General features: G+C 38.2%; 113 protein-coding genes and 1 pseudogene (1 of these 114 running past the window's edge). 84 read left to right on the forward strand and 30 right to left on the reverse strand.

What is annotated here, in order from left to right; translation table 11 throughout:
- Positions 1-152: 152 nt before the first annotated feature.
- The 10 genes and pseudogenes from ACIFOT_RS05555 to ACIFOT_RS05600 form a co-directional block, all read left to right on the forward strand.
- Positions 153-1265, forward strand: a pseudogene (locus ACIFOT_RS05555) (DHA2 family efflux MFS transporter permease subunit); the annotation flags it as partial.
- Positions 1266-1442: 177 nt separating this feature from the next.
- Positions 1443-2342 carry a formyltetrahydrofolate deformylase gene (gene purU / locus ACIFOT_RS05560; RefSeq protein ID WP_430062787.1) on the forward strand — a complete coding sequence of 300 codons (900 nt, stop codon included), beginning with the start codon at positions 1443-1445 and terminating at the stop codon, positions 2340-2342.
- Between the two features lie 152 nt (positions 2343-2494).
- Positions 2495-3769: a serine dehydratase subunit alpha family protein gene (locus tag ACIFOT_RS05565; RefSeq protein WP_430062790.1), complete on the forward strand. Its 1275-nt coding sequence runs from the start codon at positions 2495-2497 to the stop codon at positions 3767-3769.
- A 117-nt stretch (positions 3770-3886) separates the two neighbouring features.
- Positions 3887-5017, forward strand: a complete 1131-nt coding sequence (locus ACIFOT_RS05570) for a hypothetical protein (RefSeq protein WP_430062793.1) — start codon at positions 3887-3889, stop codon at positions 5015-5017.
- A gap of 75 nt (positions 5018-5092) precedes the next feature.
- Positions 5093-6073 carry an aldo/keto reductase gene (locus ACIFOT_RS05575; RefSeq protein WP_430062796.1) on the forward strand — a complete coding sequence of 327 codons (981 nt, stop codon included), beginning with the start codon at positions 5093-5095 and terminating at the stop codon, positions 6071-6073.
- A 49-nt stretch (positions 6074-6122) separates the two neighbouring features.
- Positions 6123-7220, forward strand: a complete 1098-nt coding sequence (locus tag ACIFOT_RS05580; protein WP_430062799.1) for a threonine aldolase family protein — start codon at positions 6123-6125, stop codon at positions 7218-7220.
- Between the two features lie 121 nt (positions 7221-7341).
- Positions 7342-8820, forward strand: coding sequence for a glycosyl hydrolase family 18 protein (locus ACIFOT_RS05585; protein ID WP_430062802.1), 1479 nt, complete (start codon positions 7342-7344; stop codon positions 8818-8820).
- 193 nt (positions 8821-9013) lie between these two features.
- Positions 9014-10606 carry a long-chain-fatty-acid--CoA ligase gene (locus tag ACIFOT_RS05590; RefSeq protein ID WP_430062805.1) on the forward strand — a complete coding sequence of 531 codons (1593 nt, stop codon included), beginning with the start codon at positions 9014-9016 and terminating at the stop codon, positions 10604-10606.
- 79 nt (positions 10607-10685) lie between these two features.
- Positions 10686-10868 carry a hypothetical protein gene (locus tag ACIFOT_RS05595; RefSeq protein ID WP_430062808.1) on the forward strand — a complete coding sequence of 61 codons (183 nt, stop codon included), beginning with the start codon at positions 10686-10688 and terminating at the stop codon, positions 10866-10868.
- Between the two features lie 60 nt (positions 10869-10928).
- The gene (locus ACIFOT_RS05600; protein ID WP_430062811.1) at positions 10929-11204 is read left to right on the forward strand and encodes a hypothetical protein; all 276 of its coding nucleotides are present in this window, start codon (positions 10929-10931) and stop codon (positions 11202-11204) included.
- 52 nt (positions 11205-11256) lie between these two features.
- Here the strand turns inward: ACIFOT_RS05600 and ACIFOT_RS05605 are convergent, their stop codons facing one another.
- A complete protein-coding gene (locus ACIFOT_RS05605; protein ID WP_430062814.1) occupies positions 11257-11664 on the reverse strand; it encodes a hypothetical protein in 408 nt (135 codons plus the stop codon).
- Between the two features lie 243 nt (positions 11665-11907).
- On the opposite strand from ACIFOT_RS05605, the gene ACIFOT_RS05610 reads away from it, so the two are divergent.
- Positions 11908-12246 carry a flagellar basal body rod protein gene (locus tag ACIFOT_RS05610; protein ID WP_430062817.1) on the forward strand — a complete coding sequence of 113 codons (339 nt, stop codon included), beginning with the start codon at positions 11908-11910 and terminating at the stop codon, positions 12244-12246.
- Between the two features lie 21 nt (positions 12247-12267).
- Entirely contained in the window at positions 12268-12918 is a 651-nt protein-coding gene (locus tag ACIFOT_RS05615; protein ID WP_430062820.1) for a PspA/IM30 family protein, read from the forward strand.
- 324 nt (positions 12919-13242) lie between these two features.
- On the opposite strand, the gene ACIFOT_RS05620 is transcribed toward ACIFOT_RS05615, so the two are convergent.
- The 3 genes from ACIFOT_RS05620 to ACIFOT_RS05630 all read right to left on the reverse strand — a co-directional run bounded on the left by ACIFOT_RS05620 (position 13243) and on the right by ACIFOT_RS05630 (position 15059).
- Complete coding sequence (locus tag ACIFOT_RS05620) at positions 13243-13776, reverse strand: GNAT family N-acetyltransferase (RefSeq protein ID WP_430062823.1); 534 nt, start codon at positions 13774-13776, stop codon at positions 13243-13245.
- Between the two features lie 28 nt (positions 13777-13804).
- Positions 13805-14584 (reverse strand): Cof-type HAD-IIB family hydrolase, encoded by a 780-nt coding sequence (locus ACIFOT_RS05625; protein ID WP_430062826.1) that lies wholly within the window; start codon positions 14582-14584, stop codon positions 13805-13807.
- A 154-nt stretch (positions 14585-14738) separates the two neighbouring features.
- Entirely contained in the window at positions 14739-15059 is a 321-nt protein-coding gene (locus ACIFOT_RS05630; protein WP_430062828.1) for a hypothetical protein, read from the reverse strand.
- A gap of 307 nt (positions 15060-15366) precedes the next feature.
- Here ACIFOT_RS05630 and ACIFOT_RS05635 point away from each other — a divergent pair, with 307 nt between their 5' ends.
- Positions 15367-16098 (forward strand): gamma-glutamyl-gamma-aminobutyrate hydrolase family protein, encoded by a 732-nt coding sequence (locus ACIFOT_RS05635; protein WP_430062831.1) that lies wholly within the window; start codon positions 15367-15369, stop codon positions 16096-16098.
- Between the two features lie 427 nt (positions 16099-16525).
- Here ACIFOT_RS05635 and ACIFOT_RS05640 read toward each other — a convergent pair whose 3' ends face one another.
- Complete coding sequence (locus ACIFOT_RS05640; protein WP_430062834.1) at positions 16526-17098, reverse strand: hypothetical protein; 573 nt, start codon at positions 17096-17098, stop codon at positions 16526-16528.
- A gap of 240 nt (positions 17099-17338) precedes the next feature.
- On the opposite strand from ACIFOT_RS05640, the gene ACIFOT_RS05645 reads away from it, so the two are divergent.
- Positions 17339-19129: an alpha/beta fold hydrolase gene (locus ACIFOT_RS05645; protein ID WP_430062837.1), complete on the forward strand. Its 1791-nt coding sequence runs from the start codon at positions 17339-17341 to the stop codon at positions 19127-19129.
- A gap of 58 nt (positions 19130-19187) precedes the next feature.
- On the opposite strand, the gene ACIFOT_RS05650 is transcribed toward ACIFOT_RS05645, so the two are convergent.
- Together ACIFOT_RS05650 and ACIFOT_RS05655 are read right to left on the reverse strand one after the other, a co-directional pair.
- Positions 19188-19943, reverse strand: a complete 756-nt coding sequence (locus tag ACIFOT_RS05650; protein WP_430062840.1) for a YoaK family protein — start codon at positions 19941-19943, stop codon at positions 19188-19190.
- Between the two features lie 66 nt (positions 19944-20009).
- Entirely contained in the window at positions 20010-20156 is a 147-nt protein-coding gene (locus ACIFOT_RS05655) for a hypothetical protein (protein WP_430062842.1), read from the reverse strand.
- A 327-nt stretch (positions 20157-20483) separates the two neighbouring features.
- Here ACIFOT_RS05655 and ACIFOT_RS05660 point away from each other — a divergent pair, with 327 nt between their 5' ends.
- The 7 genes from ACIFOT_RS05660 to ACIFOT_RS05690 all read left to right on the forward strand — a co-directional run bounded on the left by ACIFOT_RS05660 (position 20484) and on the right by ACIFOT_RS05690 (position 27750).
- The gene (locus ACIFOT_RS05660; protein ID WP_430062845.1) at positions 20484-21707 is read left to right on the forward strand and encodes an MFS transporter; all 1224 of its coding nucleotides are present in this window, start codon (positions 20484-20486) and stop codon (positions 21705-21707) included.
- A 965-nt stretch (positions 21708-22672) separates the two neighbouring features.
- The gene (locus ACIFOT_RS05665; RefSeq protein ID WP_430062848.1) at positions 22673-23335 is read left to right on the forward strand and encodes a Na-translocating system protein MpsC family protein; all 663 of its coding nucleotides are present in this window, start codon (positions 22673-22675) and stop codon (positions 23333-23335) included.
- A gap of 116 nt (positions 23336-23451) precedes the next feature.
- Positions 23452-25299, forward strand: a complete 1848-nt coding sequence (locus ACIFOT_RS05670; RefSeq protein ID WP_430062851.1) for a PAS domain S-box protein — start codon at positions 23452-23454, stop codon at positions 25297-25299.
- A 27-nt stretch (positions 25300-25326) separates the two neighbouring features.
- Entirely contained in the window at positions 25327-26316 is a 990-nt protein-coding gene (locus ACIFOT_RS05675) for a helix-turn-helix transcriptional regulator (protein WP_430062854.1), read from the forward strand.
- An 81-nt stretch (positions 26317-26397) separates the two neighbouring features.
- On the forward strand, positions 26398-26658 hold the full coding sequence (locus ACIFOT_RS05680; RefSeq protein WP_430062857.1) for a hypothetical protein: 261 nt from the start codon (positions 26398-26400) through the stop codon (positions 26656-26658).
- A gap of 165 nt (positions 26659-26823) precedes the next feature.
- Positions 26824-27126 (forward strand): MTH1187 family thiamine-binding protein, encoded by a 303-nt coding sequence (locus tag ACIFOT_RS05685; RefSeq protein WP_430062860.1) that lies wholly within the window; start codon positions 26824-26826, stop codon positions 27124-27126.
- Between the two features lie 135 nt (positions 27127-27261).
- Entirely contained in the window at positions 27262-27750 is a 489-nt protein-coding gene (locus ACIFOT_RS05690; RefSeq protein WP_430062862.1) for a GNAT family N-acetyltransferase, read from the forward strand.
- Positions 27751-27855: 105 nt separating this feature from the next.
- On the opposite strand, the gene ACIFOT_RS05695 is transcribed toward ACIFOT_RS05690, so the two are convergent.
- Both ACIFOT_RS05695 and ACIFOT_RS05700 read right to left on the reverse strand, forming a co-directional pair.
- Positions 27856-28104, reverse strand: a complete 249-nt coding sequence (locus ACIFOT_RS05695; RefSeq protein WP_430062865.1) for an ABC transporter — start codon at positions 28102-28104, stop codon at positions 27856-27858.
- Between the two features lie 269 nt (positions 28105-28373).
- Positions 28374-28580, reverse strand: coding sequence for a hypothetical protein (locus tag ACIFOT_RS05700; RefSeq protein ID WP_430062867.1), 207 nt, complete (start codon positions 28578-28580; stop codon positions 28374-28376).
- A gap of 208 nt (positions 28581-28788) precedes the next feature.
- Here ACIFOT_RS05700 and ACIFOT_RS05705 point away from each other — a divergent pair, with 208 nt between their 5' ends.
- The 5 genes from ACIFOT_RS05705 (at position 28789) to ACIFOT_RS05725 (ending at position 35028) form a co-directional block, all read left to right on the forward strand.
- Entirely contained in the window at positions 28789-29739 is a 951-nt protein-coding gene (locus ACIFOT_RS05705) for a ribose-phosphate diphosphokinase (protein WP_430062870.1), read from the forward strand.
- Positions 29740-29910: 171 nt separating this feature from the next.
- A complete protein-coding gene (locus ACIFOT_RS05710; protein WP_430062872.1) occupies positions 29911-30639 on the forward strand; it encodes a TIGR02206 family membrane protein in 729 nt (242 codons plus the stop codon).
- Positions 30640-30844: 205 nt separating this feature from the next.
- A complete protein-coding gene (locus ACIFOT_RS05715; protein WP_430063571.1) occupies positions 30845-31303 on the forward strand; it encodes an SRPBCC family protein in 459 nt (152 codons plus the stop codon).
- A gap of 144 nt (positions 31304-31447) precedes the next feature.
- Entirely contained in the window at positions 31448-31969 is a 522-nt protein-coding gene (locus ACIFOT_RS05720; protein ID WP_430062875.1) for a cupin domain-containing protein, read from the forward strand.
- A 365-nt stretch (positions 31970-32334) separates the two neighbouring features.
- Positions 32335-35028, forward strand: a complete 2694-nt coding sequence (locus ACIFOT_RS05725; protein ID WP_430062878.1) for a S8 family peptidase — start codon at positions 32335-32337, stop codon at positions 35026-35028.
- A 40-nt stretch (positions 35029-35068) separates the two neighbouring features.
- Here ACIFOT_RS05725 and ACIFOT_RS05730 read toward each other — a convergent pair whose 3' ends face one another.
- Entirely contained in the window at positions 35069-35341 is a 273-nt protein-coding gene (locus ACIFOT_RS05730) for a hypothetical protein (protein ID WP_430062881.1), read from the reverse strand.
- 137 nt (positions 35342-35478) lie between these two features.
- Positions 35479-36576, reverse strand: a complete 1098-nt coding sequence (serC, locus tag ACIFOT_RS05735; RefSeq protein WP_430062884.1) for a 3-phosphoserine/phosphohydroxythreonine transaminase — start codon at positions 36574-36576, stop codon at positions 35479-35481.
- Positions 36577-36823: 247 nt separating this feature from the next.
- On the opposite strand from serC, the gene ACIFOT_RS05740 reads away from it, so the two are divergent.
- On the forward strand, positions 36824-37609 hold the full coding sequence (locus ACIFOT_RS05740) for an arylamine N-acetyltransferase family protein (protein WP_430062886.1): 786 nt from the start codon (positions 36824-36826) through the stop codon (positions 37607-37609).
- A 43-nt stretch (positions 37610-37652) separates the two neighbouring features.
- Here ACIFOT_RS05740 and ACIFOT_RS05745 read toward each other — a convergent pair whose 3' ends face one another.
- Together ACIFOT_RS05745 and ACIFOT_RS05750 are read right to left on the reverse strand one after the other, a co-directional pair.
- Positions 37653-37874 (reverse strand): hypothetical protein, encoded by a 222-nt coding sequence (locus tag ACIFOT_RS05745; RefSeq protein WP_430062889.1) that lies wholly within the window; start codon positions 37872-37874, stop codon positions 37653-37655.
- Between the two features lie 191 nt (positions 37875-38065).
- On the reverse strand, positions 38066-38569 hold the full coding sequence (locus tag ACIFOT_RS05750; protein ID WP_430062892.1) for an N-acetyltransferase family protein: 504 nt from the start codon (positions 38567-38569) through the stop codon (positions 38066-38068).
- A 136-nt stretch (positions 38570-38705) separates the two neighbouring features.
- Here ACIFOT_RS05750 and ACIFOT_RS05755 point away from each other — a divergent pair, with 136 nt between their 5' ends.
- Together ACIFOT_RS05755 and ACIFOT_RS05760 are read left to right on the forward strand one after the other, a co-directional pair.
- The gene (locus ACIFOT_RS05755; RefSeq protein ID WP_430062895.1) at positions 38706-39281 is read left to right on the forward strand and encodes a class I SAM-dependent methyltransferase; all 576 of its coding nucleotides are present in this window, start codon (positions 38706-38708) and stop codon (positions 39279-39281) included.
- A 334-nt stretch (positions 39282-39615) separates the two neighbouring features.
- On the forward strand, positions 39616-40116 hold the full coding sequence (locus ACIFOT_RS05760; protein ID WP_430062898.1) for a hypothetical protein: 501 nt from the start codon (positions 39616-39618) through the stop codon (positions 40114-40116).
- Between the two features lie 34 nt (positions 40117-40150).
- Here ACIFOT_RS05760 and ACIFOT_RS05765 read toward each other — a convergent pair whose 3' ends face one another.
- Positions 40151-42463 (reverse strand): thiamine pyrophosphate-dependent enzyme, encoded by a 2313-nt coding sequence (locus ACIFOT_RS05765; RefSeq protein ID WP_430062901.1) that lies wholly within the window; start codon positions 42461-42463, stop codon positions 40151-40153.
- 18 nt (positions 42464-42481) lie between these two features.
- Positions 42482-43492 carry a 2-oxoacid:acceptor oxidoreductase family protein gene (locus tag ACIFOT_RS05770; RefSeq protein WP_430062904.1) on the reverse strand — a complete coding sequence of 337 codons (1011 nt, stop codon included), beginning with the start codon at positions 43490-43492 and terminating at the stop codon, positions 42482-42484.
- Between the two features lie 509 nt (positions 43493-44001).
- Here ACIFOT_RS05770 and ACIFOT_RS05775 point away from each other — a divergent pair.
- From ACIFOT_RS05775 to ACIFOT_RS05805, 7 genes are all read left to right on the forward strand, one after another.
- Complete coding sequence (locus ACIFOT_RS05775) at positions 44002-45303, forward strand: MFS transporter (RefSeq protein WP_430062907.1); 1302 nt, start codon at positions 44002-44004, stop codon at positions 45301-45303.
- Positions 45304-45374: 71 nt separating this feature from the next.
- Positions 45375-46307: an aldo/keto reductase gene (locus ACIFOT_RS05780; RefSeq protein ID WP_430062909.1), complete on the forward strand. Its 933-nt coding sequence runs from the start codon at positions 45375-45377 to the stop codon at positions 46305-46307.
- 166 nt (positions 46308-46473) lie between these two features.
- Entirely contained in the window at positions 46474-46854 is a 381-nt protein-coding gene (locus ACIFOT_RS05785) for a hypothetical protein (protein WP_430062912.1), read from the forward strand.
- Positions 46844-47335: an aminodeoxychorismate lyase gene (locus tag ACIFOT_RS05790; RefSeq protein ID WP_430062915.1), complete on the forward strand. Its 492-nt coding sequence runs from the start codon at positions 46844-46846 to the stop codon at positions 47333-47335. Before ACIFOT_RS05785 ends, ACIFOT_RS05790 begins: the two co-directional genes overlap by 11 nt.
- 122 nt (positions 47336-47457) lie before the next feature.
- Entirely contained in the window at positions 47458-47634 is a 177-nt protein-coding gene (locus tag ACIFOT_RS05795; protein WP_430062917.1) for a hypothetical protein, read from the forward strand.
- A gap of 96 nt (positions 47635-47730) precedes the next feature.
- Positions 47731-48270: an NADPH-dependent FMN reductase gene (locus tag ACIFOT_RS05800; RefSeq protein ID WP_430062920.1), complete on the forward strand. Its 540-nt coding sequence runs from the start codon at positions 47731-47733 to the stop codon at positions 48268-48270.
- A gap of 82 nt (positions 48271-48352) precedes the next feature.
- Entirely contained in the window at positions 48353-49756 is a 1404-nt protein-coding gene (locus tag ACIFOT_RS05805; protein ID WP_430062922.1) for a PLP-dependent aminotransferase family protein, read from the forward strand.
- A 32-nt stretch (positions 49757-49788) separates the two neighbouring features.
- Here the strand turns inward: ACIFOT_RS05805 and ACIFOT_RS05810 are convergent, their stop codons facing one another.
- Positions 49789-50625, reverse strand: coding sequence for an SDR family oxidoreductase (locus ACIFOT_RS05810; protein ID WP_430062924.1), 837 nt, complete (start codon positions 50623-50625; stop codon positions 49789-49791).
- 125 nt (positions 50626-50750) lie between these two features.
- Positions 50751-50945: a small, acid-soluble spore protein, alpha/beta type gene (locus ACIFOT_RS05815; protein WP_430062927.1), complete on the reverse strand. Its 195-nt coding sequence runs from the start codon at positions 50943-50945 to the stop codon at positions 50751-50753.
- Between the two features lie 154 nt (positions 50946-51099).
- Between ACIFOT_RS05815 and ACIFOT_RS05820 the strand changes: the two genes are divergently transcribed.
- Complete coding sequence (locus ACIFOT_RS05820) at positions 51100-51663, forward strand: hypothetical protein (protein ID WP_430062930.1); 564 nt, start codon at positions 51100-51102, stop codon at positions 51661-51663.
- Between the two features lie 29 nt (positions 51664-51692).
- Here the strand turns inward: ACIFOT_RS05820 and ACIFOT_RS05825 are convergent, their stop codons facing one another.
- Positions 51693-53288 carry an acetolactate synthase large subunit gene (locus ACIFOT_RS05825; RefSeq protein ID WP_430062933.1) on the reverse strand — a complete coding sequence of 532 codons (1596 nt, stop codon included), beginning with the start codon at positions 53286-53288 and terminating at the stop codon, positions 51693-51695.
- An 88-nt stretch (positions 53289-53376) separates the two neighbouring features.
- On the opposite strand from ACIFOT_RS05825, the gene ACIFOT_RS05830 reads away from it, so the two are divergent.
- Positions 53377-54003, forward strand: a complete 627-nt coding sequence (locus tag ACIFOT_RS05830) for a hypothetical protein (protein WP_430062936.1) — start codon at positions 53377-53379, stop codon at positions 54001-54003.
- A gap of 33 nt (positions 54004-54036) precedes the next feature.
- Here ACIFOT_RS05830 and ACIFOT_RS05835 read toward each other — a convergent pair whose 3' ends face one another.
- Both ACIFOT_RS05835 and ACIFOT_RS05840 read right to left on the reverse strand, forming a co-directional pair.
- Positions 54037-55170, reverse strand: a complete 1134-nt coding sequence (locus ACIFOT_RS05835) for a CAP-associated domain-containing protein (protein WP_430062939.1) — start codon at positions 55168-55170, stop codon at positions 54037-54039.
- Positions 55171-55338: 168 nt separating this feature from the next.
- On the reverse strand, positions 55339-55755 hold the full coding sequence (locus tag ACIFOT_RS05840; RefSeq protein ID WP_430062941.1) for a DUF2243 domain-containing protein: 417 nt from the start codon (positions 55753-55755) through the stop codon (positions 55339-55341).
- A 120-nt stretch (positions 55756-55875) separates the two neighbouring features.
- Here ACIFOT_RS05840 and ACIFOT_RS05845 point away from each other — a divergent pair, with 120 nt between their 5' ends.
- The 9 genes from ACIFOT_RS05845 (at position 55876) to ACIFOT_RS05885 (ending at position 65831) form a co-directional block, all read left to right on the forward strand.
- On the forward strand, positions 55876-56787 hold the full coding sequence (locus ACIFOT_RS05845) for a carbohydrate kinase family protein (protein WP_430062944.1): 912 nt from the start codon (positions 55876-55878) through the stop codon (positions 56785-56787).
- A 298-nt stretch (positions 56788-57085) separates the two neighbouring features.
- Entirely contained in the window at positions 57086-58207 is a 1122-nt protein-coding gene (locus ACIFOT_RS05850) for an NAD(P)/FAD-dependent oxidoreductase (protein ID WP_430062947.1), read from the forward strand.
- A gap of 96 nt (positions 58208-58303) precedes the next feature.
- Positions 58304-58672, forward strand: coding sequence for a hypothetical protein (locus tag ACIFOT_RS05855; protein ID WP_430062950.1), 369 nt, complete (start codon positions 58304-58306; stop codon positions 58670-58672).
- A gap of 121 nt (positions 58673-58793) precedes the next feature.
- Positions 58794-59408, forward strand: a complete 615-nt coding sequence (locus ACIFOT_RS05860; protein WP_430062953.1) for a DUF2238 domain-containing protein — start codon at positions 58794-58796, stop codon at positions 59406-59408.
- 86 nt (positions 59409-59494) lie between these two features.
- Complete coding sequence (locus ACIFOT_RS05865; protein WP_430062956.1) at positions 59495-60232, forward strand: TIGR02206 family membrane protein; 738 nt, start codon at positions 59495-59497, stop codon at positions 60230-60232.
- 19 nt (positions 60233-60251) lie between these two features.
- A complete protein-coding gene (locus tag ACIFOT_RS05870; protein WP_430062959.1) occupies positions 60252-61028 on the forward strand; it encodes an NAD-dependent protein deacylase in 777 nt (258 codons plus the stop codon).
- Between the two features lie 328 nt (positions 61029-61356).
- The gene (locus tag ACIFOT_RS05875; protein WP_430062962.1) at positions 61357-62892 is read left to right on the forward strand and encodes an NCS1 family nucleobase:cation symporter-1; all 1536 of its coding nucleotides are present in this window, start codon (positions 61357-61359) and stop codon (positions 62890-62892) included.
- 100 nt (positions 62893-62992) lie between these two features.
- Positions 62993-63985: an asparaginase gene (locus ACIFOT_RS05880; RefSeq protein ID WP_430062965.1), complete on the forward strand. Its 993-nt coding sequence runs from the start codon at positions 62993-62995 to the stop codon at positions 63983-63985.
- 109 nt (positions 63986-64094) lie between these two features.
- Complete coding sequence (locus tag ACIFOT_RS05885; RefSeq protein ID WP_430062968.1) at positions 64095-65831, forward strand: dihydroorotate dehydrogenase; 1737 nt, start codon at positions 64095-64097, stop codon at positions 65829-65831.
- A gap of 116 nt (positions 65832-65947) precedes the next feature.
- Here the strand turns inward: ACIFOT_RS05885 and ACIFOT_RS05890 are convergent, their stop codons facing one another.
- On the reverse strand, positions 65948-67525 hold the full coding sequence (locus ACIFOT_RS05890; protein ID WP_430062971.1) for a phytoene desaturase family protein: 1578 nt from the start codon (positions 67523-67525) through the stop codon (positions 65948-65950).
- Positions 67526-67692: 167 nt separating this feature from the next.
- Between ACIFOT_RS05890 and ACIFOT_RS05895 the strand changes: the two genes are divergently transcribed.
- From ACIFOT_RS05895 to ACIFOT_RS05905, 3 genes are all read left to right on the forward strand, one after another.
- Positions 67693-67833, forward strand: a complete 141-nt coding sequence (locus ACIFOT_RS05895; protein WP_430062974.1) for a hypothetical protein — start codon at positions 67693-67695, stop codon at positions 67831-67833.
- 151 nt (positions 67834-67984) lie between these two features.
- The gene (locus ACIFOT_RS05900) at positions 67985-68488 is read left to right on the forward strand and encodes a DinB family protein (protein WP_430062977.1); all 504 of its coding nucleotides are present in this window, start codon (positions 67985-67987) and stop codon (positions 68486-68488) included.
- Between the two features lie 126 nt (positions 68489-68614).
- Positions 68615-69289 (forward strand): NUDIX hydrolase, encoded by a 675-nt coding sequence (locus tag ACIFOT_RS05905; protein WP_430062980.1) that lies wholly within the window; start codon positions 68615-68617, stop codon positions 69287-69289.
- On the opposite strand, the gene ACIFOT_RS05910 is transcribed toward ACIFOT_RS05905, so the two are convergent.
- Complete coding sequence (locus ACIFOT_RS05910; protein WP_430062983.1) at positions 69278-70120, reverse strand: MBL fold metallo-hydrolase; 843 nt, start codon at positions 70118-70120, stop codon at positions 69278-69280. The genes ACIFOT_RS05905 and ACIFOT_RS05910 overlap by 12 nt on opposite strands.
- Positions 70121-70236: 116 nt before the next feature.
- Complete coding sequence (locus ACIFOT_RS05915) at positions 70237-71136, reverse strand: LysR family transcriptional regulator (RefSeq protein ID WP_430062986.1); 900 nt, start codon at positions 71134-71136, stop codon at positions 70237-70239.
- A 217-nt stretch (positions 71137-71353) separates the two neighbouring features.
- Between ACIFOT_RS05915 and ACIFOT_RS05920 the strand changes: the two genes are divergently transcribed.
- The 6 genes from ACIFOT_RS05920 (at position 71354) to ACIFOT_RS05945 (ending at position 78504) form a co-directional block, all read left to right on the forward strand.
- Complete coding sequence (locus tag ACIFOT_RS05920; protein ID WP_430062989.1) at positions 71354-73174, forward strand: assimilatory sulfite reductase (NADPH) flavoprotein subunit; 1821 nt, start codon at positions 71354-71356, stop codon at positions 73172-73174.
- 26 nt (positions 73175-73200) lie between these two features.
- Positions 73201-74919 carry an assimilatory sulfite reductase (NADPH) hemoprotein subunit gene (cysI, locus tag ACIFOT_RS05925; protein WP_430062992.1) on the forward strand — a complete coding sequence of 573 codons (1719 nt, stop codon included), beginning with the start codon at positions 73201-73203 and terminating at the stop codon, positions 74917-74919.
- Positions 74920-75146: 227 nt separating this feature from the next.
- Positions 75147-76334: a PLP-dependent aminotransferase family protein gene (locus tag ACIFOT_RS05930; protein WP_430062995.1), complete on the forward strand. Its 1188-nt coding sequence runs from the start codon at positions 75147-75149 to the stop codon at positions 76332-76334.
- Between the two features lie 76 nt (positions 76335-76410).
- Positions 76411-76908, forward strand: a complete 498-nt coding sequence (locus tag ACIFOT_RS05935; RefSeq protein ID WP_430062998.1) for a hypothetical protein — start codon at positions 76411-76413, stop codon at positions 76906-76908.
- 217 nt (positions 76909-77125) lie between these two features.
- A complete protein-coding gene (gene yyaC, locus ACIFOT_RS05940) occupies positions 77126-77743 on the forward strand; it encodes a spore protease YyaC (protein ID WP_430063001.1) in 618 nt (205 codons plus the stop codon).
- Positions 77744-77820: 77 nt separating this feature from the next.
- A complete protein-coding gene (locus tag ACIFOT_RS05945; RefSeq protein ID WP_430063004.1) occupies positions 77821-78504 on the forward strand; it encodes a GntR family transcriptional regulator in 684 nt (227 codons plus the stop codon).
- A gap of 52 nt (positions 78505-78556) precedes the next feature.
- On the opposite strand, the gene ACIFOT_RS05950 is transcribed toward ACIFOT_RS05945, so the two are convergent.
- Positions 78557-79363: an aspartate dehydrogenase gene (locus ACIFOT_RS05950; RefSeq protein WP_430063007.1), complete on the reverse strand. Its 807-nt coding sequence runs from the start codon at positions 79361-79363 to the stop codon at positions 78557-78559.
- Positions 79364-79966: 603 nt separating this feature from the next.
- Here ACIFOT_RS05950 and ACIFOT_RS05955 point away from each other — a divergent pair.
- Both ACIFOT_RS05955 and ACIFOT_RS05960 read left to right on the forward strand, forming a co-directional pair.
- On the forward strand, positions 79967-81415 hold the full coding sequence (locus ACIFOT_RS05955; protein WP_430063010.1) for a hypothetical protein: 1449 nt from the start codon (positions 79967-79969) through the stop codon (positions 81413-81415).
- Positions 81416-81543: 128 nt separating this feature from the next.
- On the forward strand, positions 81544-82224 hold the full coding sequence (locus tag ACIFOT_RS05960) for an NAD(P)-binding domain-containing protein (RefSeq protein ID WP_430063013.1): 681 nt from the start codon (positions 81544-81546) through the stop codon (positions 82222-82224).
- Between the two features lie 26 nt (positions 82225-82250).
- Here ACIFOT_RS05960 and ACIFOT_RS05965 read toward each other — a convergent pair whose 3' ends face one another.
- The gene (locus ACIFOT_RS05965; protein WP_430063017.1) at positions 82251-83633 is read right to left on the reverse strand and encodes a hypothetical protein; all 1383 of its coding nucleotides are present in this window, start codon (positions 83631-83633) and stop codon (positions 82251-82253) included.
- A 385-nt stretch (positions 83634-84018) separates the two neighbouring features.
- Positions 84019-84354 (reverse strand): hypothetical protein, encoded by a 336-nt coding sequence (locus tag ACIFOT_RS05970; protein WP_430063020.1) that lies wholly within the window; start codon positions 84352-84354, stop codon positions 84019-84021.
- A 255-nt stretch (positions 84355-84609) separates the two neighbouring features.
- Here ACIFOT_RS05970 and ACIFOT_RS05975 point away from each other — a divergent pair, with 255 nt between their 5' ends.
- The 13 genes from ACIFOT_RS05975 to ACIFOT_RS06035 all read left to right on the forward strand — a co-directional run bounded on the left by ACIFOT_RS05975 (position 84610) and on the right by ACIFOT_RS06035 (position 97170).
- The gene (locus ACIFOT_RS05975; protein ID WP_430063023.1) at positions 84610-84942 is read left to right on the forward strand and encodes a 2Fe-2S iron-sulfur cluster-binding protein; all 333 of its coding nucleotides are present in this window, start codon (positions 84610-84612) and stop codon (positions 84940-84942) included.
- A 57-nt stretch (positions 84943-84999) separates the two neighbouring features.
- Positions 85000-85767 carry a creatininase family protein gene (locus ACIFOT_RS05980; protein ID WP_430063026.1) on the forward strand — a complete coding sequence of 256 codons (768 nt, stop codon included), beginning with the start codon at positions 85000-85002 and terminating at the stop codon, positions 85765-85767.
- Between the two features lie 239 nt (positions 85768-86006).
- Positions 86007-86738, forward strand: a complete 732-nt coding sequence (locus ACIFOT_RS05985) for a TenA family transcriptional regulator (RefSeq protein ID WP_430063029.1) — start codon at positions 86007-86009, stop codon at positions 86736-86738.
- Positions 86739-86864: 126 nt separating this feature from the next.
- Positions 86865-88340, forward strand: coding sequence for an aldehyde dehydrogenase family protein (locus ACIFOT_RS05990; protein WP_430063032.1), 1476 nt, complete (start codon positions 86865-86867; stop codon positions 88338-88340).
- 14 nt (positions 88341-88354) lie between these two features.
- On the forward strand, positions 88355-88834 hold the full coding sequence (locus ACIFOT_RS05995; RefSeq protein WP_430063035.1) for a GlcG/HbpS family heme-binding protein: 480 nt from the start codon (positions 88355-88357) through the stop codon (positions 88832-88834).
- A gap of 45 nt (positions 88835-88879) precedes the next feature.
- Positions 88880-89521, forward strand: coding sequence for a chromate transporter (locus ACIFOT_RS06000; RefSeq protein WP_430063038.1), 642 nt, complete (start codon positions 88880-88882; stop codon positions 89519-89521).
- Positions 89518-90048, forward strand: coding sequence for a chromate transporter (locus ACIFOT_RS06005; RefSeq protein ID WP_430063041.1), 531 nt, complete (start codon positions 89518-89520; stop codon positions 90046-90048). Before ACIFOT_RS06000 ends, ACIFOT_RS06005 begins: the two co-directional genes overlap by 4 nt.
- A 47-nt stretch (positions 90049-90095) precedes the next feature.
- Positions 90096-90800 carry a GntR family transcriptional regulator gene (locus tag ACIFOT_RS06010; protein WP_430063044.1) on the forward strand — a complete coding sequence of 235 codons (705 nt, stop codon included), beginning with the start codon at positions 90096-90098 and terminating at the stop codon, positions 90798-90800.
- Positions 90801-90943: 143 nt separating this feature from the next.
- Positions 90944-91294 carry a 2Fe-2S iron-sulfur cluster-binding protein gene (locus ACIFOT_RS06015; RefSeq protein ID WP_430063047.1) on the forward strand — a complete coding sequence of 117 codons (351 nt, stop codon included), beginning with the start codon at positions 90944-90946 and terminating at the stop codon, positions 91292-91294.
- A 417-nt stretch (positions 91295-91711) separates the two neighbouring features.
- On the forward strand, positions 91712-92845 hold the full coding sequence (gene ftsZ / locus ACIFOT_RS06020; RefSeq protein WP_430063050.1) for a cell division protein FtsZ: 1134 nt from the start codon (positions 91712-91714) through the stop codon (positions 92843-92845).
- Positions 92846-93165: 320 nt separating this feature from the next.
- A complete protein-coding gene (locus ACIFOT_RS06025) occupies positions 93166-94149 on the forward strand; it encodes a proline dehydrogenase family protein (protein ID WP_430063053.1) in 984 nt (327 codons plus the stop codon).
- A 157-nt stretch (positions 94150-94306) separates the two neighbouring features.
- Entirely contained in the window at positions 94307-95305 is a 999-nt protein-coding gene (locus ACIFOT_RS06030) for a VanW family protein (RefSeq protein ID WP_430063056.1), read from the forward strand.
- 128 nt (positions 95306-95433) lie between these two features.
- A complete protein-coding gene (locus tag ACIFOT_RS06035; protein WP_430063059.1) occupies positions 95434-97170 on the forward strand; it encodes a bifunctional metallophosphatase/5'-nucleotidase in 1737 nt (578 codons plus the stop codon).
- 42 nt (positions 97171-97212) lie between these two features.
- Here the strand turns inward: ACIFOT_RS06035 and ACIFOT_RS06040 are convergent, their stop codons facing one another.
- Positions 97213-98262 carry a sulfite oxidase gene (locus tag ACIFOT_RS06040; RefSeq protein ID WP_430063062.1) on the reverse strand — a complete coding sequence of 350 codons (1050 nt, stop codon included), beginning with the start codon at positions 98260-98262 and terminating at the stop codon, positions 97213-97215.
- 263 nt (positions 98263-98525) lie between these two features.
- Here ACIFOT_RS06040 and ACIFOT_RS06045 point away from each other — a divergent pair, with 263 nt between their 5' ends.
- The 6 genes from ACIFOT_RS06045 to ACIFOT_RS06070 all read left to right on the forward strand — a co-directional run bounded on the left by ACIFOT_RS06045 (position 98526) and on the right by ACIFOT_RS06070 (position 105400).
- On the forward strand, positions 98526-99905 hold the full coding sequence (locus ACIFOT_RS06045) for a sigma-54 interaction domain-containing protein (protein ID WP_430063064.1): 1380 nt from the start codon (positions 98526-98528) through the stop codon (positions 99903-99905).
- Between the two features lie 285 nt (positions 99906-100190).
- Positions 100191-101285, forward strand: coding sequence for an iron-containing alcohol dehydrogenase family protein (locus tag ACIFOT_RS06050; protein ID WP_430063067.1), 1095 nt, complete (start codon positions 100191-100193; stop codon positions 101283-101285).
- A gap of 23 nt (positions 101286-101308) precedes the next feature.
- A complete protein-coding gene (locus ACIFOT_RS06055; protein WP_430063070.1) occupies positions 101309-102301 on the forward strand; it encodes an ABC transporter substrate-binding protein in 993 nt (330 codons plus the stop codon).
- Between the two features lie 98 nt (positions 102302-102399).
- On the forward strand, positions 102400-103197 hold the full coding sequence (locus ACIFOT_RS06060; RefSeq protein WP_430063072.1) for an ABC transporter permease: 798 nt from the start codon (positions 102400-102402) through the stop codon (positions 103195-103197).
- A gap of 1 nt (position 103198) precedes the next feature.
- Positions 103199-104032, forward strand: a complete 834-nt coding sequence (locus tag ACIFOT_RS06065) for an ABC transporter ATP-binding protein (RefSeq protein WP_430063075.1) — start codon at positions 103199-103201, stop codon at positions 104030-104032.
- 42 nt (positions 104033-104074) lie between these two features.
- Entirely contained in the window at positions 104075-105400 is a 1326-nt protein-coding gene (locus tag ACIFOT_RS06070) for an aspartate aminotransferase family protein (protein ID WP_430063077.1), read from the forward strand.
- A gap of 45 nt (positions 105401-105445) precedes the next feature.
- Here ACIFOT_RS06070 and pepF read toward each other — a convergent pair whose 3' ends face one another.
- Positions 105446-107260, reverse strand: a complete 1815-nt coding sequence (gene pepF, locus ACIFOT_RS06075; RefSeq protein ID WP_430063080.1) for an oligoendopeptidase F — start codon at positions 107258-107260, stop codon at positions 105446-105448.
- A gap of 238 nt (positions 107261-107498) precedes the next feature.
- On the opposite strand from pepF, the gene ACIFOT_RS06080 reads away from it, so the two are divergent.
- From ACIFOT_RS06080 to ACIFOT_RS06095, 4 genes are all read left to right on the forward strand, one after another.
- Positions 107499-107876, forward strand: coding sequence for a CidA/LrgA family protein (locus ACIFOT_RS06080; protein WP_430063083.1), 378 nt, complete (start codon positions 107499-107501; stop codon positions 107874-107876).
- Positions 107860-108552 (forward strand): LrgB family protein, encoded by a 693-nt coding sequence (locus ACIFOT_RS06085; RefSeq protein WP_430063086.1) that lies wholly within the window; start codon positions 107860-107862, stop codon positions 108550-108552. The genes ACIFOT_RS06080 and ACIFOT_RS06085 overlap by 17 nt, the downstream gene beginning before the upstream one ends.
- A gap of 146 nt (positions 108553-108698) precedes the next feature.
- Positions 108699-109850 (forward strand): lactate 2-monooxygenase, encoded by a 1152-nt coding sequence (locus ACIFOT_RS06090; protein ID WP_430063088.1) that lies wholly within the window; start codon positions 108699-108701, stop codon positions 109848-109850.
- Positions 109851-109880: 30 nt separating this feature from the next.
- On the forward strand, positions 109881-110363 hold the full coding sequence (locus ACIFOT_RS06095; RefSeq protein ID WP_430063092.1) for a PaaI family thioesterase: 483 nt from the start codon (positions 109881-109883) through the stop codon (positions 110361-110363).
- A 59-nt stretch (positions 110364-110422) separates the two neighbouring features.
- On the opposite strand, the gene ACIFOT_RS06100 is transcribed toward ACIFOT_RS06095, so the two are convergent.
- Positions 110423-111316, reverse strand: coding sequence for a TetR/AcrR family transcriptional regulator (locus ACIFOT_RS06100; protein ID WP_430063095.1), 894 nt, complete (start codon positions 111314-111316; stop codon positions 110423-110425).
- A gap of 185 nt (positions 111317-111501) precedes the next feature.
- Here ACIFOT_RS06100 and ACIFOT_RS06105 point away from each other — a divergent pair, with 185 nt between their 5' ends.
- Both ACIFOT_RS06105 and ACIFOT_RS06110 read left to right on the forward strand, forming a co-directional pair.
- Positions 111502-113031, forward strand: a complete 1530-nt coding sequence (locus tag ACIFOT_RS06105; protein WP_430063098.1) for a DHA2 family efflux MFS transporter permease subunit — start codon at positions 111502-111504, stop codon at positions 113029-113031.
- 113 nt (positions 113032-113144) lie between these two features.
- Entirely contained in the window at positions 113145-113621 is a 477-nt protein-coding gene (locus tag ACIFOT_RS06110) for a branched-chain amino acid aminotransferase (protein WP_430063101.1), read from the forward strand.
- Between the two features lie 12 nt (positions 113622-113633).
- On the opposite strand, the gene ACIFOT_RS06115 is transcribed toward ACIFOT_RS06110, so the two are convergent.
- Positions 113634-114695: a metallophosphoesterase family protein gene (locus ACIFOT_RS06115; RefSeq protein WP_430063104.1), complete on the reverse strand. Its 1062-nt coding sequence runs from the start codon at positions 114693-114695 to the stop codon at positions 113634-113636.
- Between the two features lie 143 nt (positions 114696-114838).
- Here ACIFOT_RS06115 and ACIFOT_RS06120 point away from each other — a divergent pair, with 143 nt between their 5' ends.
- A protein-coding gene (locus ACIFOT_RS06120; protein ID WP_430063107.1) for a cobalamin-binding protein crosses the window boundary here: on the forward strand, positions 114839-115343 show its 5' portion. Its footprint extends 263 nt past the window's final position; only the first 505 of its 768 coding nucleotides appear in the window; it begins with the start codon at positions 114839-114841; the stop codon falls past the right edge of the window.

Raw genomic sequence — 115343 nt, forward strand, 5'->3', positions numbered from 1 at the left:
TCATGCGCCTACTCTATTTGGGGAAAAATATGTTTTTTTCTAAATTCACGAAACTTTATTTTGATCAAAGTTTTTACATATTCCTTCACAATCTCACGCCTATCTACTGTCAAGACTGTAGAGAACGTTTCCTTCAATCTCCAAATAATTACGGAGCGGGTGTTATGCTTCCCTTGATGCAAACGGTATTTTTAATGATTTTCCCTGTAAATAAACGCGGTTCAGCTATGGGATTGGTTGGACTGGTAATTTCCTTTGCTCCGGCCATTGGTCCGGCATTATCAGGGTGGGTAACCTCCCATTTCTCATGGAGGATTTTGTTTTTTATCATTTTACCAATTGCGCTTTTAGATATTGTCGTCGCATTTTTTGTTTTAAAAAATGTAACCGAGATTTCTAAACCAAAGGTCGATGTGATTTCGATTATTCTCTCTTCATTTGGGTTCGGCGGACTTCTATATGGATTTACCAATGCAGGAAATAATGGCTGGTCAAACACTATAACATTAATTTCATTGGGAATTGGCGGAGCTGCTCTAATTTTGTTTATCTCTAGACAGTTACGATTGAAGCACCCAATGCTTGAATTTGGTGTATTTAAGTATTCTATTTTCCCATTCGCAATTATCATAGGAATGATTGGCTTTATGGGGTTAATTGGTGCAGAAACCATTATACCTTTGTATATGCAGAATATGAGAGATTTTTCTGCCTTCGATGCAGGTCTGGCCCTGTTACCAGGTGCACTAGTCAGTGGAATGATGGCCCCTATTATTGGGAGAGTGTTTGATAAAATTGGGGCAAGATGGCTGGTCATAATCGGTCTAACTATTATGACTGCATCTTCATTTGCGTTTACTAACCTAGGCCCAACTACATCGATGACCTACATTACGATTCTATATAGTATCAGAATGTTGGGTCTTTCGATGACAATGATGCCTGTGGCAACGGCTGCATTAAATCAATTGCCAAAACGGTTAATTCCCCATGGGGCGGCAATGGATAATACGATGAAAATGATTGCCGCTTCGGTCGGGACAGCAATCCTTGTCACTGTTATGACCACAACGGCGGAAACAGCGAAGCAGCGTCCAGAAATTACTTATCCCGATATGTATGGTGCCAATATAGCTTTCATGGTCGTGTCAATTCTTACATTACTCGCGCTTATCCTTTCCTTTTTTATAAAAAATGACCGACAATCCGAGAATGATATGGAAGGAAAACGACGTCAAAAAGTAAGATTCAAAATGCAGGAATAAGGTTGGAAAACATATGCTTCATTAGGGGCATATGTTTTTTTTATGGTATTAGTTCCAGTGGTAGTTTTACATAATAATATTATGTAAACTCCAGGTTATTTTTTAAGAAAATTCTTAACATTAAAGTTTACCTGGGGTATAATGATTTTCATTAATTAATCGGAAAGGTAATTTATCATGAACACTACTTTTAAAGATCAAATTGAACAATTTAAACATTTGAAGCAAAATCGCGGACGATTATTAGTCAGCTGTCCAGATCAGCCGGGAATTGTTTCGGCCATCTCGCAATTTTTATTTTCGCATAATGCTAATATCCTTGAGTCGAGTCAATACTCAACAAATCCAGAGGGCGGCATATTTTTCATTCGAATTGAGTTTGAATGCCCAGGGTTAAAAGAAAAAGCTGCCAGTATGGAACAGGAGTTTACCGATATAGCGAAAAAGTTTTCAATGGACTGGCGGTTAACTCCGGTTTATAAAGTGAAGAAAGTGGCGATTTTTGTATCAAAGGAATTGCACTGTCTACAGGAGCTTTTATGGGAATGGCAAAGCGGCGATTTAATGACAGAGATTGCCGTTGTTATCAGTAACCATGAAGAGGCAAGAGAAGTGGTAGAGGGTTTAAAAATACCATTCCACTATATTCCAGCCAATAAAGAAATTCGTGAACAGGTCGAAGAAAAGCAGCTTCACCTGCTAAAGGAATATGATGTCGATTTAATCGTTTTAGCACGTTATATGCAAATTTTAACACCGAATTTTGTGGCCGCTAATCCAAATAAAATAATCAACATTCACCATTCTTTCTTACCTGCCTTCATTGGGGCAAGACCTTATGAACGAGCATATGGACGTGGAGTAAAATTAATTGGAGCAACCTCACATTATGTAACAAATGATTTGGACGAGGGTCCGATTATCGAGCAGGATATTGCCCGCGTTGATCACCGTGCAAATGTGGATACCTTGAAAAAAATTGGCCGATCTATAGAACGAAGCGTTTTGGCCCGTGCCGTAAAATGGCACATAGAAGACCGAATTATTGTTCATCAAAATAAAACGATTGTATTTTAATCAACGTAATGCCTTTGTCTTCAAACTTAATGAGACTTAGGCATTTTTTATTTAGGTATGCCTAGTCACATAATGATTGGAAGAAAGTGATTTAAAAACCTTCAGACTATTATGGTAGAATATTAGAAAAGTGATCTTAGTAGGGGGACAATATGGGAAAGCATAAAATATTAGCTGTTTTAGAGAAAGAACTAGTTGTTGCCCTTGGTTGTACGGAACCAGTAGCGATTGCCTTGGCAGCGGCCACAGCAAAGAGCCATTCAAAGGGTGAAATACAGGCAATTACCGTAAAAGCAAGCGGAAATATTATTAAAAATGCAAAATCCGTTGGAATTCCAGGGATGTCGTCAAAAGGACTCGAGTTCGCTGCTGCTCTTGGAGCAGCGGCGGGTAATCCAGATAAAAACCTAGAAATTTTAGAAGGTCTCACAATTGAGGATGAGCGCTCAGCTTTAAAGCTCATTGAAGAAGGAAAAGTACAAGCCGGACAAGCTGATACTCAAAAAAGACTATATATCGAAGTGATAGTAGAAACAAATCAACAGACAGCAAAAGTGGTCATTTCTGATAACCATAGCAATATCACCTTAATAGAAGTTGATGGGAAAGCAGTTTTCCATGGCGGATGTGAGAATATCGGCATCCAAACAGATGAAGAGGAATTAGAAGCATTAACCATTGATGAAATATATGAATGGGTATTAGAGGCGGATCTTAAGGACTTAACGCTGGTTAAGAAAAGTATCGAATTAAACCGTTTTATTGGAAATGAAGGACTTTCCGGTGATTATGGATTAAAAGTAGGTAAAACGATTAAACAAAATGTAAAAAAAGGAATCCTTTCGGATGATATTGCTACTGCCGCCATGTCGTTAGCGGCCGCTGGTTCAGATGCCAGAATGGCAGGTTCAACACTTCCGGTAATGGCAAATACAGGGAGCGGCAATCAGGGAATTGCCGTGACACTTCCAGTTGTTGCAGCAGCAGAAAAGCTGCAGGTATCCGAGGAAAAAATGATTCGGGCAGTAGCACTTAGCCACCTCATTACCATTCATATCAAATCGAAATTCGGCCGCCTCTCTGCTTTATGCGGGGTAACAGCTGCCGGAATGGGTGCGAGTGGAGCCATTGTTTACCTGCTGGATGGTGGACTCCAACAAATTAAAGCGGCGATTCAAAATACAATCGGAAACGTATCGGGAATGATTTGCGACGGGGCTAAAGCAGGCTGTGCTATGAAGGTTTCGACCTGTTCAAATGTCGCCGTACAGTCTGCATTGTTGGCAATGAACCATCAAGAAATCCAATCGACGGACGGCTTTATACACGATGATGTGGAAAAAAGTATTGAAAGCTTCTGTAAGCTTGGAAATGAAGGAACACGCCAAACAGATGAACTTATCTTAAAATTAATGTTGGAAAAATAAAGGGTTGACCATTTGGTTAACCTTTTTATTTGTCTAAAAAAAGGAACTTTTAAGAGGTTTAGATAAAATTTTGTTGAAATTATAGATAGATAAAATTTTATTGGCGGGGTGGGCAGGATGGACGATATTCAATTTGCTTATTTGAATGAATGCGGCGATTATAGTTTTTCTTTTGATAAAAACGATGTTTCAACCCACTTTATTCTTGTTGCGATTCTGGTAAAAAGTCCTAATAAGGAATGGCTGGAAGCGGAATTGGTAAGATCCTTTCATACGGAGGAATTAGACACAATCCAAATTTTAAATAATCTAAAGGATTTACCCTTCAGTGTTTATGCCTATGTGATTGATAAGCGAAAAATAAGAGAAGACTTTGGCATTATGCATAAAACGCCGTTTATTAAATATTTAAATCGAATGATATATGATGATTTAAATAGAACATTTGAACAGCTTGACATTACAGCAGAAGAGCAAGGAACTAAACCATTTTTAAAAGAGTTTAAAAATTATATCGGGACAAAGAGTATTCCAGACCTCTTTAATTATTCGACTTTTGGATTCAATAATAATCAATCCGAGAGCATTCTTCGATTAGCAGACCTAATCGCTGCAACACTTGCGAAAGGCTATGAACGAACCAAGTATACTGCAAAATACCATTCATATATCAAAATAATTAAAAATAAAATAGCAGCTATCAACCTATTACCCCTAGACTATAAAAACTTTCTTCATAATTACACAACCGACTACCAAAACTCCAAACATGACGAGATTATTATCAAACAAGCTGTAAATTTAGCTTACAAGTATATAGAGAAACATCGAAAAAGTGAAGAAGAGGATGAAAAGCTTCGAATCGATTTTCTTAAGTTTCTTTTATTCAACCTAAAGGAAAATCCAGATGAGTACGTGTATACGGAAGAAATCCTAGAAAATCTTAATGCTATTCGAGACATCAAAATGAATCCTCATAACTTTCGTTCAAATATTGTTTCCAAACTGCGCGATAGCGGGTTATTAATTGCCAGCAGCAATAAAGGCTATAAATTGCCGGTGTGCTTGAACGACCTATATGATTTTGTGAATCTCTCAAGTTTAACGATACATCCGATGATCCAAAGAATTTCAAAGTGCAGAGACCAAATCTTACTGGCTACGAACAATGAAATTGATATTCTTGAGCAAAAAGAATATGAATATCTGAAAAAATTCATTGAAATGCAGAAAATGACAGTGACCTAAAAAAAGTGTTGTACAATATAATTGGAAATGTTAGGTGAAAATCATCGATTTTATACAGAAAGAGGGTTAAAAAAAATGAAGTATGTGAAACTTGGTAATACCGGATTGGATGTATCACGAATTTGCCTAGGCTGCATGAGTTTTGGCATACCTGAACGCGGGACACATCAATGGGTTCTAAACGAGGACGAAAGCCGTCCAATAATAAAGAAGTCTCTTGAATATGGCATTAACTTCTTTGATACAGCTAATGTCTACTCAGATGGTACCAGTGAGGAAATTGTCGGACGAATTTTAAAAGAATATGCAAAGCGGGATGAAATTGTGATTGCGACAAAGGTACACGGGCGCATGCATAAAGGGCCTAATGGAGCAGGCCTTTCAAGGAAAGCCATCATGGCTGAAATTGATAACAGCTTAAAGAGGCTTGGAACTGATTATGTGGATCTTTATCAAATCCACCGCTGGGATTACCATACACCGATTGAAGAAACGATGGAGGCCTTGCATGATGTTGTGAAAGCAGGAAAAGCCAGATATATTGGTGCATCCTCTATGTACGCGTGGCAATTCCTTAAGGCTATACATATTGCCGAACGAAATGGATGGACTAGGTTTGTCTCCATGCAAAATCATCTGAATCTCCTCTACAGGGAAGAAGAACGAGAGATGCTTCCACTATGTAAAGAGGAAAAAATAGGTGTTATTCCTTGGAGCCCGATGGCTAGAGGAAAACTGACACGGAATTGGGAGGAAGGAACGGCACGTTCGGAAACCGACGAATTCGGAAAAAAGCTCTATGCTGGAACGGTCGAGGCAGACAGAAAAGTGGTTGAACGAGTTGTAAAAGTGGCAGAGAAGCATGGTGTACCGCGTGCTCAAATCGCTCTTGCCTGGGTGCTGCAAAAAGAACCGGTAACAGCACCAATAATTGGTGCGACGAAAATGCATCATCTGGACGATGCGGTGGCTGCTCTTTCCGTAAAATTAACCTCTGATGAAATTTCATTTATGGAGGACCCATATGTCCCTCATCCAGTTCTAGGATTTCAATAACTTTCTGATATAGTAGTTTCATAGACATAGATAGAAGGGAACTGGAAGCATGAATGATAATAATTTTTTACAAGAGGCGTTTAAACAAAGCCAATTTAAAGTACCTGGTCATGGAACTAGAAACATTCAAGTTCTGAAAGAGGCATTACAGGACTTGAATGAGGAATTAGAAAGTGACATGTACGGAAAGGGAACAATAATAGAAGACTTTCAGGGAAAAATGGCAGAATTCTTAGGTAAAGAAGCTGCGGTATTTTTCCCGAGCGGCACTATGGCCCAGCAAATTGCATTAAGAATTTGGTGTAATCAAAAAGAGGTAAATAAAGTAGCCTATCATCCATTAAGCCATTTGGAGATTCATGAGGAAGATGGCTTGAAAGAACTGCATCAGATTGAATCGATTCTTTTAGCAGATAAAACTAGAGTAATTGAGTTCGAGGATGTGGCAGGCATCAAAGAGAAAATTGCCTGTCTTTTACTTGAATTACCACAGCGGGAAATTGGCGGCCAGCTGCCCGACTATAGAACACTAGAGGCGATTTCCGCTTTTTGTAAGGAAAGAGGAATCAAATTACATTTAGATGGAGCAAGACTTTTTGAGATTACCCCATATTATGAAAAGTCAGCTGCTGAAATTTGCAGTTTATTTGATAGTGTTTATGTTTCGTTTTACAAAGGAATTGGCGGAATTGCTGGTGCTATTCTGGCAGGTGACACAGATTTTATTGAGAAATCAAAAGTATGGAAGAGGCGTCATGGTGGAGATTTAATTAGTCTATATCCCTATTTCCTAAGTGCAGACTATTATTTTGATAAACGCATTAGGAGAATGAAGCAATATTATGAAGAGGCTAAAGAACTGGCGCATTTTTATAATCAATGTCATGGTGTTTCAACCATCCCTCAAGAGCCGGTCTCTAATATGTTTCATGTCCATTTTCAAGCTCCTAAAGAGGAAATGGAGATTATTTTAGCTGAAATTTACACGGAATCTGGTATTGGCCTATCTGGTTACGTAAGGGAAGTAAGTGAGGAGACCAGTTATTTCGAGATTAGCATCGGCGATTTGTATGAGACGGTTCCGCGAGAAAAATTAATTAATGCTTTTAAACAACTGGATAAGAAGATGAAAAATAGAAATCAATGACTCCGATGGTGCCTAATCCACAAGGCACCATTTTCCTTAATTTACATGTCTTTCGTCCCTATATTCCTGACTAATTTTTATATTAAAATGAGAATAAAAGATTAGTAAGGAGAGGTACTTTTTGAAGAAGAAACTATCGTACATTATTCTTGTTTTTTTAGTTTTATTAAGTTTCCTGCCAAATGGGAAGGCAGCACTCGCGGCAAAGCCAGATCGTTCGGCACCCACATCACCAACCAACCTTCATACGACTTCCATAACGGAAACATCCGTATCATTGGCATGGAATAGTTCAACCGATAATGTTGGGGTTACGGGTTATGACATTTACCAAAATAATAGATTGATAGGGAATGTGTCGTCCACTCAATATGTGGCTAATAATCTTACCCCAAATACATCTTATAGTTTTTATATTAAAGCAAGGGATGCTCGAGGGAATGTATCCGCTGCTAGTAGTACGGTTACTGCTATAACTTTAACACAAACGAATCCTGTTCAATCAAATTTTAAAAGAGTAGGTTATTTCGCAGGCTGGGCTACCTATTCTAACTATCAGGTTTCTGACATTGATGCTAGTAAACTAACACATTTGAATTATGCCTTCGCCAATATTAATGCCGATGGAAAAATAGAGGTTGGCGACCCATTTGCTGATATCGAACAAACATTTCCAGGTGATACCGCTGATCAGCCATATAAAGGTAATTTTTATCAATTAACGAAACTAAAGCAGCAATATCCACAGTTAAAAACGTTAATCTCTGTAGGCGGCTGGTCATGGTCGGAAAGGTTTTCAGATGTTGCCTTAACAGATCAATCTAGAACGATTTTTGCAGATAGCTGTCTGCAATTTATTTTAAAATATGGATTTGATGGAATCGATTTGGACTGGGAATATCCAGTAGCTGGGGGAGAAGCAGGTAATATTCATCGCCCTGAAGATAAACAGAATTTCACCCTTTTGGTTAAAAAAATAAGAGAAACGTTAGATGCTCAAAGTGCAATCGATGGAAAAAAATACTTATTAACGATAGCCGGAGGTGCTAACAAAGGCTATGTAGCCAATACGGAGCTAAGCTTACTACAACAGTATTTAGACTACATTCAGCTTATGACGTACGATTTTCATGGATCTTGGGACACTTTAACTGGAATGAATTCTCCTTTATATCGCGATCCAGAATCTAAATTTGCAGAGTTTAGTGTCCAGGATGCCGTACAAACTTATATAAATAGCGGGGTACCAGCTACTAAACTTGTAATGGGGATACCATTTTACGGAAGAGTATATAACCAAGTAAACAATGTGAATAACGGTTTATATCAATCTTTTTCTGGCGGGGGTTCTGCTCTAAGTTATGGTCAACTTGAAGCAAGTTACCTTAATAAAAACGGGTTTATCCGTTACTGGGAGTCTGATTCTAAAGTGCCTTGGCTGTTCAATGGATCACAATTTATTAGCTATGATGATCCCGAGTCGATTGGTTATAAAACATCCTTCATTAAGTCAATGGGGCTTGGCGGAGCGATGATGTGGGAGCTTAGCCAGGATCCAAATAAAGTATTAATAAGTAAGATTTATGATGATTTAAGATAAATAGAAAAATAAAAAAGAAAAGCCTATGTGCTTTTCTTTTTTTATTTAGGGGTATTGAATTCAGAAAATTCGAATTAAGGATTGACAAATTCCTATTTTTTGAAATAGATTAAAATTGTGATGTAAACATCAAAGGGAATTATTTGCGAATATTATCCATCACTCCCATTAATAAAACAGAGGAGTTGGTTTTATGTTTGCCCCATTAACACCATTAGACTGGAAACGAAGGGCGGTTAAATATTATCCGAATAAAATAGCCGTCATTGATGAAGAAAAGGAATTTACATATCTGGAATTTGGACAACGTGTTGATCGGCTATCCGCTGCATTAGAACAATCAGGAATTGGAAAAGGCGACCACGTTGCCGTTATGCTGCCGAACACGCATTATATGTTGGAGTGCTTTTATGGAATCTGCCAGCTGGGAGCTGTCATGGTCCCGTTAAACTACCGCCTTTCTGCAAGCGACTTGGAATATATCATCGGGCATAGTGATGCGCGAATGCTAATCGTCGATGAGGAATTTTGTGCTCCTATTGAAAAAATCATCGATAATCTTGCGCTCGAACAAATTGTGATTGTACGGGTTCCAGGTCAGGTTACTTCATTGGAAGGCATTGATTATGAGGCTTTTCTAGAACATACGCCTGATTCAACTTCACCCCCTGAGGTTGAAATCGATGAAAATCAGCTGCTAACGCTGAATTATACGAGCGGCACTACTTCTAAACCCAAAGGGGTCATGCTGACCCATCGTGGAAATTATTTGAATGCCGCAAATTTTATGTACCATCTAGGTGTAAATCACGATGATGTCTACCTGCATACACTCCCAATGTTCCACGCAAATGGCTGGGGCGGTGTTTGGGGAATCACAGGTGCAGGGGCAACTCATGTGTGTTTACGGAAAGTGGATCCTCCTCTTATTCTGGAATTATTTGAATCTAAAAAAATATCACTCTTATGCGGAGCGCCAACCGTTGTTAATATGCTGGTGAATGATCCTAAAGCAAAAGATATTAAAATTAAAGCGAATCCCCGAATGGCAACAGCAGGTGCGCCTCCTGCCGCCGCCCTTATTCACAAAGCACAAGATATCCTGGGCTTAAACATGATCCATGTTTATGGACTTACTGAAACATCACCATTCATTCTATACTGTGAATGGAAAAAAGAATTTGATTCAAGGTCGGCCGATGAACAGGCAGCCATCAAAGCAAGACAAGGAATAGAGCTTGCTTTTAATGGTGAAACCAAGGTTGTTCATCAAGACGGGGAAGAAGTGGCTTGGAATGGCGAGGAATTAGGTGAAATCATTACTCGCGGCAACGTGGTTATGGCAGGTTATTACAAGGATCCTGTCACGACAGCTGCAGCCATCAAGGATGGCTGGTTCCATACCGGTGATTTAGCAGTTACTCATCCAGATGGATTTATTGAAATTCGTGACCGCTCTAAAGATTTGATTATCTCAGGAGGAGAAAATATTTCTTCGACAGAAGTAGAGGGTGTATTATATAGACATCCATCTGTATTAGAATGTGCGGTGATAGCTGTTCCTAATGAAAAATGGGGCGAGGTTCCAAAGGCCATTATAGTTCTTCAACCTAATGCTGAAGTAACAGAGGAAGAAATCATTCAGTTTTGCCGCTCGAATATAGCACACTTTAAAGCACCAAAAGCGGTCGAATTTGTGGAGGCTTTACCTAAAACAGCCACTGGAAAACTACAAAAATACCGTTTAAGGGAAATGTACTGGACAGGTCCGAAAAGAGTGAATTAATACTTATAGATCCAATATCGTGATATAAATCACCACTTCCTTTCTATGTTCCAATTAATATAGAAGGGGGGTGATTTTTTTGGATAAAAATTGGTCGATAGCACTTGAACATGGTGAATATGAAACAGATCAGGAGTTGGTCATTAAGGATGCCATTGATGCCGTAAAAAACTTCAAAAGGATTTTATGTCAATATCGTCACACCTGCAAACTTTGGCAATCCTGGAGCTTATTTAACAAAAGAGTTAATATCCATATTTAGAGATGAAATTGTTTTGAAATTTATTGATCAATGTGGTTGTGGGGGCTATGTGTTAAGAGTATGGAAAAACAAATAGGAGATCTCACTGTTATTACCCGATATCAAAACCGCCAAGTGGTATTAAACTACTATGATGAAGATATGCTTATTCAAAGAGAAGGTTTTCACTTTGAAGCCATCCAATTAATTGATAGCTGTCTTTCTTTTTCGAAGAAGGACGGAAGTAAATTTTCAATTGAACTAACAGAATATCCTAGTAGGCATGTTAACAATGATTTTCAAAACTATTACATATTGCGAAGCAACTCAAGTCGATTAGAAATGTATTTTCCTTAAAAAATAATGTCCTTCATAAACTTTATGAAGGACATAAGCTATAGAATTCCCTTCAAAAATGTCCCTCATGACTGTCTAAGGTCAAATGTTTTATGTCCTCAGTACTGTAAACGGCATGTTTAAACCATTCTAAATTTCCCGCAAATCTTTCGGTACATGGAAACTGAATATTTTTAGCCCTTTGGTCTTGAATGCATCTAATTGACCCCATAAAGACAGGCTTGCTGTTATCAATTTCCTGGTACGTTGCATAATAAGGCAATAATTCGAAACGGTAGCCTTTTGCAAGCGAATCGAAATAATTTTTTGAAACGATTTCTTTAATATTTTCATAGGTAGGTTCATCTAATCCAAATCGAATAGTTGAGGTACCGTCCGAGAGGGTTACTTTCATTTTCATATAAGGACCCTGGATGTCTTTAGAAACCGTTAGAATTTTAAAATTCCCAATTACATTCATCAAATCAGCCCCCTTATAAATATCTATATTACCTTTGTATGGAAAATTGGCCATTTGTTTTTAAAAAGAAAGCTCACACTCGCTTGTTCGGCAAGATTGAGTGTGAGCTTTTTTATGTAAAATAGTCCGACATCACCTAAGCCTTAGGTCCGATAGTAAAATCAAGCTCAAGCGCAATTATGGAACCATTAGAAAAAAGGTAAGATGAAAACATAAAGAGGCAAAACAAAGGAGGAAGAAAAAGTGAAAAAATTTGGATTGTTTTTAGCAGGAGGCTTGGCTGCCATCATCTTACTGAATACGATTGGTCCAATGGTGGCATTACTTGTGAGTCTCGTGATTCTTTACTTCATTTACAAACAGTTTTTGAAAGTGGACTCCATCGGATGGAAGATTGCATTAATTATCTTTGGGTTAGTGGTCCTTTCATCAACCATCCACAATATACCAGCACTTATTGGCGCAAGTGCAGCTTATGTCCTATATCTTGTCTATAAAAATTGGAACAAAAAAGCAGCACCAAAAAATGATGATCCATTCGTTAATTTTGATAAACAATGGAATGAATTAAAAAAATATTAATTTCAAGGGAGAAAAATAAACATGTCAAACTTATTTTCAAAAATAAAAGATATCATTGTTGCTGATTTGAATGAAACTCTTCACCAAAAGGAAACACAAAATCCAATAAGTAAACTCAATCAATACCTACGCCAATGTGAGCAGGAAACAGAAAAAGTGGGAAAGCTTGTAGAACGACAAGCTCGTTTGAAGGATGAATTTTTAAAAGAGTATAATTTGGCAGCAGAGTTGGCTGAAAAAAGAAAGCACCAAGCGGAAATCGCATCAAATGCAGGGGAGACGGACCTATATCAATTTGCCGCAGCAGAGCATAAGCAATTTGTCGAGCGGTCCCAGCGTCTAAGCGCTTCACTTGCACAAACGAATGAGCAATTGAGTGAATTAAAAAGAAAATACGAAGAAATGAAGCATAAGTTAAAGGATATGCATCTTCGCAGAATGGAATTAATGGGTAGAGAAAATGTAACACGCGCCAATATTGGAATGAATCAGGTCTTAGAAGCAAATTCTTCTCAAAACCATTCCTCCACAAAATTCAAGGACATTGAAAACTATCTTGACCGATTAGAACATAAGATTAAAGGGGCCTTCAATCAAAGCAGTATAGATGATCGGATTGCACAGTTGGAAAAGGAAATGGATCATAAATCTTTGAACCTTACAAAAGAATGAAACAGGAAAAAAGAGAAGCCGAATCTCAAAGTGGTTTGGCTTCTTTTTGTGCGAAAAAAATTTTCTTGAAGAGAATGATTCAAGATGAATCAGCATAGTGTGGGGTAAACGATTTTTAAAGGGGCTGGCTGTTTTGAAACGAAATAATAATATGCCTCTGATCATTTTTTTATCTATTTCTTTATTCATATATCTTGTTAGTTATGCCATTCGCCACACGACTATTTACATCGTTTTTAGGTCAGGAGTCGGTCCATTATTCTTAATTGTATTTATCATATTAATTATTGTTGTTCTCTTTTTAAAAGGGCCTAGAGGAAAACTCTAAGCCCTTTTTTTACGTAAAACTGTAATAAAACCATCCAATATTTCATGACTAACGGAAAAGCCTTTTCGTTTGTAGAACTCTAAAGCATCATCATTGCCATTTGAGACATAGATAAAATAATCCTCGACATCCTCAAATTGCTGCAGCCATTCCATGGACATATTAATAAGTTTGGAACCAATGCCGTATTGTCTGTATTCTTCTTTAATATAAAATTGCGATAAACAACCGACGTTTTTTTTACTTACAGTTGAAAGGTCAAAAAAAGTGGCGAAATCATTGGAATATGCTTCTTTTGGAGAAATATTTGAATAGACATAACCTACGATTTTATCTTCATCTCTAACGACCACGATATAGTTGTGGAGCGCACTTTTTATTGAAGGAATCATACGAGTTTCAAAACTCATTGTGTCAAACAATTCCGGTTTTATGTAAGCTTTCGACTTTTGAAAGGTCATTAACTCATTGCATAAATCCCGGCAGTATTCGATTTCTTCTTCAGCAATCACATCATATGTCAAATTCATATTTATCACACCTTTAATGAACCATCGTTTAAATTAATCCAAGCCGTTCCAATCCGTAGCGGACTCCGTCTTCTTCAGAGGAGAGGGTTACCATATTGGCGGCTTGTTTTACTTCATCTCGGGCATTCCCCATCGCAACACCCATTCCTACAAGCGAAAGCATTTCAATATCATTTAATCCATCCCCAAAGGCAACCGCATCGTCAGGCGCAATGCCGATTCTCTCTAACAGCTTGGTAATGCCCACAGCTTTGTTAGAATTGGTCAAATTCACATCACAAGTTTTTGCCCCTGAACTCCATCTTCTGAAATCCAATTCCGGAATCATGGTTTGATAGGATAACTCTTCTTCCAGGTCACAATGAAGGAACAACTGATAAATATCCTGATTCATCCAAAATTGTGGTGGGGCGAGTTCCGGCACCCAAGAATCATTCATATACGCCTCCTTGACGAAAGGATGGCTTAAATCAGTAACTTTGAAGCTCTTTCCTGCTAAAAATGTCAGGGCATGTTGATTATCATGTGACAACAGATGCACTTTATTTAATACTTGCTTCTCAATCGTGTTCTTGAATAGTTCTTTTCCTTCATGAAAAACATACGAACCATTAAAAAAGATCATTGAGTCGACACCGGTCTCCTCCATAATCGATTCAGAAAAATAAGGGGCTCTTCCAGTAGCAATTACCACTTTCATATTTTTCTCTTTTAACCGCTGAATTGCATCCTTAGTGGCATTGCTAAGAGTTTTTCCATGCGGCAGGATTGTACCGTCTATATCAAAGATGACTACTTTATAATTCAAAAAATCACACTCCTAGGATGCTGATTTTACCTTGTTAAGCAAAATTATCTTTAGGACATTATAACATGTTTAATTTAAAAAGCTTATCAAAGGTAAACACATTATTGACAAAAAAAAGGTTCTTAGATCTAATCTAACAACCTTTTTTAAATAACTAAATAAACATGGTTCCTGCGACCATAAAACTTATCATGGATCCTAAAATTAAACCAGCAGCTGCAAAAATCATTAATATGACACCGTGTACTTTATTTCTTTCAAAATAGGTTAATAAACCCATACAAAATGCTACGGCACCAAACATAAGTGGGATAAAGACGAGGGAAATGAAGAAAAACATCCAACCAATAAGAGGATATACAATTCCTAATTTTCTGTTTGAAAAATGCTCCTCATGTTTAAGGGTTAATCTTCCACAATTTTGACAAATATTAGCACCTGTAACTTCGAAAGGTCCGCCTCGGGAGCTCTTCATTTGATCAACTCCATTTCATCTTTTTTATTTTCCGTACAATGAAAGTCAAAATAAGACATTTTCTAGGGGTACTAAACATCAAGTAGAGGAGGCAGAGGAGTGAATTTTAGATTGACTATTCTAAAAATACTGAAAATTAATTTTAGATTACCATAATTTTTAAAAACTTCAAGTAAAGTTGTAATTTCCAATATAAACTTTTTTGAAAAAGTGTTTTTATTAAGTTAGTACCGAGCTTGATAATGGTAAAATAAAAAAGATTGATTAATAGAGTTTAGGTTAAGAACAATATAAGGGGGAAATTACGATGAAAAAGAAACCTATTATAGGCATAACCGGCGCCTATGTAAACCATAACGATTACATGGAAGGCGTATATGTCCATCATGATTATCATAAAAGTGTTGCCGCCAATGGCGGAATCCCGATTATTCTGCCATTTCTTAATCCTGAAATAACTTTAGAAACAATTGGATTATTCGACGGTATTATCCTAAGTGGGGGAGAGGACGTTGATCCACAATTTTATGGTCAAGATCCCCATCCAGAATTAGGACCAACCATTCCGGAGCGGGATTTGGCTGAGATGGCCATTGTTCAGTATGCAATCCAGAATAATATTCCAATCCTGGCGATTTGCAGAGGGGTGCAAATATTAAATGTGGCCCTTGGCGGTACATTAATTCAGGATATCCCGAGTCAAGTTAATAATCCAATCCAGCACTCGCAGAAAATTGACCGAAGCCGTGATACTCATTGGGTGACTATCTCAAAAGATAGTAAGCTATTTGAGATTTTGGATTCTGAGATTGTCAGAGTCAACAGTCTTCACCATCAGGCGATTGATAAGGTGGCCAGTGATTTAAGCGTAGTTGCGCGGTCAGCCGATGGTATTGTTGAAGCAGTTGAGTATATTAATTCAACAACATTTACAATGGGTGTTCAGTGGCATCCAGAATCAATGGCAAGTACAAACCCAGCGATGAACAATTTGTTTGTTGAATTTATTAAAAGCTGTATGAAGGTTCCGGCGTTATAAATTAGCGTTTCTATGGGACATAATGATTTAGCATAATTTTAATAGTGTTAAAGCCGGAGGCATAGTGCATCTGGCTTTTTTAATGAGCTATTTTTGGTTACCAGTATTTCTCATAAATCAACTAACTAAAATGCCACCTTTAGGCTTAATCGACTCATCTGTTGATACAAAAGCGAAACCGTTTCTTTACTAGCTGCAACGGGATTATTAGCACCAAGGTGAATGCATTCCAAAGTTTGCAAATCCTTGTGCAGATAAAACATATTTAACTTCTTTGCCTATTTCTTGTTCCTTAAAGGAAACACATAATTGACCGTGACTGTTGATAAAAGCAACAACAGTGCGAAAAAAGCCATATGAAAATTCCACCTTTAAACTGGTTGATGAAAATAACTTTATGCTTGTCTTTTCGGAGTAGACCATTTCTTTAAAATGGTCTCTGAGGAATAATTTGGTTCATCGAAAAAGGTGGTATAGGGTGATGTGGAAAAAATTGTTTGCTAAGTATCGTATTACCTTCTTGTGGAACACCATCGGCACTTAAACCAAAACTACTATAAATAAGGTTCACTGGGTTGAAAAGATAGAGACGGACTTCATAAACACAAGGATTCATTTGACTAGGAGGGAATGCTAATATCGAAAGACGATTTTGTGCAGGGATAGTAAATATGAATGGTTCCATGATGGGTGGAAAGGTCATGGTCAAATCGTTAAATTGGATGGGGAGTTGATAACTTCCTGTTTTATTTGCTTCAGTATCCTTTTCATTTCTTACTGCATCTCCACTTTCTGCAGGGTTAATTTGTTCACCAAATAGGAATCCAAACTTGGCAAACTCTTGATGTGGATTGTTTGTCCAGTTCTTGATTTCAATGATTACTTTTCTCATGTCGTTTAGGCTAATATTTAGTATCTCTACTGAAATTGCTTTCGTTTTAGGATTTAATGTGATGGGTCCGCTGCTTAATATTACTATAGGCTTTTGTGAAATATCCAAAAATTAACACCTCCAATCAAATTCAATAATACATCCTACTAAGTCTAATTAAATTTTGAAACGGCTTTTAAACAGCTTGTTCAAAAATTGTTTTTATTTTTGTTAATTTACCATTCCAATTAAACCAATCAATTTAATGAGATTTTAAGAAAAATTGTGTATTTTTTTAATATATAAACACTTCAAAAGGGCTGTTTTCATAACTTACATGAGAGTAAAAAATTAAATAGGGGGAGGATTATGTCTGTCATAGGGATAGAACCATACATGCATGTTCGCTCAGCTAAATATCCCGAATACGATCCGACTTGTCACAAACTTAGTTTTATAGCTGACTATACAGGTATCCCGCAAGTATGGGAAATCAATCTAGGGGATGAGTGGCCAGTCCAAACTTCCTATACCAGCGAAAGAATCACGTTTGTAAGTTATGTAACAGGCACCTCAAATAAAATTATCGGAATGGATACGGGTGGAAATGAGAAGCAGCAATTGTATTTACTTGGGAACGATGGAAAACTAAAGGAGCTTACAAAATCTCCTGATCATATTCACCGTTTTGGCGGTACCTCACCTGACGGTAAATGGATTACATGGTCAAGTAATCGCCGAAATCCATCCTTTTTTGATATCTATATTCAAAATCTGGATACATTAGAGATTCGGCTTTTATTGGCTGGAGAGGGGATCTTTTCCTCTGTTAAATGGTCGCCGGACGGTAAATCACTTTTGGTCCAGAAGATAAATTCCCCATTAGATAATGATTTGGGAATACTCAACCTTTCAACCGGTGTTACGAATTGGTTAACCGAGCATAAGGGTGAAGCGAGCTTTAAAGATGCTCACTTTAATAAAGATGGAGATCATCTTTATGTATTATCCAATAAAGACAGGGAATTTTACGGGCTTGCTCTTATAAATATAAAAACCAAACATTTCGTATGGCTCGAACGGGGGCAATGGGATTTTGAAGGATTGTCTTTGAATAAAGATAAGAATATGGCAGCCTTTACAATAAATGAGGCTGGTATATCCAAAGGGATCCTTTTAGACATGAACCGAAGTTACCTTTATACGTGGGAAACGCCAATAGGGGTTATATCCAATCTGAAGTTTTCTCCAGATAGCCAAAAATTAGCCTATACTTTTAAGGGCCCGGCCTATCCTTCTGATATTTGGGAACTTGACCTAAATACCATAAAAGCGGAAAGGCTTACGTATGTTTCCCGTTCACCAGTTCTAGAGAAAAAATTAGTGGAGCCGGAGCAAATATCCTTTCGTTCTTTTGATAACCTAGAAATCCCAGCTTTTTATTATATGCCGCAAAAAATAGCAGAAAAATCTCCAGTTGTCATTTATCTCCATGGCGGCCCCGAAAGCCAATCGCGTGCAGTCTATAACCCTGTCCTGCAATATTTCTTAAACCAGGGTTATGCTGTATGTACACCTAATGTGCGGGGGAGTACAGGATATGGAAAAACCTTTACCCATTTGGATGATGTTCAAAATAGAATGGACGCAGTAAAGGATCTGATTTTTTTAGTGGAATGGCTGAAGGTGAATCGGAATATCAATGAAAAAAAAATCGGGATCATGGGAGGCAGCTATGGGGGCTTTTTGGTTCTTGCGGCTATTAGTCACCATCCAGAGATTTGGGCGGCTGGGATTGATATTGTCGGAATGTCCAGCCTAAGAACTTTCCTTCAAACTACAAGCCCTTGGCGTAAGAAACATAGAGAAATTGAATATGGAACCATAGAAAGAGATGGAGAATTTTTTGATAAAATTGATCCATTGCATCATTCAGAACGAATTTCCACTCCGCTATTAGTGATTCACGGAGAAACGGATCCCCGTGTTCACATCAAAGAATCTGAACAAATCGTTACGAAACTAAAGGATAGGCAGCACCCTGTAGATTTTATTCGCTTTGAAGATGAAGGCCACTCAATCGAAAAACAAAAAAATAAAACAACTGCCTATAAGGCAATGGTAACATTTTTTGATCGATATCTTGGCGGAGGGTCCTAAAAATAAAAGCGGTTCCTTTTAATAAATTTAGAAGGGAACCGCTATTTTATGTACAAAATTAACCCTTGTCCAGCAAGGTTTTAGGATTGGCGTTTAAAACAAGCATGGCACAAAAGAGGATGGCTGAGACAATCCATATCGCTTTAATTCCAAAATGAAAAGTGGATACAGCACCAATAAAGGCGCCACCAAGAAAAGAAATAATGATGATTGTGAAGTCAATAAATTGAATGACACTTTGCCGGTCTTGCAATACAAGTGCCGTGTATGCTGCTTCTGCGGCTGTCCGCAAATTCCCTGTGACCATCGCTGAATTAAATTGCCATTTCACCAATGTTCGAAAAGCTGAAATTTGTACGGATGAGACGAAGGCAATCGTTACAGTGACAATCACATCTGGAACTTGTGGTGTCCAGGTTCCAACTATGACTAGGACAAGGCCCTCTAAAAAGAGAACGGAGCGGGCCGGATAGGGGAAAATTCTCATTATATGTGGGTGTTTTAGTCCCTCGGCCACAACCACGCCAATAACAAATGCCACAATCGGAGGAAGATGCTTTAACCCCTGTTTCCATTGTCCCTGTGCCATTTCCACTCCTAACAATACAATGTTTCCAGTTTGAGAAGTAGCAAAAACCCCGTCCCTGCTAACATACGTGTAGGCATCCAAAAATCCTCCAACTAAAGCAAGTAATATACCTAAACCAATGGATTCTGGAGTGATTCGGGGAATCCTAGACATACTTATATTTACATACTTTCTTAAATAGGATAGTGCTATATTCTGTGACACGTGATGATGAGTATTATCCATATAACATCTCCAAAACATACTAAATGCTTTTTTAAAAAAAGACCATAGTTAAAGCTTCCCCAAATTTTAGTTTATATTTTCTAATTCAGATGAATGAACCAATTCAATATTATAAAAACTTCCGATTTCCTTTATTTCACAGTATCCAGAAGTATATTTATAAAGAATTACATATTTCTTCCCATTATAAAGGACATGTGTATTGTTCTCCATGAAAACTCCACCTTTCATCAACATTCTACTTTTCTCATCCTTAAAATATATGAAAACCATTTAAATTTTATGTAAATTTATTTGTCTTAATATCGTAAAAAGAAAATTAATGGCGTTTTTTATTGTCAAATCGGTTATTTACATGTTAGTATTAGAAAAAATAAATTCCCTTTAACTTGGTCCAGAGAGGCCAAAAAGGCGAAAGTAAACATCGTATATGATTTTTGATATATGATACCCTTTTGTCTTTTTGGACGGAAGGGTATTTTATTTTGCAAAAGTATCTTTTAATCATAGTCCAGAGAGGCTTGGAAGGAGAATGCAAAAGTGAATTATCAGAAAAAAACGGTAGTAGCATCTGTAGCAGGTTTAACTCTTGAAGGAATGGATATTATGTTTATATCCTTCGCGATGTCGATGATAATTGGACAATTTCATATTGGCATGGCAACTGGCGGACTTATTTCTTCTATTACGAATTTAGGAATGCTTTTTGGAGGAATGATTTTCGGAATCCTTGCCGATAAGTTTGGTAGAGTAAAAGTTTTTACTTATACAATAATATTGTTTGCCATTGGAACGGCCTTAACCGGTTTGGCGGCCAACATTGAACAAGTATACATTTTTAGGTTTATTGCTGGCTTAGGTGCCGGCGGGGAATATGGAATCGGGATGACGCTGGTGGCAGAAGCATGGCCAAAGAATAAACAAGGACGCGCCTCATCTTATGTGAGTGTAGGTGCTCAATTTGGGGTCATCCTTGCGGCTCTACTAAGTGCACTTATCCTTCCTGCGTGGGGATGGAGAGGATTGTTTTTCATTGGAGTAATTCCAGTTATCTTTGCCTTTATCGTGCGAAAGAATTTAGATGAATCACCAGAATGGCTGGAATCAAAAAAAGTGAAGCAGAATATTGATAAGCAAGGAAAGTTGAAGCAATTATTTGCGAATCAAAGAACTGCAGCAACCACTATTGCCCTAGCCATCATGGCAACAGTGCAAATTGCAGGCTATAATGGTTTGATGATCTGGCTGCCATCGATGCTGCAGCAATCACAAGGATTATCTGTTTCCGGTTCGGCACTATGGACCATCAGCACGGCTGTTGGAATGATAATAGGAATGTTAACTTTTGGACAATTTATGGATCGTCTAGGTATGAAGCGGACATATGGAATCTTCCTACTGGCGTCAGCAGTGGCTGTATTTTTCTATTCGTATGCGTCTGGCAGTACAGGAGTGTTAATTGGCGGTGCAATCGTGGGATTTTTCTCAAATGGAATGTTTGCCGGCTATGGTGCACTAATCAGTTATTATTATCCAATTGAAATTCGCAGCACCGCCACGAACACGATTTTTAACTTCGGCAGAGCGCTGGGTGGGTTATCTCCCATATTAGTAGGATTCATATTAGAACATGCAAATATAACCACTGCCATGAGCTATCTTGCCGTCCTTTATTGTATTTCATTTATGGCAATGTTAAGTTTGAAAAAAAATCAGGCAGAGCGAAAGCCGAAAGCTGTGAATAAGCTTTCTGAAGCTATATAATACGGTTAATAAGTGTTCGTAAATATGTCGTAAGTGCTAAAAAATGTGTAATAAGTATGAAAAAAACCTCCCCGTATCAAAAAGGGGAGGTTACTTCATTTTCTTTTCCAATTTCTCTAGAAGATTTCTTATTACTTAGTAAAATTTCACGAAAACTTAGCATTAGCTCAAATATTAGAAGGACCATAACGACCCAGACTCCCGCGTTTAAAATCGTGTCAATCACAAAAGATCCGATAAATAAATGGGTATGGATGAGGGCTGTAAATGTATAAAACATCGCAAAGGTAAAAACTCTACTCCATTGGGTTACATCGTAAATAAATATACCATTTTTAAACCCATAGTTTTTAACCCTATTATAACATCATTTTTTCCTCAAGGGTCGAAACTACTGTATATAGGTCTTTCTCGGTGGATTTTTTTTATAATCTCAGTGTTTTCAATGTATGTAAGCGCATACATTTATAGTGAGCACTTGGAGGTGATACAATTGATTCACATTTATGGAAAAGATTATATCAAGTATTTAAACGATGAAAGTTCTGGCCGAATCACTTTTGATCAATGGAAAAATAAAAACGGAAACCAGGACACTGATAAGTGTCATTACTGTGGTAAGAGTAAAAACCACTTTCAGCCATGTCCAAAATGCAAATTTTAGGCAGCTCAGGCTTTTTTGGGAATAAATTCTCCAATTTAATATCATAATAATTGTACTTCCTCCTTATTTTATTAAAAGTACTGATTGAAGTAGTTACTGACTACTTCTTTTTTTTGACAAAAATTCAATTTTAGATTAGTACTTAGGTATTAGATAAAGGTACTAATTTCAAGTTTAACTCTGAGAAATATTGAAAATTTTAATGGAAAAACTTAGAATATTAATTGGGATAAAAGAAATAATGCTTTTATCTTAAATAAGAGGATGATTTTTTTGGAAAACAAACAAGTACAAATGGAGCTTGGCAGTATTTTGCCGAACACTGCGTGAAAATTTTGGAAAAGGACCTGAATCGGTGTTTGTTTCCTATAATCAGTCCATTTTGACTATTTATTTAAGAAACTTTATTACACCGTCTGAAAGTGTTCTATTAGGGCAAGATCAGGAGTCCATTGTTCAAAAGACGAGGGATATGTTAATGCAAAACCTAATTCCTGAGTTTAAGGCCTATATTAAAATTTTAACAGGCATGGAAATTAAAGAATTTTACTATGATTGGAGCCTTCATAATAAAAGCGGCGTCTTCGTTGGCATTAGTTCTTTTTCTACGGAAACGGATGAAATAAAGAGCGATGAATTCGAAGAAAGAGGCAATCTTCACGAGGAAATCAAAAGAATTAGTATTCAAGCTCAAAAGGATCCCGAGGAAGTTATGTCCTTTCGATTAAATCAAAGAACTTTAGTCGTGATTAGAAAAGGAATTCTCGTTTCCATCGAAAGGGAATTAATTCGATTGGGGGGTTCCGAAACGTTAAGATTAGCTAAACGAAATCTTGAAAAGAGATTATTACATAATAGCAATAATTTTGAATCGATTCTCAATACAAAAGTAAATGACATCTTTGTGGATTGGGATTTCAGTCTCGATAAGAGTGCCATAGTGCTAGTCTTGACACCAACATAATAGCGGCGGTAGTGAGTTAGACAATATGATTGAGCTAAACACAAGCCAGGATGAGATTTAAACTCATCTTGGCTTTTTTTATATAAAAATTTGGGGAAGGGAACTGATAGAGAGAGATGAACAGTCCTGTTGAAAAAATAAAGACGGAAAAGAGACAACTATTAAAAGAGTATGTAAATGAAAATATTCGTAGAAATGAAACGCATTTTTATGGCAATAATGATGCTATTTTAGCTTTTGATTTAGATGGCAATGTCATTCTGGTAAACACAGCTTTTGAGAAGTTATCCGGATATAGTATTGAAGAATCCATCCAAATGAAGCTTCAAATGTTTTTTCGAATTGAAAGCTTAGACAAAGTTTTTCATTATTTTCATAAAGCCACCTTCGGAGAAGTACAAAATTTTGATTGTTTAATGACCACAAAAGATGGAAAAGTCCTCGAGTTGAATATTACCAATATTCCAATAGTTAAAATGGACTCCATTGTTGGCGTATATGCGGTTGCGAAGGATATTACACAAATAAAAAGGAAAAAGTCAGAGGTTAGAAAAATAGAAGAATTCCACCGTTTACTGACCGACAATGTATTAGATATGATCCTAAGCACAAGTTTGTTAGGGAAAATTCTCTACGTTTCTCCTTCTTGTCAAAGTATTTTGGGGTATACATCTGGAGAATTAGTTGGAAAACATTCTTCCATATTACTGCATCAGGAAGATAAAGAGAAAGCAATTCTTGACCGCAAAGGGGTTATAAGCAGTCTTGAAATCGGCAGAAACTCCTACCGTTTCCTTAAAAAAGATGGCAGTTTCGTATGGATTGAATCCATTTGTAACCCCATCGTTGACCCTGACACAAAAAATATTTTAGAAGTTATCAGTGTCATTCGGGATATTATAGAAAGAAAAAATGCAGAGCAAGCACTGTGGAACCGGAAAAAAGCTTTTCGTGATTTGGTAGAACATTCACCTGATGCCGTAATTATCGTCAAAGATGAAAAAATATTGTTTATTAATGAAACGGGAGTTGGCCTATTAGGTGCTTCAACACCTGAAGATATCATTTCTAAATCAATCTTAGAATTGATCCATCCCGCAGACCATGAGAAAGCAAAAAAACGTATCGCCAGTGTAATTGATGGAAACACAACAGAATTTACACCATTTAATATTATTCGTTTGGATGGCTCCAGCTTTGAAGGAGAAATCAAAGGCATCCCAACGTTTTTTCAAAATCAGTCAGCACAACATGTTATTATTCGCGATTTTACAGAAAAGAAAAAGACTCAGGAACTTTTACTAAAATCAGAAAAACTAACTATAGCAGGTCAGCTTGCTGCAGGAATTGCTCATGAAGTCCGAAATCCTCTCACAGCTATAAAAGGGTTTTTACAATTAATGGAGAAACAACTAGAGGAAAAAACGTATTTTGACATTATTAAATCGGAGATGGATCGGATTGAACTCATTTTAAGCGAGCTATTGGTGCTAGCCAAACCGCAGGATTTAAAATTTGGAATAGAAAATATGCACTCACTTATTGAGGATGTGAAAACATTAATTGATACCCAGGCAATTATTAATAATGTCCAAATCGAAATAGTAAATGAATGCAAGGATATGTTGATTCACTGTGATAAAAATCAGTTAAAACAGGTTTTTATCAATTTCTTAAAAAATGCAATTGAAGCAATGCCCGACGGGGGCATGGTTACTATTGAAATAAAACTACATAATGAAAATAAAATTAAGATTTTATTTAAGGATACAGGGGTCGGAATGCCGCATCACATTCTAAAACGGATTGGAGAGCCTTTTTACACCACAAAAGAAAATGGTACGGGCTTGGGTATCATGATTTCCAAGCAAATTATCGAAAACCATAACGGCTGCGTCCATTTTTGGAGCGATGAAAAGGGGACTATTATTGAAATAATTATTCCTATTAAAATGGATAAATAGAAAAATAATTTTACGGGAGGATTTCCAATGGCCGATGTTCCAAATACAACAAAGATACTGGCACTTAAAAAAATCCTGTTAGAAGAGACAGACGAAGAACACAAATTATCAATGGCGGATTTAATCGATAAACTGCAGCTTGCTATAGACGCCAATGATCCAATTGATAAAAAAAGAATAAAACGCTATATCGAATCCTTAAATGAGAGCGGTTTTGAAATTCTCCATGAAGGGGGAAAGTACGGAAAAATTGTTTATAGTCATCAATCCAGACTTTTCGAAACATATGAGCTTAGAATGCTGGTTGATGCGATTCTTTCGGCCAGTTTTGTAACAGAAGAGCAGGCTAAAAACATGATTAACAAACTAAACCAGCTTACAAGTAAGCATATCGCCAAAACATTGCCAAGCCCGATCAAGTACAACAAATCCATGAATCATATTTATCATTTAACAAAAGTGTATATTGATAAAATCCATCAAGCCATTGATGAAAAAAGAGTGATTACATTTAAATATGGAAAATTCAATATGGACCGCACTTTTGAGCTAAATCGAAATGGGCAGGAGTATATTTACCACCCATATGGCCTCATATGGGATAAAGGCTTCTATTACATGATTGGCCAAAAGGATAATAAGGAAGGATTAAGTAATTATCGTGTCGATAAAATGAGAGATGTTGAAGTAAATGATCAGCGCTTCAAAAGTAAGGACTATAATATCGACGAATACTTGCATTTCAATTTTCATATGTTCTCCGGACAAGGGGAATGGGTAGTGATTGAGTTTAGAGATAAAGGCCTTATCAACCCAATAATCGATAAATTCGGGTTGGAAGCGGATATTAAGAAGGTTGACGATGATACCTTTATTCTAAAAACCAAAGCCATTGTTGGCGAAGGCTTTTACAATTGGCTCCGCGGCTGGGGCAGCAAAGCAAAAATCCTATCTCCACCGACATTAGTTCAGCAGATGAAAGATGAAGTTGAGAAAATGAATAAATTATATTCGTAAGGGTGCGCCGTTTTTGGTGCATCCTTTTTTATATAATTCAGTTTTTAGGCAATTTGATAACAAAATACGAGGGGATTTACAGTGAAAAAGTATTTAAAAATTGCAAGTATGATCCTTGTTGTGTTTGTCTTAATCTTTATTGGAGCAGGAATTGGTTCAAGCGGAGCAGAGACAACGGTTCATGATAAGAAAATGGATATCACTGCTTTGGATAAAGAAATTAGCCGGATAAAGAAGGAAACCTCATCCTTAAAAAAGGATAGGGATGAAGCGAAGGCCATCATCGATAAAAAGGATTCAGCACAAAAGGAACTGGTAGATTCAGAAGCGAAGCTGAAGTAGGTTAGCTGAAAATGAATCCTGCTAACCTATTAAAACGTTTGAGAGCTTGACTATTGTAGTTGTTCATAATATGGGTACGGTACTGGAGTTCATGGACAAGTAGTGGTAGGATATCTTTGACAGCAGACAAAATAGAAATTACCAATAATGCAGGAGGAAAAAAATATGGCTATTATTGATATTACCGTGATTCCAGTTGGGACCGGGTCACCAAGTGTTAGTGAGTATGTAGCTGAAATTCAAAGAGTTCTTCATCAGTACGAGGGAAGAGTAAAGTATCAATTAACCCCGATGAGTACTTTAATAGAAGGAGATATAAAATTATTACTTGAAGTCGTTCAAGAAATTCATGAAGTTCCATTTCAGAAAGGCTTGCAAAGAGTATGTACCAATATCCGAATTGATGATCGCCGGGACAAAGAAAATACAATGGAACGGAAGCTTCAATCAGTACAAGCAAAATTATAAGCAAAAAGGGAGAAGAGGTTATTCTTTTTTAAAGAATGCCTCTTTTTTTGTTTTTATGGTCGAAAACACGTGATATTATGTATGAGAGGAATTTAATATATAAAATTATTAATCTATTTTGGAGGCATGTATTCAATGTTGCATATACGAAACGTAAAAACAGAAGATTTACCTGAAATTAATATCATTGAACAACTGTGCTTTCCAAAAGAAGAGGCTGCCACAAAAGAAGCGTTTCAAAAGCGTATTCATATCATTCCGGATAGTTTCTTTGTTGCTGAAAAAGATGGTTTTATTGTAGGTTTTGTCAATGGTCCCGTCATCGAAACACCATTCATTACTGATGACTTATTCAGTGAAATTAAGGCAAATCCACCGTCTGGCGGTCATCAAACTGTTTTAGGAATTGCAGTAACTCCGCATTTTCAAACACGCGGTGTGGCAGCAGCTTTACTTGCGAAAATTGAAGAAGAAGCACGAACAAACAAACGTAAAACAATTACACTCACCTGTAAAGAAGACCTAATTGGCTTCTATGAAAAATATGGATATATCAACATGGGTGTATCTAGATCGGAACATGGTGGTGTAATCTGGTATAATATGGTTAAAAAATTAGAGTAAGCCAAAAAAAGCTGTTATGACAGCTTTTTTTATTTTAGGGAACAGTCTCTAAAGTGAGACTGTCAGCAACAAAATGGTTGAGCCAGGACCCTTGTTATTCAATAGTTATTTGCAAAAGTGCCAGGCTTTTTTAAATACGTATAAACCAAAGAAAAGAAAAGCAAGGAACCCAATTAACCCAATTAGGATGTTTAATATATTTCCAAGTACTCCCCCTAGACCGATTAGTCCACATAAGTGAGTAATGTACCCCAATAATGCAAACAGCAGCCATACCACACCTGTTAAAAATCCAAGGAAAACTCCAAAAATATTGCAGTGACAATGACCATTACAATGACAATGATGACCCATGAAATTCACCCCCTGTCAATGGTTGTTCAACATTAGGATATGCATAGACTTGAAAGCTTGTTTATAAAAAACATGAAAAGAGGCTTAGGTCAATGGCACTTATAGAATAAACGAAAAACGCTAAACTCTATCTTTAATTTAGTTTAGCGTTTTTATTTTGAATTTCGTGCCAGGCTCCACCCAGATTTCATTATATGAGTTTCAGGAGTGGAAGGTAAAAAAGCAGAATAAATTAGAAAACCCTCTACCTAAGTTAGAGGGCTTTCTAATTACTTTTCAATAACCTCAACAGACGAAATGTGCGTTGGGTTTATGACGATTTTTTCTTCACCATCCAAGTATACAAGCGTATTATTCAAAATTCTTGATCCATTTGGGGAATCAGTATAAAAAGAAGCGGTAAAGTCATTTAATGAAAAATCCTTCTCGTTAATTACATATTCTTTTCCACTATCCATCACTACTTTTATTTTCAACTCTCCCCACTCCTCACAAAACGTTGTTACTTTTCAGAATTCTACAACAATAAGCGAATATCCTCTTTGAAATTGAATAATTTTTGTGTTTTCATTAATTTAAAAAAATGGCAGAGTTAAAGGGGTGTCGCTTAGGCCTTCATTCATGTAAAATAGAAAAATGGACAAGATTAAATAATGATAAATATCGAAGCATGGAGGATTTAAGGTGTCTTATCAACTTAAACAGAGTTTTAAAATGTTTTCATTGAATTCAAATCGTGAATTGGCGAGCGAGATGGCGCAACTTTTGGGTTGTGAGCTGGGGAAATGCTCCGTAAAACGATTTGCTGATGGAGAAATCCAAATAAGCATCGAGGAAAGTGTGCGAGGAAGTGACGTGTTTCTTGTGCAATCCACTTCCGAGCCTAATAATGAGCATATTATGGAGCTTCTTATCATGATTGATGCCTTGAAAAGAGCTTCGACCCGAACCATTAACGTTGTTATGCCTTACTATAGTTATGCACGTCAGGACCGAAAAGCGAGATCGCGTGAGCCGATTACCGCGAAATTAATTGCCAATCTTTTAGAAACTGCTGGAGCGAAGAGGGTCATTACCTTAGACTTTCATGCTGTGCAAACTCAAGGCTTTTTTGATATCCCGGTTGAACATCTAACAGGTATTCCAATCCTTACCGAGTATATTGAGAAAAAAGAATTAGATGATATCGTCATTGTAGCCCCGCATAATGGCGGTGTAGTAAGAGCGAGAAAAATGGCAACGCTATTAAATGTTCCGCTTGCCTTAATTGATCGGAGACGGCCAGAACATAATGTGTCCGAAATCATGAACATTATTGGAAATATCGACGGGAAAAATGCGATTATTATTGATGATTTAATTGATACTGCCGGAACCATTACCTCAGGTGCTAAAGCTTTAATGGAAAAGGGGGCAAAAGCGGTCTATGCTTGCTGCACTCATCCTGTATTCTCCGGGCCGGCTATTGAGAGAATAGAAAATTCACCTATTAAAGAATTAGTGGTAACAAATACGATTGCGCTCCCAGAGGAAAAAAGAATTAGTAAAATTACTGCTTTATCCGTTGCACCATTGCTGGTAGAAGCGATTGACCGTGTTCACAATGAAAAAGCAGTAACCCCTTTATTTGAATAAGTTTTATCAGAAGCATTCTGTTTTTAGAGCGGTCCCATTTAGGTGACCGCTCTATTTTTCTTTAAAAATTTATCCATTCCTTGTCAGCAAATAAAATCGTAACTTGATTTTTTGTTGTTGAATATAATGGAGGTAAACAGATTCTTATTGGCAGAATGAGGTGATGAAATCATGTTTTCTGTTACTGGAATGCGGGATTTCACGTTGTTTTCCATGCCCCATATTGTTACGTTATTCATCTTCTTTACTGCATTTTTTGCTTTCGTGTATTACAGAAAAATGCTTAAGCCTTACCAAGCCATGATAAAATGGACAGTATTTGCGATGTTACTATTTGGTGAGTTATCCATTCAATTGTATTTAATTTTAATTCATGAATATGAGCTTAGCGACCTTCCATTGCATATATGTTCCCTAAGTACCTTTCTCGCGCTGTACCTATATTTCAAAAGAAGCCAAAGGGCATTTAATTTGTTATTTTTTATCGGGTTGCTTCCACCGATATTAAGTATGATTTCACCAGATATTGCCCACCAATTTCCCCATTTCCGGTTTATAAGATATTTTCTTCGTCATTCAGCCATTCCTTTAGCCGTCCTGTATTTTATCCTATTTGAAGGTTACAGAGTTCCTAGAAAAGCCATTTTATCAAGCTTTTTAACCATCAACCTCATTGCCGTACCAATATTTTTCTTGAACCAATTGCTTGGCACGAACTTTTTTTTCATAGCGAATCCATCGGAAACCGAAACAATCCTGACCTATTTCGGCACCGGGATCATGTATTATGTTAATCTAGAAATTGTTGCATTTTTGGTATGTATTATCACTTATATTCCTATGGACATTTTGCTAAAAAAGGAAAACAAGAATTTAAGAGTCGAAGATAAAATGAACTAAATGAAAATATCCCTTCACAGTCTTTAGAATCAATAAAGATTCTTCGGCACGAAGGGATATCTTTTTTGTGAATGGTGTCAGGCACCGTTCGTGGACAAATTGCTTTGAATGTCCTTGTGGGGTGTACATTATTTGTTTGCGGTTACAGGGATTGGTTAGTATAATAGATTCATGCAACTTGTGGTCTAACTCCAGTATGAATTTAATGATATTCAGAGAGGTGGAAAATGAATTGGAAACAACGAATAATGCAAAAGTAACGGTAAAGGCAACAATACAGGCGCCGGTAGATAAAGTATGGGAATTTTGGACAGAGCCTGTACATATTACAAAATGGAATCAAGCTTCTGAGGATTGGCATACGACACGTGCTGAAAATGATTTAAGGGCTGGCGGGAAATTTTCTTCCAGAATGGAAGCAAAAGATGGCAGTTTTGGATTTGATTTCGGCGGCACTTATGATGAAGTCAAATTAAATGAGAGTATTGCCTATACTCTTGGCGATGGAAGAAAAGTAAATATTACCTTCAAAAGTCAGGACAACGAAACCGAAATCATTGAAACCTTTGATGCCGAAACAATGAATCCAATTGAAATGCAGCAGCAGGGCTGGCAGGCAATCTTAGATAATTTTAAAAAATATGCAGAACAAACAACCATGTAAATTACAAAAGCATTTATTTTCCATAAAGCGACGCACAAACAAAAGAGCTTGGTCATCCAAGCTCTTTTATATATGATTTCTTTGGTATAGTATATTTTGGTGAGTTTATTTTTTCTATACATAAAAAAGGAAAGGACCTTAACCATGAAATTGAAAGAAATTGATTTTTGGATCACTAAACTTGGCCTCGAACCGCATCCTGAAGGCGGTTTTTACAAACGTACTTATGAATCTGGCGAAAAGGTTTCTGATCAGGAGTTAACAGTTCATTACGAGGGGCAGCGAAAGCTTTATACAAGCATTTATTTTCTTCTTACGTCTGAAAATGTTTCTCATTTACACCGATTGAAATCTGATGAATTATGGTATTTTCATGCCGGGAGTTCGCTGACCATCCACGTCATTCACGAAAACGGCGAATATGAAGAAATGAAATTAGGGATGAATTTGGAGGAGGGAGAGGTTCTCCAAGCTTTGGTTCCAAAGAATTCAATCTTTGGCTCGTCTGTCATGGAGGATAATGCATACTCCCTGGTTGGTTGTATGGTTTCGCCTGGCTTTGATTTTCAGGATTTTGAACTGTTTACGCAAAAGGAACTGTTGACACAATATCCGCAGCATCGGGAAATCATTTTGAAGCTAGCTTACAAGGAGATTCCTGAATGAATTTTTTTATCTAAATCCAGTTAAGTGTCCTTCGTAAAAACTACGATGGACACTTTTTACATGAAAAGGAAATTGTTCAATTCAAGAACCAACTTCACATATCACCTAAAAAATGACAACTTTCTGCTAAAATATAACTTTACCGCGTTAAATCGAGTCAGTTAAACGACAAAATTCTTCGAACCCACCTCTTCCTTTTTCTATTAAATTATTTTTTTCAACAAACAAAATGGTTAAACAACACGACCAACAAACAAACTTTTCATTTGTATCCTACTAGTATAGGAAGAGTAGTAAATTATTCAGTAATAAAGGGGGAAACAGTGTTTTTTACGATAAATTCGAAAAAAAGGGGAGCTAGGTTTATGAAAAGAATGTTCACTTGTTTTATGATTACTTTTACCCTCATTCTTTCCACTATCCCAGTAGCAAGTGCAGCAGTAAATCAAAAAACGATTTTACTAACGGTTGTGATGACCGGCAACCAGGTTCCGGTTGATTTTGCTACATACGTACAAAAAAATGGCGGGAAGGTTACCAAGCAGCTTTCTCAGATCGGCACTGTTCAAGTCCAAGGGACAGCATCTTTGATTCCGATTTTGCAAAAATATACAGGAGTGAAGTCGGTGGGACCCACCATAAAAATGAATCTTTCCGATACGAAGACCGTTATCGCTAATGAAGCGAACGCTGCTTCCACAAACAGCATTACAAAACAGCACCTGGATTTCTTCAACAAGTTTCAAAAAATCTTACCTTATGATACTAGAAACATCTTTTCCATTACCCACCCAGATCCTACTAAACCGCCGGAGCATGAACCAGGTCCTGCTGAGCCAGATTTATATAATTCCTTCCAATGGGATATTAAGAGGGTAACCCATAATGGAGCTAGCTTTAGTGTTTCAAAAGGCAATCATGATGTCGTGGTTGGAATCATCGATTCGGGGGTTGATACACAGCACCCTGATTTACAGGCTAATTTTCTGGGAGGTAAAAACTTTGTTCCAGCTTTTGATAACGGAATAGGACAAGATGACCCTAATGAAACCGGGGATCCAAATGATTTTGAAGATCGTCTTGGCCATGGAACACATGTTGCTGGAACAATCGCTGGTAATGGGAGAATACTTGGTGTCGCACCTGAGACAGGTTACAAAGTTTACCGAGTTTTTGGTGCAAATGGCAGTGCCAGCACTTCTACAGTGGCAAATGCGATTATTTCAGCCACAAACGATGGAGTCGATGTCATTTCTATGAGTTTAGGTGGTTATTCAGTATTTGGGCAAATTTTTTATACGGACCCAGTAACGGGTCAGAAATATAACCTAGGAAACGAAGTAGCCGATTTCCAAATTTATAAAAGAGCCGTAAAATATGCGGTGGATCACGGTGTAACAGTAGTTGCTGCAGCAGGAAATGAACATTTGAATGCGACAAATAAAGCTGAAGTAACCAAGTATTTAAATCACGAATTTGCAATGGATGGCTATCAATTTGTGGGTGCCGGTTTTGAAGCCCCAGGAAGCCTTCCGGGAGTGATTACCGTTTCAGCAACGGGCCCAGAAGATATGATTGCATCATATTCAAATTATGGAGCCGGGTTTGTTGACGTTACTGCACCGGGAGGAGACTTTCAGCGTGAGGGTCATGGGGATTGGTACGAGGATATGAACTTCAGTTCCTATAAGGGGCAAGGGTATGCCTATATGGCAGGTACTTCCATGGCAACTCCTAAGGTTTCAGCTGTTGCAGCCCTTTTCATTGCCCAAAACGGTAAAGTGGGACCAAAAAAGATAGCCCAATTGATTACAGCTTCAGCTCAAGATATTGGCAAACAAAGTATCGATGAACTTTATGGAAGCGGGATGGTCCAAGCGCCTTTTACACCAGAGAATTTACCAATTGAAGTGGATTGGAACAAACAATTCGGCGGGATTCATCCAGAAAGTGGAATGGACGCTCACCAAACAAAAGACGGGGGATATATTTCAGTAGGGAATTCAGAAACGTATAACCATCTCCGCGGTGATTCAGATATCTTTGTTGTTAAAACGGGACCTGATGGACGCACAGAATGGCGCAAGAATTTAGGCAGCGATAGATGGGAGCTTGGACATAGTATCATGGAGACCAAGGATGGCGGCTATATGGTTCTAGGTGATTCGGGAAAGAATGAAGTGGATCAAAAGCTAGATATCTATATCAGTAAACTTTCAGCAGATGGGACTGTCGAGTGGGAGAAAACATATGGCAAACAAGGAGTTTATGAAAGCGGAGGTTCTGTGGTAGAAACTGCAGATGGCGGGTACCTAATCTCGGCAAATAAAGTAGTAGAAGGAAGTAAGAATGAGATTTACTTGCTCAAAATCGATATTAAAGGAAACCTATTATGGGATAAATTTTATTCAAAGCAGGAAACTGACCTTTTCTCAAAAATAATCAAGGCTACCTCAGATGGCGGCTTTATCATTGCTGGCACACAAATTGCTGGAGCTTCAGACCAATCTTATGATTTTTATTTGTTAAAAATAAAAGCAAACGGAGAGGTTCTGTGGGAAAAGTCTTATGGAAATGGCAGCAATATTCGCGACCGGTTCGAAAATATTCTCGAAACGGCTAGTGGTGATTTTATCGCATTAGGAACAAATGAGTCATTTGAATATCTCAACCCTTCAGATGCTTTCCCAACCATAAAGGATGACATTTATTATTCATTGATTGGGAAAGATGGAACGATTAAATGGGAAAAAACAATTAAAGAAGATGGTGTCAGTCAGGCACTAAAATCACTCGTCAAAACTCCTGATGGAAATTATCTTGCTGTAGGATTCACCAATTCCCAGTTGCCCAATCTCCAAGTAGTCAAATTTTCATCCACTGGTGAGATTCTGTTGAGAAAAACATACGGAGGCAATAAAAATGAAACAGGTTTCTCTATAGATAACACGAGAGACGGCGGATTTATAGTCATTGGTTTCACAGGGACGAATGCTGCTGGCGGAACAAGTGATTACGATATGTACCTGTTAAAATTTAATAGGTTACTTGAAAAATAATATTTTAACAAAAATTAGAGTAGGCCTAGCCATGCCTACTCTAACTTTTGACTATCGATGAAAAAAACATATTCAAGAGTTCAGGGTGCTTTATGGAAATAAGGCCAAGTACTACGACTAATAAGCCGATAGTCCAAAAAATCAACGCCACTGTTCGATAACTAGCAAGAAGAAAATCAGAAAAAATATCAGTTAAGGTCTCTAATAAAGCTACCCAGAATGGTTTTCCTGTATCTTCATCCATTCCCCAAAAAATCCATCCCAACAGCAGGAAGAAAAACCCAAAAGCAATGAGTATGAGTGCTCCTGTCACAGTTATCACCCACCTTTATTCTATTTTATTTTTCGACAGCTTGTTAGTTGAATAAGAAAAAGGCGAAAAGTAAAGGAGATGTGTATAAATATAAAAAGCCCCATAGCAATGCTGCCGATGGGGCTAGTTCATTTATTCTAATTGTTTTCCTTTTGAAATTGAATCATAAACTCACTGAAAGCCTTGCAAGCTTCAAAAGGTACGGCATTGTAAGTTGACACGCGGCATCCCCCAACGGAGCGATGGCCGTTTACTCCGACAAATCCTTCAAGTTTTGCCTGAGCTAAGAAACGCTTTTCTAATTCTTCGGTTTTTAAATTAAAGGTTATGTTCATGAGAGAACGGCTGTCCTTTTCAGCATGGCCGATGTAAAAACCATTACTTGAATCGATTGCATCATAAATCAGGTTCGCTTTTTTATCATTCAGTTCAGAAATGGCCTTTAATCCGCCTAACTCACGGGCCCAATTTAGAACTTCTCCAAGCATGTAAATGCCAAAGGTTGGAGGTGTGTTATATAAGGAATTATTCTTTGCATGTGTGCCATACTTTAACATCGTTGGGATGTTTGTGTTTGCTTGAGCAAGCAAATCCTTGCGTATAATCACGACAGTCACACCAGATGGGCCGAGGTTCTTTTGTGCACCAGCGTAAATAAGGGCAAACTTGCTGACATCAATCGGCTTTGAAAGAATATCACTCGACATGTCGGCGATTAATGGAACCTCACCTGTGTTTGGATATTCCTTCCATTGTGTGCCGTAAATGGTATTGTTTGATGTAATGTGCAAATAGGCATCTTCATTTTTGAACTGCAATTCCTCAACCTTTGGAATGCTTCGGTACTTGCCTTCTTTTGTAGAGGCTGAATGGTAAACCTCCCCAAATAATTTGGCCTCTGTGAATGCCTTCTCAGACCAAGATCCAGTCATGACATAGGCGGCTTGTTTCCCAGGTTGTAAAAAATTCATCGGAATCATGGAAAATTGGAGGCTTGCTCCGCCCTGAAGGAAAAGCACTTCATAATTATCTGGAATCGACAATAACTCTCGTAAACTGTCAATTGCCTGATTATGTACCTCCTCATAAGGCTTGCTGCGGTGGCTCAATTCCATTACAGACATTCCAGTACCACGAAAATCAATTAATTCCTGTTGAGCTTTTTCTAAAACGGTAATCGGCAGTGCGGATGGACCAGCATTAAAATTATAGGTTCGATTAACTTGTACTTTCATTTGTCTCACTCCAATTTTTAATTTACTTGAATATAACATGTTTTTCGAATGTTATGTTTTTTAAAGTGAAGATTTTTGAAAAAAATTTTGATTTTTTTATTTGGTTTGGTCAAATCCCGAACTTCTTGCAGAAAATACCAATTGTTCACAATGTTGAAGCCATATCTTAAAATGAATTAAAATATTTTTATGCACTAGATAAATTTTGAGGTACCGTTCGAAAAATGATTTTAGGGAGAGTCATGTAATGGGTGATTTTAATCTTTTATTTCGGAAAAGAATCGGTTGGCCTGATAGGGAAGTCATAACTTTTGAAAAATTGGATCATGTCTTGGAAAAGACTGCGAAATCAATCCCGTTTGAAAATTTGTGTATCATCGAGAATAGGACAACTGATATTTCAAAAGAGAACTTAATTAGTAAAATAATCAAAAAAAACGAAGGCGGGCTTTGCTATGACCTAAATTCCATCCTTTACTTATTTTTAGTGGAAAATGGCTTTGATGCAGCCTTAGTTCGCGGAGTGGTCTATGACCATGCTGGTCAGCGATGGAATACGTTTGGAAGGACACACGTCGCTATTATCATTAACCACCAAGGAAAAAAATATCTCATTGATTCTGGTTTTGGAGGGAATTTACCTTTAAAAGCTGTTCCGTTTACAGGAGAGGTTATCGAATCCAGAAATGGAGAATTTAGAGTAAAGAGAGTAGATATTGAGCATGGTGATTATGTTTTATTTATGAAATTAAAGTATAAAGACAAGGATTGGAAAGTGGGATATGTATTTGATTCTACCGATCTAATAAAAGATGTATTTAAATTAAATGAAGTACAAAAAATCATTATAGAGCACCCAGAATCCCCTTTTAACAAAAAACCATTAATTACAAGGATAACGGATAGAGGGAATATGATTCTAACGGATACTTCTTTTACAGAATGGGATAATGGAAAAGTTACTAAACAGGAAATCGATACTAAAAGATTTAAAGAAATGGTTAAGGACCATTTTGGGATTCAATCTTATTAAAGCCAGCGAGTATGAACTCGCTGGCTTTTTTAATACAATAGATTTACCTTTTTTTATTTTTGACTTCTTTTGCAGCGGGTTGATTTTTAACCACAACTTTTTCAAATTCTACGTATACATGAATGACTCTTTCATCAATTTGCTTAATATCAACAACTTTTCCTTTTTTTCCTTTTATTTTTATGGGCTCATCGACCGAAGGAATTGTTGATCGCAGCTGACTTAAAAGGATAGATTTATTTTCTAAAAAATGAATAACAACCACCTTTGAACGCTCCTTTATTATTCGGATTTTTTATAGGAAATTAACTTCTCCTAATAAATATTGAATAAGAAGGAGATTTAGACCAACCTGGTAAAAGTTCAAAAGTGTTTTTTTATCTTGCAAGAGTTGAATCTAAATAATCTGAAAACTATTTTGACTTTACCTTGATTTATTATATAAAAGATGAGTTCTTAATTTATTCCAACCTTACTGCTTCTTCTTTCTAACAAAATCGTATCCCGCCAATTACCATCCAATTTACCGATACGCTCGCGTCTACCCACTTCCCGAAAGCCATATTTTATATGTAATTGGAGACTTGTAGCATTTTCAGGGAAAATACTAGATTGAAGCATCCAAAATCCTCTTTCTTCACTTATATCAATTAAAGCCTGTAACAGCTTACTGCCTATGCCTTTCCCGCTGCTGGTTTGACTAACATAGATGCTTACTTCGGCAACACCCGAATAAACTACTCGACTAGATACAGGACTTAGAGCAGCCCATCCTAAAATAGTACCTTCTAAGCGGGCAACAATACGACAATTCGATATATGTCCGTTGTCCCATTCTTCCCAAGAAGGAGCCTCTTTTTGGAAGGTGGCATTGCCGGTTGCGATTCCTTCAAGATAAATTGCCTTGACTTGCTCCCAATCTTCTTTTTGCATTTTATCAATATAAATAGAATTTTTCATATAAACACCAACTTAATCTAAATTTCTTTAATAAATACCTTACTGATTATATCTAAGTATAGGATTGATCAACATAATCTTTGCAATAAAAATAAGATGGAGTATTATGAAAATACTAATAATAGGAGATTTCAAAATGAATTCAAAAACAAAATGGAATTCGAAGCATAAAGAACGCTTAGAGCAGTTGAAGGAACCTGCTGCGAATCCAAGATTAATGAACCTTTCTACATATCTTTCAGGAGGCACTGCACTTGATTTGGCTTGTGGTTTGGGGGGAAACAGTTTCTTCCTTGCTCGAATGAATTATTGCGTTGAGGCATTTGATATTTCGGATGTCGCTATCAACTTTATTCAAGATTATTCAGTAAAAAATAATCTTAACTTGCACCCTCAGGTGGCCGATCTAACGAGTTTAGATATAATAAATTGGCCTAACAGCCCTTATGATTTAATAGTTATTTCTTATTACCTAGATCGCTCATTATTCCCCATTGTTAAGAACCTCATAAGAGATGATGGTTATTTTTTTATGGAAACCTTTTATCAGTCTCCTCTGGATGAAAATCAGGGAGTATCCAATCAATATAAGCTTAATTCAAAAGAATTGTTAGCTCAATTTGGCAATTGGAAGGTAGTCTTTTTTGAAGAAAATGAAAAAGAGGGACGGCAGACAATATTTTGTAAAAATGTTAATTACAATCTTTCTTAAGAAGCTCTATAGAGGATACGGCCTGCAAAAAATCACTGTGCCGAGTCCATAAGAAGGGCTATAGAGGACACTGCTTGCCAAAAATCTAGCAACCAAGTCCGTAAGAAGGGTTATAGCGGATATGGCCAGCCATAATTCTCGATTCCGAGTCCGCAAGAAGCGCTATAGAGGACACCGCTGCTCTAAAATCCGGCTACCGAGTCCATAGGTATTGAAGTTTACAATATGTATTAAAAATAATCACTAAGCCATCGAATGATTGCTATTTTTAATTTATAATACATGATAGTATCGAATATAAATCCGTTGAATCATCTGTGTGGGGGAACAGTTTATGGTGAGTGTTAAAAAAGTAATAATCGATGGTGAAAGTATTCATGTATTTAAAAGCGCCATTTATCTTTTTGAATCAAGCACAGGAATCACTTTAGAATTAGATCTGATTGTCAGTGAGGTTACTGTGAAGAAATATAAAAAGATGGAGAACATTATTATTGAAATAGAGTTAGAGGATGGAAGAATCATAAATTCCATTATGCATGTAAAAGTCTTTTCTGGAGGTCTACCGCAGCTTAATTTATTTTGTGAGCTCGATGACATACAAGAGTATGAAGATTTCGATAAAGTGAACGAAAATGATGCCTGGTTTCCAAATATCGAAGAAGGAATCACTTTAGAAGAAATCAGGAAAGTTGAAATGCCGATTGAAGAAGTTAGTTTAAAATTAAAACTCCCAATCGACCAGGTGGAATGGTTGAAAAGTCAAAAAAAGGGACCTTTAAATGAAATGATAAAAGAATGGATTGAGGAGTTTAGAAAAGTAAACAAAAGCTGAGCCCAAAAGGGGCTTCAGCTTTTGTTTAATAGAATTATAAATATGGACTTTCGTGCTTTGCTTTGAGCCTCATCCAGCGTCGTTCGACCTCATCATCAAACATTTGCAGCATGTCTTTGCTGTCCTCAGTTAACATATGCTTCGTTTTCCCCATCAATTTCAACCATTCGGAGACATCTAACCGTTTATTTTTAACCTCAGGGTCATAAGTGATGGTTGTAATACCTCTTTCCACTTCATAAAGAGGGAAGAAACAGGAATTTACCGCAGCTTCAACGATTGTCTGGCCTAATTCGTCCTTTGATTTCCAATTCAATGGGCAGGTTATTAAAATTTTGCCGTAAACCAAGCCTTCATTCTGGGCATACCACTGGGCTTTGGCAGCTTTCTTTAACAGGTCACGGTCAAAAGCTTCAGTTCCTGTAAATACATAAGGAATATGAGTGGCGGCCATAATTTGAGCGGTATCTTTATGATGGAACGGCTTGCCTTTTTGGAATGTGCCCACACTTGAGGTACTTGTCATATGACCCATTGGAGTCGAGTAGGATAGCTGGCTGCCTGTGTTCATGTAACCTTCATTATCATATTCAAGGATGATCATTTTATGGTTTCTTAGGGCTGTACCAATGGCAGGACCCATACCAATATCCATTCCACCATCACCAGTAACCATGACAAAGGTAAAATCATCACTCAGGCCTAGTTCAGCAAATTCACCGCGCCTTTTTCGTTCATGAAACATTTCCACAAGACCAGAAAGAGTAGCAGAACCATTTTGGAATAAATTATGGATGTAAGTCGCTTTATGCGAACTATAAGGAAAACCAGTAGTTACGACCATGGCACATCCGGTATGGAATAAGGCTACAATATCTCCTTCAATTCCTTTGAAGAACAGCTCTAGCCCAGAGAAAATTCCGCAGCCAGGACACGCTCCATGTCCAGAAGCCAATCGTTTTGGTTTTTTTGTTAAGCTACGCATCGGAGGAATTTTCACTTTTAGCCCCCCGGTAGTTTCATCAGGAGTAACGGTAATTAAACCAGTATTCAAATCTTCTTTTTTCATAGGATTTAATACTCTTTTCGGTGCAAATTCAGGGGCTCCTGGGTTGTGTCCAAAATAGTCAAAAGTCTTTTCCACGTGTCTTGAATTAGCTGCATCCAGAGCTAACTGGAAAAACTGTTCGGCGTCATCAGAATAAAAATCTTTGCCGCCTAATCCGTAGATTCGGTTTATGACCTTTGTATGGGTATTTCCAACCGTTTGCAGAGCAGCTCTTAATTCCAGTGCCATATTACCTCCGTGTGCCCCGTAAGAGTCTGCACGGTCTCCTACTGTTACCGCTTTCACATTTTTCAATGCTTCTGCCAATTTCTTTTGCGGAAAAGGACGAATCATGTTAGGGGAGATTACCCCGGCTTTGATTCCTTGTAGACGAAGCTTGTCGGCCACATCCTTACAAACCTCTGCAGCTGAATTTAACATAAATACAGCTACTTCAGCATCCTCCATGCGGTATAAATCAAGGACTGGATATTCCCGCCCTGTTAATTGCGCATATTCTTTCGAAATTATTTCAAAAACACGTTCCGCATTGTACATGGCTTCAGATTGTTGAAAACAATTATTAATATAGTCCGGTTCATTCATATATGGACCAATGGTCACAGGATTATCCCGATCTAACGCATGAGGGAAATTCCTAGGAGGATCGCCGATAAATTTCTGAACATCCGCTCTATTTTTTACAACCTGTACCCGTCGTTTCTGATGGGAGGTGAAATATCCGTCGAATGAAACGATGACAGGTAGTCTGACTTCAGGATCTTCCGCTAGTTTAATGGCGATAATGTTCATATCATAGACAATTTGTGGATCTCGGGCCATCAAGATGGGCCAGCCGGTATTCAAAGCAAAATATAAATCAGAATGATCCCCGTGTATATTTAACGGTCCTGACACCGAGCGGTTGACTAAATTCAATACCATTGGGAAACGGGTTCCGGATTGCACAGGCAGCTGCTCTAACATATATAAAAATCCATTTGCACTTGTGGCGTTAAAAACTCGGCCGCCGCCAGTTGATGCTCCGTAACAGATACCGGCTGAACCGTGCTCTCCATCAGCTGGAATCAGCACGATATCATGTTCCCCTTTGGCTTTCATCCCATCAAGGAACTGGGCAACCTCAGTGGAAGGGGAGATTGGATAATATCCCATTACGTGATAGTTAATTTGGTGGGCTGCATAGGCGGCCATTTCATTTCCTGATTCAAAAACTACATTTTGTTCAACCGTTCCGGTAGGAACAGTTAGATTTTCTTGGTTAATTTCAATGGACATGAAAATCCCACCCTTTCCTTAATTTCGAATCGCCAAATCAAACAAATGCGGCACACGGTTCTTGTCAGCGTATCCGTCGTTGTATTCTCTTTCTCCTGTAAGCGCTTCAACAGGACAAGCGTGGACGCATTTCAAACAGCCCTTACAATATTGGTAGTCAATCCCTTGAAGGAACATTTGGGCGCGACCTCGTTTGTCTTCCTTCTCTTCCCAAACAAAGCAAAAGTCCGGGCAAGCAGTATCGCAGGCTGCACAATTGATGCATTTTTCTTCATGAAAATGGGGGAGCATTCCGGCGCGTGAAATGCTTAAATCCTTTAAAATACTGTTTCCTGGATTTGTAATCATCCCGCCAATGGCTTGAGTTTTATATCCTAGGAGCGGTTCAGGTCTTTTAAACGGCTTTGGTTCCATTCCTTCATCAAGCTTAAAGGCTTTAAATTCGACTTCATTGTATCCTCGGTTAAAGGTACGAATATTTGGCTCAACCAAATGAGGATATTTCTTTTCGAATGTTCGGCGAATGGTCTGTTTCATTGACACTGGATCTAAGAAATCTAGAATCCGATAAAGTGCTCCAAGCATGGCGGTGTTGGCTTTTGTTTGTTCTTCTAAAGCTATTCCTGTGGCATCAATAATGGCAATGGTTCCACCAGAAATTTTCATTTGCTTTTTTAATTCATCAGGGGATTTTTGAGAATTCACTAAGATGGTACTGTCGGGATAGATTCCGCTTGTGCAATCGATGGTTTTAAAAAGGGCATCATGGAAAATGCCGACAACATGGGGTCGTTCTATGGGAGTGGTGTCACGAATGTTGGTTTCAGGGTCACAAAAACGTATGTGCGCTTTGACAGGGGAGCCTTTTTTCTCAGATCCGTATGATGAAAAACCGACTCCATTCAGTCCGTTTCCAACAACGCCATCCTCGGATAGCATTTTTCCTGCCAAATTAGCTCCTAAGCCTCCAATGGATTCGAGGCGGATTTCAAAGAAGCCTAATTCATTGATTTTCGGCAATTTTGACAATTGTATTCCTCCCATCTGTGTAAACCGAATTAACAATAAGAATTTTATGAATTTTCAATAAATTTTACTTTTTTATTGTAACAGGTAATAAAAACAGTTACAACAGTTTTTTACTATGGGAAAATTACATGGTGTAATAATGGTGGTTTTATTGGGGTTATGAGTATTGTTTAATGGGTTCGTTGCAATTATATTTTTGATTTGATATAGTACAGATTTTGCTTGTTGTATAACAATTAATTTAATAATTTTTTTGGATAGAGGACTTTATTACTTTATGAACCTTATTTATTTCTAAAAAATAATGCTTTGGTAAATGATATGGTTGTTTTTATACTCTGTTGATTGGAGCGGAAAGAGAGCGCCTGGAGCGGAAATCAACAGACTAATTTAACAGAGCCCAAAATATAGAAGAGGAGAAGACCATGAAAAAACTGATATTCTCCTCTTTTAATGTAATATAATAGTAGGTAAATGTATTAAGAATTTCTAAGAAAGGCGGACAAGTGATGAATCAAAATGCTGATGAATCCAAAGCTTTAGAAAGTCATCCGGCATGGTTACAAATTTACATTGATTCTCCCGAAAAGCAAAGGCAACTATATAAACGGACTTTGATCATTGTTGTTATTTCGCAAATTTTTGGAGGAGCCGGACTTGCAGCGGGCATTACTGTGGGAGCGCTTTTGGCACAAGACATGCTGGGTTCGGATCGTTTTGCCGGTGTTCCGGCATTCTTGCTTACCTTAGGATCTGCTGGGGCGGCACTTATTGTAGGCAGGCTCTCCCAACGGTTTGGACGCCGAACGGGACTTGCGGCGGGATTCATGGCTGGCGGCTTGGGCGCAATTGGCGTAATCCTAGCAGCATTAACCCATAATGTCTTTCTGCTATTTTTTTCTCTACTAATCTATGGAGCAGGTAGTGCTTCGAACCTGCAAGCACGCTATGCAGGTTCCGACTTGGCCACCAGTACACAGCGAGCAACTGCCATCAGCATTGCATTGGTATCGACCACGTTTGGTGCTGTAGCAGGTCCTAATTTAGTGGGTGTCATGGGCAGTGTTGCTGTGTCAATCGGTGTTCCTGCTTTAGCCGGCCCTTTTATTTTAGGCGCTGCTGCTTTTCTTCTCGCTGGTTTTGTGCTTTCAGCTTTTCTTCGCCCAGATCCACTTGAAGTCGCGAAAGCCATAAGAGCTGTGAAAAGAATAGATGAGGAGCATTTTTTAGTTGAGAATACCAATAATGTAAAAATAAAAAATCGGGGTATTGTGGTAGGGGCTGCCATCATGATTTTAACCCAAATGGTAATGGTTGCGATCATGACCATGACACCTGTTCAAATGAAGCATCATGGACATGGCTTGAGTGAAGTGGGATTGGTAATAGGGATCCATATTGGCGCCATGTACCTGCCATCATTGGTAACTGGTATTCTGGTAGACAAGATTGGACGTACAGCTATGGCTATCGCTTCTGGAGCCACTCTCCTTGCGGCAGGTGTTCTAGCCGCGAGTGCACCAGCCGATTCCATGGTGCTCCTAGTCATTGCCCTCGCTTTACTTGGACTTGGCTGGAACTTTGGTTTAATAAGTGGGACCGCACTCATCGTGGATGCCACACATCCTACTACCCGTGCAAAAACCCAGGGGACGATAGATGTATTGATTGCTTTATCTGGGGCTTCAGGTGGAGCTCTTTCAGGAATTGTTGTAGCACAATCCAGTTATACTACACTATCTCTGGCCGGAGGATTCCTTTCACTGCTGCTTATCCCTGTCGTGATCTGGTCTAAACGTTCTAAAAATTAAATGCAAAGCTAAATCCTTTATATTTTTTGTTTGTGTTTGTTATTATGAAGACAAAAGGAGATGATTGGTAAATGGCGAAGCAAACCAGGATCGGGAAGACAGATTTATATGTTAATCCTATTGGACTCGGAACCAATGCTGTAGGAGGGCATAACTTATTTCCAAACCTCGATGAGGAAGCTGGAAGAGATTTAGTCCGTGCAGGTCTAGCAAATGGAATCAATTTCTTAGATACTGCTTTCATCTATGGAATAGGCCGCTCAGAAGAAATTATTGGTGAAGTAGTAAAGGAAAGAGGGAATCGCTCGGAGGTTGTCATCGCCTCAAAAGCGGCCCATAAATTTGTTGGAAAAGACATTGTGCTGGACAACTCCCCTGCCTTTTTAAAGCAATCCGTCGAAGACAGTTTAAAACTCCTGCAGACGGATTACATCGATTTATTTTATATTCATTTTCCCGATAATGATACCCCGAAGGATGAAGCGGTCGGGGCATTGAAGCAATTGAAGGATGAAGGAAAAATCAGAGCAATTGGTGTATCGAATTTTACGATGGAACAGTTAAAAGAAGCTAATAAAGATGGCTATGTAGATGTATTTCAAGGCGAGTATAATCTTTTAAGCCGTCAGGCAGAGAAGGAATTATTCCCATACATGACCGAACACAAGATTTCCTTTGTTCCATTCTACCCGCTAGCTTCAGGGTTATTGACCGGTAAATACGACATAGCTACCGAAATAAGTGAAAAGAATCAAAAGAGACCGAATTTTCAAGGAGAAAGGTATCAACAGAACCTGGAAAAAATAGAGAAGGTACGGAAAATTGCCCTGGCAAAAGGAGTAGAAGTCTCTCACATCGTTCTTGCTTGGTATTTAACGCGGGATGCGATTGATGTCATTATCCCAGGTGCCAAGCGGGCAGAACAAGTGCTTCACAATCTTAAAACGTTAGAGGTCCAGCTGACTGCAGAAGAAATTCAAGCGATTGATCGGATTTTTGCTTAATAATTTCATTCTTTTCCAAAAGTGGGGTCTGACCCCGCTTTTTTCTATTTCCCCTCATTTTGGCAATTTCCTCGGACTTTTTACGCATTTTTGAGTTTTGTAACAATAAATTAATATTTTGGTTGTATAATAAAAACTTGTTATCAATACAAGGAGGAATATTTAAATGGAATGGACTTTAGCCGGATTGTTTGTGATATCCGTTTTATTACTAATCTTTTCTATTTCAAAATCTACACATGCTGCAAAGGTAGAACATAATCAAATTGATTTGATTCATATATCTACGATGAAAGAAATTAATTCCTTACAGGAGTCCATTCGGAATCTTGAGCTTGACAATGTACTTTTGATGAAAGAAGCAGGGGTCCAACTCACTTCTGAGGAAAAAATTCTTAAGCGTGAAGTACTAGATTTATTTAAACGCAATTATTCGTTAGAAAGTATTGCCGATCTGAAACAAGTCTCAGTAAATAAAATTGAAAAGATCGTTGCCCCTTTTCAGGATTTAAAGGATGAAGGGAGAAAAGTTGCCAATGAGAATTAACTTATTAAGCAGCTTTGCAGCCGGAATTCTTATTACGACAGCAATTTGCGGCACTGTGTACTTTACTGATAACAGTAAAGTTGCGAAAGCTTCTGCCAAACCAGCTGCTAAACCAGCTGAAACGCAGACTTTATCTGAAAAAGAAATGAAAGAAAAGCTGGCAGCCGCAGGCTATGTTATTCAAACGAAAGCTGAATATGACAAGAGCGTGAAAGAGGCAAAGACAAGTGTACAAAAACAAACTCCCGCTGAAGACAACAAGTCTACTAAAACTGTCACGAAACTAATCGTGAATGTATCAGAGGGTATGACCAGCATTGATGTTGGAAATATGCTAGTTAAAGCAGGTATGGTTCAAAATGCGTTTGACTTCTCTAAAGTTATTGAGAAAAGAGAGCTAACGGACAAACTACGCCCAGGAGTTTTTGTGGTTGATAGTAATATGACTTTTGATCAAATTGTAGGAACTATTTTTAAGTAATATATAAAAGTGCGAAGTACAACGAAAGGAAATAGCGTTGTACTTCGCACTTTTTTATGTTGGCTAATATAATAAAACAAAATTGGACAAGACTGTAATAGGAAAAGGAAGGAGCAAATCACATGAATAACCCTTTTAATTACTCGGAAATTTCCTATAACGAGGTCATTTTCTATTTAGAATCCAAATGGGGGCGTCGGTTAAATGATCATGAACGACATGTATTAATCGAGGGATATAAATTTGGCAGAATGATCGAGGCTGAAAATGAAATCAAAATTCTGTTTGCGCAACAATAATTGAACACTAAGCCCTTTGAGGCATTTTTTTTGAACTTTCCAAAAATAATACCTATAATCATTATTATCACATAACAAAAAGGTGTGAACAGACGAATGAAAATTGTAGCGATTGTAGGTAGTTTGAGGAAAGGTTCATATAATAGGCAGCTAGCCAGCACGATTCAAGAGAGACATGCCCAAAAATTTGATTTGGAAATTCTTGATATTGGCCAGCTGCCGCATTTTGATCAGGATACAGAATTGAATCCATCTGAATCAGTTACTGTTTTTAAAAGAAAGGTAAAAGAAGCTGATGGAGTCATTATCATCACCCCTGAATACAACTGGTCAATTCCTGGCGTTTTGAAAAATGCACTTGACTGGTTGTCCCGTGTTGATAAAGTACTAATCGGAAAACCGGTCATGACGGCTGGTGCAGCAACAGGTTTAATGGGAACCCTTCGTGCACAGCTTCATTTGCGTCAAATCTTAACGGCTTTACAAGTAAAGCTTTTGCCGCCGGTGGGCAACGAAATTCTTATTAATCAAGCTTCTGCCAAATTTGATGAAGCAACAGGAATGTTAACAGATGAAGCTACACTTATCTTTATCGATGATGTAATTGACCGGTTTGTTGATTTAATATCAGAATAAAAATTAAGGTGTCTGACCCCAATGCTTTAATGGATTAATGCAATGGAGGTCAGGCACCTTTTTCAAAGGCAGGAGACACAATTTGCTTGAACTAACACCTGTTTTAGATTATAAAAGCGATAAACCGTTATACCTGCAATTATCTAATTATGTTAAACAGGAAATTTTATCAGGTAGAATCAAACCGAAAGAAAAATTGCCCTCAAAACGAAATTTATCCAATTATTTGGGGTTAAGCTTGAATACCATTCAATCTGCCTACGATCAGTTATGTGCGGAAGGGTATGTGGAAAGTAAACCACGGAAAGGGTTATTTGTAGCATCATTTGATGATGACATTTTTTTAAATCAAAAATATCCGCCTCAATTAGAAGTGAAAATGGTACCCTCAGAGACGAATGTTAAGATTGATTTCAATTCGGGCAGAGTCGATTTAGAGCACTTTCCATTTTCTGTATGGCGGAAATTAACTATGCAAGCTTTATTTGAGGATCAAAACGAGATATTTAATATCGGCGATCCTAAAGGCGAAAGGCTTCTAAGAGAACAAATTGCCCTACAACTTTTTGCGTCCAGAGGTGTTAGGTGCTCAGCTGATCAAATCATTATTGGTGCAGGGACACAGGTTCTCATTGGTCTATTATGTTTGTTAATTGGGAGAGAAAACACCTATGCACTCGAGAATCCTGGTTTCCATCGAACGAGAGTTGTCTTACAGGATTGTGGCGTCAGTACGATTCCTATATCGCTAGATGAGAGTGGGATCAATCTAGATGAATTAAAAAAAAGTAGTGCCACTGTTGCCTATGTGACACCATCACATCAATTCCCATTTGGAATGGTCTTACCGATATCGCGGAGAATGGAATTGTTAAAATGGGCAGAAGAGCAGTGCGGTTATATAATTGAAGATGATTATGACGGTGAATATCGATATTCAGGCAAGCCAATCCCTTCGTTGCAGGGGCTGGATCCAAATGGAAGAGTCGTCTATTTAGGTACATTTTCCAAGTCCTTAATTCCATCTATTCGTATAAGTTATATGGTTTTGCCAGCTGCGCTTCTTTCTAAATACGAAGAACGCTTTATTATTTATAAACAGACAGTCTCCCGGCTTCATCAGAATACCCTTTATCATTTTATGAAGGATGGACATTGGCAAAGGCATTTAAATAAAATGAGAACGCTTTACCGTAAAAAACAGGTTTCCTTAATGGCCGCTATAAAAAACTATTTAGGGGAGAAGGTTCAAATAATTGGGGAAAATGCCGGACTTCATATTGTTTTGGACGTAAAAAACAATATGGTTGAAAAAGAGTTAATTCGTTCAGCCTTAATCCATGGGGTAAAAGTATACCCATTGTCGATATACGATCATGAGCCGAATACTGCCGAAGGGTCCAGAGTTATTATGGGTTTTGGCGGTTTATCAGAGTTTGAAATTGATAAAGGGATAGGTTTGTTAAAAGATGCATGGGGGCTTTGACAGTCAAAGCACCCATGTAAAAAGGGGAAATTTTAATGTTTTAGTGTTTTTAATATTGCCGCTTCAATAAGTTCCCACCTGAAGAAGTTTTTTAGAAACAGGTTTTTCTTAACATCTTTCCCGATTGGATATCGGAGCTTAGGGGATTTTGACTGTGACGCAATTTGTGCAGCTAGTTTCGCGACCTCTAATGGATTTCCATGAGCTGTTTTGCCGCTTTCAATTTCATTTAGAAGGCTCTTCATGTAGGAAAAGTAGGGGGAATCCGCATTGATTTCCATCTGATCGACGCTAGACCAAATATTCGTCTGATATGATCCTGGCTCAATTAAGGAGACATCGATTCCAAATGGTTTTAGCTCTAGCCTTAAACTCTCGCTATATCCTTCAAGTGCGTGCTTGGAGGCTGTATAGGCGGACAATCCCGGAAATCCCATTCGGCCGCTAATGCTGCTCATATTGATAATTCTGCCTGTCCTTTTTGCTCTCATAAACGGAAGCACTGCATTGGTCACTGCAATGACACCGAAAAAGTTGGTTTCAAATTGCTGTCGAAATTCTTCAATAGAGAGCTCTTCGCTAAAGCCTCCGAGTGCAAATCCTGCATTGTTTACTAGAACATCTACAGAAGGAAAGCTTGATAGCAGGGTTTTAAACTGGTTAATCGAAACGGTTGAAGTAACGTCTAGTTGTTCAATATTAATGTATTCCGATACATTCTTTTCTTTTGCCAAGTCTAACAATGGTATTGCTTTCTTGACATCTCTCATAGTTGCAAGTACTGAAAAGCCCTCTAATGCCAGTTCAATTGCACATAATAAGCCAAAGCCGCTAGAGGACCCTGTAACGATTGCCGTCTTTCTACTCATGTATTTCTCCTTTTAAAAATATCTTTTCTTTTATTAAAACTTATCGCACATATGGTTGTATAGAAAAATTTGGCGAAAAAGGAAGAGGGTGTCCAATTTGGACACCCTCTTTCTGAAATCACAGATTAAATATTCTGTTGATTTCGAAGTGATTGTTCAGCATAAGCAACGAGACGTTTGGTCATTTCGCCGCCGACTGAACCGTTTGCTCGTGCGGTCGTATCAGCACCAAGCTGCACTCCAAACTCGTTGGCGATTTCTTCTTTCATTTGATCCAGAACATTATCTGCACCAGGAACCAATAGTTTGTTTCTAGCCATGATACATCACTCCCGACGAATTTTTTTGAGCAATTAAAAAATTGCTCGTATATAATTTAACCTAAATAAAAAACATAATTCCGTCATAAAATGAAACTGCAAAAAAATAGATTTATATAATGTAATGTACTTCCAACAGAACGAGGTGGAAGCGATGTATTTTTGGAAATCGATATCAAATGAAGTAAGAACAGTTCAATCAGACTTCAACAATCAGTCCAAAACAAAACAGCTAATTATTGGTGCCCTTTTTGCATGTATTGCAGCTATTTTTCAAGCGGCAGGCGGTTTATTGCCGGGAGTAGGGTATTTTATTAGCCCAATTGCGACTGCCCCAATCCTCTTTTGTTCCATGCTTTCGCTTCCGATCGGATTCGCATCTTTTGTCCTAACAAATTTATTGCTGCTAATTCTTCAGCCCAGCGAATTAATCGTGTTTCCGTTTACTACAGGCCTCCTTGGACTCGGAATCGGTGCAGGTTTTTACTTTTTTAAAAAGAGAGTGAACATTATTTTATCAGGAGCAGTTATGTTAACCCTTGGAATTTTGAGCCTACTTTATGTTTTCCATTTTCCTGTTCTCGGTCCAGCCTCCTCCGATTCCTTTTCAATTGTCATCACTGTCCTCATTTTTTTGTTTGCATTTATTTATAATTGGATATGGGTTAACATTGGGCTATTCATTTTGAAAAGATTAAAAAGGATTATCGTCTCGTAATAAAAGTAGTCTATATTTTGGAGCAAGTGTTAATTTTGAAGCGTTGCATCAATTAAGACAATGCCTTTGGGAGAATCGAGATTCTCTTTGAGAATATTTTCAAATTCAACTAGGTTATCTGTTCGAAAACCACGGATGCCAAAGCTCGCAGCTAATTGAACAAAATCTGGGTTTTGAAACGTTACGCCATAACTTGTTCCAAACTTTTTATTCATTTGCTGGACCTCAAGCTTTAACATCAAATCATTTAATACAATGATGATAAATGAAAGCCCAAGACGTTTAGCCGTCTCGATTTCAGCAAAATTCATAAGGGCGCCGCCATCGCCGGTTATGCCAATGACAGGGTCATTAGGACATGCTAGTTTAGCTCCGATGGAACCAGGAATGGCGATTCCCATCGATGCCAGGCCGTTAGAAATGATTAATCGGTTCGGCTTTTTAGGCTGATAGGTCTGAGCGATGGACACCTTATGGGCCCCAACATCCGAAATCAAAATCGTATCTTCCGCAGAGATTTTTTCAATACTTTGGAGTACATTTTCAATCGTAAAAGGCAGGGCGTTAGGATCGTTCGGCTTTTGGGTAATTTGATAGGCTTCTTTTATTTTTTTCTGGAGATTCCCAGATGGTTCCCAAGGTTTTGCAGGGATTTCCGTTTGATTAAAGAGTTGAAGTGTCTTTTTCAAATTACCAATCAGTTCAGCTTCTACAGGGTAAAATTCATTTATTTCTGCAGGCAACGTATCAATATGTAATATAGGTCGTTTCTGTTTATTCCAATCCTTTGGTAATTTTTCGACAAAGTCAAAGCCTATCACAATTAGTAAATCAGCTTCATCTAGCCCTGCTAAAACTTCATCGTTCTCATTAAAGCCAAATGTATAATAATTTAAAGGGTGGTTTTTTGGTAAAATGCCTTTTGCCATAAAGCTGGTCGTTACAGGTGTTTGAATGGTCGCAATTAAGGTCTGCAGCTCAGGGACAGCATTTTGCCTAATTACTCCATTTCCAATAATCAAAAATGGTTTCATGTGGTTCCCAATTAAATGAATGGCTCCCTTTATTGCTTCGGAAGGGGGAACACTCTCTGGTAACGAAGTGACTGGCAGCGGATTGTTGGCAATCATTTGAACTGAAAAATTTTCGGGCATTACGATAGCTGCAGGGCCTGGTTTCTCCATTTTTGCTGTATGAAAAGCTTTTCGAATAATTGCGGGTACGGATTGGGATTCCATGATTTGGGTGCTCATTTTTGTTACAAGTTCTAGTAACTTTACTAAATCAATATATTGATGGGATTCTTTATGCTGCCGCTCGATGCCCGCTTGGCCAATTAGTGCTACCAATGGGGAATGGTCGAGCTGTGCACTTGCGATACCGGTCATTAAATTGGTAGCCCCTGGTCCGAGCGTTGCCAAACATACGCCTGCTTTCTTTGATAATCGTCCATAAACATCTGCCATGAAAGCAGCACCTTGCTCATGCCTAACATTTATAAACTGAATTTGCTTTGATTTTGATAACGAATCAGCAAGGTCCAACGTCTCCGTGCCGACGATTCCAAACACAAATTCTACTCCTTCGTTTTCTAAACACTGAACTAGTACATCTGATACCTTCATTTTTTCCTCCTAAATATTTGCTGTTAGTAGTTTTAGCTAAATGCTAAAATTAAAACCATAATGGAATTTAATAGAAAATAGGTGATAGATGGTGAATGAAAAACAATATGTCTGGTATGCAAGTTATGGATCCAATATAAATACCGATCGATTTTTATGTTATATCAAGGGCGGCAGGCCTGAGGGCTCATCTAAAGTGGAACCAGGATGTAATGATCCTTCATTACCAGTTGATGAATCCATTTTCACCATAAATTTACCCATATACTTTGCAAAGGAAGCAGCAAAATGGGAGTCAAAAGGGGTTGCCTTTATTGGTTTAAATCAAAACACAGGAGCAAAAACTTATAGCAAAAAATATTTAATCACTACTGAACAGTTTTTGGATGTTGTCAAACAGGAAAATAATGGATTAGAATTTGAGGTTGATTTAAACGAGGTCAATAGGAAGGGTTCGAAAATTTTTCGGCAAGCTTGGTATGGGAATGTTTTATACTTAGGCGAAGATAAAGGTTTTCCGATCTATACTTTTACCGCACCTTGGGATATGGAAGACGTAGAATGGAAAAAGCCGTCACATGCCTATTTAGCAACAATTGTTAAGGGATTAGAACAAGATTATTCAGCTCAAGAAATCTATGAATATTTTAAAACTAAACCCGGCATAAAAGGTAATTATACGGATGGAGAATTAGCTAGGGTTATTTTTAATTAAAAGAGGTGTCCCAGGTCTGATTCTGGGACACTTTCATTTTGCATAAAAGTTTTCTGTATAGTAGGGCTGAGATTGATTATTAAAGGCTACACCAACACCTAAATATTCATAATCCTTTTGTAAAATATTCTCCCGATGCCCAAGAGAGTTCATTAAGCCTTCATGGGCGAATATACTACTAAACTGTCCATAGGCAAGATTTTCTCCTGCCAACTGAAATATAATATGATCCTCTTTCATACGATCAAAAGGTGATTGTCCCTTAAGATTTGTATGATCAAAATATTTATTAACAGCCATATCCGTACTATGCCTGCGGGCTGTTTCTCTCACATGCTGATCCCATGTTAAAACTGAAAGCAGATGTTCCACTCGTGCGGCATTCGTCAAATCGAATAACTGATATTCAAAGCCTTCCTCTAACTCAGAACTCGCTTTGGTGTAAAAATCTATTTTATTTTGTTCAAAGTCTTTGCTGATAAGCTGCATCGCTGTTATAGTGTTATTCTCGTGTTTATCGTAAAAAATGGTCACATATTCGTTACTAAGTAAGTACACATCATAATCGCTGTCCTGTTTCAATTCATAAATGATTATCCCTTTTTGAATTTTGGTAAGGGGATCACCTAGTTTTTCACGAACCATTTGTTTCGAAATCCCAATTTTAATTCCATTGGTTGAGGCAATTAAATCCTGGTTGGTATAAAGTCCTGCAGCTTTATTGTTTTTATCATACATTATCATAAAAAAATTATGGTAATTTTCATGATAGGTATTCCAATTTACCCCATATTCATTTAAGGATGAACGCTTTGGTGCTCCTAAGTTCCGTTCAATATTTTCTTTTGTATCGCCAATTTCAACATTATGAATAGAGAATATTTGATTAGTAGGAGGTGCTAACTCTACTTTTCTTGTTTCGTTTTCTGGTTGTGTTTGTGGCTGTTTGTCAAACTGTATACCAATCTCGTTCAATATTTGTTGAACATTTTCCCCTAATGAATTTATGACTGCAAGTACTTCAGGGTTATCTTTAAAGCTAGTTATTTCTGATTGAGCTTGTTGCTTCACTATTTCGAAATCAGTTTTATCTAACTGTTTTTCAAGTGAGGGCCATAATAAATAAAGTAAAACTAAAAATGAGCAGAGCTTAAAAAACCGAAACATCGTTTACCACCTCCATATCTATTAGAATTGTAACCAATCTAGTTAAAATGTAAAAGTAACAACTCTACGTGACTGTAATTAGAGGTCAAGCATCATATCGTTCACATAGAAGCGGTCTACGTGACCGTATTAAATGTTTCAACTCCATTTCGGTAACATTGGCCCCTTTTACATGCCTGTGTTTTCTGTTCCAGCCTCATTTCGGTCGAGTAAAACTCTATTATTTACCTTTCTCTCTCTCGAAATTCCATTCCAAACTAAAACGATTCCAATTAAAACAAATAGCGGCTCGAGCCAGTTTGCTTCAGGGCCGTTGGTGATACGGTGAAGCTGGAATATCCAATGGAAGACCACAATATCGAAGCTCAAAAATAAACCTGTTGCTACTGTGAATCCATTGAAAAAGGCCTTCGAAAAGAAACGATGAAATATGGCCATTAAAATTAAAAGGACACAAATTCCAAAAAACACGGCTCCGATACGCTGGCCCGCAGTTTCGGCCTTCATTCCAAAAGCAAGGGCGTCTATTAAATGAAATAGAAAGTCTGTTAGAAAAAAAGCAGTAATCGTACCAAGTATTTTCACGAATTAATTTCTCCCTTATTAAAATTTAGTTTCTCTCAAAATTATATTGTAATATAAAGATGTTGTTAACAATAAAAAATCTTTTGGTAAACTAAAATGCTTTTTAAAGGGGGAGCATAGTTGAAAAAACATGGGGTTATTTCTCTCGGAGAAGCGTTTATAGATTATATTTCGATAGATAAATCCAATACGAAGTACGAGAAGCTGCTTGGGGGTGCGACTGTTAATGTAGCAGCGGGAACGAGCAGATTAGGGATTTCATCCTATTATCTATGTAAATTAGGAACCGATGAGATCAGTCATTTTGTCGAACAAGAATTGAAAAAAGAGAATATCAATAGTGAATTTTGTGTGCGAACTCCTAACAAAAAAATTTGTGGGGTTTATGTTCACCTTAATGAAAACGGTGAACGATACTTTCATTCTTACCTAAATCCAACTCCAGATGAAGTCTTGTCTGAAAAACATCTGGTACCTGATCTTTTTGAACCGGCGAAAATTTTTTATTTTGGATCAGGAACTCTTTTTCAAGAAAAAGCAAAACTCACTACTCTGACGGCGATAAACTATGCCAAGAAATCCAATACTCTTATTGCTTTCGATGCCAATATCCGCCTAAAACGCTGGGAAAGTGAGGATAATTGCCGGAAAACAATCCTCTCTTTTCTCCCATTTGCAGATATCGTAAAACTTGCTGAGGATGAACTGTATTTTCTAACGGAGACGGAAAAAATGGAGGATGGGATTAAAAAATTATCCCAATGGAAAATACCTTTTGTTTTTATAACGATGGGAAGTCAAGGGGCACGTGCTGTAACTAAGGGAACGAATATTTTTGTCCCCGGCATCGAAGTAAAGTCAGTGGACACAACCGGGGCTGGGGATGCTTTCATGTCTGCCCTAATATATAGTTTTCACGAAAAAGGTATCCCACAAGATACAAAACAATTAACCGAATATACGAAATATGCCAATCATGTCGGTGCAATAGCAACAACGGAAAGAGGTTCTTTGACGGCCTATAATATTTAATTTCTAATTTGTGCCAGTGGTAAAATTTTATGGTTGTCACTGGCACATGTTTGAATTAGAAAAATGATTTCACAATTTCTTGTTGTCGATTGCACTCTGTGCAAGTATATTCGATTTCTAAGGCGTCTTCTCTTACCATGTGTTCAGTTTCTTTATCACATTTTTCACAATAAAGGTTTCTCGGTATTTCAATCATGTTATCAACCTCATTTATATAATATTTATTAGGTAATAATATTGCCCAATTTTGGAAATTGATGTTACGAACAGAAAATTAAAAAAGTAGAAAAGGTGTCATATGAAAAAAATCATAGTAATTGGCGCAGGTATTTTGGGGGCATCTACCGCCTATCATCTTGCTAAATCAGGTGCCGATGTTACAATAGTTGATCGTGAGGATACCGGACAAGCTACAGATGCTGCAGCTGGAATTGTCTGTCCTTGGCTTTCGCAAAGACGGAATAAAGCATGGTATCAGTTAGCAAAAGGAGGAGCCCGATACTATCCTGAATTAATTGCTCAATTAGAAGCAGATGGCGAAAAGGAAACCGGGTATAAGCGTGTTGGGGCAATTAGTCTTCATACTGATTTCGAGAAGCTGCAACAAATGGCAGAGCGAGCACGCAAACGGCGTGAGGATGCACCCGAGATTGGTGAAATTACCATTTTGTCACCTGCTGAAACAAAGGAACTTTTTCCACCAATTTCAGAAGAATATGGTTCGGTACATGTTAGTGGGGGAGCACGTGTTAATGGGAGAGATTTACGAAAAGCGTTAATAAACGCTTCCATAAAGAATGGTGCTCGATTTATAAGAGGGAGTGCTTCTATTATATCAAAAAATAACCGGGTTTCAGGGATTCGTCTTGCTGAAGAAGATTTTGGAGCAGACACGGTTATTGTTACATCTGGTGCCTGGTCGCAGGAAATATTGGAACCGATGGGGATTCATTTTCATGTCAAACCGCAAAAGGCGCAAATTGTCCATCTAGAATTGCCAGTAACGGATACGAGTTCGTGGCCTGTTGTCATGCCTCCCAAAAATCAGTACATCCTTACGTTTGAAAATGGACGGATCGTTGTAGGGTCAACACATGAGGATGAGGCTGGATTTGACTCCCGCGTCACGGTAGGGGGGATTGACGAAATTTTAAGCAAAGCTTTAGAGGTGGCCCCAGGTTTATCGAACTGCACATATCTTGAAACCAGAGTGGGTTTTCGACCCTTCACCCCGGGGTTTCTACCAGTTATAGGAGCTTTGCCGCAATTTGAAGGAATCTATGTTGCAAATGGATTAGGGGCCTCCGGATTAACCAGTGGACCATATCTTGGTGCAGAACTGGCCAAACTAGTTTTGGGCAAAGAAACGGAAATTGACATTAGTCGTTATGATGTAACAGGAGCAATGGGAGAAAGCTAACGAAGATATTTTATTTCTTGTCCTAGGGAAAACGCCGTTTCTAAAAACCTTACTTTTTCATTTATTAGAGATAGATAGGTTTGGAGGTGGTAATTTTTGACTAAAGCTTTTTCCGATACTGATGTTATAGATATCGTCACGAGAGTAAATGGACAAGTTGATTGTAGAATACACTTTCAGCTTACCACTGATTGTATAATAGAGGAAGGATTTACCAAAATCACTTATACAATTACCAATTTCCTGGATTCAACATCAACCATTGCGTATTTTATGGTGGATGAACAAGTATTTACTTTTGAATCCGGTGTTAATCCAGGGAGTATCGGCAAAATTCATTTTAAACGAAATGGTTCATGTGAACCTGCTATGGGTGCTGTTTATATTGAAACAGACACTCAAGGATTTGAATTCGGTAATTTATCCACCGCAGTAATTACAAAGGCAGTAACTCCTAGCGAATAAAAGTTTAAGAAGACTTCCGAATTGGAAGTCTTTATTAATTTATAATCTAGTTTGAATTGTATTTTTTTCCTTAGACAAAGAAATAATGTAAAGGATTTCATATCTACTGGGGGAAGATAAATTGGATAAAGATAAACGTTCAAACTTTCATTTACTTCTGTTATTCTTTGTCATTGCTGTTTTTATTTGGTCCGCTATTAAACCAGCCGGTTATAAAATATGGACAATGGAAGTTCTTCCTGCCTTTGGTTTATTAATCATTGTAATAACAACCTATAAAAAATTTCGTCTTACTTCACTATCATATTTCATCATTGCTCTTCTTTCGATTTTGACGTTTATTGGCGGGCATTTTACATACTCCGAGGTGCCTCTTTTTAATTGGATTAAAGAAAATTTTGATTTAAAACGGAACAACTATGATCGTTTTGGGCATTTCTTAAAGGGTTTGTTTGCCATTGTAATAAGAGAAATGTATATTCGAAAAAGCCCGATTAAAAAAGGGTTTTGGTTAATATTTGTCATTTTAAGTACGTCATTGTGTATTAGTACGTTATATGAAATTATTGAATGGTTATCTACAAAAATAGGAAGGGATGGAAAAGCTACAAAAGAATTTTTAGGAATGCAAGGGGATATCTGGGATTCACAGTGGGACATGTCATTAACATTTGTTGGTTCCATCCTCGCGTTGATTTTTTTATCAAAAGTGCATAGCAGGCTTTTAAAAATATAATTGGATCAAACCATTAGAAAAACATTACTATAATTTTATTATGTTAACTTGTGCTTAAGGTTTAATTGAAATCAAATGGTGATAAAATGATTAAATATTTTCAGGCAGACGGGGAAAACCCATTTATTTTGTTTTCACTAACTCATTTATTAACACTATCATCAGTATTTTTCATCGTTATAATGATTTATTTCCTTAGGAAACCATTAAGAGCCAAGCAGATGAACTTTAAGGTACGAATAATTCTAGCTATGGTGCTTATACTTTCGGAAATTAGCCTCCATATTTGGCTATGGCGAGTTGGTGAATGGACCATCCAATATTCATTGCCTTTTCATCTAAGCAGTATTTCTATCATTTTGTCAGCAGCCTTGCTCTTGACAAAGAGCAGCCAACTCTTTGAAATTACTTATTTTGCTGGAGTAGGAAGTGCTTTGCAGGCAATGATCACACCTGATTTAAATGTATACACTTTCCCTCATTTTCGTTATGTTCATTTTTTTATTTCCCATGGAGGGATTGTAGTTGCGAATATGTTTTTTATTTTTGTTGAACAATACAAACCAAAATTGAAAAGTATTTGGAAAGCATTTTTATATTTAAATCTATATACATGCTTTGTTTTTTTACTAAACTATTTTGTTCATGGAAATTACATGTATATTTCTGAAAAGCCAATTAATCCTTCCATATTAGATTATTTTGGACGATGGCCATACTATTTAATACCATTAGAATTTATTGCTTTAATCACTTTTTTTATCTTATATTTACCTTTTGGGATTAGTGATTATTTTGGTAAAAACAGAAGTACTTATAATTAGAATTATTAGGTGATAGCAAATGAGTATGAACACATTAAAAGCCAGTATTAATACGATAAAAAACGCAGAAAAAATCGTTGTTTTAACAGGTGCAGGCATTAGCACTGAATCCGGAATAAAGGATTTTCGGTCCAGAACAGGTATTTATCAACTGGCACCGGAATATATACTGTCTATTGATTATTTTTATCAGCAGCCAAAAGAGTTTTATCAATTTGCTTTGGAGAATCTTTATCATCCAGACGCAGCCCCAAATTCAGGCCATGTGATTCTCTCTATGTGGGAGCAGGCGGGGAAAATCAACCAAATCATTACCCAAAATATTGACGGTCTCCATCAGAAGGCAGGCAGTAAAAACGTTATTGAGTTCCATGGAACCATGAAAACAGCATCCTGCCAGAATTGTAGAAAAATCTACACGACTGAAGAAATATTAAATCGTCTTAAAACACTAGAAGAATTCTATATCTGTGACCATTGTGAAACCAAACATAAGAGAAATCGTTACATAAAACCTGATTTCGTGTTGTTTGGGGATACCGGTGAATGGTTCACCATTGAAGGAATTAATACGATACATAACATGATTAATCAAGCGGATTGTCTATTAGTATTGGGAACGAGTTTAAAAGTAACGCCTTTCTCCACTTTTCCGCAATATCGAAGGCATGGTATACCAATGATTATTATTAATAAAGGGGATACACCCTATGACTTCGAGGAAGATTCCTTTGTCATTCAGGATTCAATAGGAAAAACCTTGTCCCAAATTAATACCGAAATAAAAGAGTGTTAGAAATCATAACACTCTTTAAGACGTAATTTTAAACTTGTATTATACTTAAAAAAAACAATCGATTCTGCCATCATACAAAACATATAAATTTTTTCGAGAATAATTTAACCTTTTGTCCAATGACAGGATGTATTGGTCAATTATAATATAAGATAGGAAGATGGGGTTTGTTTCTCCAATATTTTTTGGTGGTGATGCCTGAAAAAGAGAACTTTTATGATTTGAATTTTTGTAATATTCCCACATTATTCGTTTGCTACCTTGGTCTTTATCTTCTTAATAATTTCTTTATCATGATTCCAACAAATCAAATCAAGGGGGAATTTTGTTGAAAACACAAATTGAACAAAATGGGATTGTTACCCTGACATCTGAAGCAGCAAATGGTTTGAGCAGCAGTAGTATGTGGAATGATGACCTGCGGCCAACTACCACGAAGGAACATTCATGGAAAGGTATTAATTTTGCTACACTTTGGATTGGTATGTGTTTGTGTATCCCTGCCTATACGATGGCCAGCGGTTTGATTTCTTTAGGTATGAATTGGTGGCAAGCCATCTTAACCATTTTTCTTGGAAATGTAATTGTTCTTATCCCCATTCTATTAAATTCACATGCCGGCACCAAATTTGGAATTCCTTATCCTGTATTTGCACGACTATGGTTTGGCTCAAAAGGCGCCCATATTCCTGCCTTAGCTCGAGCGATTGTAGCAGCGGGATGGTTTGGGATTAACACTTGGATTGGAACTGGTGCGATTGATACACTTTTATCCGCTTCCTTTTCAGCATGGAAAAACCTGCCTGGCCACACAGCCATCGTATTTGCTTTGTTTTGGGCCTTAAATGTTGCCGTCGCATATAAAGGACCGCAAGCCATGAAGGTACTAGGTTTAATTGCTTCGCCTGTTGTTGGAATCGCTGCCATTATTCTTTTTATTTGGGCATTTACACATGCCGGAGGCTGGGGCCCGATTTTATCAACCCCATCTAAATTCGCGAGCACGGGTGATTTTTTAAAAGTATTTTTCCCAGCATTAACGGGTGTCATTGCTTTCTGGGCAACACTTGCCTTGAATATTCCAGACTTTTGCCGATACGCTAAGAGTCAAAAATCACAAATGGTTGCGCAAACATTATCACTGCCGCTAACCATGAGTATTTTTTCTTTTATTGGAATTGCTGTTACATCAGCAACGGTCGTAATTTTCGGAACTGCCCTTTGGGATCCAGTCCAGCTGCTTGCTAAATTCCCGCCATTTGTTATCTTTTTGGGCACTTTAATCATCGTTATTGCATCTTTGACTATTAACGTCGGCGCGAACATCGTAGCACCTGCACGTGCGATTGAGAATTTAAACCCAAGAAAAATAACCTTTGGTCTCGGGGCCTTGATTACTGGGATTTTTGCAATCCTCATGCAGCCATGGTACATCATGGAGAACTTTGGCAACTATATTTTTGGCTGGCTTGGAACATATGGAGCATTATTAGGACCTATTGATGGAATTGCCATTGCCGACTACTGGCTTGTCCGAAAGAAGCAAATGGCACTTAGTGAGCTATATGATGTAAATGGCCGATATAGTTATACTTCTGGCTTTAATAAAAATGGCGTATATGCATTAATTATTGGTGTGGCTATTCCTGTGCTAGGGTTATTTATTCCGGGACTACGCTTTTTATGGGATAATGCCTGGACATTTGGATTGTTTATCTCCATTTTCGCCTACACCTATTTAATGAGAGGTGACCAAAGCGTACTCAAACCAGGAGAATATGAAAATATCACAAGCTTCAAAGCCAATACTCCTGGCAATAAGACGGATTCAGCTCCAGGTACAGAAACTGAGTTTTATTATTAATAAGTGATTGACCCCTTCAATTGAAGGGGTTTTTTTAAATCTAGGTAATGGGAAATATGATAAAATCGTATTATGATTAAATTATTTGAGGAGAAATGATATGCAAAAGCCAATTCTTGTGTATAGAGGAGAACATTTAGAAAGCACACATGATTTACATGTTGCTGTTGTTAATAATGAGGGAAAGCTCCTTTTTTCATACGGTAATCCTAGCAGGTTCACATTTCCACGTTCTTCGATGAAGCCGTTTCAGGCAGTACCGTTAGTAGAAACAGGTGCGGCAGAAAGATTCAACTATACGCAATCTGAGCTTGCGTTAAGTTGCGCTTCTCATAGCGGTGAAAAAATTCATCGGGATTCGGTCCTGAACATCCTGGCTAAAATAGGGTTGGCAGAAGAAGCATTACAATGCGGAACACATATTCCTAGGGATCATGAAAGCTATAAACAGCTCATTCGTGAAGGGAAGGAATTGACACCTGTTTTTAGCAACTGCTCCGGAAAGCATTCAGGTATGCTTGCTACAGCGGTACATATGAAGGAGGATGTGGCAGGCTATCGTGAAATTCATCACCCTGTTCAGCAACGAATACTTGATGTTATTGAAGATATTTGTGAAGTTCCTAAAAATGAAATCAAGCTCAGTGTGGATGGCTGCGGGGCACCGGTCCATCAATTACCGCTCAATCAAATGGCTTTAGGGTATGCTAGACTCGCAAAACCAGTTGGTGGCCATGCATCGGCATTAGAAAACATTAAAAATGCCATGGTAAAGCATCCTGAAATGGTAGGAGGCAAGAACCGCTTTGACACTAATCTAATGAATACTTTCAATGGACGGATCGTATCAAAAGCGGGTGCTGAAGCGGTACAATGCATTGGTTTAGTAGAAGAAGGGCTGGGGATTGCGATAAAAGTGGAAGATGGGGGAGAAAGGGCAGTCAGCGTTGCTGCAATGGAGGTATTAAAACAACTCGGCCTCGTAAATGAACAAATCTATCAAACTTTAAAGGATTACGCTCATGCTCCTGTTTTTAATGCTAGAAATGATAGAATTGGAGTCATTATGCCTAATTTTATTCTAGAAAAATGAAAGCGGGGATGGTAATATGCCGGATTGGTCCTATCACACACTTTTTAAGCAAATAGTATCCCGGCTCCCGAAAACCATGGGGAGAGAGTTTATTCATCGAGGGATGAACATGATTGTATCTCTCCCAGGCGGATCTAATTTTATCGAATTTTTAGGCCATATGGCTCCATCAGCATTACTTCAAAAAAATATTTTAGGTCTTACTTTTTCAAGTCCAGTAGGATTAAGCGGGAAGATAGATCCTTTACTAACAGGATCAGCGGCTTTTTCTAATCTTGGATTTGGCTTTATTGAGATAGGTCCCATTTCACGCTTGCCAAATGATGCCGGAAAATTTGCACTCTTTTCAAAGCAGAGAGATGAAATCCTGTTTCCGATTCAATTGGAATCGCTCGGTATGGAGAGTACTATTAGAAGGCTGAATGAGTTAATGCCTTTAAATAAGCCAATTTTTATCCGTATAAGCTCCGAGTTTTCTGTTGAAGAATTACACAGCTTGTTACCTTCACTTTCTCCTTATGGAAATGCTATTGTCTTAGAAAAAATATTCGACAATGAAGAATTGCTAGTGTTTAAGAAATTAATTGCTAATAAACCGATTCTTCTTTCTGTCCAATCAAACCAGCTTTTTGAAAAAATTTCTGAGTATACTAGGATTGATGGGATTATTTTAGAAGAAAGAGTTGGAAATGAACTAAGGTTCCCAGATAAGCAAAAAGAACTTTTCCAATCATTAAAATTTCTTAAATCCAACGGTTTTAATAAAATCCCAATCATTTTATCAGGTGGAGTCTTGGAACCAGAAGATGCATTGGAATTATATGCGGAAGGTGCCGATCTAATCATGCTTTCAAGTGGTTATGTCCTTTCCGGTCCAGGGCTTCCGAAAAGAATAAATGAAGCTTTAGTGGACCAAATGGATAGGGAGCAGGAGGAGGTAACGGGCTGGATCTGGTATTGGTTATTCGGTCTTTTCATTACAATTGGTGGTGTTGTTGCCTTACTTTTTAGTATGACATCGGTGATTCTCCATTATGATGAAGCCTTTTTAGGATTTAGCCGAGCGGAATTAATGGCAATTAATCCTAATATTATTTATTTTATGGCTCATGATCGAATGACTCTGGCTGGAACGATGGTCTCAGGTGGAATCTTATATATGCAATTAGCTCGTCATGGGGTGAAATATGGAATTCATTGGGCACGAAAAGCGATAAATATTGGGGCAGTTGTCGGTTTTTTAGGGATATTATTGTTTATTGGCTTTGGTTATTTTGATTGGCTTCATGGACTATTCTGGGTTATTCTTTTTCCTTTTTTTATTAACGGGGTACGAAAAACCAAAAAGGCTATCTACACACCTATTTCGAAAAATCGGACGAATCACCCTGCATGGAAAAAAAGCCTTTGGGGACAGCTTTGCTTTGTGGTTCTAGGATTCGCCTTTATTATTGGGGGGCTGCTTATTTCTATGATTGGAGCCACAAATGTTTTTGTTTCGACGGATTTAGGGTTTATTTGTATGACTCCTGATCAAATGAATGATTTAAACAGCAGGCTGATTCCCCTGATAGCTCATGACCGAGCTGGGTTTGGCAGTGCGTTATTAAGTGTCGGCTTGCTTGTTCTCATGATTGCATTGTGGGGGTTTCATCAAGGAGAGAAATGGGTTTGGAATTCGTTGCTAATCGGGGGTGTGCCAGCTTTTTGTGCCGGCATTTTTACTCATTTTGTGATCGGATATACCATATTTATCCATCTGTTACCTGCCTATTTTGCTTTATTTCTGTTCGTGATGGGATTAATTCTATCACGGCGGTTCTTTTATGAAACGGGCCGAAAATAGGGTGTGGGTAACATTCATGAGGACAGAATTCCTGAACGAATAACGACATCTGTCCTCATAAAACCCCAATTTCAAAGGGGTAATAAATTTTTTCTCAAATTAAATAATACAAAAGTCTACTCACTAAGCAGCTGCTGAGCAACAATATACCCAGAGCCACCATTAATTCCATGTCCCGGCCAGGTTGCGGCGCCAAGCATAAATAAGTTTGGAATTTCCGTTTGGTGGCTTGGCTGTCCTGGAAGCGGCCGCAACAGATAGCTTTGAGCGAGATCATGAGCTCCGCCGTAAGGATCACCAGGACCAGCATTCGGATTAAACTGGGCAATCGATTTTGGAGTCACGACATGTTTACCAATTATCGCACTTGGAATATTAGGGATATGTTTACTGACTACATTAAGGACCCTTTCTGTAAACCTCTCCGTTACATCCTTCGTCCATGTTCCATCCCCAACATTAATTTTTCCAGCGGCATCGCCACGCGGGTGGCATGGCACTTCAAGCACCTGGATTCTCATAATTGCCTTTCCTGCCGGAGCGCGAGTCGGATCGAGGTTTGTAGGACAATCAACAGTAAAGGTAGGCTTCTCTGGCAAAAGGTCAGCTATCCCTTGTGCGATTGCCATCGTAAAACCATCTAAACCATCTGTTAGATGCGGCTGCCCAACTCTATTAAAACGCTCATCAGACCATTTTGGCGGTTCGCTCAATGCAAGGTTGATTTGCACACATCCACGCCCGTATCGATAATTTTTAGCTTGAGAGCGAATTTGCGGTCGAATTTCTGTATCTTTAAGTAATGATAAATAGAGTTGATCTGGAGTAGTGGATGCAACGACTGAGTGGGAAGCTTGGTATTTCTCACAATCCTTCGTACGTATGCCGACGGCTCGGCCGTCTTTTACCAGTATCTCGTCAACAAGGGTGTTTGTCCGGATAACCCCACCCAGATCCGTTACCAATTGTGCCAGAGATTTTGCAAGCTTTTCACTTCCGCCTTCCGGTATCGGCATCCCGCCGCCCATTAGTGCCATCACGGTAAGTGGGACCCAGATTCCACTGCCGACTTCGTCAGGAGTTCGTCCGAGATGAGTTACCCAGGAAGCAATCATTGCTTTTAAAACCGGAGATTTAAACGGTGCTACCGTGTTTCGTGCAGTAGAGAACAGTAACGAGGCAAAAGGTGAATAGCCAATCCCACTTTCGTTATGCATCAGTCTATTTATTACCGCCAATGAGCCTGGCCGAGAAAGATCGACGTTAAATAATGAAAAAACATCGTTAACGTAAGGCTGAAATCCTTCAAACATTTTGGCAAGCTCGGCGCCGTCTCCTGGAGCCAGTTTCTCCGCTTCTGAAATGAAATCCTCAAAGTCACGCGGGAGGACAGCCGTCCTGCCATCTTCCATCGATACACCTGTCGGTAAATCAGTATTTATATATCGTAGTCCCCGTGCTTCCAGCATAGGACCAAGATCAGCATAGGCAGGTCCGGTTAAGAATAGGGGATGTGCAGCTGAAAATACATCATGCCTGAATCCAGGTAACGTTAATTCTTCGGTCCGGAGAAACCCGCCAGGACGGTCGTTCTTCTCTAACACTAGCACACTTCGTCCTGCTTTAGCTAAATAGGCTGCGGTAATTAAAGCGTTATGTCCGCTTCCAATTAGAATCGTGTCAAAAGTCCTCAATGGAAATTCACTCCCAAAAAACAGATTAGTATTCACCCAAATAAAATTACGCTCGCAAACGTACCTTTAGTACTAAATGGAGAAAAAAACAGGTAGAAAATAATAGATGAAAATTCAAAGTTATAAACTTTCCCATCATAGCAAAGGATAAAGTAGGAGGTGAAACAATGGAAAAAAACAATTATGATTTTGAGGAAAAGCGAGAGGAAAAAACGGATCAGGAAGAGATTATGAATAGAGTAAATCAAACATTTGATAAAATTTCCCAAGATGTAAAAAATATGATTAATGAAAATAAATTATCCTAACGCCAGTGATGGCGTTTTTTTAGTGTTACTGAAGAAAATCAGCCTGATTTATCTTTAATAGAAACCTTCTAGAAATTTTGTATTTTAAATCCATCATGCTATACTTTAAACGCCATTAATTGGTGAAAATAGAAAGCGGAGGAAAAAGATTATGTATACTTCGATTAATGAATTTATTCAAGAATGGAATCAAGAAGCTGCTTCAACACAAAAGCTCATGGATGCGCTTACAGATAGTTCCCTTCAGCAAATGGTGTCGCCGGATGACCGCAGTTTAGGGAGAATTGCCTGGCATGTCGTAACCAGTACACCTGGAATGCTGAATGAGTTCGGAATTAAAGTGGATATGGTGGAAAACGAAAACACAGTTCCAACATCAGCAAAAGAAATCGCTGAAGCTTTTCGAAAAGTAAGCGCTGACACGATAGAGGGCGTTCAAAAGCAATGGACAGACGAAAACTTAAAGGAAATAAAAAATGTGTTTGGGATGGAAATGCCAAAAGCTGTAACCCTTTCACTTTTCCTCAAACATCTCATCCATCATCGCGGACAAATGACAGTGCTCATGCGTCAAGCTGGAATCACCGTTCCTGGAGTTTATGGTCCTGCTAGAGAAGAATGGGTTCATATGGGTATGGAAGCCCCTGTCATTTAAAAAATTGCATCGTAAACACTATCAAGCATACTGGAAACAGTGTGCTTTTTTATTTAATGGAAGGGAATTGGACGTAATTAGTGGAATATAACAAGTAATAAACTTAGAAACAAAGGTGGTTCAAAAATGAGCGCATTTCCAAGACCTGCATCAACAGTAGTATTAATGAATCAACAATCTATGGTCTATTTGACAAAAAGACCTGAAACTATGAAATTTATGGCTGGAGTTTATGTTTTCCCAGGTGGAGCAGTAGACAAGGGGGATGAAGTCCAAGATTTTCAAAATGAAATAGTAGGAAGTCGAAATGATTCCTTTGAGCTTGCTTATTACGTTGCCGCTGCAAGGGAATTATTTGAGGAAGTAGGAATTTTACTTTGCAGCGCTGAAGACGGTTCCGCAATTCTTATGGATCTTGAAAAAGAGTGGAAATACCGCCGTCAGCTCGTGAAAGGGGAAATTACTTTCTTTCAAATGTTAAAAAACGAAAAACTTCAATTTAATCTGCAAAGTTTACAATATTTCGGCCATATCATTACACCAAATGTTAGTAGGATTCGATTTGATACTCGTTTTTTTATTGCTCAGCTTCCAGAAGGACAGCATCCAAAACCCGATCAGAATGAAATTAGCGACGCAAAATGGATTTCACCAGCCGATGCCTTATCAGATTATCATAATGGGAAGATTTCTTTGCCTCCACCGACTATTCATTCCTTAAAAACTATTGTGGCCCATCAAAATGACGCTCCACTCATTATGCCTGAATTTAACGTCAACGATTATAAACTAATCTTTTAGTGAATAAAAGGAATTATCTAGCAATACAAAACCTTCATTAATTAATTTAATTAGATGTGCTTCAGTGGTTCTTTTCGCCACATCAAAAACACTTGGGTGGGGAAGCTTTTCGTAAATAATGTTTGTTAACTCAGTTGAAGTAAGTCTCTTATGATTTACGAGAAGCTCCTTGATTTGGTTTTCACGAAAAAGTCGTCGATTTATCACAAAATCAATTTGCTCGTAGGGCTTGGTTACCCAATCACCATGCCCGGGTCCGATTTTTGTTAAGGTCAATTGCTTTAACCGATTTAATGTTTGAATATAGTCCGACATATCACCGTCTGGGGGACCAATCCATGAGGTTCCTTCCGCAACAATATTATCTCCGGCAAGGAGAACCTTTTCAGATGGGATATAGATGTTTAATTGACCCACTGTATGACCTGGGGCGTGAAGAATGGTTAAGTTATGGTCAGCTACAGGAACAATATCACCCTCATTCAAAAAGGATAATTTACTCCAAGGTGAAATGGCTTCAAGGGTCAATTGTTTTTCAAGAGGATGGCAATAAACTATAGGATCCCAATCGACTAATTGACGAACACCTGGGGCATGGTCCGGGTGCCAGTGTGTCAGTATGATAGTCTTAGGAATGGCAAGGCCATTTTCTCTTATTGCCTTCTCTAAATCTACTTTTGTGTTAGGTTGATCAAATCCCGCATCTATTAAAATACTTTCCTGGCTGTTTCCTATTAAATAGCAATTAGTGGTCGTATGCGGAAGCAATGTAGGTGTGGAAATTGGTACTCGAATAATGTGAAAGCCGTTTCCTTTTTGCAATGCTAACATCCTTTCATCCATTAAGGCACTAAAAATTACTTTCTTAACATATTCATCGTGTAAACGTAGAAATCCTGCCGAAACGAGAATAATTCAAAAAGGATAGTTTGAGCATGAAGCTCTTTCTATCCTTTTCCTTTGTTTGTCCATTTTTTATGTAGTGCACTAATAAAGGTTTTTACATTCCTATTATCTTCCATAATCGGCGCTATAATATAGGAAAGAGTGCGGGTAAATTGATGGTTTTTTACCTTTATAATAGAAAGAAGTCCCTGTTGAACGTCTCTTTCAATCACACTGTGGGAAAGGAGCGATAACCCTTTTCCATTTATTAGTGTTTCTTTTATACCCTGACTGCTGCTAATCGATAGAAGGGATTTCACCTTCAAGCCATTCGATCTAATCACATGATTGAGATATTCCCTTGTACCTGAACCTAATTCTCTGGAGACCCATGCTTGATTCTGAAGGTCTTCCATCGTCACTTCCTTTTTTTTCACAAGTTCATGATTGTTTGATGCAATAATAAATAACATATCCTGCATAAATGAATGAACAGAAACTTCTTTTTCATTGGTTTGGCCTTCAATCAAGCCTATATCAACCTGATACAAGCGAACAGATTGAACAATTTCCTCCGTATTACCGATTATGACCTGAAGTTCCAATTCAGGATAATCATTTTGAATATCAATCAGCAACGAAGGTAAGATGTATTCGCCGATGGTAAAACTAGCTCCAATCTTTAATTCCCCTTTAATGGAGTCGTGATGCTCTAAAATATCTTGTTTCGTTTGTTCGTATATGGTGATCATTTGCTTGGCACGATCATATAAAATTTCTCCGGTCGGAGTGATTTGTAAGAATTTTGGGGATCGGAGAAATAATTTTGTCTGGAACTCTTTCTCAAGATTTTTTATATGAAGGCTGACACTTGGCTGGGACATCAGAAGTAATTCCGCGGTCTTGGTAAAATTTTTAACCTCTGCAAGGGTAACAAATGTTTTTAACTCATCATAATACAAAAATATCCCGCCTTATTATTAGTAATTTTAATAGTTCTAATTATTAATATTTATTTTACTAATTCCTTGTCTTTCGGTAAAGTTTTTATTACAGAGAAAGTTTATTAAAACCGACTTGACTTATAGGAATAGTAAAACTATTATAATATTAATCAATTTTTTGTCAGATGAATTTTAAATTTCAAAAAATGATACTTACCTTTGTGGGGTGATTTTGTTGCAACTTCAAGTATTGAACAGTCCGTTTAATCAGGAGCAGGCTGAACTCCTTAACCGTATATTGCCAACATTAACCGAATCTCAAAAAGTTTGGCTTAGCGGATATCTGGCTGCTTCATCATCGACATTAGCTTTAGGTGCATTAAATGCACAAACATCTGTTCTTCCAAATCAAAGTACTGGAAAGAATATTTCAAAAGATGTGACCATCCTTTATGGTTCACAGACCGGGAATGCAAAAGGTCTAGCCAATAAGACGGGCAAGCAGCTGGAAGGGAACGGATTTAAAGTAACTATTTCTTCCATGAGCGATTTTAAAGCCAATAATATTAAAAAGGTCCAGAATCTTCTTATTATAGTTAGTACACATGGTGAAGGGGATCCGCCTGACAACGCCTTATCATTTCATGAGTTTCTGCATAGTAAAAGAGCACCAAAGCTTGATGACCTCCATTTTTCAGTTTTGGCACTTGGAGACAGTTCTTATGAGTTTTTCTGTCAAACAGGCAAAGAATTTGATTCCCGGTTGGAGGAGCTCGGAGGCACACGGTTATATCCGCGCTTTGACTGCGATGTTGATTACGATGAACCTGCATCCGAATGGCTTCAAGGAGTTCTTAGCAGCTTAAGTGAAGCTGAGGGCAGTAATCCAGCACCTGTTGCTGCAGCGGCAACAAATTTAGTTGAAACTGTATATTCCAGATCAAATCCGTTTCGAGCAGAAGTTCTTGAAAATATTAATTTAAATGGCCGCGGATCCCATAAAGAAACGCGCCACCTTGAAATCTCGCTTGAAGGTTCTGGACTTTCTTATGAACCAGGTGACAGTCTCGGAATTTATCCTGAAAACGATCCTGCACTTGTTGAACTGTTACTAGCAGAATTGAAATGGGATTCTGAGACAGGAGTAACTCTCAATAAACAAGGGGACATTCTATCTCTTAAAGAAGCCTTGAAATCGTACTATGAAATTACGACTGTAACGAAACCACTTCTACAAAAGTTGGCGGAGTTATCAGGGAATGAAACCCTACAGGAGCTTTTAGCTCCAGGAAATGAGGAAAAATTAAAAACCTATATTCATGGACGTGATTTAGTGGATTTCGTTCGTGATTATGGTGTATGGGGTACTTCAGCCCAAGAATTTGTGTCGATTCTTCGGAAAATCCCTGCTCGTTTATATTCAATTGCAAGCAGCTTATCTGCGAGCCCAGACGAAGTGCACTTGACAATCGGTGCCGTTCGTTATGATGCCCATGGACGTGAACGAAAAGGTGTTTGTTCGATTTTAACAGCAGAACGTCTGCAGCCTGGTGACACTCTGCCTGTATTTATTCAGCATAATGAAAACTTTAAGCTTCCTGCTAACTCGGATACACCGATTATCATGGTAGGTCCTGGGACAGGTGTTGCACCATTCCGTTCGTTTATGCAGGAGCGAGAAGAAGCGGGAGCGGAAGGAAAAGCTTGGATGTTCTTCGGTGACCAGCATTTCGTGACCGATTTCCTTTATCAGACTGAATGGCAGAAATGGATGAAAAACGGTGTCCTGACAAAAATGGATGTTGCTTTTTCTCGCGACACAGATAAAAAAGTGTATGTACAACACCGCATGCTTGAACAAAGTAAAGAATTGTTTGCTTGGCTGGAAGAGGGCGCAGTGATTTATATTTGCGGTGACGAGAAACATATGGCGCACGATGTCCATAAAATTTTTCTTGATATCATTGAAAAAGAAGGCGGCATGAGTCGTGAAAACGCGGAAGCGTACCTTGCCGAGCTACAACAGCAAAAACGTTATCAGCGTGATGTATACTGATTTGGATTGAAAGGAGTTTTTTCAACATGGTGAACCAAACTTTAACCGCGCCAGCAGGAAAGCCTAGTGATGTTGAGCGCATTAAGGAAGAAAGCAACTATTTGCGTGGAACGTTAAGGGAAGTAATGCTTGACCGTTTAAGCGCTGGAATTCCTGATGATGATAATCGTTTGATGAAGCATCACGGAAGCTATTTGCAGGATGACCGGGATCTGCGCAATGAACGCGCAAAACAGAAGCTTGAACCAGCGTATCAATTTATGCTGCGTGTCCGCTTGCCGGGCGGTGTTACGACACCGGCCCAATGGCTAGTGATGGACGAGCTGGCAGATAAAAATGGAAACGGCACTTTAAAGATCACTACACGTCAGACGTTTCAAATGCATGGCATTTTAAAATGGAATATGAAGAATACAATTCAGACAATCCATTCGACGCTTTTGGATACGATTGCTGCATGCGGCGATGTAAACCGGAACGTATTGTGCAGTTCTAATCCATATCAATCTGAAATCCATACAGAAGTATACGAATGGTCGAAAAAGCTGAGTGATGATTTACTGCCTCGGACAAGAGCCTATCATGAAGTATGGCTTGATGAAGAAAAAGTGGCTGGAACGCCGGAAGTGGATGAGATCGAACCAATGTATGGTCCGCTCTATTTACCGCGCAAATTTAAAATTGCGATCGCTGTTCCCCCGACAAATGATATTGATGTATTTTCAAATGACCTGGGTTTCATTGCGATAGTGGAAGATGGGAAACTAATCGGCTTTAACGTAGCAATTGGCGGGGGTATGGGCAGCTCTCACGGAGACAAAGCGACCTATCCGCAGCTGGCAAAAGTAATCGGCTTCTGTAAGCCTGAACAGCTTTATGATGTGGCTGAAAAGACGATTACGATTCAACGTGACTACGGAAACCGTTCTGAACGCAAAAATGCCCGCTTCAAATATACCGTCGATCGCCTTGGATTGGAAACAGTCAAGGAAGAACTGGAACACCGTTTAGGCTGGAGTCTGGATGAAGCAAAGCCATACCATTTTGACAGTAACGGCGACCGTTACGGCTGGGTCAAAGGAGTGGGTGGAAAATGGCATCTAACTTTGTTTATCGAGGGTGGGCGCGTTAAGGATTTCGCTGATTATAAGCTAAAGACCGGCTTACGTGAAATTGCTAAAATCCATAATGGTGAATTCCGTTTAACAACGAATCAAAACGTGATTATTGCTAATGTATCAAGCCAGAAAAAGAAAAAGATTAACGAATTGATTGAGCAATATGGCTTGACTGATGGGAAATATTATTCAGCATTGCGCCGCAGCTCGATGGCTTGCGTGGCTCTGCCAACATGTGGACTAGCCATGGCGGAAGCAGAACGTTATCTTCCTGTACTGATGGATAAAATCGAAGAGATAGTGGATGAAAACGGCTTGCGCGACCAAGAAATCACGATTCGCATGACGGGTTGTCCAAATGGATGTGCACGTCCTGGGCTTGGTGAAATTGCCTTTATTGGTAAAGCCGTAGGGAAGTATAATATGTACCTCGGCGCTGCCTTTGACGGCAGTCGTTTAAACAAAATGTACCGTGAAAACATTGGTGAAGAAGAAATTTTAAGTGAACTTCGAGTTCTTCTTTCACGCTTTGCGAAGGAACGTGAAGATGGTGAGCACTTTGGTGATTTTGTCATCCGTGCTGGCATTATTAAAGCAACCACAGACGGTACTAATTTTCATGAGTAAAATAATGTTCTGAAAACAGGGATAAATTCCCTGTTTTTTTTATATGGATCATCCCAGAAAACTAGCAAATATAAATTTTTTTTCACATTTCAAATTCGAATTTAGAATTTGTTTTTATGAAAGCGCTTTTTTCTAAATATTTAGAATATTATACTTGCTTATCTGATTGCTATATTATACTATAACAATATTACTAATCTAAACTAATAAGAAGGAAGCGACTTACTTTGAATTATCCATTTGCACCTCAAACCAAAACCTATGAATCTTCTGCGGTAAGAGACATTTTAAAGGTGACCCAACAAGGGCACGTAATTTCTTTTGCAGGGGGATTGCCAGCTGAAGACATTTTTCCGATTGAGGAAGTTAAAATTGCATATGAAAAGGTGTTCGCATCGGGAAAATCTTCCTTGCAATATGGTTTAACAGAAGGCTACACACCACTTCGCGAGGCCATTCAAACCAAAATGGCCCAAAAAGGGATTGCATCTACACCTGAAAACATTTTGGTTACTACGGGTTCCCAGCAGGTTATCGACCTGTTTTCCAGGATTATGCTAAGCCCAGGTGATATTGTCTTTACGGAGGATCCTACTTATCTATCAGCCTTGCAGGTTTTTAGGTCTTACGGAGCAAATGTTATCTCTGTCAGCAGTGATGAGCATGGAATGGTACCTGATGATTTAGAAGCAAAAATGGACCAATACCACCCAAAATTTGTTTATATTATTCCAACTTTTTCTAACCCGGATGGAAAGGTATGGAGTAATGAAAGACGGCAAAAACTATTAAATCTTTGCTATAAATATAATGTACTAGTACTTGAGGACGATCCATATGGAGATATCCAATTTCATTATGAGGAGCAATATCAACCAGTAGCAGCTTTTGACAAGCAGCAAAGTCATGTTATTTATACGAGTACCTTCTCAAAGTCAGTCGTTCCAGCTCTTAGAACAGGGTGGGTTACTGGACCAACAGAAGTGGTGCAAATGATGACAAAAGCGAAGCAAATGAATGATTTGCATTCCAGCAGCCTTGATCAACAAGCATTATACTATTTATTGCGCGATTTCAATCTAGATGGGCATATCAAGCAAATTCGAAATGAGTATTATTATCGAATGACCATTATGAGAGATTATTTGAATAAGCTTGAGCCCGGCTTGTTTACATGGAAAGAACCAAAAGGCGGAATGTTTTTGTGGGTAGAAGGCAATGAGGAATTAAATACAACCCGTTTACTTTCCCAAGCTGTTGAAAAAGGTGTAGCCTTTGTCCCTGGTGCTCCTTTCTATGTTGACCAGCCTAAACACAACACGTTCCGCTTAAATTTCAGCCACTCTACCCCTGATAAAATTAAGCTTGGCATGGATCGCTTAGTAGACGTTTTGTTAAAGCCAGCAGTCGTTTAAGATAGGGTACTTGAATGAAATACTCCTATTATGTAAAGTTTATTAAGGTACTTTATTATAAAAGGATGGAAAAAGGATGGCTTTTATCGGTATTGTTATCATTATATTGTTGGTATATTTTCTGATTATTCGCCCGCTTACCAAGCGGAATCGTCCACAGGTTTATGAGCCAAGAAGGAATTATTATGAACCTAGAAGGGACTATTATGAACCGCGTGGGAATTTTGGTCCAGGGCATAGTGGATTTGGCGGAATAGGATCATTTGCCGGAGGAATGGCAGCGGGGGCGTTACTGACTTATTTGTTTAATCAAGGCAGAATCGGTTTTGATCAATATCATGCGTTACAGCAATTACAAGATCATGAAATCATGCAAGAACTCATGGATCAAAATATCATTCAGGAGCATGAAATAGACCAGCTGCAGGAGGAAATTGGACAGGGCAGCAGGGATGAGCAGTCAGATTGGGATGGAGACGGCCGCGATGACGATGTCGATAACAATGATCAAGATGATCTCCAAGATAATGATGATTTTGGAAATTGGGATAATGGTGATGATAATTGGGTTTAACATGAAGTGCCTTTAACATCCTAAAATGGATGTTGAAGGCACTTTTTTAAATGTTACAGAGTTGTGAACTAGAGAGTTATCAGCTGTTTTTTTTCCCAGACATATAGAAGGATAAACACTATCTATAATAAAATAAAAGTATATCGACTAAAGCGAGGTTAGTCATCATGATTCTTAGAACAGAATCCAAATAACAGCCAGAAAGAGGTTGATGGTGATGTGGCCTTTTGTAACTAAGAAAAAAATGATGGAAGAAGAAGATAACCCCAGTTATTTATCGGTAAAAGAAGTAATTGAGGAAAAAGAAATTGAAAAAATAGCCACTAAACTGAAAGAAGTGTTAAATAAGACTTCTAATGATATTATTATTTTATGCGTTGGTTCAGACCGTTCAACAGGAGACTCGCTCGGTCCCTTAGTCGGATCCATGTTGAAAGAAAACAATCTCCCCATATTTGTGTATGGTACATTGGAAGAGCCAGTTCATGCGTTAAATATTCATAAAATTCTTAATAAAATCAATCAGACACATCTTGAACCATTTATCTTAGGAATTGATGCTTGTTTAGGTGATAAAAAACAAATTGGTTCAATTATTTTGAAAAAAGGTCCGCTTATCCCGGGTTCCGCATTAAATAAAGTATTGCCGGCGGTAGGGGATTACCACTTGAAAGCAGTAGTAAATAGTCTTGATTCCTATTCGCCTGTCCAATCCTTAAACAGCACGAGACTTTTTACCGTCATAAAGCTTGCTGAAATTATCACTAAGATTATTTCACGAACAGTATTAGAAGAAGCTGTGTCAATTAGGAATTTATTTATCGTGGAAGATTAATCCAAATTATTTGAAATGAATGAAGCTGGTAGGTTATAATTGTTACAATTTAAAATAGAGAGAAAGCGTGATAAACATTGGGGAACAATTGGACAGAGGAAAATTTAATCTCATTGCGGGAAAGGGTATATATCCACATCAAAGACCTTATTCTCGAAGGTGAATTTAAAACAGGAGACCGGCTGGTGGAACGTGAACTAGCAGAAAGACTAAATATTAGCCGCACGCCAATTCGAGAAGCCTTATTTAGATTAGAATCACAAGGATTTGTGAAAACTGTGCCGAGAAAAGGTGTTATTGTTGCTGATATTTCTGAAAAGGAAATCATTGAAGTTTTTACGATCCTATCATCTTTAGAAGTTCTGGCTGCAAAATTAGCTGCACAAAAATTAGATGAGGAAACAAAAAGTAAATTTAATGCCCATATAAAAAAGATTGAAGATGGTTTAGCAAGTGAAAATGAAGCTGATTTTTCACATTTACACGGTGAATTGAACCATCTTTTGTACAGTTCCGCTAAAAATACGAAGCTTTATGAAATATTGAGTGGCTTGTCTGATTATATTAGTGCTTTTGCAAAAACAGGATTTAAAAATCCTGGCCGTGCGGTACAGTCAATGGAAGAGCACTTGAAAATAATGGAGGCCATCGTTAATCAAGAAATAGAAATGGCTGAATTCTTGACCAAAATCCATATTGAAAATTCTAAAAAGGCCTATATCGAGGCAGTTCAGCAAGCAAAAGAAAAGCGAAAAGGATAAAAGGAAACTCCATCTGCTGGTGGAGTTTCCTTTATTTAGTATAAAAAATTTTTTATAGTCCGATAACTGTAGGTGCTGTCATGTTTTTTAACACTTTCGCCACACTCATTGCTACAATCGGACTTGATTTTGGATTTTGAGAAAATGGTTTGTTTTGGACGGATATTTCAACTTGTCCAAATTCGCCTTTCGCAAGAATCGTATGAGTATTCAATTGAATAGTTGGATCCACATATACTTGGACCTTCGTTTTTTCGAAACCAATTCCAGCGATACTTAAAGCCGCTGATACGTTTACATTTTCAGGGAATAATTTGGCGGCAATACGTGCATTTCCTTCAAAAATACAATAAGGCTCAGTGATAGTGGCAAGATTTACTTTTTCCTCTGCAATCGTACCGTACCAACTTCTTGGATGCTTTCTTGTAATGAGTTTGATTTCGTCAATTTCGCCTAATACTCCGGCAGCAATCCGATCTAATCCAGCGATAGCGGCAGATGGAATAATTATTTGTTTCATATTTTTTGCCGCTGATTCCTGTAACGATTCATAAAATTCGATATCTGCTAATACCCCTACTGATAAGAGGATTAAATCACTTCCGGAGGATAGAGTTATTTCACCATATTGTTTAACAGCATTATGGCCCGCAGCTTCGATAATAATATCTAAATTTTGATTGAAAAATGCTTCTTGATCCGTTGTTATGGTACAGTGTTCTGGCAAATTGTCCAAAAGATTAGGCTGTTTTCTAACTAGAATAGACTTAAGGATGACATTTCCAGCCTGTCCTGAATGGATATATTCAGCAATACTTTTTCCAAGTGTTCCATAGCCAATGATCCCAGCTCTAAGCATTTTTGATTCTCCTCAATATTGATTATTTGGTATACTATATACCATTAATTTCTACATTTTAATGGATTAAAAGGTGAAAATCAAGTGGAAAATTTAGAATATAAATAAACGTCTAAATTTTCGAAATATTGTTGCGTATTCAAGGTGTTAATGTTATATTATTTTCAACCTATATAGTTAACACTGGCTATATAGTGAAAAGGAGGGGGGAATCTTCATCATTCTTACATATTCATTACTAGAATAAAGCAATGTTTGTATTGGCCGCGGTTTTTTCTATTTTTGGAAGTTTAATAGTTGAAAGTTTTGTTCGTCAAAAAAAGAGTTAATCTAGGAGTACAGATTTTTTTTGGATTATCTCGGTATACAATCCACAAAATACAAAATTCACCTTACTTATTAATTTTTTCCTTTTAATCGTAATAGCAATTTTAAGTATTCTATCAGTTAACAGTAAAAGGGTAATTGAGAAGAGAGACCGACATCATTGGTGGAAGCGCTTACGAATCCTTTCTCCTCACCATACCACCTTTCAGAAAATTTCAAGCAGAACATTTGATACAAATTTAGCTGAAAATTTTTTTAAAAGTCGGAGGGGGATATATGGAATTAACATTAGCTCATTGGGTTTACCTAATTGTCACTGCAGCTGTCATTATTATTATGCTATTCCGAAAAGGTGTTGTATTACCGCTTATCGTAGGGACCTTTATTGTGGCAGCCGTCTACAAGGGGAGTTTAATAGCGGGCTTTCAAGCTGTCTTTAATGCTAACCTTGTTGCCGCTAAGGAACTATTTAGTATTTTCTTAATAATATCGATCATGATTGGTCTCTTAAATTCTCTGAAGGATCTAGGGGCAGATAGAAGGATGGTCGTGCCGATTCAGAAAATAATGGTAAACGGCCATGTTTCCTATTTAGTTTTAATGATCACAACTTATGTAATTTCGCTGTTTTTCTGGCCAACCCCAGCAGTTCCATTAATTTGTGCCTTGTTAGTTCCTGCAGCAGTAAGTGCAGGCCTGCCTGTCATGACTTCCGCAATGGTAATCGTTATCGCAGGTCAAGGGATGGCTCTTTCCTCAGACTATATCATGCAAGTAGCGCCAATGCTAAGTGCAAAAGCAGCGGGTATTGATAAAGCTGCCGTATCAGATAAGGCATTCATTCTTTCTATAATTACAGGATTAAGCGCTTTAGCGATTGTGTATGTAACACATCGAAAGGCGATTACGAAAAAATCTGGTTCTGCCAGTAACGTGAATACTGAAGAAAAAGCATTTTTTAATGTGGCTGAAGAACTTGCAGCGACTGCAGAAGAGACTGCTGATATCGTCCAAAGAAAAGAAACATGGGGAAAAGTTTTCGCTGTCATTGTACCTCTAGCCATGTTAGCTGTTATGATTTTTATGTTCCAGACCAAAATTGGCGGTGGATCTGGATTTGAAGGCGGAGACGGTGCCGCATTCATTGGCGGTGTTGCCACTATTCTATTAGTCTTAGCTACTATTGCTTTTAATCGAATTCATGCGCTTGATAAAATAAGTGAACATATTACCGAAGGTTTTGTTTTTGCCTTCAAGGCCATGGCACCGGTGATACCGATTGCAGGCTACTTCTTTATGGGAAGCGGAGATTTTTCAGGGGCTATTCTGTCTTTAGGTGATAAGGCAGCAAAGCCGGCATTTCTATTTGATTTAATCCAAGCCGGACAAAATTATATCCCGCATAGCCCATTTTTTGCAGCGATTAGTATTTTAATAGTTGGTATCATTACCGGATTAGATGGTTCTGGATTTGCTGGTCTTCCATTAACTGGTGCATTGTCAGGAGCAATCGCTCCAGGAAGTCACATCGATCCTTCCGTTATGGCCGCTATTGGTCAAATGGGTGCAGTTTGGAGCGGCGGGGGAACGCTGATTGCTTGGTCATCTCTTGTGGCCGTTGCAGGCTTCTTACAAGTATCACCACTTGAACTGGCGAGGAAAAACTTCGTACCGGTAATATCGGGACTACTCTTAGCCACTATTTTAGCAGTCATAATTTGGTAGACATTGGGGTCCTCCAAAAATCAGTCAGGAACTGATTTTTGGAAGCCCTTTTTTTCTTGCATGTTTGGTATAGTTTTGAATAGAATGAGGATTGAAACAGCAAGCAATGAATGAAGGAGGCTCAATCAATGAAAGCAGGTTTAGTCGGCATCGGAAAACTAGGGACTGCGATGATGACGCACTGGCATCAAAGCAGCATACCGATAGGGATTTATCACCCCGTGAAAAAGAAGGCCGAAGATTTCGTTCAGCAGTTTCAAAATGGATATTATTTATCAGAGCAAGAATTAACCAAATTGGATGTGTTAATATTAGCTTTACCATCAATGCAGGTGATCCCTTTTATTTCAAGCTTAAAGATTGATGTATCAACCCATTTCATCAATATGGCAACCGCACTTTATACGAAAGAAATAAAAACTAGCTTTCCAGCCCTAAACATTCATGGGGTGAAATTTATGGGTCATTGGAAAGATTTATTGGATCATGGCAATGGCTTGTTTATTACAGAGACCACATTACCACTGAATATAGAGGACCTCTATCATTGTTTAGGGAAGATAAAATTGGATCGTGAGGATTGTTTAACAGAGGTTAATAAACTTGCAACCTATTATGCCATAAAAGCAGCAATCGAAATTGAAAAGGATTTCTCAGGGAAAGGAATTTCCTCTGAATATGTGAAACGAGCCCTAACTTCCTTAGCACCTGAAGTTATGCGTAGTTATAGCGAAGGAAATCTTGGCCATTTTGCGATGGATATTGTAAAAGAAGTGCAAGCAAAGCAAGGAGGAGTCAAACCAAATTGACTCCTCCTTGCTTTAATATTGATCATTTAGGAAAAGAACAATTGTAAGACGAATAGGTACACCATCACACAGCCGATATAAAGGCCGGCAAAGGATAAATTCCAATTTGATACCTTATAGGAACTTTCCTTCACAATGTTGGACATGAGCCCCAGTGTGGCATTATACGGTCCCACAAGAAAGGAAGAAACCGCACCCGCTAACATTGCAACTGTTAATATTGGCGGTGAGATACCGATTACCTCAGGATTGAGTCCTTCGGTCATTAATGCAAGTGACACAGCAGGGTGTAGTCCGAGAAAAGCAAAACCTAAAGGAATTAGTGGCAGCAAAATCAAAAAGATTTCTACTCCCGCCACATGAATAAACTGAATTACCAAGCGATCCAACCATTCATTTGTATGAGAAACATTGATGGTCGAGATAAAAAAGCCAGCGGATAAATAAATAAAGAATTGATCCTTCATGCCTACTGAAAACGATTGAAAATGATTTAATAAATGGGCGCCAAACTCTTTTCCTTGCTTTAAGCATAAAGACCATGTAAAGGAAAAAGGGATAACCATTAAAGAAACGAGTGTTAAGAAGGGGTAAGGAAACTTTCTTTCTACTAATGAAATAGCAAGATTAAAGATTATGATTGCCAGTAATATTTGAAAAACTCTTCGCGAACGGTCGATTTGACTTGGTTCAGCGGCAGCCGCTGTTTCATGGGCAGTGAGGTTTTTCTGTGCTTGGATCATTATTTTTGATTTGCGTGCCCCTAGGTACCAGTCCATTCCCATCCCAACAATACTTAAAGGAATGACATACGGGAGAATTGAAACCCAGCTAACTCCCGTCATCGTGATCACGATCCCGACAATCGGGGTAACGGGTGCCCATAGTAACGGCATGGCAAACCCCCGGGTAATCGCACGGCTCATAAACCGTTCTTTATTTTGGACTGGAATAATATCTAATGAAGGCCGAATCGAATAATAGGTCATTGGCAATGTTGCAAGATTCATAAAAATACTAAAAAAGTATGAAAAACCAGAGGTAATCATATAAAGTTGGCCAGAAGTTTTTACCTTTTTTTGAATCATCGTTTGAATTCCACCGCTGTAACCCCCCAGTTTAATGGGTATTCCTAAAATGGGTACTAAGGTAAACATCGTCAATAAATCGAGCATGGGACCAAAGGAAAGGATATATTCCTGCCAGCGGGCACCGCTTGTCCATAATAATATCAATCCCAGAATCAAAAAGGTACTGCCTAATATTTGAACAAATCGTTTTGCTTGTAAAAGTGTACAAAGAACGATGATAAGACTTAAAACGGATAAGATAACCCCAATATCCAGCTGGGGAAGAAGCACGGAGAGTAAATACAATAAAATCACTAAAAAAAACATAAATCTCAGCATATCATCACCCTAACTCAATATAAGGTATACCAAACAGATAATTTACACTGAATACAGTCACAAATTTGCCACTTTTTAATTTATTTTTGGTATTTGGTATACAATATTGTTGTATTTTTTAATTCTACATTATAAAATGAACTTAATAAATAACATCATCACTAGGGGGAATTTCGATGTTCAACATTCTATTTAATTCTAAAAAATCTGCTGAAAAAGCCGAGAAAAAATTAGCATCATTAAGAAAAATCCTTAAATTTTAAAGGTTTGTGAAAACAGCCGTCACGCATAAGTGGCGGTTTTTTTATGCTTTTTTAAATAATATAAAAACCGGAGAGACGTCATATTCTCTCCGGAGTTATACATGAATCGCCATGGTAGAAAATTATACCGCTACTTCATCAGATTTGACTAGCTTGGAGTTAACTGAATCCTCGCTGTTTCCTGATGCTTTCACGATCTCATTTAATTCCTCACGTGCCGCTTCAATTGTTTCAAACCTCTCAAAAAACTTTACCGCGATATGATTTACATATTCTTTTCCTTCAAATTTTTCAAATAATTGAATTTTAGCGCTTTCATCAAGGACTTTTGCTATCGTATATTTAGCTCGTAATTGATCAAAGAAATAGAAGTGATACGTTTCAACTGGCTCTAGACCATCGTTTTCTAAAATCGTTTGAAAGGTTTCTTTATTCGTTAGCACAACAAATTTTCCCAAATTTGAACACTCCTTTAAATAATCTATTAGACTTTATTGGTAACCGTTCGAAAGTAGATTCAAAATGTTGAATTCCCTTTCAGGAACATTGTATACCAAACTTCTTATTTGTATTTTATCTGAAGTTGTAGAAATATTCAACAGTATATTCTAAATATTAAAATAATTAAAAAACTAGTTTGCTTCTCTAAGAAAAAGATTGTATACTTCAGGAAAGAATCAAAATTTTTAGAATAAACGGAAAGGGGAAGTTTTATGCCTAAAGTGATCCTCCATGTTGATGGGACAACTGTTGAACAAGAAGTGAAGGAGAATGCCAACTTAGTCGTGCTGGCAGCCACACGCCAATTACCAAAGTTAAAATACGGCTGTGGAATGGGACGGTGTACAAAATGCACGTGCATCGTGATCGATGGAGCAGAAGACTTAGCACCACCGAATTGGAAGGAAGAAAAAATGCTGGGAGATAAGGTAAACGAAGGATACCGCTTGACCTGCCAGCTAACTATTCAGCAAGATATCGAAATCTCTCAAGAGAATATTTTGGTACCGCTTCCAAAGAAACAATCAGCTATTCAAGTAAAATAATTTTTTGTTCCATTTATTGGTATACAATATACAAAATATAATTGCAGGTGATTTGTAATGAATTGTTACGATTTAACCAGGATGACTTGGAAAGAGGTAGAGGGAGCATTAAAAACTGCTAAATTTGCCATCATTCCTATCGGAGCTCATGAACAGCATGGTCCTCATATGGTCGAAAGTTGTGATGCAGTTTTAGCAGAAAGAATGGCTAAAAAGCTTGGGGAAAAAATGTTTCCTTTTTGCATAGTTACTCCAACCATAAATATGGGCGTTTCCCAGCATCACTTAAATTTTCCGGGAACCATTTCGCTTGAGCCAACAACCTTAATTGCAATATTACATGACATGATCTCATCTTTAAAACATCATGGAATCGAAAAGTTTTTATTATTAAATTCACACGGCGGCAACCAATCTACTTTAAATGTGGCATCAATGACATTAACAAAAGAACTAGAAGTTGAAATTTATTACGCTAAAACAACAGCATCCGCTAAAAAATCGATTAAGAATTATGTTACTTCAACTTTATTTGGCCACAGCTGTGAGCGTGAAGTTTCCGAAGCCTTATATTTGGCTCCAGAGCTTGTGCGGCCTGAATTACTCGAAAAAGGGGATATTCAGGAAGATGGAAGATGGAAGCAGCTGAGACCGGGGAATGCCATCCAAGGATTTTATTATTATGAAGAAATGACCCAAAATGGCTGTATCGGTGATGCGACTAAAGCCAGCTGGGAAATTGGCAGGCAAATTGTCGAAGAATCATTGGAGAACCTTTCTAAAGAGCTATACAAATTATTAAAGATAGAAGTAGAAACGCATTAGTAGATCAGCCAGCAACTAATTATCAGATTATAATAATCTTTAAAAAATTCTAAAAATTATATTTACAAACGAAAAAAAATAGGTTAGTATTTAGTTAAGGGTATACCAAATAAGAAAAAAAAGTAAAGAATGCTAGATAATATCTATCAATCTTTTATTTTTAAACTCTTTTGGTATACAAAATATCAAATACCAAGTTTAACTTGGTTCAGCTACATAACATTGAGGAGGAGATTACATTGACAGAATTACTTTCAAAAGACGAATTTCGTAAACAACTGGAAGAAGCGATTAAAGGAAATCATAGCCAAAAGGCTCCTTTTACATTAGCGTGGGCTGAAGGAAAATTAGAAAGAAAACACTTTGCAAAATGGGCTGAAAACCATTACCACTATGTTGGACCTTTCGCTGACTACCTGGCGTACATTTACCACAACACTCCAACCGCTCAAAAGTTTGAAGCTGCAAAGGATTTCACTCTACAAAATATGTATGAGGAAGAAATTGCTGCTGACCGTCACACTGATTTGCTGATTCGTTTCGCTGAAGCATGTGGAACTACTCGTGAACGCGTTGTTAATCCTGATAATATGGCTCCTACTACATTAGGCCTTCAAAGCTGGTGTTTCGCAGTTGCCGCACGTGAAAACTTTGTTGTTGCAACAGCTGCCCTAGTCGTAGGCTTAGAATCTCAAGTTCCTGATATCTACCGGAAGCAGACTCCTGCATTACGTGAACAATATGGATTTACGGATGAAGAAATTGAATTTTTCGATTTACACATCGTTTCAGATGAAATCCATGGTGAGCGTGGTTACAAAATCGTTCTTGATCATGCCGATACTCCAGAATTACAGCAACGCTGCTTGGAAGTAGTAAGAACTGGAGCAAAAATGCGCCGCATGTACATGGATGGATTATGGAGAGAGTACTTAGAGCAGGATTTAGGAGCTTTAGTAGAAGCGAAATAATCTTAAAGCTAGTTAATAATAAGACGGATTCAAAAATGGACATTTTTGAATCCGCTTCCTTTACAAGCCGCCCTATTTAATCTTGCAGTTTAAGGTTTAAATGGCGGCTATTTTTATAAAGAAAAGATGGTGATAGATGTGCTAACTACAAAAGTAGAAACATTCAATAACTTAATAGATGGAAAGTGGCTGGAATCTGTTAGCCAAAATACGTTTTTTAGTGTAAACCCGGCTAATAAGGAAGAAATCGTGGGGGTATTCCAAGCTTCAAATGAACAGGATGTCCGCTTGGCGATTGAGGCGGCGCAAAAAGCTTTTCCAGCATGGTCCCAAACGGCACCATCTAAACGTGCAGCGATCTTAAATCAGGCTGCCAGCATTCTCGAACTAAATACCGCTAAGTTAGCCGAAGAGTTAACACGCGAAGAAGGAAAACACATTGATGATGCTAAAAATGAGGTCCTTCGATCAGCGCAAACGCTCAGGTTTTATGCAGTGGAAGGTCAGACCTTTACTGGTGAAACTTTCCCGAATGATGATCCGAATATGAAGGTATCGACGGAAAGAGAGCCGCTTGGAGTGGTGAGTGTCATTACTCCGTGGAACTTCCCACTTTCAATTCCAGCCAGAAAAATAGCACCTGCTTTAATTACTGGAAATACCGTTGTTTTCAAACCTTCGTCAGATACACCACTAATTGCATTTCGATTAGTTGAAGCCTTATATCAAGCCGGTATACCAAAAGGCGTCATTAACTTCGTAACGGGAAAAGCTTCAGATGTGGGCGATATATTAGTAACCCATCCTGCTGTAAGGGCAGTCACTTTTACAGGCTCTACTAGTGCCGGGGAAGATATCCATCGCAAAGCATCTTTTACAACTCGCACACAAATGGAGCTTGGGGGCAAGAATCCGCTCATCGTTATGAACGATGCAGACCTTGATTTGGCCGCAAGCTTGACTGTAAACGGAGGCTTTTCCTTAACCGGGCAAGCGTGCACAGGAACAAGCCGTGTGATCGTTTTAAAAGAAGTGAAAGAGGCATTTGTTCAAAAGCTTATAGAAAAAACCAACGCACTTAAAATTGGAAATGGATTTGAAAAAGGCGTAAAAATTGGCCCGCTTGCCAATGAGAAACAGTTTAATAATGTTTTAAAGTATATTCAATATGGTAAAGAAGATGGTGCTACATTGGCTTTTGGAGGTAATACCTTAACAGAGGGTGAGTACCAAAATGGGTACTATATCCAGCCAGCGATTTTTACGAATGTAATTCCGGATTCACGAATTGCCAAAGAAGAAATTTTTGGACCTGTGATTGCTGTGATTGAAGTAGATACATATGAAGAGGCCATCGCCATTGCGAATGATGTTGAGTATGGTTTATCTGCTTCCATCGTCACCAATAATTTAAAAGTTGCCAACCAATTTACTAAGGATATTCAAGCTGGAACCGTTAAAGTGAACCGTACGACAACGGGCAACTTAATGAACGCACCTTTTGGCGGGCTGAAAAAATCAAGCACTTCCACCTTCCGTGAATCTGGAAGAGTCGGCTTAGAGTTCTTTACCCAATTAAAAACAGTCTATATTGGCTATTAAGGAGAGATTCATCCATGAAAACAGCTTTAAAATTAGAATTAGAAGAAGCAAAAATCATGATTGAGGCGGCTAAGAAAAAATCTGAGGAAATCAATGTGCTTGAAACCATTGCCATTGTGGATGATGGAGGGAATCTGATTGCGCTTGAACGGATGAATGGTGCACGCATCACCGGTCCTGAAATCGCGATTGCGAAAGCTTACACGGCTTCTGGTCATAAACGGTCTACCCATTTATTTAACAAGGAGCCAAATGGTCCTGCTCTCCCAGGAAATGAAGCATTTGGTATTAATCAGATGCTCCCTGGCAAATTTGCCATCTTTGTTGGCGGCTTTCCGATTGTGGTTAATGGTGAAGTAGTCGGGGGAATTGGTGTCAGCGGCGGAAACGGTGAACAAGATACGGCTGTAGGTACTGCTGCATTAACAGCATTGCAAAAGTTTGTGGAAGGTGATGGCCTTGAGGTCATAACTGATGCTGATATAAAAAAATAACGGAAGCTGGACCTCATTCATTGTCTCTTAGTATGAATGGGGTCCATGTTAATCAACGGGGAATTTTTGTTAATAAAGGGGGAGAATCAACTGAAACCATATTTTGAGTTGGCTATAGGGTTTGCACGCACAGGTGTTACTGGATATGGAGGCGGTCCCTCTACGATTCCGTTGATTGAATTTGAAGCTGTTCAAAAATATAAATGGATGACAGAAGAGGAATTTGGGGAAATTTTGGCGTTAGCCAATACGTTACCGGGTCCGATTGCAACCAAAATGGCGGCTTATATCGGATTCAAGGTAAAAGGATCCTTAGGAGCAACAGTTGCCATCCTTGCACACATTCTTCCATCCATCATTGCCATGATTGGATTGCTTGGGGTGCTTTATTCCTTTCGAAAATCTCCAATTGTAAGCGGAATGGTGCAGGGGGTAACGCCTGTCATAGGATTTATGTTATTGGAGATGGCCTACCGTTTTTTCCAAAATGGACGCAAAGGCTTAGGATTATCGAAAATGGTCATACTTTCGGCCGTTTCTTTGGTATTTGTTCAATTTCTTGGTTTACATCCAGGTATTCTAATCGCCGTTTTTCTGATTGCTGCTTATTGGATTGCCGAACGTAAAGAAAAAGCGGCTGCACCCGAGACGAATGTTCTCTTGCAGAGAAAGGAAAAAAGCTCATGATTTATTGGCATATTTTCTGGTCATTTTTTATTGCAAATTTATTAGGCTACGGCGGCGGGCCTGCAACGATTCCATTAATTCAGAATGAAGTTGTCAATCATTATCATTGGATGAGTGTTTCAAAGTTTGGTGATATATTAGCTATTGCAAACGCCTTACCAGGACCAATTGCCACTAAAATGGGAGGGTTTATCGGTTATCAATTGGCAGGATTTCCTGGTGCCATTATTGCGCTGGCAGCCACAATTCTGCCTTCTGCTCTGGCTGTAATTTTGTTATTTAAGTTTGTCAATCTATTTAAGGATTCTCCTAAAATTAAACTTATGACAAAATCAGTACAGCCGATTATTGCCATTTTACTAGCCGTTATGGCCTATCAATTCTTTTTAACCGCGTTTGAAAAAAGTGGTGTTTTTCATCTTTTACTCCTAGCCTGCATTAGCTATTTCGCATTAATCAGGCTAAAGATTCACCCTTCGCTGGTCATTGTATGTGCATTGTTTTATGGAGGGATTTTTTTATCTTAAGCGGATAAACTTAAGGAAAATACTATAATAAATAAGCGGGTGGAGCAATGGAAACAAGATGGGAGGAAAACAATCTTTTATCAATACGAGAACATGCCTATCTATATTTGAAGGAAATGATTCTAGAGGGAGAATTTAAAGCGGGAGACCGGCTGATCGAAAGAGAGCTTGCGGGGAAATTAAATATTAGCCGTACTCCAATTCGAGAAGCTTTGTTCCGGCTGGAATCGCAGGGCTTTGTCAAAACCGTTCCCCGGAAAGGTGTAGTGGTTACGAACATTTCTGAAACAGAAGTCATAGAGGTATTTACCATCCTTTCATCATTGGAGGTTTTGGCAGTAAAATTGGCAGCTCAAAAGATGGATAAGAGTACCCAGCTCGAATTAGATCAAAAAATCCAAGAGCTAATTGAATTGGATAGGCTGGCGGAAGAGAACTTTAATTTTGAACATATTCAAATGAATCAACTGATCAATAAAGCTTCAAAAAGTCCTAAATTATTCGAAATACTTTCCGGGCTGATTGATTATATTCATATGGCCGCGAATATGGGGTACGAAACTCCAGGGCGACGAAAAGAATCGTTAAAGGAACATATCGATATTATGAAGGCCTTACGGGATAAGGAATCGGATATGGCTGAGTATTTAATGAGAATTCATATCGAAAACTCTAAAAAGGCATATATCACCTATATGGAAAATGTAAAAGAAAAGCTTAATAAAAAGGATAAATTAAAATCTCCCATTTAAGCTTGCGAAGGCCACAACATAATCGGTTTGTGGTCTTCATTTTTAATAAAACAGAATTATAAATTAAAAGTTTTGTATTGTCTGAAAATTAAAATTATGGTATATTGTATACCAAGAAGATAAATCTAAGGGAGGAAAACGACATGCCAAAAATACATTTCATAAACAGTAACAAACAATTAGAGGTACCGGAGAATTCTAATATTTTGCGAATGTCTCTTCGTTACGATGGAGAACTCCCAAATCGATGTGGCGGAGGAATCTGCGGCACATGCGTTTTTAAAGCGGAAAATGGAAATGAATTCCTTGATAATGTAAAGATCCAAGAAAGAAGAAAATTAGGGGAAGAGTGGTTAGGGGAAGGGTATCGATTAGGCTGCCAAACATTTGTGACAAACGGCGACATCTCTATTTCATGGGATGAAGCAATTACCGAACAAGTGAAAAAAAGAAAGCCGGATAAACTGCAAAAGGAAGTAACAACCGCAAAATAATTTTTCTAGGGGTGAGATCATGTGGGCCTGTAACAGTCATATGAAAGAAGTATTATCATTCTTAGATATTCCCCATATTAGCAAGGCTTCCTACCATATCAAATGTTCATTTTGTGATAAACCTGCACAAGTAAAAGTTTATTATGCTCATCGGCCAATAAAATATAAAAAGTATAAAGAATTCCAAGATTCGTCCATCATTTCACGCACCTCTTAAAAAAGCTGTCACTCGACAGCTTTTTTTATCATTTTTTGGTGGAGAATGACCTCAGGACTATATAAAAAACACGATAATTTTGCTAAAATATTAAAAAGTATCTAAAAATACATAACAATGACCTTTTCTAATCATAGGGAATTAGTCTAATATTTTCCGATTAGTTGCATTATAGGTTTTGATAAATTGGAGGAATGAACATGTGGGATATGGATATGGATATAGATCAAATCGCAAGGATTAAAGTAATAGGCGTTGGCGGCGGCGGAAATAACGCGGTTAACCGAATGATTGAAGGCGGTGTACAAGGGGTTGAATTCATCGCCGTTAACACAGATGCCCAGGCTCTTAATCTATCAAAAGCAGAGATTAAAATGCAAATTGGTGCTCAATTAACAAGAGGATTAGGAGCAGGTGCCAATCCGGAAGTCGGCAGAAGAGCCGTAGAGGAGAGCAGGAAACAGCTAGAAGAGGTATTAAAAGGAGCTGACATGGTCTTCGTCACGGCCGGAATGGGCGGCGGAACAGGAACAGGAGCAGCACCGGCTATTGCTGAAATTGCTCATGACCTCGGCGCATTAACGATTGGAGTCGTCACACGCCCATTTGGATTTGAAGGAAGAAAACGTGCACAAAACGCAGCAAGCGGAATCGAGTTTATGAGGAACGCGGTTGATACCTTAATTATTGTGCCGAATGACCGCTTATTGCAGATTGTCGATAAAAAGACCCCTATGATTGAAGCCTTCCGCGAAGCCGATAATGTACTCCGTCAGGGTGTCCAAGGAATTTCGGATTTAATAGCCGTCCCAGGATTAATAAACCTTGACTTTGCTGATGTTAAAACCATTATGTCTAACCAGGGAACGGCCTTAATGGGGATTGGAGTTGCAAAAGGTCCTAACCGCGCTGTTGAAGCTGCCAAAAAGGCGATTTCCAGTCCGTTACTCGAAACGTCCATTGACGGGGCACAAGGTGTCCTCATGAATATTACAGGCGGAAGCAATTTAAGCTTGTATGAAGTACAGGAGGCAGCGGATATTGTCGCTTCTGCCGCAGATCATGAATTAAATATGATTTTTGGTTCTATCATTAACGATAGTCTAAAGGAAGAAATCATGATTACGGTTATTGCTACTGGTTTTGATGATAAAGAAGGCTCTAGATTAAACACAGCTTCAAACCTGTTAGGGTCAAAGCCTCCTTCACAAAGAGAAACGATTAAGGAACAGAAGGTAAGTGAAGAAAGGCTGCCTGAAAATGGAAAACAATGGATGGAACCCGAGGAAACACTCGATATTCCAACATTCCTGCGAAATCGTAATAGAAGATAAATCTTTTGGCTGCCGAATGTCACTCGGCAGTCTTTTAATTTGAAGGCTGTGTTAAAGGTTATTGTTGATTTTTTAACACTGTTGATTGGAGAACAAATCAACAGCCAAGTTTAACACAGCCATTTTGAATAATTTTTTTCGAGAAAGTGCTATACTATTCAATGGTGAAATAATCAATATTATCATGCTATATATAATATAAATAGGTCGTAACCAAAATTAATGAATATGATTAATTATAGTAGGAAAATTCGCAAAATAATTTTTTATGAAAGCGTATGCTATAATGATACTATTCAAACAACAAAGGAGTTTTTGTAATGTTAAAAGATTTCTTTATGGGTTTATCACAAAACCAATTTCTAAATAATGCAGCAAAGAAATATGGGCTTAAATTAGGAGCGCAAAGTGTTGTTGCCGGAACGACTATCGAAGAAACGATTAAAAGCATTAAAGAATTGAATGCGCATGGTATTTCGGCTACTGTTGATAATCTTGGCGAGTTTGTTTTTGAAAAAGAAGAGGCAACTAAGGCTAAAGAACAAATTCTTAAGGTCATTGAGGCCATTCATGAAAATAAGGTCGATGCTCATATTTCCTTAAAACCAACTCAATTAGGATTGGATATTGATTATTCTTTTTGCTTAAGCAATTTACGTGAAATCGTTCATCTTGCAAACAACTACGGGATTTTTGTTAATTTCGACATGGAAGATTACGGTCATCTTAAGCCTTCGTTTGATTTATTAGATGAATTGTCCATGGAATATGGGAATGTAGGTACTGTTATTCAGGCTTACTTCTACGAAGCGCAAGAAAACCTTGAAAAATACAAAAACTATCGGTTACGTATCGTAAAAGGCGCTTATAAAGAGCCTGAGGAGTACGCTTACCAGGATAAGAAAGATATTGATAAAAACTTTATTAAATTAATCGAATGGCATTTAGTAAATGGAAAATTTACATCGATTGCTACCCATGATCACCGAATCATTAATCATGTTAAGGAATTTGTTAAAAAGAACAATATTCCATATGATAAGTTCGAGTTTCAAATGCTTTATGGTTTTAGAAAAGACATGCAGCTTGACCTTGCAAAAGAAGGCTACAACTTCTGTACGTACGTACCTTTCGGAAATGACTGGTATGGCTATTTCATGAGACGCCTTGCAGAAAGACCGCAGAATTTAAATCTTGTTGCTAAACAAGTATTTAATAAGAAAACGAACACCATTATTGGTGTTGCTGCAAGCGCCTTTTTATTAGGAAGAATTTCAAAGGCAAATAATAAGAATCGCCGTTAATTAAATAACAATTCGTACTTTATGAAGCTCCTGCAAAAGCAGGGGCTTTTTGCATTCCTCAAAAATCCTCTAATTCAATTTTATAAGTAATTTGGACATGCTGCCCTGAATAGGATAGGTGAGTGGGATTTTAAAGAATAAGAGGGAGTCTACTATAATGGGTAAGCAATCACTGGCAATCTCAATATTACTAATTAGCAGTTTAATAGGGTTAACTGGATGTACAGATAAAACAACAACAAAACCATCAGAGGGTAAGGTAACAGAGCCGCAGAAGCTGCCTGAAACAAAACCTCCGGAAGAAACGGTCAAGGAAGAAGAACAAAAGCCTATCACGGTTAATATCATTGATCCAAACACAAAAGCGATTTTAAAGACCCTTCTTCCTCTTGAAATGGGATATGATGCCAATAAAGAAACTTATCAAAAGGAAATTGAGAAATGGGCAAAGGATATGGCAAGAGGGACACAAACAACGCCTGGCTACGATCAGAGAATGATTCTTGACAAGATTGATGCGAATGGACAAATCATAAAAGGAAAGCCTCAGGTTATACTAGAAGAATCCGAGTTAGTGGAAAAAGTAATGGCGGCATCAGTTAATGGAGGTGACGTTGAGCTTCCTCTTTATGTCACGGAAAGCGGCTATAAACCAGAGGATGTTGCCCATTTAAATGAAGTAGTCCTGGCGAGCTATTCAACCAGATTTGACAGCGGGGTAATCGGGCGGTCAAAAAATATTGAGTTGTCTTCTCAAGCTATTAATAATGTCATTGTTGGAGCTGGTGACTATTTCTCCTTTAATACAACAGTTGGTCCGAGTGATGCCGCACATGGCTATCAAAAGGCAAAGGAAATCGTCAATAAGCAATTAGTCGATGGTATTGGCGGGGGAATTTGCCAAACCTCTTCCACCTTATTTAATGCAGTCGATCAAGTAGGGGTTAGTTATGTGGAAAAACATCATCATTCATTGTCAGTGGGGTACGTACCTGCAGGGCGGGATGCCACGGTTTCGTATGGCGGGCCAGATTTTAGATTTCAGAACACGAAGGGTGTTCCGATTTTAATTAAAACCATTTACGGAAAAGGGACATTAACGGTTGAAGTTAGAACATCCATTGCTTATCAAAGCCTCATTGCTAAAGGAAATTAATAAAGGCAGAATCTTTGTGGATACCACTAGGTTCTGCCTTTTTATTTTCCAATCGAACGCTGTATATTCCTCCAAATATAAGCAAAAAATACCTTTGGCTTATTAAGATTAACCAAAGGAGGAATATTATGAGAAGGATTAATAGGTCGTTCATGTTCTTAATTATCTTAACTATTGTAGGATGGACTGGGAATCAGGATGTTTCCGCCCGTGTTTTGGATGATACAAATGTAAGCAAGCGTCAAGATGTAGAGGCAAGCAGACAGCAGACAACTGGTACAGGTGACCAAGGATTATCAGAAGAGTACCATGGTCATAAATCAAACAGGCCAGAAACAAAACTTAAGAAACCAAAACCACCTGCATCTAATAATAAATTTAAACAAATACAGCTTTTGGGTATAAATGACCTGCACGGTCAATTAAATGTAACAAGGAAAGTTAATGGAAAGCCAGCAGGACGTGTCGACTATCTTGCAGCATATTTAAAGCAAAGAGCAGCCGAGAATAAGAACACGCTATTTGTACAGGCTGGTGACATGGTCGGGGCAAGTCCGCCTGTTTCTGCTCTTTTACAGGATGAACCGACTATTGAAATCTTAAATAAACTTGGCTTTGATATTGGAACGGTTGGAAACCATGAGTTTGATGAAGGAGTAAAAGAACTTCTCCGCCTGATTAACGGGGGGACCCATCCCAAAACGGGAAATTTTGCGGGTTCTAATTTTCCGTGGATTGTAGCAAATGTTATAGATGAAAAAACAGGAAAAACGATTTTACCGCCTTATAAAGTTTTAAAAGTAGACGGAATGTCCATTGGCTTTATCGGAGTGGTTACTACCGAAACTCCTTCAGTTGTGGTGCCTAGCGGAGTGGCGGGATTAAAATTCACAGATGAAGTAGAAGCCATTAATAGAAACGTGGCAGAATTAAAAAAGCAGGGTGTGAAATCGATTATTGTTTTAGCACATAACCCTGGTTCATCAGGACCAAATGGAGAAAATCCAACAGGGCAGCTAGTCGATATTGCTAATCGAGTCGATGACGAAGTGGATATTATATTTGGCGGACATAACCATGCGTATATGAATGCCACCATTGATAATAAATTAGTTGTTCAATCCTATTCTTATGGAACGGCATTTTCTGACGTTGATATCGAAATTGACCCTAAAACAAAGGATATCGTTTCAAAAAGAGCAGAAATCGTCACAACATTTCAAGAAGGTACGAAACCAGACCCAGAAATTAAACAAATTATTGAAGGCTATGAAGCAAAAATTGCCCCAATCGTAAATCGGGTGGTCTGGTCTACCTCTGTTCCTTTAACCGCACTGCAAGATGGAAATGGGGAATCCGTCTTGGGAGACCTTATCGCTGATGCTCAACGGTCCGCGATGGGCACTCAATTTGCGTTTATGAATCCAGGCGGTATTCGCGCAGATATTGATGCAGGGGATATCACATGGGGTGAGGTATATACTGTTCAGCCATTTAATAATGAGCTTGTCAAGATGACAATGACAGGACAGCAGATTCGAGACTTGCTCGAACAGCAGTGGGGGACGAAAACGACCATGCTGCAAATTTCTGGTTTAACCTATTCGTGGGATCCTAATAAACCAATTGGACAAAGGGTAGTGAGCATGAAGCTCCCAGATGGAACAGTGCTTGATCCAAATACCCCTTATACAGTGACAGCAAACATCTTCCTCTCTGGCGGGGGGGACGGGTTCACCGTATTTACGAAAGCACAAAACAAAGAAGTGGGACCATTGGATTTGGATGCGCTCGTCAATTATATTTCAGCACAGCCAAAGCCATTTACCTATAATATTCAGAACCGGATTCAGAAGGTTCAATAATCAAGAATAGGGTGTCAGGCACCATCAACGGTGCCTGACACCCTATTCAATCTTAACCGTGATTTGATCCCATGCATTGTAGCCGTACCCATTTCGATTCCAAAAAGGATTTGATGGCTGGGTGCGATTGGAGGAATCCGTTGCTTTGGACATGATGGTGTATTCTCCTTTAGCTTCAACGGCCCACTCATATGACCAGGGGACCCAGCCGTAGTTTCCTGGACTATGATGACCTATTTCAGCGAATGCCCACGTTTGACCTTTATCGGTACTAATTTCAACCTTAGTAATATCGCCCTTACCTGTCCAAGCAATTCCTTTAATGACATGTTTGCCTATATTTAGAATTTCTCTATCAAGCGGCTTTTGAATAGTTGAATTTACCTTCAAGCCGGTTACGGGAACAGCTCCTTCGTCATTATTTTTATTTGGAAAATAAACATAGTCCATCGATTGAAATGGTCCAGTAAAATGAGAATCGATTAAGGTTATTTGCTTAATCCATTTTACAGAAGCCATGCCATACCACTGTGGAACAATCAATCTCAATGGATATCCATGCTTAAATGGAATTGGTTGATTATTGTATTCGTAGGCTATAATCGTGTCTGGATGCAAGGCTTTTTCTACGGGAAGGCTTCTTTTAAAAGGAACAACTCCCTCGAGGTCAGTTCTTTTTCCGTAATCATACCCCTCCACGACAACTTCCTTTGCACCATCTTTTATTCCAGCTGCTTCCAGCAGTGTCCTTAAAGATACTCCTTTCCAATTGCCTTGACTAATCCCACCTTTTTCCCACTGCTCTCCAAAAACCTTTGGTTCAAATAGTCCTCGCTTATTACCTGCACATTCCGTGGCAACCTTTATGGTTTTGGCAGGGAACTTCATAATCTCATGCATGGTAAAAATTCTAGGTATTTGAACATGGCCGTTGATAGGTAACCAATAGTAAGAATAGGTTAGCCGTGGATAGGAGAAATGGTTTCTTCGATAAAATAATCTAGGTGGAAGAATGTCTGTCTCAATAAACTGAATGGGTGTTTCTTTATTTTCAGGATGCAGTTTATGAACGGTAAGAGAAATATTTTGCATGGAAACCTCCTTATAAATGTGGCTGTAATATTAATAAATATGTTCTCTTATTAATGTTTTTGTCGGGAATTCTCAATTTTTAATAAAGAGTATTGGGGATGGAAGGGGACTAATATTTAATTCAATTATAAATAAAATATTCAAAATTGTATAAAAACAATCGTTTATTTGATATAACTGAATTATTGGTGGATTTTTCACTTCATTTATTCAAAATTGAATAAATGAAGTTGTATAAAAGATGGTGAGAGGAGGAGATTTTTATGGTCAATGAAAAAAATAGTTGGAACGAAAGTGAAGCCATTCTGCACTCTTTGCAAGATGATATTTTAGTGACAAATACGGATGGGATTATTTTGAAAGTAAGTGAAGCCACCGAAGGTATTTATAACTTAAAATCGAATGAAATGGTTGGCCGGTCGGTTTATGAACTAGAAAAAGAAGGAGTTTTTACACCAATCTTGACCCCCATGGTGTTAAAAGAAAAGAAGAAAATTACAATTGTCCAAACCACAAATGATGGGAAAAAATTATTGGTTACTGGTATACCGGTATTCAATCAGGATAATCAACTTGTGCGAATCGTTAGTTATTCACATGATATTACTGAGTTACTAAATATGCAAAAATATTTAACTGATATGGAAGATGAAATGGAAAGAGTAAAAAGTGAGCTTGAAATGCTTAGAAATCTTCATTTCTATACTGAAGGCATGATTGCAAGCGGAGATGAAATGAAAAAGGTTTTACAACTTTCTTTACAGGTAGCTGAAATCGATGTAAATGTGTTACTTCTTGGTGAATCAGGAGTTGGGAAATCGCACATAGCGAAATTTATTCACAATAAAAGTCCTAGAAAAGATGGTCCATTTATTGAAGTGAACTGTGGGGCAATCCCTGAATCACTATTTGAAGCAGAGTTTTTTGGTTATGAATCAGGGTCCTTTACAGGTGCAAGCAATAAAGGAAAAGTAGGTTTAGCGGAGCTTGCAGAGGGTGGGACATTATTTTTGGATGAGATTGGGGAGTTATCGTTAGCTAATCAAGTAAAAATATTGAAGTTTATTCTGGAAAAGCAGTTTTACCGTGTCGGAGGAACAAAGGTCCGAAAGGTTGATTTCCGAATCTTAGCAGCCACAAATAAAGATTTAGAGAAAGCGATTGAGGAAAAAACGTTTCGCCAGGATCTTTTTTTTCGTCTAAATGTTGTGCCAATCACCATCCCTCCATTACGAAAACGTTCAACGGACATTATTCCCTTAGTTGACTACTTTTTAAAGTATTTCTCTGATAAATATTACAGAGAACGAGCCCTAGATGAAGGTGTTATTCATTTATTGCTGACAAATGAATGGAAAGGGAATGTGAGAGAGTTAATCAATTTAATTGAGAGGCTAGTGGTTACGTCCTCTAAACAGTTAATTGAAGTAGAAAACCTGCCTGAACGCTATCGAAAGACCTACCAAGAGGTTGCAACGATTGAAGGTGCGAATCGCTCATTGGATGAAATACTTGATAGCGTTGAAAAGCAAGTCCTGTTAAAAGCTAGAAAACGTTACAAAACTATGACTCAAATCGCCAAAGCATTAGGCATCAGTCAACCATCGGTGTTTAGAAAACTCAGAAAATATGGAATAGATTAAAAAGTGGCATAGAACTTGCATGTTTTATTGTTAATAAAAAGAAAAATTTAGGTAGAGGATGGGGGCGGAAAGGAGAGTTATTAATATTATAAAATTAATATTTATTCAACAATAATAATTGGAAAATATATTTAAATAACTAGAGTAATGTATATTTATTTCCATTTATCTATAAACATTTAATTACTGAATATTTAAAATCTATATTGACATAAGAATTTTGAATATTTATATTAAAAGAATGTTATATATCTTACGGTTTTTCAATAATAAGGGGGATGGAATATGAAAGTGACTGTAGGACCTGCACAGTATGTAAGAGAGACCGGTATATTAACAGCGGCTGGATCGTACATAAGAAATTTCGGAAAAACTGCTGCACTTATTGGAGGACAGGTTAGTGTTGATATTGTAGAAGACACATTAAGAAAGAGTTTGTCCGCAGAAGGTATGTCTATGTTGCCCTCCCTTTGGTATGGTGGAGAATCTTCTGAAACCAATATTAATAGACTGGTAGACAAATTACAGAGCCAAGACTTCGATGTTTTAATTGGAACAGGTGGAGGCAAGGCCATTGATACGGTTAAATCTGTGGCATTCAAACTAAATAAACCATTGGTTGTCATCCCAACCATAGCGGCCACTTGTGCTGCGGCAACACCTATTTCTATTCTTTATAACGATGAAGGTGAATTTATTGGCATTGGGAGGGAGTCGAAAGCTCCAGAACTAGTCTTAGTAGATTCGAACATCCTTTTAAAAGCTCCCGTTCGCTTTTTTATTGCGGGGATTGGTGATACCCTGGCAAAATGGTTTGAAACAAGGGCTACTATAAAAAAAGCGAATCCAACTGCGTTAAATCAAACAGCCTTTGCGATAGCAGCTCAAGTTTTTAAAACTCTACATGAAATTGGTCATGAAGCGATTCAATCTGTTGAATCCCATTCTTTAACGAAAGCATTTGAAGATGTTGTCGATGCGATTATTTTGGTAAGTGGAAGTGTGAGCGGGTACGGTGGGGATGATTGTCGGACAGCAGGTGCCCACGCCATTTATTCAGGCTTAACGATATTTCCGGAATGTCATCAATCGTATCATGGTGAAATTGTTGCCTTCGGAATTCTTGCTCAATTATGTATGGAATCGAAGGAAGAAGAGCTGCCAAACTTAATTCGTTATTATCAGGAAATCGGACTTCCCTTTACTTTGGAGCAAATGGGTATAAAGGAATTAACCGATTATCAATGGTTAAAGCTAGGTGAAATAACCGTCACGATTGAAGATATGGCAAACATGCCGTTTGATGTTACACCAGAAATGGTGATAAAAGCTGTAAAACAAGCGGATGGAATAGGAAAAGAGTTTTTAAGTATTTCATGATAAATATAAAGGGGGAAATAGGAATGAAAAAATGGTTAATGGTTGTTTGTTCGATGATGTTATTACTAGCGTTAGCGGCATGCGGTAAAGAGGAAGCTTCGGGCAATTCCAAGAATGGAAAGTCGTCTGAACCATTGAAAGTGACGCTGCCAACTTGGACGGGTTATGGGCCATTATTTTTAGCCAAGGAAAAAGGCTTTTTCAAAAAGAACGGTATTGATGTGGACCTTTCCATTGTTGAAGGATTAGGCGAACGAAAACAAGCGCTGGCAAGCGGAAAAATTGATGGAATGGCAACGGCACTTGATGTCCAGGTATCTTTAGCGGCTTCAAATATTCCGGTTCAAGTTGTTTGGTTATTGGATGATTCCCACGGCGGAGATGGGATTCTCGTGAAAAATAATATTAATAGTGTTAAAGACTTAAAAGGAAAAACGGTTGCATTTGAAGTAGGTTCAACAAGCCATATGCTTGCCTTACAAGCATTAAAACAAGGCGGATTAACAGAAAAAGATGTACAAGTCGTTCAAATGTCAGCTGGAGATGCAGGAGCCGCTTTTGCTGCCGGTAAAGTTGATGCCGCGGTAACATGGGAGCCTTGGTTAACAAAGGGATCACAAGCAAACGGAAAAGTATTGTTAACGACAAAGGATCTGCCTGGAATTATTGTGGATACGGTCAGCTTTAAGGAAGATGTTATCAAAAACCGCCCCGAAGATGTAAAAGCATTTGTTAAGGCGATGGGTGAAGCGATGACATATTGGAAAGAGCATGAGAAAGAAGCGAACGAAATTATGGCCAAAGGTCTTAAAATCGATTTGAAAGAATTTGAAGGAACGGTAACCGGATTAAAATTCTTCTCCAAAGAGGATAATCAAAAACTTTTCGGAACTGAAAGTGCAAAAGGTGACATCTATCAATCAGCAGACAATGCAATTAAGTTTTACAAAGATCAAAAGATAATTGAAAAAGAACCAAAAGTGGATGATGTCATCAATCCAAGCTTTCAAAAATAGAAAATAGGATTTATATGAAGCCTGACTCATGAGGTGTTCTTCCTGCCTTATTGGTTAGGCTTTTTTATAAAAGATTAATAGAGAAAATAGGTGATTTAATGTTAGCTAAATTATTAACTCCTAATAAAGAAATATCTAAACCACTTTATACATCAGCAGGCTTTCTTACGTTTCTTCTATTATTATTGGTATGGTCCGTGCTAAGCTACGGCAAGTTGGTGAATCCCCTATTTTTACCTAGTCCGTCAGCAGTGTTAGCTACAGCCGTTGATTTATTCGTCAATGGAGACATTCTTTCAGATATCGGAATTAGTTTTTCGCGGGTGTTAATGGGGTTTCTTATTGCTGCCATTATTGGGATTCCTTTAGGAATCTTAATGGGTTCATTGAGGATTATGGAAGGGGCCTTTGAACCTGTCATCGGATTTATTCGTTATATGCCAGCGTCAGCATTCATCCCTTTATTGATTTTATGGATTGGTCTTGGAGAGGCTGAAAAAATGAGTGTTATTTTCTTAGGAACATTTTTTCAACTTACGTTAATGGTTATGGATGTAACAAAAAACGTTCAAAATGATTTGGTTGATGTTTCCTATACTTTAGGGGCCAAGAAGGCACAGGTTTTTACAAAGGTAATTCTTCCAGCTTCCTTGCCGGGAATTGTCGACACCCTTCGGATTACCTTTGGATGGGCGTGGACCTATTTAGTCGTAGCTGAAATTGTCGGTGCATCAAGCGGATTGGGTTACATGATTATGCAAGCATCAAGGTTTTTACAGCCAGATAAAATCATCGTGGGGATTTTAATCATTGGTTTATTAGGCCTCATAACCGATATTATTTTTAAAGCCATTTACCGCGCTTCGTTTTCGTGGATGAGAAAGGATGGTTTGTAGGATGGTCACTCCAGTTATTAAAGAAGTAGAAAAATTAAAACCGATATTTCCTAACATTAGTAAACCAAAATTAGAAATTAAAGAAGTAGGTAAAATCTTTAAAACAAAAAGCGGTGAAACGACTGCATTAGAAAAGACTTCCTTTTCGATTGAAGAAGGAGAGTTTGTGACGATTTTAGGTCCATCAGGGTGTGGAAAATCAACCGTTTTGCGAATTGTGGCAGGATTGGAAGAATCAACATCAGGTAAAGTCCTCCTAGATGGGGATGAAATAAAGGGACCTGGTCCTGACCGTGGAATGGTATTTCAATCCTATACCTTGTATCCATGGTTAAGCGTTAAAGAGAATATTACCTTTGGTTTAAAGTTAAAAGGAATTTCACAAAAAGAACGGGACGATGTGGCACGTCATTATTTGCAATTAATTGGTCTTGAAGGCTTTGAGAAACATTATCCGATTCAATTGTCAGGTGGTATGAAACAACGTGTCGCTATTGCCCGCGCTTTAGCAAACGATCCGAAAATATTATTAATGGATGAACCGTTTGGAGCCTTAGATGCGCAAACGAGGAACATCATGCAGGAAGTGTTATTAAAAGCATGGGAAGAGTCAAAAAAGACGATTTTATTCATTACCCATGATGTAGATGAATCTATTTTCTTAGCAGACTCTGTTTATGTGATGACGGCAAGACCAGGACGATTAAAGAAAAAGGTTCCGATTACCTTAGAAAGACCAAGAGATTTCAGTGTGAAGGCGACCGTGGAATTTGCAGAGTATAAGGAAGAATTACTATCTCTAATCAGGGAAGAAAGTTTAAAATCTATCAAATAATAAATTTTACAAGTGATGTATTACTTATGGGGGGATCAAAATATGGGGAAAAATTGGGAACATCTTTTTAAAAATATGCCAAATCGTCTTGCTCCTAGTATGGCGAAGGACCATCCGAATCTACCTGTTGTGAAAGAAGAGGGCTGTTATTACTACGGTGTTGATGGAAAAAAATATCTTGATTTTACATCCGGAATTGCTGTTACCAATGTTGGACACCGGCATCCAAAAATTGTTCAAGCGATTAAAGATGCAGCCGATGGTTTAATGCATGGACCTTCTGGTGTCATTATGTATGAATCCATTTTACGTTTAGCAGATGGGCTTGCCGAAATTTTACCGGGGGATCTTGATTGCTTTTTCTTTGCAAACAGTGGTGCAGAAGCAATCGAAGGTTCGATTAAGCTCGCAAAATATGTTACAAAACGGCCTTATGTGATTTCTTTTACAGGTTGTTTCCACGGCCGTTCATTAGGGGCGCTAAGTGTCACCACTTCAAAAAGTAAATACCGAAAATTTATGCAGCCATCCGGTCTAACCTATCAAATTCCTTATGCCAATGTGAAAGAGTGTCCACAAGGTAAAGATCCAGAAGCATTTGTTATTGAAAAATTAGAAAAAGATTTTGCTAGTCTATTTAGTCATCAAGTTACTCCAGAAGAAGTGGCATGTGTAATTTTAGAACCGGTCCTTGGAGAAGGCGGATATATTGTTCCACCAAAAGGCTGGTTGAAAAGAGTCCGTGAAATTTGTGACCGACATAACATTTTACTCATTTTTGATGAAGTCCAAACTGGATTTGGACGTACGGGAGAATGGTTCGCGGCACAAACTTTTGATGTCACTCCTGACATAATGGCAATTGCAAAAGGGATTGCTTCTGGTCTCCCTTTAAGCGCAACTGTCGCATCGAGTGATTTAATGAAGCAATGGCCGCTAGGCAGTCATGGGACAACGTTTGGCGGTAATCCAATTGCATGTTCAGTTGGACTTGCCACCTTGGAAGTGATGAAAGAGGAAAACCTTCTTGAAAACACAAGGAATATGGGAAAGTATGCAGTTGAACAGCTTGAGCGGATTAAAGAAAGGCACTCTGTTATCGGCAGCATTCGTGCTGTTGGTCTAATGATTGGAATTGAAATTGTTGATCCAAAGACTGGGGATCCGGATGGCAAGGCATTGTTAAAAATTCTTGATTTGGCGCTTGAAAAAGGGGTATTATTTTACCTTTGCGGAAATCATAGCGAAGTAATTAGAATGATTCCACCGTTAATCGTCACAAAAGAACAAATTGATGAGGGATTAAAAATTCTAGATGAAGCATTATCTGAATATGAAGCCACAATTTTGAATCTTGTAGAAAATTAAGTCAAAAGAAAACCCATGAATCTCATGGGTTTTTTATTTTTTACGTTAGTTATATAACTGTTCGAGTTCATCAATTAGTGACCCCACATAAGCAACTGCTTTACGGATTGGATCTGGTTTCGACATGTCTAAACCAGCGTGCTTTATGAGCTCTAATGGCTTCATTGTTCCACCTGCCCGCATTACGTCAAGCCAACGGTCGACAGCTGGCTGACCTTCTTCTTTTATCATTTGGGCCACAGCTGTAGAAACAGTTAAGCCAGCAGAGTAGGTATATGGGTATAGTCCCATGTAATAATGAGGCTGTCGCATCCATGTTAGGCCTGCACCTTCATCGATCACAACTGTATTTCCCCAGAATTCGGTCAGGACATCACTTGTTAATTCTGTTAATGTTTTGGCTGTTAGCGCTTTACCTTCTTCAGCAAGTGCATATACCCGGCGTTGATATTCTGCTTCCAGCAAATGGGTGACAAAATTATGATAGTACGTTCCCAGTAATTGCAGAATCACCCAGCGGCGCATTTGTTTATCTTCTGTATTAGAAAGTAAATGCTGACCTAAAAGCATTTCATTCATGGTGGAAGGGGCCTCTACAAAATACATTGATGGACGCACATTCATGATTCGTTGATTTTTATTGGCTAAATAAAAATGTCCGGCATGACCGAATTCATGAGCAAGGGTGAAACAACCGCGCATATTATCCTGCCATGTGATAAGAATATATGGATGCGAACCATATGGGCTAGAACAGAAGGCACCAGTAGATTTTCCAACGTTATCAGCGCGGTCAACCCATCTTTCCTTGAATCCCCGTTCAATGATTTCGGTATATTCAGGTCCCATGATCTTAAGCGATTCTAAAATTAATTGGCTAGCTTCTTCGAATGTCGTCGAAGGATTAAAATCCGAATCCAATGGCGCTTTCAAATCACAGAAAAGCATTTTGTCCAAACCTAAAAGTCTCTGTTTCAGTTGGGCAAAGCGGCGCATTTGAGGGGCGAGCTCTTGATAAATAATGTCAATTTGGTTGTTATACATTTCTAGTGATACCTGGTGCGGCTCTAGCAGCATATGGGTAACCGAATCATATTTCCGCAGGCGGGAAAGGGTGACTTGCTTTATGACTTCTGCAGCATATGTTGCTGCCATTGTATTTTTATATTGCTTAAGTGTGGAAACAAAAGAATTATACGCTTTTCTCCGAATCTCAGTGTCTGGTGAAAATTCATAACGGTTCTCAAATAAGGCAAACGATACAGGCAATTCGTTCCCATTCGCGTCCTGAATAGGTGCGAACTCCATGTCCGCTAATTTGCTCATTTGATAAATTTGGTAGGGGGCACCTTGCAGCTCACCAAGTGCAGCCAGTGCTTCCTCCGTTTCTGCCGATAGCTTGTATTTTTTCGTTTCAAGCAGCTCTAATAAATTTTTGCGAAAAGGTTGGAGCTCAGGTTCCTGCTGAAGGTATTTTTCAACCATTCCATCTTCAAGGGCTAGAATTTCCGAATCAATAAAGGACAGAGCAGCAATGCTTTTTGTTCGTAAGGAAAAGAAGTTAGCCAAATTGGCTTGATGATTGGGATCAGTTCCATCTGCAGATTGTTTCAAACTCGCGAAAGTCCAAGCTTTAATAATTTTCATAGAAAGATGTTCTTGTGCGACTAAACAATCTAATAAGGCTTTAGATCCAGTATGTAAGGTATCTTTAAATCTATCAAACTGAGAAATATCCTTTTCAATTACGTTTAATTCTTGTTCCCATGCCTGCTCTGATGGGAATAAATCATCGAGATTCCAAGTCAGTTCCTCTGTTATTTCTGAGCGATTTAGTCGTTTATCAACTGTTTTTTCCATCGTTTTGCACCCCTTATTTATTTCGCACTACTAAATTTTATCTTATAATATTTGGAAATTATGTCAACTAGAAGATGGTCAAAAAAAATGTGAGTTTTTCTGACATTTTTCTTTTTCATCAGCAAATTTCCTAGTAAGGAATCCTGACAACAATAATGAATTTCCGTTTTTCGTATGACATACTTACAAAAAGGAAAACGATTCTTGCTGTTTCCATAGGTATTGGAGGTACAAAAGAATGGTTCGATATGTTGTTCAGTTTTTAACAATCCTCTTTTTTTATCTATTGGGAAATGGGCTGGTAACTTGGTTTAGTCTCCCGTTTTCTGGAAGTATTGTCGGTATGATATTACTATTCATAGCCTTGATATTAAGGATTTGTGATTTAAAATGGGTGGAGTCAGTTGCTCAGTTGCATATCAAGCATATAACTCTTCTTTTTATTCCTTTTGCTGTAGGAGTATGGCATTTTACCAGGATTTTTCGAAATGAAGGGGTAAAGCTTTCGACGATATTAGCCGTTAGTAGTCTGGTTGTACTGTTTATAACAGCCATAATTGCTGAAATTATTGAAACTAATAGTAAAAGGAGCAAACGAAATGGAGAAAATGATTGATAATATTCTATTGTGTACTTTTATTACAGTTGCAAGCTACTTAATTGGGGTACTGGTTTTTCAAAAATTTAAAAAGGCTTGGCTTAATCCGTTATATACTTGTACGGTTTTTATCATTTGCCTTCTGACCCTTTTTCATCTCGATTTTACTGGATACACTTCTGGAACTGATCTCTTCTCACTGCTAATGGGAACAGCAACGGTATCACTTGCTGTCCCTTTATATAAACAAGTTGCTTTGATTAAAAAATATTTCTTCATTATTGTTTGTGCAGTAATGACAGGTACGTTGACAGGTGTGGCTTCTATAGTATCGTTAACCAAGGTAATGCATATGAATCAAGAAATGATGATTTCGATGATTCCCAAATCTGTTACTGCTCCAATTGCCCTTTCTATCTCACAATCACTAGGAGGGATTCCATCCTTAACGGTTTCTTTTGTTTTTGTTTCAGCCATTTTTTCACTGGTTATTGGACCAGGTTTATTAAAATACACGCGAATCAAGAGTAAAATTGCTAAGGGGTTAGCCTTGGGAACATCCGCTCAAGCAATAGGAGCGAAACGGGCGTTTGATTGGGGAGAAGTAGAAGGTGCGATGGGAAGCATCGCGATGATCACAGCAGCGCTGTGTATGTCATTGATTACACCATTTCTCATTTATTTTTATCTCTAAGATGAAAAAAGAAAACTTTAAAAAAAGGGAGTGAAGTCTTTTCACTTCCTTATTTTTATAATAGTGTGTCTATTCGTTGACCCTTTATTTTTTTCAATGGTATCATAAAAAGGTAAGCGTTTGCAGTTAAGGGGGAGGAATGAGATTTGAGTTTTGGGAATCATGTTCAATTAAAGGTGTATCAGCAGTTGGAAAAAAACATTATACCAGTTTCCTATGAAGAACTAGAAGCAAAGGCGCAGGCGCTTTTGGATGCAAAACCCTATTACTATGTAGCTGCTTCAGCAGGTGCCGAGATTACAGCCAAACAAAATAATAAAGCTTTTGAAAAATGGCAAATCGTTCCGCGAATGTTATGTGATACATCTAAAAGGGACCTAAGCATTGAGCTTTTTGGCAAAAAACTCCCTTATCCGCTATTGCTTGCACCAGTCGGAGTTCAATCGATTGTGCACCCAGAAGGGGAGTTAGCAAGTGCCCGAGGTGCAGCAGCAATGGAGGTTCCTTTTATTGCAAGTACAGCTTCTACATACAGCTTGGAAAAAATTGCGTCAGAAGCAAAACAAGGGGAAAGATGGTTCCAGCTTTATTGGAGTAATGACCGGGAAATTGCAGCAAGTATGGTCAAAAGGGCAGAAGCAGCTGGCTATAGTGCGATTGTTATTACTCTTGATACACCAATGATGGCATGGCGGGAAAAGGATATTGAGCATGCCTACCTGCCGTTTTTAGAAGCGAAGGGAATTGGGAATTACCTTGAGGACCCCGTTTTTTGCTCGAGATTGGAGAAATCTCCTCAAGAGGATATGAAATCGGCCATCATGCTTTGGTCCCGCGTTTTCGGGAATCCAACCTTAACCTGGCAGGATTTAGAGTTTATCAAAAGTCAAACATCGCTGCCAATCCTGTTAAAAGGCATCTTGCATCCAGATGATGCAAAGCTTGCAGTTGAACATGGAGTTGACGGGATTATTGTCAGCAATCATGGCGGCAGACAAGTGGATGGAGCGATTGCCGCTATTGATGCATTACCAGATATCATTGATGCTGTTAAGGGGGAAATTCCTGTTTTATTGGACAGCGGCATTCGTCGAGGTTCTGATATAATCAAAGCATTAGCATTAGGTGCAAAAGCGGTATTAATCGGCCGGCCATTCATGTATGGGCTTGCTTTAGCTGGAGAAGAAGGGGTTAAACAGGTCATGAGAAATTTGCTTGCTGATTTTGATTTAACATTAGCTTTATCTGGGAAACGTTCTGTTGGCGAGCTAACCCGAGATTTATTAAAAAAAATATAAATTTATAAAACGTTGAAAAGAGGGAGCACCTTGGAAGAAAAGGTTTTAAAAGCCATTCAAGATGAATATCCAGAGGATTTTGCGTGGTGTTATGGCTGCGGCCGAATGAATGAAGCCGGGCACCATTTCCGATCAGGCTGGCATGGTGAACAAACCATTACCATTTATACCCCTGAACCGGAGCACATGGCACTTCCAGGGTTTGTTTACGGCGGAATTGTTGCCTCGCTCATTGATTGCCACGGGACGGGGTCTGCCGCATTGGCGCTTCATCGGAAAAACGGTCATGAACCAGGGGATAGCGCAGAACCGCCGCGCTTTGTGACAGCTTCTTTAAATGTTAACTTTTTAAAGCCAACCCCGAATGGTGTACCGTTAAAAGCGATTGGAACTGTGACCGAGATTCACCCGAAGAAATTTAAAGTGGAAACGGAAGTTTATGCTGAGGATACCCTCTGTGCCCGCGGAGAGGTCGTTGCTGTGGTCATGCCGAGTACATTCTTAGTCAAATAAAAAGAAGAAGCGCCACGTCATCAAAATTTGATGGTCGCTGGCGCTTTTTTATTTGGAACCTAAAAAGATGCTTCTCCGAAATATTCTTCAACGAACTGTTCGAGCTGTTGGAGGTCTTTTTCGATTTCTTTTCTTCCAAATGTTTTTAATGAAAGGATGGCACTTTCAATGAGGAATCTTCGTGGACTCTTTGAGTCCATCAGTTCATCCTCAATAAAATCTAATAACTCGGTGGATTTTGACTGTTTCTCATTTTGAATAAAAGTACTTTTCAGTATAAAAATAGTATGATGGAGCTTTTTTTGAAATGCGTGATTCGGTCTTCTGCAGTCAGGCAGCCAGCTTTCAAATAGCTCTGGCTGAATTAATTGATCATCAGATTCCACTAATTCATCGACTAATTTCACCAAACGCTTTACTGAGAAACGGACCACGTGACCAATATTTGCATTTGATTCATTTGCCCTTAGATAATATTTAAGATTTTCACGAAGAATCCCCATAAACATTATCGCACTATCCAATAAATAAGGTTTCCTTTTTTCACCAAAAATGTCGATTAACCGATCATATATCCAACTTATATTTTTTAATTGGCCTTGTTGGATATATTCCTTAAGATCTGCATCATTTAAAACCATTACTTCTTCAAATAATGAAATTAAGTTATTCTTTCTATTTGTCCTTAATTGTATTTCTACTTGTTTTATAAAAATCTCTAAATCTGAACGGTTTTGGCCAATTAATAGTTCATTCCGTTCTTTATCTAATTCGGCATAGTTCGTTTTGAAAATGGCCATTAATAGTTCGTTTTTTGATGAAAAGTAGTTATAAAAAGTACCTTTTGAAATGCCGCTATATTCTAAAATATCTTGGATTGATGTGGCTTGAAATCCTTTATCGATAAATAGCTGGTGTGCTACTTTGACAACATGCTGCTTTCGGTCATTCATAAAATCACCTTGGTTTCATATTGTACTTAGTGTACAAAAATATAGTACATTAAAAACGTTTTCTTTACAAACCTTAATATTAAGCAAACTTTTTTATTGCAAAAATTGAACCATGCGTATATTATTATGTAAGTGTGAAACAGGGGTATAAAAAAATGAACAAGGGGTACACAGGGAGGAATACAATGGAACAATCAAATAAACAAACTAATCGTCCACCGTACGGAATTATTGCCGTCCTGATGATTGGAGCTTTTATAGCAGTTCTAAATAACACTTTATTAAATATCGCGCTGCCTTCAATTATGAAGGATTTAAAAGTTGAACCATCGACCGTTCAATGGCTGACAACTGGATTTATGCTGGTAAACGGTGTCCTAATACCAGTTACTGCATTTTTAATTCAAAAGTATTCAGTCCGGCAATTATTCTTAGCAGCTATGGGTTTATTTACAATTGGTACTGTTTTAGCCGGATTTGCTCATGCGTTTCCACTATTATTAGCCGGCCGGATGATTCAGGCATCTGGTTCAGCGATTATGATGCCGTTGCTAATGAATGTAATGTTGACAAGTTTTCCAATCGAAAAACGAGGAGCAGCGATGGGGGTTTTCGGATTAGTTATTATGTTTGCACCAGCAACCGGTCCGACTCTTTCTGGTTGGATCATTGAACATTATGACTGGAGAATGCTTTTCCATTTTGTTACACCTATTGCAATCCTGGTAATATTCATTGGCTTTTTTATGCTAAAAGATAAAAAGGATAAAGTAGATATACGTCTTGATTTCCTTTCAGTTTTGTTATCAAGCTTGGGGTTCGGAGGTATACTATATGGATTTAGTTCAGCCGGCAAGGAAGGCTGGGATAGTCCGCAAGTATATGGAACCATTGCCATTGGAGTGGTATCATTATTGGCATTTATTTTGCGCCAATTCAAACTAGAACGACCTATGCTTAATTTTAGTATCTATAAATACCCTGCATTTGCGTTGTCATCAGCTATTTCTATGGTCGTTACAATGGCCATGTTTTCGGGTATGCTTCTATTGCCAATTTACGTTCAAACCATTCGTGGAATTTCTCCGTTAGATGCAGGATTAATGTTGCTGCCTGGAGCCATAATTATGGCAATCATGATGCCAATTACCGGCAGATTATTTGATAAGTTTGGCGGTCGATTATTAGCTATAATTGGGTTAGCGATTACCGTAATAACAAGTTATCTATTCAGCAAATTAACGCTTGAAACTACTTATCTACACTTAATACTTTTATACACATTACGGATGTTCGGTTTCTCGATGGTAAATATGCCTGTAACAACAAATGGATTAAACCAATTGCCAGCTAGGTTTTATCCACATGGAACTGCCATGAACAATACTATGCAGCAAGTGTCTGGGGCTATCGGAACAGCATTGTTGGTGACGATCATGTCAAATCGTGCAAAAACGCATGCTACTGAAATTGGTGCCGCAGCAATGAAACATTTGACTAAACAGCCTACACCTCAAGTACTGGCTGAAATGAAACAGCAAATTATGATGAAGGCGATGCTCGAAGGAATAAATGATGCATTCTATGTTACAGTATTCATCGCAGGACTTGCATTGTTGCTTTCATTCTTTATTAAGCGTGCTAAACAAGCGGAAGATCCTGGTGATACACAGACAATTAGCAAAAAGGTAACAGGTAAATTAGCAGAAAATTAATGTCTTGAGGTGACTTTCATAGTCACCTCTTTTTTTTGAGTCGAAAATTTGCTATTTTTAAATCAATCCATCAATATTAACGTAAGATATTTTGCAAAAAAGGAGAATTTAATATGTTAAAAGAAAAAGATCCCAAAATGCTATTTTCCCACGTATACATTGAGCGCTGCAGTAAAGAAACAGAGACGATGATTGCAGAAGAGTCTTCGACATTTTTAAACGAGTCGATTGATTATCTAAAAAAACACAAAAACGAGTTTATTTATATGGAACTAAGTTCATTTGAAGAGATTAGGGTTGAAGCGGTTTCCTTAGAAGTGGACGATGTATTTGGAACCTATGATGTCATGTTAGGTTTAAAACTGCAAAAGAAATATGATAAATACATAAAGGAATATTTAAATTCGAATCTAAATGGTGATGATGCCAAATTTGATTTGATGTTTAGTTCTGAAGATGGTCTTTGGAATTTAAATTTTACCCTCAATTATGTTGAAGGTTTTCAAGAGGAAATGACAATTAGTGAAGCCTTTCAGCTAATATACAGTTTCTTATCTAAGCTAGTCGCTTCCGTTAATGGTGCAGCATAAAAAACTAACCAGCTAATTTAGCTGGTTAGTTTTTGAAATAGGTATAGTAACAGTTTTGATCCAGGTTCCGGTGCTAAATTCTCTTGCTTTAAACTCTACTCTGTCATCATAAACATTAACAACATATCCCTGTGATTGTACTGTATTTTTGCCAGTTCCTTTTGTGTAGGTATAGGCTACAGAACTTGTATTGACCATAGTGATTCCGTCCTGAACGATATTTGATGAATCATTTAATGGATAGTGAGAATGACCGCTGAAAAGAATGACCTGTGGATATTTTTTTAACAGTGCTAATATTTTCTGATCCTCAAGCCCAGCACCCCACTCACTTCCATATACAGTTCCGGTTATTGGCTGATGAAGGAAGACAAAAATTGGTTTAGTGCTGTCAGCATCGTTAGCAAGCGTTTTTTCTAACCAATTATATTGTTCATCTGAAATATAAGCGGAATCCGCATTAGCTTCATTTTTATAGGTTGCAAGCATTGTGGACTCCGATTTTTCACCGGCTATAGTAATGAAATGATACCCTTGAATCGATTGATCATAATATATACCTGGGACATTCATTTTGCTTTTGAATCTTTCAATTAATTGGCTATCTGTCACTTTAGAATTTCGATTAACTTTTTTCTCCATCCATTCATGGTTTCCGATAACCATAAATGTATTCGCATTTTGGTTCATATTTGCCTTTAATACCGAGTTAAATAAATCATATTCTGAAGGTAAACCATGGTCGGTCATATCCCCGCCAACAGCCAAAACATCATATTCTGGTGCCACCGTGTTTAGGTCTTGTAATGCTGTTTCAAATTTCTTAACTACACTTTGTTTCGTGGTTGATATATGGGTATCGCTAATGACTGCAAGCTGCAGATCAGGATCGGTATCACCGGTTTCATCCTGCTGTTTTGCGACGACCTTTTTAACATTTTCAGTAGTCTCTCCAGATTGTTTCTGCTGTTGAGTTTGAGTCTCTGTTTGTGATTGCTGTGATTGCTCTGAAGGAATTTGATGGAAGCCGAATACATCCATTGCCAGGAAAACTGAAATGATGAATTTTAACATGTCTATTACCTCTTTCGAACATTTATTAGTATGTGTTGATACTAATTAAACAACCTTAATTTTTTATTAAGATGAAATGGAAGTTGCACAAAAAAAGAAAAAAACCAGGGAACGACTGGTTTTAACAAGGGAAGAGAGCGCCTATGCGGATTATATCTTTGTGTCCGAGTAATACGGAATTAATGGAATATTTAGGCCTAACTCATTTATTAGTAGGGGTGGATGATTTTTCTGACTGGCCTGAGGCTATTGCCGGCCTTCCAAGGCTGGGGCCGGATTTATCCATTAATATGGACCTAGTTGAGGAATTACAGCCTGATATGGTCCTGGCTTCCTTAAGTGTACCAGGCATGGAAAAAAATGTTGAAGCTTTAAAGGAACGTGGAATTCCCCACATTGTTTTGAATCCGCAATCGTTAAAAGATATCGAAGAGGATTTAATTAAAACAGCGGAAGTATTAGGGGAGAAAGAACGAGGTCTGGATGCTGCCCGGCAATTTCGTTCCCGGCTTGAAAATGTGAAGCAACAAAGCAAGTATACTAGTAAGAGGCCAACTTTGTATTGGGAATGGTGGCCGAAGCCAATTTTCACACCGGGGAAAATTAACTGGCTGACGGAGGTTTCAGAGGCTGCCGGGGCTATCAATC

Source organism: Neobacillus sp. NRS-1170, assembly GCF_050468025.1.

What these genes read in the sequence shown, in the direction of transcription:
- purU (WP_430062787.1), top strand. Translation starts at nt 1,443, where the DNA reads ATGAACACTACTTTTAAAGATCAAATTGAACAATTTAAACATTTGAAG.
- ACIFOT_RS05565 (WP_430062790.1), top strand. Translation starts at nt 2,495, where the DNA reads ATGGGAAAGCATAAAATATTAGCTGTTTTAGAGAAAGAACTAGTTGTT.
- ACIFOT_RS05570 (WP_430062793.1), top strand. Translation starts at nt 3,887, where the DNA reads ATGGACGATATTCAATTTGCTTATTTGAATGAATGCGGCGATTATAGT.
- ACIFOT_RS05575 (WP_430062796.1), top strand. Translation starts at nt 5,093, where the DNA reads ATGAAGTATGTGAAACTTGGTAATACCGGATTGGATGTATCACGAATT.
- ACIFOT_RS05580 (WP_430062799.1), top strand. Translation starts at nt 6,123, where the DNA reads ATGAATGATAATAATTTTTTACAAGAGGCGTTTAAACAAAGCCAATTT.
- ACIFOT_RS05590 (WP_430062805.1), top strand. Translation starts at nt 9,014, where the DNA reads ATGTTTGCCCCATTAACACCATTAGACTGGAAACGAAGGGCGGTTAAA.
- ACIFOT_RS05600 (WP_430062811.1), top strand. Translation starts at nt 10,929, where the DNA reads ATGGAAAAACAAATAGGAGATCTCACTGTTATTACCCGATATCAAAAC.
- ACIFOT_RS05605 (WP_430062814.1), bottom strand. Translation starts at nt 11,664, where the DNA reads ATGAATGTAATTGGGAATTTTAAAATTCTAACGGTTTCTAAAGACATC.
- ACIFOT_RS05615 (WP_430062820.1), top strand. Translation starts at nt 12,268, where the DNA reads ATGTCAAACTTATTTTCAAAAATAAAAGATATCATTGTTGCTGATTTG.
- ACIFOT_RS05620 (WP_430062823.1), bottom strand. Translation starts at nt 13,776, where the DNA reads ATGAATTTGACATATGATGTGATTGCTGAAGAAGAAATCGAATACTGC.
- ACIFOT_RS05630 (WP_430062828.1), bottom strand. Translation starts at nt 15,059, where the DNA reads ATGAAGAGCTCCCGAGGCGGACCTTTCGAAGTTACAGGTGCTAATATT.
- ACIFOT_RS05635 (WP_430062831.1), top strand. Translation starts at nt 15,367, where the DNA reads ATGAAAAAGAAACCTATTATAGGCATAACCGGCGCCTATGTAAACCAT.
- ACIFOT_RS05645 (WP_430062837.1), top strand. Translation starts at nt 17,339, where the DNA reads ATGTCTGTCATAGGGATAGAACCATACATGCATGTTCGCTCAGCTAAA.
- ACIFOT_RS05650 (WP_430062840.1), bottom strand. Translation starts at nt 19,943, where the DNA reads ATGGATAATACTCATCATCACGTGTCACAGAATATAGCACTATCCTAT.
- ACIFOT_RS05655 (WP_430062842.1), bottom strand. Translation starts at nt 20,156, where the DNA reads ATGGAGAACAATACACATGTCCTTTATAATGGGAAGAAATATGTAATT.
- ACIFOT_RS05670 (WP_430062851.1), top strand. Translation starts at nt 23,452, where the DNA reads ATGAACAGTCCTGTTGAAAAAATAAAGACGGAAAAGAGACAACTATTA.
- ACIFOT_RS05675 (WP_430062854.1), top strand. Translation starts at nt 25,327, where the DNA reads ATGGCCGATGTTCCAAATACAACAAAGATACTGGCACTTAAAAAAATC.
- ACIFOT_RS05685 (WP_430062860.1), top strand. Translation starts at nt 26,824, where the DNA reads ATGGCTATTATTGATATTACCGTGATTCCAGTTGGGACCGGGTCACCA.
- ACIFOT_RS05690 (WP_430062862.1), top strand. Translation starts at nt 27,262, where the DNA reads ATGTTGCATATACGAAACGTAAAAACAGAAGATTTACCTGAAATTAAT.
- ACIFOT_RS05695 (WP_430062865.1), bottom strand. Translation starts at nt 28,104, where the DNA reads ATGGGTCATCATTGTCATTGTAATGGTCATTGTCACTGCAATATTTTT.
- ACIFOT_RS05710 (WP_430062872.1), top strand. Translation starts at nt 29,911, where the DNA reads ATGTTTTCTGTTACTGGAATGCGGGATTTCACGTTGTTTTCCATGCCC.
- ACIFOT_RS05715 (WP_430063571.1), top strand. Translation starts at nt 30,845, where the DNA reads ATGATATTCAGAGAGGTGGAAAATGAATTGGAAACAACGAATAATGCA.
- ACIFOT_RS05720 (WP_430062875.1), top strand. Translation starts at nt 31,448, where the DNA reads ATGAAATTGAAAGAAATTGATTTTTGGATCACTAAACTTGGCCTCGAA.
- ACIFOT_RS05725 (WP_430062878.1), top strand. Translation starts at nt 32,335, where the DNA reads ATGAAAAGAATGTTCACTTGTTTTATGATTACTTTTACCCTCATTCTT.
- serC (WP_430062884.1), bottom strand. Translation starts at nt 36,576, where the DNA reads ATGAAAGTACAAGTTAATCGAACCTATAATTTTAATGCTGGTCCATCC.
- ACIFOT_RS05740 (WP_430062886.1), top strand. Translation starts at nt 36,824, where the DNA reads ATGGGTGATTTTAATCTTTTATTTCGGAAAAGAATCGGTTGGCCTGAT.
- ACIFOT_RS05750 (WP_430062892.1), bottom strand. Translation starts at nt 38,569, where the DNA reads ATGAAAAATTCTATTTATATTGATAAAATGCAAAAAGAAGATTGGGAG.
- ACIFOT_RS05755 (WP_430062895.1), top strand. Translation starts at nt 38,706, where the DNA reads ATGAATTCAAAAACAAAATGGAATTCGAAGCATAAAGAACGCTTAGAG.
- ACIFOT_RS05760 (WP_430062898.1), top strand. Translation starts at nt 39,616, where the DNA reads ATGGTGAGTGTTAAAAAAGTAATAATCGATGGTGAAAGTATTCATGTA.
- ACIFOT_RS05765 (WP_430062901.1), bottom strand. Translation starts at nt 42,463, where the DNA reads ATGTCCATTGAAATTAACCAAGAAAATCTAACTGTTCCTACCGGAACG.
- ACIFOT_RS05775 (WP_430062907.1), top strand. Translation starts at nt 44,002, where the DNA reads ATGAATCAAAATGCTGATGAATCCAAAGCTTTAGAAAGTCATCCGGCA.
- ACIFOT_RS05780 (WP_430062909.1), top strand. Translation starts at nt 45,375, where the DNA reads ATGGCGAAGCAAACCAGGATCGGGAAGACAGATTTATATGTTAATCCT.
- ACIFOT_RS05785 (WP_430062912.1), top strand. Translation starts at nt 46,474, where the DNA reads ATGGAATGGACTTTAGCCGGATTGTTTGTGATATCCGTTTTATTACTA.
- ACIFOT_RS05790 (WP_430062915.1), top strand. Translation starts at nt 46,844, where the DNA reads ATGAGAATTAACTTATTAAGCAGCTTTGCAGCCGGAATTCTTATTACG.
- ACIFOT_RS05795 (WP_430062917.1), top strand. Translation starts at nt 47,458, where the DNA reads ATGAATAACCCTTTTAATTACTCGGAAATTTCCTATAACGAGGTCATT.
- ACIFOT_RS05800 (WP_430062920.1), top strand. Translation starts at nt 47,731, where the DNA reads ATGAAAATTGTAGCGATTGTAGGTAGTTTGAGGAAAGGTTCATATAAT.
- ACIFOT_RS05810 (WP_430062924.1), bottom strand. Translation starts at nt 50,625, where the DNA reads ATGAGTAGAAAGACGGCAATCGTTACAGGGTCCTCTAGCGGCTTTGGC.
- ACIFOT_RS05815 (WP_430062927.1), bottom strand. Translation starts at nt 50,945, where the DNA reads ATGGCTAGAAACAAACTATTGGTTCCTGGTGCAGATAATGTTCTGGAT.
- ACIFOT_RS05820 (WP_430062930.1), top strand. Translation starts at nt 51,100, where the DNA reads ATGTATTTTTGGAAATCGATATCAAATGAAGTAAGAACAGTTCAATCA.
- ACIFOT_RS05825 (WP_430062933.1), bottom strand. Translation starts at nt 53,288, where the DNA reads ATGAAGGTATCAGATGTACTAGTTCAGTGTTTAGAAAACGAAGGAGTA.
- ACIFOT_RS05830 (WP_430062936.1), top strand. Translation starts at nt 53,377, where the DNA reads ATGGTGAATGAAAAACAATATGTCTGGTATGCAAGTTATGGATCCAAT.
- ACIFOT_RS05835 (WP_430062939.1), bottom strand. Translation starts at nt 55,170, where the DNA reads ATGTTTCGGTTTTTTAAGCTCTGCTCATTTTTAGTTTTACTTTATTTA.
- ACIFOT_RS05850 (WP_430062947.1), top strand. Translation starts at nt 57,086, where the DNA reads ATGAAAAAAATCATAGTAATTGGCGCAGGTATTTTGGGGGCATCTACC.
- ACIFOT_RS05865 (WP_430062956.1), top strand. Translation starts at nt 59,495, where the DNA reads ATGATTAAATATTTTCAGGCAGACGGGGAAAACCCATTTATTTTGTTT.
- ACIFOT_RS05870 (WP_430062959.1), top strand. Translation starts at nt 60,252, where the DNA reads ATGAGTATGAACACATTAAAAGCCAGTATTAATACGATAAAAAACGCA.
- ACIFOT_RS05880 (WP_430062965.1), top strand. Translation starts at nt 62,993, where the DNA reads ATGCAAAAGCCAATTCTTGTGTATAGAGGAGAACATTTAGAAAGCACA.
- ACIFOT_RS05885 (WP_430062968.1), top strand. Translation starts at nt 64,095, where the DNA reads ATGATTGTATCTCTCCCAGGCGGATCTAATTTTATCGAATTTTTAGGC.
- ACIFOT_RS05895 (WP_430062974.1), top strand. Translation starts at nt 67,693, where the DNA reads ATGGAAAAAAACAATTATGATTTTGAGGAAAAGCGAGAGGAAAAAACG.
- ACIFOT_RS05900 (WP_430062977.1), top strand. Translation starts at nt 67,985, where the DNA reads ATGTATACTTCGATTAATGAATTTATTCAAGAATGGAATCAAGAAGCT.
- ACIFOT_RS05905 (WP_430062980.1), top strand. Translation starts at nt 68,615, where the DNA reads ATGAGCGCATTTCCAAGACCTGCATCAACAGTAGTATTAATGAATCAA.
- ACIFOT_RS05910 (WP_430062983.1), bottom strand. Translation starts at nt 70,120, where the DNA reads ATGTTAGCATTGCAAAAAGGAAACGGCTTTCACATTATTCGAGTACCA.
- cysI (WP_430062992.1), top strand. Translation starts at nt 73,201, where the DNA reads ATGGTGAACCAAACTTTAACCGCGCCAGCAGGAAAGCCTAGTGATGTT.
- ACIFOT_RS05935 (WP_430062998.1), top strand. Translation starts at nt 76,411, where the DNA reads ATGGCTTTTATCGGTATTGTTATCATTATATTGTTGGTATATTTTCTG.
- yyaC (WP_430063001.1), top strand. Translation starts at nt 77,126, where the DNA reads ATGTGGCCTTTTGTAACTAAGAAAAAAATGATGGAAGAAGAAGATAAC.
- ACIFOT_RS05950 (WP_430063007.1), bottom strand. Translation starts at nt 79,363, where the DNA reads ATGCTTAGAGCTGGGATCATTGGCTATGGAACACTTGGAAAAAGTATT.
- ACIFOT_RS05955 (WP_430063010.1), top strand. Translation starts at nt 79,967, where the DNA reads ATGGAATTAACATTAGCTCATTGGGTTTACCTAATTGTCACTGCAGCT.
- ACIFOT_RS05960 (WP_430063013.1), top strand. Translation starts at nt 81,544, where the DNA reads ATGAAAGCAGGTTTAGTCGGCATCGGAAAACTAGGGACTGCGATGATG.
- ACIFOT_RS05965 (WP_430063017.1), bottom strand. Translation starts at nt 83,633, where the DNA reads ATGCTGAGATTTATGTTTTTTTTAGTGATTTTATTGTATTTACTCTCC.
- ACIFOT_RS05975 (WP_430063023.1), top strand. Translation starts at nt 84,610, where the DNA reads ATGCCTAAAGTGATCCTCCATGTTGATGGGACAACTGTTGAACAAGAA.
- ACIFOT_RS05980 (WP_430063026.1), top strand. Translation starts at nt 85,000, where the DNA reads ATGAATTGTTACGATTTAACCAGGATGACTTGGAAAGAGGTAGAGGGA.
- ACIFOT_RS05990 (WP_430063032.1), top strand. Translation starts at nt 86,865, where the DNA reads ATGGTGATAGATGTGCTAACTACAAAAGTAGAAACATTCAATAACTTA.
- ACIFOT_RS05995 (WP_430063035.1), top strand. Translation starts at nt 88,355, where the DNA reads ATGAAAACAGCTTTAAAATTAGAATTAGAAGAAGCAAAAATCATGATT.
- ACIFOT_RS06000 (WP_430063038.1), top strand. Translation starts at nt 88,880, where the DNA reads ATGTTAATCAACGGGGAATTTTTGTTAATAAAGGGGGAGAATCAACTG.
- ACIFOT_RS06005 (WP_430063041.1), top strand. Translation starts at nt 89,518, where the DNA reads ATGATTTATTGGCATATTTTCTGGTCATTTTTTATTGCAAATTTATTA.
- ACIFOT_RS06010 (WP_430063044.1), top strand. Translation starts at nt 90,096, where the DNA reads ATGGAAACAAGATGGGAGGAAAACAATCTTTTATCAATACGAGAACAT.
- ACIFOT_RS06015 (WP_430063047.1), top strand. Translation starts at nt 90,944, where the DNA reads ATGCCAAAAATACATTTCATAAACAGTAACAAACAATTAGAGGTACCG.
- ftsZ (WP_430063050.1), top strand. Translation starts at nt 91,712, where the DNA reads ATGTGGGATATGGATATGGATATAGATCAAATCGCAAGGATTAAAGTA.
- ACIFOT_RS06025 (WP_430063053.1), top strand. Translation starts at nt 93,166, where the DNA reads ATGTTAAAAGATTTCTTTATGGGTTTATCACAAAACCAATTTCTAAAT.
- ACIFOT_RS06030 (WP_430063056.1), top strand. Translation starts at nt 94,307, where the DNA reads ATGGGTAAGCAATCACTGGCAATCTCAATATTACTAATTAGCAGTTTA.
- ACIFOT_RS06035 (WP_430063059.1), top strand. Translation starts at nt 95,434, where the DNA reads ATGAGAAGGATTAATAGGTCGTTCATGTTCTTAATTATCTTAACTATT.
- ACIFOT_RS06040 (WP_430063062.1), bottom strand. Translation starts at nt 98,262, where the DNA reads ATGCAAAATATTTCTCTTACCGTTCATAAACTGCATCCTGAAAATAAA.
- ACIFOT_RS06045 (WP_430063064.1), top strand. Translation starts at nt 98,526, where the DNA reads ATGGTCAATGAAAAAAATAGTTGGAACGAAAGTGAAGCCATTCTGCAC.
- ACIFOT_RS06050 (WP_430063067.1), top strand. Translation starts at nt 100,191, where the DNA reads ATGAAAGTGACTGTAGGACCTGCACAGTATGTAAGAGAGACCGGTATA.
- ACIFOT_RS06055 (WP_430063070.1), top strand. Translation starts at nt 101,309, where the DNA reads ATGAAAAAATGGTTAATGGTTGTTTGTTCGATGATGTTATTACTAGCG.
- ACIFOT_RS06060 (WP_430063072.1), top strand. Translation starts at nt 102,400, where the DNA reads ATGTTAGCTAAATTATTAACTCCTAATAAAGAAATATCTAAACCACTT.
- ACIFOT_RS06065 (WP_430063075.1), top strand. Translation starts at nt 103,199, where the DNA reads ATGGTCACTCCAGTTATTAAAGAAGTAGAAAAATTAAAACCGATATTT.
- ACIFOT_RS06070 (WP_430063077.1), top strand. Translation starts at nt 104,075, where the DNA reads ATGGGGAAAAATTGGGAACATCTTTTTAAAAATATGCCAAATCGTCTT.
- pepF (WP_430063080.1), bottom strand. Translation starts at nt 107,260, where the DNA reads ATGGAAAAAACAGTTGATAAACGACTAAATCGCTCAGAAATAACAGAG.
- ACIFOT_RS06080 (WP_430063083.1), top strand. Translation starts at nt 107,499, where the DNA reads ATGGTTCGATATGTTGTTCAGTTTTTAACAATCCTCTTTTTTTATCTA.
- ACIFOT_RS06085 (WP_430063086.1), top strand. Translation starts at nt 107,860, where the DNA reads ATGGAGAAAATGATTGATAATATTCTATTGTGTACTTTTATTACAGTT.
- ACIFOT_RS06100 (WP_430063095.1), bottom strand. Translation starts at nt 111,316, where the DNA reads ATGAATGACCGAAAGCAGCATGTTGTCAAAGTAGCACACCAGCTATTT.
- ACIFOT_RS06105 (WP_430063098.1), top strand. Translation starts at nt 111,502, where the DNA reads ATGGAACAATCAAATAAACAAACTAATCGTCCACCGTACGGAATTATT.
- ACIFOT_RS06110 (WP_430063101.1), top strand. Translation starts at nt 113,145, where the DNA reads ATGTTAAAAGAAAAAGATCCCAAAATGCTATTTTCCCACGTATACATT.
- ACIFOT_RS06115 (WP_430063104.1), bottom strand. Translation starts at nt 114,695, where the DNA reads ATGTTAAAATTCATCATTTCAGTTTTCCTGGCAATGGATGTATTCGGC.